The organism is Epilithonimonas caeni DSM 17710, from assembly GCF_000426465.1.
GTDB lineage: Bacteria > Bacteroidota > Bacteroidia > Flavobacteriales > Weeksellaceae > Epilithonimonas > Epilithonimonas caeni.
Genome location: NZ_AUFK01000020.1, coordinates 57,672 through 157,724 on the forward strand (window position 1 = coordinate 57,672; position 100,053 = coordinate 157,724).

Sequence of the window (100,053 nt, forward strand, 5' to 3'; positions counted from 1 at the left end):
ATTCTATGAAGCAATTATGAGTTTCAAAGGTGCTTCCAAAAGATTGGAGAAAGTGGAGAGAAAAGACGGTGGTTTGCTTTACAAAGATTTTGCGCATGCACCAAGTAAAGTGAAAGCGACAGTTGCTGCCTTTGCAGAACAATTTTCAAAGACCGAGACTTTTGGTTTCTTGGAATTACATACTTATTCCAGCCTTAATCCAATTTTTTTGGAACAATATGACCATGCAATGGACGGTTTGGACAATGCAGTCGTTTTCTATTCGGAAGATGCTTTGAAGATCAAAAGAATGGAACCGATTTCTCCGGAATTGATCAAAGAAAAATTCAAGAATCAAAACCTGAAAGTTTTTACCAATGCAGAAGATCTACACGCATATTGGGATAGTCTTGATAAAACGAAAGGTGCTTTTGTAATGATGAGTTCCGGCAATTTCGGAGGTTTGGACTTGACGGTTTAAGAGTTTTAAATCAAAGCTTCGACAAGCTCAGCTTGACATTTCTAAGACTAATTGTTATTTAACATTGTCAGTCTGAGCTTGTCGAAGACTCTTATCTGTAAGAAAATAAAATCAACAACTTTTATAACAATCCTTTTGAGAAATCAAGAGGATTTTATTTTTGACTAATTAATTTGTTAGATTTGTCTAACATTTATATATTTGTCAATAAAAAATATTTGTTTTATGGTTGTTAAATCTTCCTTACTCTGTTTTCTCTTCTTTTTGGCAGGTTCTGTTTTTATTAAATCCCAGGAAATAAAAATGGACAGCATTAATGTCAAAAAAACTGACAGTATCAGTCTTGAAGAAAAACGATCTAAAACTTCTAATATCGATGAAGTCGTGATTTCCGGAACAATGAAGGAAGTGAATCGCTTGGAAAGTCCTGTTCCGGTTGAGGTTTACACACCAAAATTTTTCAGAAAAAATCCTACGCCAAGTATTTTTGATGCTTTGCAAAATATCAACGGCGTTCGTCCTCAGCTCAACTGTAATATTTGCAACACTGGCGATATTCATATCAACGGTTTGGAAGGTCCTTACACAATGGTCTTGATTGACGGGATGCCAATCGTGAGTTCTCTAGGAACTGTTTACGGACTTTCAGGGATCCCGAATTCTCTGGTAGAAAGAATCGAAATTGTAAAAGGACCTGCATCTTCTCTTTACGGAAGCGAGGCTGTTGGAGGACTCATTAATATCATTACCAAGAAACCACAGAATGCACCATTGGCAACGGCAGATTTGATGTCCACAACCTGGGGGGAATACAATGTGGATCTAGGTTTCAAATTCAGTGCCGGGAAAAAAGCAAGTGTTTTGACAGGAATCAATTATTTCAATTTTCAGAACAAAATAGATAACAACCACGACAATTTTACAGACGTTACTTTACAAAACCGAATCTCCGTTTTCCAAAAATGGAATTTTGAAAGAAAAGAAAATCGTCTTTTTACAATTGCCGGACGGTATATGTATGAAGACCGCTGGGGAGGCGATATCCGTTGGAACAAGTCTTTCCGAGGTGGTGACCAAATCTACGGCGAAAGTATCTACACCAATCGGGCAGAGATCTTAGGAAATTATCAGCTTCCTGTGAATGAGAAAATATTCCTTTCTTTTTCATTGATCGATCACGACCAAGACAGCCGTTACGGAACCACTTCATATATTGCTAATCAGAAAATTGCTTTTGGGCAAATGACTTGGGACAAGAAATTAGGTAATCACGATTTGTTGGCCGGAACAGCTTTGCGATATACTTATTATGATGACAACACGCCAGCAACACAATTAGAAGCTGAAAAAACTTGGCTTCCTGGGGTCTTTATTCAGGATGAAGTGACGTTGACGGAGAAGCATAAACTTTTATTGGGATTCAGATATGACCACAATAATATCCACGGGAATATTTTTACACCGAGATTGGCTTACAAATGGTCTGTGGATGATAATAATATTTTGAGATTCAATGCAGGAACAGGGTTTCGAGTGGTAAATCTTTTCACGGAAGACCACGCCGCTTTGACGGGAGCGAGAGATGTCATTATTCTTAATGATTTGAAACCCGAAAAATCATACAACGCCAACCTGAATTTCGTTAAAAAAATCTATTTTGATTCAGGAGGGTTTGTGGGATTGGAAACTTCTGCTTTTTACACGTATTTCACCAACAGGATTGTTCCGGATTACGAAACAGATACCAATAAAATCATCTATAATAATCTAGACGGACACGCCGTGAGCAAAGGTATCAGCCTGAATGCAGATTTAACTTTTGCAAACGGTTTGAAATTCATTCTCGGTGGAACTTTGATGGAAAATACTTTAACTGAAAATGGCACTACAGAACAACAAATGCTGACCGAAAAATTCACGGGAACCTGGACGGTTTCTTATAAAATCAAACCTTGGAACTTATCGGTTGATTATACGGGGAATATTTACAGTCCGATGCGTTTGCCTTTGCTTGGTGAGTTGGACCCGAGAAAGCCGAAGTCGCCTTGGTGGAGCATTCAGAACATTCAGTTCACGTATGATGGTTTCAAGAAATTTGAAATTTATGCAGGCGTAAAAAATCTACTTAATTGGACGCCGAACAAAGGAAATCCTTTCATTATTGCAAGGTCAAATGACCCTTTTGGAGAACCAACGCCGGACAATCCGTTACCTTTTGATACTTCTTATGTTTATGCACCGAATCAAGGGATCAGAGGATTTTTAGGAATTCGATTTAATTTTAACTAAGATGAAAATACGGGATTTAATATTAAGATTAGCAATTCTTGGAAGCTCTTTACTTTCCGGAATTTGCTTTTCTCAGATTAAAAATCATCAATTTGAAGAATTAGAAAACCTGCAAAAATCAGAACTTCGAAATGCCATTGTTCTCATCAAAACCGACTGGTGCAACTACTGTAAGGCAATGGAAAATACGACTTTCAAAGATCAAAAGGTTATAGAATGTATTAACAAAAATTACTACTTCGTCGAACTCAACTCAGAAGAGAAAAGGGAGATTCATTTCGCGGAAAAAACATTTCGATACAAGCCAACAGGATTTAATACAGGTGTTCACGAACTCGGAGAAACATTGACTGAGGGAAAAACAACATATCCAAGTCTGATCATTCTGAATCCTCAAAACGAGATCGTTTTTCAATACAACGGCTATTTGAAAGCTTCGGAGCTTCTTGATATTTTGAACAAAATAAAGCCAGAATGATAGAAACTCTTTTAAGCGAATCAAATTTTGCTGAGCGAAGCACCTTTGCGTCTCTTAAAATATTTTCAATTATTAATATAATCTTTGCAGCCTTTGCGGTAAAACTTTTCCATTAAGCAAAAAAAGTGCTCAGATAATTCCAAGCACTTCTATAATAATTGATATTGATTAACTCTTAATTTCTTCTGCTCAAGAAAATTCTCAAAATATACCAGAACAAAAGCATGATAGATGCGAACATCTGCAATGCGGCGCCAACATATTGTTCTTTTGTGTAAACATTTTTGATATTATAAGTCTCATAAAGAATACTTGCACTCGCCAATCCAACCATCGCCAGAGAGAACCAAAGCCCAAGGTTAAAACCGAAAATCGCACCTACGATAATAATTCCCAACGCCACAAATCCGCCAATCACAATGATATTTCTAAGAAAAGAAAAATCTTTGTTGGTGAAAAATACGGTTGCAGTTAATCCCGCAAACATAAAAAGCGTTACCAGCGCAGCCTGTGTAATCACTTGTGGAGCGTACAAACTTGCGATTCCCAACATCGGAAGGAAGATCACGGCTTCTATCAAAACGTACAAGCCCAATCCAAGATATTGGGTGTTTCTGGAAAGTGAGAAGGACAATCTAGTTGCCAGCATAGACGCCAGCCAAAAAACGCCGATCACAGCAAGCCAGATATATTTCCCGGTGACCATTGATAAGACCGTTTCCAAAGGAATCGTTTTCAATAAAAGATATTCCACTGCTCCGAACGCCAGGATGGCTACTGCAACGTGCATATACGTTTTTCTGTAAAATTCTGCTCTTTCGATTTCTGACAACTGAGAAACCATTAACGAATCATTCATTTGTTGTAAAATTTGTTATTCTCAAAGATAACATTTTCTGTTTAAAAAGCATCTTAAGGATTTCATAATTGTTTTTCAGGAGCCGGGAACCTGCTGTCCACTATATCTTTTTTGTTTTTCAGAACATTTTGTCATTCCGAATAAAGTGAGGAATCTCAAAAACAAAAAAGGATGCCGTTCCCATCAGGGCTAGGGTTTTCAACATCCAAACAACTTTCAACATCAAATATAATTTTTACCAATCCTTTTGCTGAGCGAGGCGCCTTTACGAACCTTAAAATATTTTCAATAATTAATAAAAACCTTAGAACACTTTGTGTTGAAAATCAAAACATAATATTTTAAATTATTAATTTCAAATCTGCAAAATCTGCTTCATCAGCGAGAAATTCAAAATCTTTCCTGAGCGAATTGCCTTTGCGGGCCTTAAAATATTTTCAATGATTAATGAAGATCTTAGCGCCTTTTGCGTTCAAAATAAAAGTATCAAAAAAAATATTACATTTGAGAAAAGCCAAATCTAATAAAATGAGATACGTTCAACTGGGGAAAGTTCCTCAAAAAAGACACACGATTTTCAAATCCGAAGAAGACCAATTCTATTACGAACAACTCTTTGGAACAGAAGGTTTTCACGGGATTGCTTCATTACTTTATCACACACATCGCCCGACTCAGATCAAATCGATTGGTGATGTAAAAGACGTTACTCCAAAAATTGCAGTGGAAAAAAACGTCACGCCAAGAATGATAAAAGGTGCAAAAGTGACCGCTGAAGATGATTTTTTGGAAAGCCGAAAGGTCCTGATGCTAAACAACGATTTGAAAATGGGTTTGGCAAAACCAAGAAGATCGACCGATTATTTCTATAAAAATGCCGAATGCGACGAGTTACTTTTCGTTCACGAAGGGAAGGGAATCTTGAAAACAATGCTTGGAAATATTGAATTTTCTGTCGGTGATTATCTTATCATTCCAAGAGGAACAATTTATCAGCTGGAAGTTGAAACAGAACAGAATGTTTTCTTTTTCATAGAAGCGCATTCCCCGATCTATACACCAAAACGTTACAGAAATGAGTTTGGTCAATTATTGGAACATTCACCATTTTGTGAGAGAGATATTATTCCGCCAACATTTGTAGAACCCAAAAATGAGAAAGGCGATTTTCTCATCAAAGTCAAAAAAGAAAATCAAGTCACAGATTTCATTTATGCGACCCATCCATTTGATGTCGTTGGCTGGGACGGTTATTTTTATCCGTATAAATTTAATATCAAAAACTTTGAGCCAATTACAGGTCGTATTCATCAACCGCCTCCGGTCCATCAGAATTTTGAAGCGCATAACTTTGTGGTTTGCTCGTTCTGTGCAAGGATGTATGACTATCATCCACAGGCCATTCCAGCGCCATATAACCATTCCAATATCGATTCGGATGAGGTTTTGTTTTATACGGAAGGCGATTTTATGAGCAGGAATCATGTTGATTTGATGGATTTTTCACTTCATCCGGGGGGCATTGTTCACGGTCCGCATCCAGGCGCAATGGAAAGAAGCATTGGCAAGAAATTCACAGATGAATATGCGGTGATGGTTGACCCATTCCGACCTTTGAAGTTAACGGAAGAAGCAATTAAAGTAGAAGACCCAACTTATAAAACAAGTTGGTTGGAATAACTTAAAAAAATAGAAAGCTGACAGAGATGTTAGCTTTTTTTATCTCATCCATCCTTCTACTATATAATTTCTCTCAATTATTTTTTGTTCAGGCTTATTGTCTGGCTTAAAGTAAATAGAAATCTTGGCTAAATAAGGTTTTCCCCAATCTCCTTCATAGATTTTAAATTCTTTATGGAACAATTGTAAACTATCATTTGGATTTACATTTATCAAACTTCTTTCTTTTATTTGCTGTTTAGATAAAGCTATATTCTTAGTGATTTCAGAAGTTTTTATGTATAATTTTCCTTTTTCTGTTGGCCTGTACCAAAAATAGAATTCATAAATTCCTGGCTGAAAGCCATTTTTAATTTCTAAAGTATTTTCTTTTCGAATGGTTAATGTATCAATTTTGGTTTTAGGTTTTTCGAAGTTGATATTTTTCGAGATTTCCAAATCGTCTGCGAAAAAATCATAAGGATAAAACATCAAAAATGAACCAAGTAAAAACATTGTAATTCCTAGTAAAAATATCTGAAGAATGCTGTAATACCATTTTGATTTAAAAAGAATGTAGATGGAAGAAATCAATAAAATTAAAAGTGAAGCCAATATTAAATACTCAAATAATTCTACAATATATTTATTGGAGCTCATTAAGCCAATGATATAAATTGTATAAACTATTATATATAATATAATTGGTTTCCACCAAGCTTTCAAAAAATTATCAATCATGATTTCTAACTCCCCGCAAACGGACTTCCGAAAATCCCAACTGCCAGTTCTATCCAGACTAACAGAAGAATTATTAAAGTAATTCCTATTAAAATCAATCTGCTTTTTATGGTTGTGAATCTTTCCAAAATCATTTTGATAATGAAAGCAGTTCCAAAAAGAATAACTCCTGCTACAACAAAATCGAGAGATGACCAATTCCAACTTTTAGAAAATTGCATTGCAATTAATGGGATACTTAATAGAATCACAGGGACGGAAAATAAAATCTTATTTCTTTGGTTTGTAGTAATCATAATTTATAATTTTAATTATAAAGAACTTTGAATTACAAAGTAAATAAATTTTATTTTAACTTTCGAATTATTTTAGATTTTTTTTGTTCAAGATTTTAAAAATGAGCGTGTTAAAAATTGATAGAAAGAAACAATGACTTTTTACCAAACTGATAACGCTCATCTTTTATATTTGTAATATTGGTTAATTTTGAAAAAACAATACAACCTATGGTCAATTACGTTAGCTCAGAAGAAGCGGTTTCGATTATTAAAAGCGGTGACAGGATTTTCGGGCACGGCAGTGCTTGTACACCCGATCTTTTCTATGATGAACTGGCAAAACAATCTTCCCGGCTCAAAGATGTGGAAATGGTTTCCATTACACAACAAGGGAATGTAGAAATTGCAAAACCTCAATATAAGGATAGCTTTTACATCAATTCATTATTCACATCAGCTCCGGTTCGTGAAGCTGTCAACGGTGAAAATGGGGATTATGTCCCTATTTTTTTAAGCGAAATCCCGATTCTCTTCAAAAATAATATTCTTCCGATCGATGTAGCAATGATCACGGTTTCTCCGCCGGATGGTCACGGCTATTGTACTTTGGGAACTTCTGTGGATGTTGCAAGAAGCGCCATTGATACAGCGAAAAAGATCATCGCCATCGTGAATCCAAAGATGCCGAGAACACACGGTGACGGAATGATCCATGTTAGCAGAATCGAAAAATTGGTATGGAGCGAAAATGACCTTTTAACCATCGATTACGGGGCAAAAGTGGGTGCAGAGGAGATGTTGATCGGAAAGCATGTTGCAGAATTGATTGATGATAAAGCTACTTTACAAATGGGAATTGGAACCATACCTGATGCTGTTTTGAAATGTCTTAACAACCACAAGGATCTGGGGGTCCATACCGAGATGTTGAGTGATGGTGTTGTGGATCTGATCCTGAATGATATCGTGAACAATAAGTACAAAGGAACCCACACCAACAGAACAATCACCAGTTTTTGTTTTGGAACAAGGAAATTGTACGATTTTGTAGATGATAACCCAGCGATCGCGTTTATGGATGTCCAGCACGTCAATTTCCCAATCAATATCATGAAGAACAAAAAAGTTCATGCGATCAACTCTGCTATTGAGATAGACTTGACTGGACAGGTTTGTGCAGATTCTATCGGAACTTACCAATTCAGTGGGATCGGTGGACAGATGGATTTTATGAGGGGAGCAGCACTTAGTGAAGGTGGAAAACCAATTATGGCAATTTCATCAAGAACTAAAAAAGGGATTTCTAGAATTGTTCCTTTTCTGAAGCAAGGTGCGGGTGTGGTCACAACCAGAGGGCACATACATTACGTTGTAACTGAATTTGGGACAGCTTATCTGTATGGTAAAAACCTACGTCAGAGAGCAAAAGCTTTAATTGAAATCTCTCATCCTGATGATAGAGAAATGCTAGATAGAGCAGCCTACGAAAGATTCAAATAAAAATTGAACAAATTTTAAATTTCATACTATTTATCGTACATTTGAGATAGTATGAAAATTTTGATGGTTTGAAGTCAATTTATAATTTAATAAAAGAGGAAATAAGGGAGCATTCTGTCGTCAAGAATTCTATTCTTGGAAATATAGATCCCTGGAAGAGGAGTCATTATGTTATTCTTTCGGAAATTATAAAAGAAGATCTATCGAAAAGGATAGAATTGCAAAATGAAAGGAAGTTTGAGTTAGGAACAAGTATTTCCCATATTACTTTGCAAAGGTTTTTTGAGAGTGATTATGATTATAAGACCCACAATGATCTACGGTTTCTGAAAACTTTGGACAAGATATGTATATTCTTGGGATTCAGGGATTTGAATGCCTATGTAATGAGTGTCAAGGAGAATGATCTATATAATGAAAATGTCTTCAGCAAAGAATCTACGACGGATATTGTTTATAGATATTGCCATACTAATTTTGAATTTTTCAAAAGTTTCCCGGACTCCAAGATTGAAATTTTTGATGACCTTATCTTTCCGGAGGCCCCATTCATCGAAAGAATAAGAAATTACAGTTCAGAGCTTTGTGAAAAGAACTTGAAACTATATACAAAAAATAACCGTTCCAATTTTGAGATTTTTGATCTTGATGTGATTTCAGAAGAATCAGATAAGATCGTTGTAAAAACGCAGGAGTTTTGGAATCTTGTATTTGTTGTTGAGAACTCCAATGAAGAATACTTGGTAAATGAGCTTAATACACAGATCTATTTTATAAAGTATAGGGATAATGCCTGGAGGATATGGGACAATTATAATCCAAATTCCGGATTATTAAATAATGTAATATACAAAAAGCCGTAGTGGATACGGCTTTTTTCGTTATTTGTGTTTTTAGAATCTTGACAATTCTTTAACAAAGGTAACAATAGGAAATCAATGAAAATAAACTTAAATGTACTTAAAAATACATATTATGTTATTCTTATTCAAAGTGTTGTTTTGTTATCTAAAAGTTAACTTATGATTATTTTTGTTGATTTAATTTTATTTTTTTAAAGTAAAAATTATTATTTGAAGGTTGTGTAATCGTTTGCATTTTGTTTTATTTTATTTATTTTTTGCTTATCTATAGAATTAATTAAAAAATAATTCTTACTTATGAAGCATAATAAAACTAACAAATGTTAGTTTGTTTGTGAAAAAATGTTATCTTGGCAAGACAGATAATAAAGTAAAAAAGTAAAATGTCAACACTCACTTTTGCCGAGAAAATCGCACAGGCCGAGAATTTTCTCCCCATTAATGGAACAGATTTTATAGAATTTTATGTGGGAAATGCCAAGCAGGCTGCCCATTTTTACAAAACAGCGTTCGGATTTCAGTCTGTCGCTTATGCTGGTCCTGAGACTGGTGTCAGAGACAGGGCTTCTTATGTTTTGCAGCAAGGAAAAATCAGATTGGTCTTAACTTCAGGTTTGAGGTCAGATTCTCCAATTTGCCAGCATCAGCAGAAACACGGTGACGGTGTCAAGATTCTTGCTCTTTGGGTAGATGATGCCTACAAGGCTTTTGAAGAAACGACAAAACGTGGAGGGAGACCATATATGGAGCCAAAGACCTTGACCGATGAATTTGGTGAGGTTAGAATGTCCGGGATCTATACTTACGGCGAAACGGTTCATATGTTCATCGAACGTAAAAATTATACGGGCGCTTTTATGCCGGGCTACGAAAAATGGGAAAGCGATTATAATCCGTCTGATGTTGGATTATTGTATGTTGACCATTGCGTAGGAAATGTCGGCTGGGACAGAATGATTCCGACGGTTGAGTGGTACGAGAAAGTAATGGGATTCGTGAATATTCTTTCTTTCGATGACAAGCAGATCAATACAGAGTATTCGGCATTGATGTCAAAAGTAATGTCCAACGGAAATGGTTTTGCAAAATTCCCAATTAACGAACCGGCAGAAGGCCAGAGAAAATCGCAGGTAGAAGAATATCTTGATTTCTATGAAGGCGAAGGTGTCCAGCATATCGCAGTTGCAACAAAAGACATTGTAAAAACCGTTACAGAACTTAAAAACAGAGGTGTGGAATTCCTTTCACCGCCGCCGGAAGCCTATTACGAGATGATTCCGGAAAGAGTAGGTGATATCGATGAAGATATCAAAAAACTTCAAAATCTCGGTATCCTTGTGGATTGTGATGAGGAAGGTTACTTGCTTCAGATTTTCACAAAGCCGGTGGAAGACAGACCGACATTGTTCTACGAGATCATCGAGAGACACGGTGCGCAGAGTTTCGGAGCTGGGAATTTCAAGGCACTTTTCGAAGCTTTGGAAAGAGAGCAGGAGAGACGCGGAAACTTATAAACCCAAATTATTTTCTTATATTTTTACAATTAAAGCATTATATTTTTTAATGCTTTAATTTTTTCATAGATTTAAAATCTAATGTCCAAATTCTAATATCTAACATCTATTTATAATGAGATCCTTCATCAATCATCCTTCAGATTCCGATTTTTCAATCCATAATATTCCGTTTGGGGTTTGTGTTTTCAATAAAGAATATATTGCCTGTGCTACAAGAATCGGCGATATCGTCATAGATTTGGCGACATTATTTGACCTTGGCTATTTTGAAGATATAAAAGGTTTTGAAGAGAATGTTTTCGAAGGTTACACGATTAACGAATTTATAGAATTGGGGAAACCGGTTACAACTAAAGTTCGTGAAAGGATTCAGGAATTGTTGCTGGAAGATTCTCTATTGTCGAAAGATGAAAGAGCTTTGGAAGAATGTTTCTACAATCTGGATGAGATTCAGATGATGATGCCTTTGCATATCCCGAATTACACCGATTTTTACAGCAGCATCCAGCACGCAACCAATGTCGGAATGATGTTCCGTGACCCTGCGAATGCGTTGTTGCCCAACTGGAAACATTTGCCGGTTGGTTATCACGGTCGTGCATCGTCGATCGTTTTATCAGGAATTGATATTACAAGACCCTGCGGACAGATAAAACCTGCAGATTCAGATAAACCGGTTTTCAGTGCTTCAAAACAACTCGATTTCGAATTGGAAATGGCATTTGTCGTGAATAAAAATACAGATTTGGGAGAAAGGATTTCGGTTGCAGAAGCGGAAGACGCCATTTTTGGGATGATGATTTTCAATGATTGGTCTGCCAGAGATATCCAGAGTTGGGAATATGTTCCTTTGGGTCCATTCTTGGGGAAGAATTTCGGTTCATCGATTTCGCCCTGGATTGTAACGCTAGAAGCCTTAAAACCATTCAAAACTGAATCTCCAAGGCAAGAACCGGAAGTTTTGGATTACCTGAAATTTGATGGTGATAAAAATTATGACATCAATCTTCAGGTTTATCTGAAGCCGGAAAATTCTGAAGACAATCTGATTTCGGAAAGCAATTACAAATTTATGTATTGGAATATGTGCCAGCAGTTGGCGCATCATACCGTGAATGGCTGTAATGTTGAAGTGGGCGATGTTTACGCGAGTGGAACTATCTCCGGAGAAGATGAAAAATCCTACGGTTCTATGCTGGAATTAACCTGGCGAGGAACAAAACCTTTGCAACTCAAAAACGGAATCGAAAGAAAATTCATAGAAGATGGCGATACGATTACTATGAAAGCCTGGTCGGAAAAAGACGGAATCCGAGTTGGTTTTGGGGAAGTTTCTGGGAAAATATTGCCCGCAATTTTATCATAAAATACACTCGGAATTTAAACACTTAAGTTACTTTAGAGTAAATTAATTCTGTTGAGAAAATTTCACTTTAACTGAAAATCAAAGATTTTAAAAGCTTATGTGTTCTTTTGTGAACTATTTTATACGAGTTATAGATAAACTTAAGTGTTAAAAAAATGAAACCAAAGGTTCACGAATACCAGAAAAAACTAAAAGAAATGATTAAAACAACCATCCCTTCCGATATTCCTGCAATGCAATTGCAACAAATAATGCAAACAGCAATTGCACCAAGGCCAATTGCTTTGGCAAGCACGATCAACAACAAAGGAGAAATCAATCTTTCGCCTTTCAGTTTTTTCAATATGTTCAGCACAGTTCCGCCTGTGGTGATTATTTCGCCTTCCAGAAGAGTTCGCGATAATACGACAAAACATACGTTGGAAAACCTGAAAGAAGTCCCGGAATTGGTTATCGGCAATGTCAATTTCGATATGGTACAACAGGTTTCTTTGGCGAGTACAGAATATGAAGACGGCGTGAATGAGTTCATTAAGTCAGGTTTGACAATGAAACCTGCAGACATTGTAAAACCGCCTTTGATTGCAGAATCTCCGGTTAATTTCGAATGTAAAGTTCTGGAGATTAAATCGCTTGGAAATCTTGGAGGTTCGGGAAATCTTGTGATTGCAGAAATTGTCAAAATTCATATCAATGAAAAATATCTGGATGACGCTGGAAATCTTGACCAGAAGCAATTGGATCTGGTAGCAAGATTGGGAAGTAATTTCTATTCCAGAAACAATGAAAATAATATCTTTGAAGTCCCTAAGCCGCTGGTTACAAAAGGAATTGGTTACGACAGACTTCCCGAGGCAATCAAAAGAAGTGGTGTTTTTACAGGCAATGACCTTGGAATGTTAGCGAATATAGAAATTTTACCGATTGGAAGTTTTTCTTCGGAAAAAGATGTACATTTATTGGCACAAAAGTTTTTAAAAAACAATGAAATCGAAAAAGCCTGGGAAATTTTAAAACTTTGAGAATGAATTAAAACTAAAACTTATAAACCAAAAAACTAACCTGATAAACTATGAGAAAAACGATGTATAATACCATCATCAGTCTTCTGATTTTGGTTATTTTGGTATCTGTGATTGGAATTATCAATACTCAAGTCAGTCTGAAATATGAAACCGAAAATCCGAAAGAATGTATTTCTATAGTTACAGGTAGAGACCTCTGTTTATGGATTAAAAGTCTCAAAATCATCATTATCGTTTGTCTGATTTTGACATCGGGATTGATAAGTTTCAGATATAAAATTATCAAGGATTAGCAATTATTTTTCCCGTTCAATTTTCAACGGATTTTGGCGAGTGTCGAAAATGTCCACTATTCTGATTTCATCTTTTACAAACTTATAAATCACTTTATAATTTCCTGTAACCATTTTGATTTAATTTTTCAAGATTCAATTCAGTTTGCCCTGATTCAGGATTTTGAATCAATTGTTTTGTAGAAGCCAAAATTTGTTTGCGGATTTTATGTGCAACTTTTTTATTGGCATTTTTAGAATAATAATCAAAAATATCTTTAAGATTTTGAATTGCAAAATCTGTCCAAATGATTTTCATTACTACCAGTTTGAAGAAATTTTCTCCAACTCTTCTTGAGTTTTGAATCTTCCATTTTCAAAATCTTCTTCAGATTTGGCGATCCTTTCGTTAAGTTCTTCAATCGTAAAAGGCTTCAACTCTTTTTCAGATTGTTTGGCTTTTTTCAGGAGTTTTTCGAATTGAGAAATCAATTCCTCACTTTGAAGACTCAGAAAAGCCTGAACAAATTCTATTTTTCTCGTTTCGATATTCATTTTCAATAGGTTTTAATCAAAATTACAAATTTATTCTTAATCAAATTTGAAATTAATTAAATCGTCTTCTCTCCATCCTCGCTCACAACCTGAGCCTTATAAAGCACAGAATAATAACCGTTCTTAGCCAGAAGTTCCTGATGCGTTCCTTCTTCCACAATCAGTCCGTGATCCATTACAATGATTTTGTCAGCTTTTTCGATGGTGGAAAGTCTGTGTGCTATGATGATTGAGGTTCTGTTTTTCGTGATTTTTTCCGTTGCTCTCTGGATAAGTTTCTCACTTTCGTGGTCGATGGAAGAAGTGGCTTCATCAAGAATCAGGATTTTAGGGTCAGACAGATAAGCTCTTAAAAATGATAATAACTGCCTTTGACCTAAGGAAATAGAAGAGCCTCTTTCACTCACCACATAATCATAACCGTTGGGCAACCTTTCGATAAATTCATCAACCTCAATTTCTTTCGCCGCTTTTTTGATGTTTTCGAGTGTAATATCCTCATCGCCCAGAGTCAGGTTTTCAAAAATACTGCCGTGGAAAAGGAAAACGTCCTGAAGCACAACTCCAATATGACTTCTCAGATTGTACAATTCGTAATCTCTGATATCAATACCGTCCAGCATTATCTTTCCGGAATTGATGTCATACAATCTTGTAATCAGACTTATGATTGTCGATTTACCAGCTCCTGTCGCGCCGACAATCGCAACAGTCTCGCCAGGATTCACTTTGAAATCAATGCCTTTCAAAACTTCCTGTTTTTCATCGTAAGCAAAATGAACTTTCTCGAATTCAATTTTTCCGTCAAAATGGTCTTTAGCAACTGTTCCGTTGTTTGGCATTGCCTGGTCTTCATCCATCACGCCGAGAACACGTTCTGCACCAACAATTCCTCTTTGGATATTGTTGAATCTATCCGCAATCTGTCTCAAAGGACGAATCAGCATATTGATGAACTGAATGAAAGCAATGATAACGCCCGGTGTAGATTTGATAAATCCTCCGTAAAATAAGATGAATCCAATGAAAAGTGACGAAATCAATTCAACAACAGGAAAAAACAATGAGAAAATGAAAACCGTTTTCAGGAGGGCCTTTTTCAGCTCAATATTGATTTTGTCAAACTTTGTAAACTCAACTTCTTCTCTGTTAAAAACCTGAATCAATGACATCCCGGCCAAACGTTCCTGGACAAAACTGTTTTGTGTTGCTGTCCAGCTTCTTTCAGAACCAAATGCGACTTTCAGTTTCTTCTGGAAAACTCTCGTAATCACAACCATTATCGGGAGAATCGCTAACGAAATCATACTCAGATGTGTATCCACCTGAAACATTGCGAAAAGAACCATCACGATTCTCAGGATATCTCCAAAGACCATCAAAAATCCATCTGTATAAACTGTTGCAATGGTTTCAACATCGCCAACTGCTCTTGTCACCAAACTACCAATCGGAGTTTTATCAAAAAATGCAGTTCGGAAATAGATCAATTTATGATAAAGCCTTTCCCTGATGTCTCTGATCACATTTTGCGAAATGAAATTGGAGAAATAAACCAGGAAAAAGTTGAGAACCGTTTCAGCAATCACCAACCCGATCAGCAGATAAATGTGCTTCATCAGCTGGGCTTTATCCTTTAGCTGAACAATATCTATATCGACTACATTTTTGGTAAGAATCGGTCTGTATGTGGAAACAATAGCGAGAAAAATTGAAATGATCAGTGTGAAAATAAACCACGACCTAAATTTCATTCCGATTAAAAATAATCGCTTGATAATGTCCCAGGTATTTTGTTGTTTCATCTGTTTCTATTAATTTTTCTAAGGTCAGATGGAACACCTTTAATCATAAAACTATAATTAAAAGCAAATTTGGTAAAGAGGTGTTTCATTTTTATTCTTAGAATTCCGGAGGTTTTTCAGTCTCGAAAAAAATCTTTGCAAAAATAAGACTTTAAAAATTGAAACGCCGACCATTAACCAAATTTATTAATAGACAAAACGAATAAGATTTATTGTTTCTCAATCCAATTCAAAACATATCCGGCAACTTCTTCCCAACCTCTTTCACCACAGATAAAATGACTTCTTCCTTCAAAGATTTTCAGATCCAGAGTACTGTTTTTGTCTTTGTAAGAATTGGCGATTTTTGCGGTAAAGTCTGCCGGAAAAATAGCGTCATTAGCACCTCCAATGAACAATAACGGATTGTGAGCTTTATTAAAATCAACATTGCCAATCGATTTCAAAAGCGGGTCTCTCGCCAGTCTTCTGCTTTCCGGAGCAGCAACAGTTTCGTACAATTTGTCACTTTCTTCTCGGGAATAATTATTAAAAAACGCACGATGATACCAATCTTTTGTCCCAAGATACGGGCTGTTTCCTTTGAAGAAATTGAAAACCGGCCAAACGATTTTTATCGTTGAAAAAGGCGCCATTACATTTTTTGGTGGTGCGCCGTCTATGCTAACTCCAGCAACAGCTTTATCAAGTTCAATCAGTTTTTGAACCAATAATCCACCGAAAGAATGTCCTACAACAATAGGTTTCTCTGGAAGCGTGTCAATGAATTTCACGAGATTGTTCAAGGTCTGTTCAAAGCTTACAGTTCTTAGTTCGGAAGGAATGTTTCTTTTCAATTCGATAGGATTTCCTTCGTGTCCCGGATTTGAAGGCGTGTGAACCGTATAACCTTGGTTTTCGAAATAAGTTTTCCATTCGTTCCAGCTTGTATTGTTAACGAATAATCCGTGAATCAATACGATAGTTTTTGTTTTCATAATATTTTGATGTTTAAATTATGAGACAAAGTTCAGAAGATTGAACAAGGAAAACTTTAACCCAAGTTAAAATCGTATCATTTTGAAAAATAATTATTTATGAAGTAATTAATTGTCTGCTCAATCGGAAAAATCTGCGAGAGTTTCATTATATGATATTTATTTGGGCAGCTTAATCCGCCTTCTGTTCCCGTTTGTCACTCTGAGGCTCTCGAAGAGTCCGCTCAAATCGAGAAACGAGATTCATCGATTCAAATAAAACAAATAAAAAATTAGAGATAATTCGGGCTGCGTGAGATTCCCTGCAAAACAAATTGTAAAATCCAAAGAACTCGAAGAGTTCAATATAAATAGCCGTAGGTGCAACCTGTGGAAATTAATGATTGATTGTTATTTCCCAGAAAGTCTTTTCCGAATCCGGCTAAGAGACGGCCCTTGAATCCCTAAGTAAGACGAAATATGATACAAAGGAACATTATTGAAAATATCAGGATGTTGCTTAATGAGGTCGAGATAACGTTCTTCAGGAGATTTCAAGAGAAAACCTTCGATTCTTGTCATAGTCACATTGAAAGCTTCCTGAGCCAACAATCGTCCGAATTTTTCCCATTGATGCGATTTCTGATACAACGAAAGCAGATCCGTATGACGAATGAAAATAATAGAGGCATCAGTCATTGCCTGGGTATGATAATCGCAGGCAATCTGATTGACAAAACTTTTGAAAGGTACAACAAATCCGTTCGCAGAATAGAGAAAAACGTTCTTTTCCTCGCCCGCTTTTTCATTGATCGTATAAGACCGGAAAACACCATCTACAATGAATCCGAGATAAGTACAGACATTTCCTCGAAGGTTGTAGAATTCACCTTTTTTATAATTTCTATGCAACCAAAAATCGGAGGATAATTTGAAATCTTCTTCCGAAAGTCCGGCAAATTGATTTAATGCGAATGCAAGCTTGTCTATTTCGGTCATTAGTTTAAAATTTTAAAAGGTTATTTGTTTTAAATCAATCAGTTAAATTTATAAAAATAATTTCACTTCTCAATAAAAAACTCTCAAACTCTCCGACTCTCAAACACTAAAACTCAATACCCAACATCTACCAGGAAAAGTCCTTGGGAAGGCGCAGAAACACCGGCAGAATTCCGGAATTTATCCTCGATGATTTTTCTCAAATCGTTTGGTGTGATCTTTCCGCTTCCAACTTCAACCATTGTTCCGACAATCGCTCTTACCATATTTCTCAGGAATCGGTCAGCAGAAATTGTGAATTTCAGTTGGTTTCCAATTTGTTCCCATTCTGCTTTGTAGATTTTGCAGATATTGGTTTTGTTATTGGTGTGGAGTTTGGCGAAACTGGTAAAATCATCATATTCGAAAAGGATTTTACAGGATTCATTCATCAGGTCGATATTCAATGGTTTCTGACGCCAATATTGCCAGGAAGAATCTTTCGAAAACGGATTTTTTTCCAAAGAAATGTAATATTCATAAGTTCTGTAAGTCGCACTGAATCGAGCGTGCAAATCTGCAGGAACTTCAAATATTCTTTTGATGGAAATATTTTCAGATAAAAAAGAATTGAGTTTATAAACTAAGTTTTCATCTATATTTTGCTCAGTTTCAAAATGGGCAAACATTTTTTTGGCGTGGACACCTGTATCCGTTCTTCCGGCTCCGGTTGTTTTGATGGGTTCGCGAAGAATGGTAGACAACGCTTTTTCCAATTCTTCCTGAACAGAAATCTGTTTGGGCTGGATCTGATAACCAAAATAAGCTGAACCGTTGTAAGAAAACTCTATAAAATATCTCATTTCAGCTGTAAATTTCCTGATTTTTTTTTAATTATAAAGAAAATCTTAATTCGTAATTTCGTATTTCAAAATTCATTAAAAAATGAAACCACTTAAAACCAGCAAACTTTCCAATCCTTCCGAATTTATAAAACTAATGGTCATCATTTTTGTTTTGGTTTCGGTCTTTCTTTTCAGCCAGAAATTAACAGAAACTCAAATCTTTGTGAATGTTATTGTATTGCTGATTCTTTTCATCGTATTGCAGTCCACGTTTGTGCTGATGTATAAAAAAGGCGTCAAGACAGCAGCTTTTTGGATTTTGATTTTATTAATATTGTTAGGTTTTTCGGTTGCGGGTGCAGTCTGGTATTTTTCTAAATATGGCATAACTTTTCAACTTTAATTGTTTAAAACTTTATTAATGAAACGTATTCTTCTTCTATCAGACACCCATTCCTACATCGATGACCGGATTCTCGATTATGCAAAAGACGCCGATGAAGTTTGGCATTGCGGTGATTTCGGGAATATGAATGTGATTGAAGAACTCGAAAAAATAAAACCAATTCGAGGCGTTTATGGCAATATTGACGAAGCTAAAATCAGGACGATTTTCCCGGAGGTTTTGAGCTTCCAATGTGAAGATGTGGATGTTCTGATGATTCATATTGGCGGTTATCCAGAACGATATTCGCCTTTGGCAAAAAAAGAAATTGCAGAAAGAAAACCGAAATTATTCATTTCCGGACATTCTCATATCTTGAAAGCGATGTTTGACAAAAAGAACAATCTTCTTCATCTTAATCCAGGCGCTTGTGGAAGATCCGGCTGGCACAAAGTGAGAACAATGATGCGTTTCACGATTAATAAAGAGGAAATTAAGGATTTGGAAATCATAGAACTCGGAGCAAAGTAAAATTCCCCTCCTTTGGAGGGGTGGCAAAATTTGGAAAATTTTGACGGGGTGGTCAATAATATAAATTTATGAAAATTGGAGATTTGGTTTCAGTCATTGATGAAGATCTAAAAGGAAAGATTCTGACGATTTTGGGCAATCAGGTAAAAATCGAAGATGAGCATGGTTTTACATATAATTTTTCTAAAGATAAATTAACAATCATCGATTCCGATCTGTACCAGAATTCTCCTATCGTAAGGAAAAAGGAAACTTCAAAAATCGTATCGAAAAAACATAATAGAGCGCCACTGAAATTAGACCTTCATTTTAATTTCTTGGTTAAAAATCCTTCCGATTATGATGCTTTTGAAAGATTGATAATTCAGAAAGAAAAACTTTTGGAAACCATTGATTTCTGTAGAAAAAATCACATTAAAAATCTGTTGATTATCCACGGGATTGGTGATGGCGTTCTGCAGAGAATGGTTTATGACGTTTTGGAAGGCCTTACTAATGTCGAATATGATAGTGACGGATTTTTCTATCATCAATCCGGAAATGTCGAAGTCAAATTTTTATAAATTAAGATTATATTGTTTTGCTTTGATAGGTTTTACGACTTTGCGTACCTTTAAGAAATTGAATTGAACAAAAAAATCTTTGCGGAATTTGCGTTTAAATTTTTAATAAAAAAGATTAGATAAAAGCAAAATTACGCAAAACGGTTAGAACCGTTGCTATACAATGCTTTATAAAATAGTAGTCCAAGTTCAGAAGTCGGTGTCCGATAGGTTTTGGGCTTAAAATGACAAGGTTAGGTTACTAAATCGTTACTGATTGACTTCGGCAACAACATAGTTTAACTGATTATATTTCAGTCTTTTGCACCCTTTTCTACATTGCCTTGTAACTCGATGTAATTTAATTTTAAACGTTAAACATTTGAGTTATGGAGCAAGCAAAAAAATCCACGTTCAAGCTGCTTTTCTACCTGAAAAAGAACGAACTGAAAAAGAACGGTAATGCGCCAATTATGGCACGTATTACCATTGACGGAGTACCTAAAACTTTCGGAACAAAGTCAGAAATCAACCCCAATATTTGGGATTTGAAATTTGGAAGAGTTGAGGGTAAGAGTGCCCAGGCATTGAGCATTAATAAAAAACTGGATAACATACGGGGACGTATCGACAAGATTTACGAAGATATGCTGAAGCACGAGGGCTTTGCTACTTCACAGAAAGTAAAGCTATCCTTTTTAGGCGTTGGCGTAATGGAGGATGCTGTATTAAAAGTATTCAGGGAACAAAACAAAGAATTTCAGAAAATGGTCGCTAAGGGAAAACGCTCCCAAAGCACTTATAGTAAGTACAACACGGTTTACAACCACCTTAGTGAGTTTATAAGGGAGCGTTACCATAGGGATGATATGGCTTTCAGGGAACTTACTTCCGATTTTATCCGAGAGTTTGATTTCTTCCTCCGCATTGATAAGGAATGCACCCATAATACGGTTTGGGTTTATACAATGCCAGTTATTGCTTTGGCTGAACTGGCTATCAAAAAGGGGCTGATACGTGATAACCCGTTTGAGGATTACGAAATCAGTATGGAGGAAACCGACAGGAGCTATCTTTTAAAAGAAGATGTAGAAACCTTATTACTTTTAAAGCCTTCAAAGTCCAGGTATGAACTTGTAAAAGAACTCTTTATTTTCAGTTGTTTTACTGGGCTTTCTTATGTTGATATTAAGAAACTGAAATGGAGCAATATTCAATCGTTCTTTGACGGACACCAGTGGATAATCAGCAGGAGGAAGAAATCAGATGTTTCTTCCAACGTCCGTCTTTTGGAAATCCCTAAACGCATTATTGAGAAATATAGAGGCGTTACGAAAAATGATTTTGTATTTCCAATGCCGTCCAATGCGACCTGTAATACGCATATCAGTAAACTTGTAAAGGAGGCAGGCATTGTTACAGAACAAAAAGTTACATTCCACACCGCCCGTCATACATTTGCTACAATGTTCTTGACCGAGGGCGTACCACTTGAAAGCCTTAGCAAAATGATGGGTCATAAGAATATTTCCACCACGCAGATTTATGCTAAAATCACAAGCCAAAAAATCAGTAAGGATATGGATTTGGTTTCGCCTAAGTTTAAGGCTATGGAAGATGCGTTTCTTATCCAAATGGAAAGTGAAGAGATAGAATTGCTGAATGAATATGCAAACACAGATGAAATCTACAATACCGAAGAAGTGTTGGTTTAAAACTTAGTCTATTCCTTATTTTCATATTGAAGCAGAACTTAACGGTTCTGCTTTTTTTATGCCCCTACTTTTCATTACTCCAATCTCTGTTACAGGCTATCAAAGCCTGCCATTAATGCCATAAAAGTTTAAAAGAATTAAGAAAAGATATTTCCACAATCAACCGGTAAAAAGGCAGCCAAAGTACGGCGGTCACCCCACGCACAATCCCAGCCAAAAGACTACGGCATAAACGGTTTCCTCCCTAAAGGTACCCTCCAATTATTCCGTTTCCTTTTGGCTTTTCCTCTTGACCGCCTTGATAGTCTGCTTTCTTTTTTCCGGTTTTTCTTTTGGAAAAAATTATGCGAAGCGAAGCGGAGCAGACCACAACGGGAGGCGGGAAACGAGAAAAGCGAACGTAACAAAATGTAAAACTTTTAAAACAGGAACGATTATGAACATCATCGGAAGACTGACAAGAGATGCGGAAGTACGCACAACGTCACAGGACAAACAAGTAGTAAACTTTTCAGTAGCTACCAACGAAAGCTACAAGAACAAACAGGGCGAACGCATTGAGCAGACAACCTATTTCGACTGTGCCTATTGGCTATCTGCAAAGGTAGCATCACTACTGACTAAAGGCACTTTGGTAGAACTCACAGGCAGGGTAAGCACAAGAGCGTGGACAGGCAAAGACGGAGAGCCGAAAGCAGGTTTGAATTTCCACACCTCAAACATCAAGTTTCACGGAGGTATCAAAAGAACCGAAACCGTACAGCCTACTGCACAATCTGAAAGCAACGGATTTACAGCACAGGGAACAGAGGACGACCTCCCATTTTAATCAAGAACATTCAATCATTTTTTAACATCAAAATTTTATCAAAATGGCACATAATATCAATTTCAACGAGCAAACAGGAAAGCACAGTTTTTTTTCAGTACAGCAAAAAGCGTGGCACGGTTTAGGGCAAATCGTGGAGCAATACCCAACGAGTGAGGAAGCTATCCGACACGCAGGGTTAGATTACGAAGTCGTAAAATCCCCACTGTTTACCAAAGGTTCGGGTATCATCGAAACCGCACAGGGTATTGAGATAGGCAGTAGCGAATTGGAAGTACCCAACTATTTCGCCAACATACGCACCGACAATAACGCAGTTTTGGGAGTAGTCGGTAAAGATTACCACATAGTACAAAACAAAGAAGCCTTTAATTTTTTTGATGCTATTGTAGGCGGTGGTGAGGGTATTCTCTATGAAACCGCAGGAGCATTGGGCAACGGAGAACGCATTTTTATCACAGCGAAACTGCCCGACTATATCCGTGTAGGCAATGGCGATGATGTTACGGAAAAGTACATTTTCCTAACCACTTCGCACGATGGTAGCGGGAGTATTACCGCAGCGTTTACACCTATCCGTATCGTTTGCCAAAACACCTTAAACGCTTCACTACGCAATATGACCAATGTAGTCCGTATCAAACATACTTCGGGAGCAAAACAGCGTATTGAGAACGCTCACAAGATTATGGGACTTGCCAACACGTTGAGCAACCAGTTAGAGAACATTTTCAACAATTGGACAAAGGTAAAAGTATCAGACCGAGAAGTAAGAAAGCTAATCCAATTGGCACTTTGCCCGAACAAGGAAACTTTAGAGCTAATCAACAAAGGTGCGGAAGATGAAATTTCAACCGTATTCAAAAACGTGGTTGATAATGCTTTTACCTATGCGATGATAAGCGACACACAGCAAATGGACACCACCAAAGGGACTTTGTTCGGGGCATACAATGCGGTTACAGGCTACTATCAGAACGTAAGAAATTACAAAGATGACGAAGCCAAGTTGCAGAGCATTGTATTGGGTGGAACGGCTCAACAGAAAACGCAGAAAGCATTTGAATTGTGTACCGCCTTTGCTTTGGATGGTGCGGAAATCCTAAACCTTAATTAGATAACAACAGGCTACCACCTTAATCGGCGGTAGCCTACTATAAACAATAGTTATGACAATAGAAATATATGAAGCAACGCTGAAGCACGACACAGGTACAACAATGCTCAGAGTAATATCACTAAGCGGTAAACAGGGAGCGATACAGCAAATCACAACCGCAGAGGGTTGTCCCGAATGTGCCATTGTGAATATAGTAGAAATTTTTAACGATACAAGACAGCAGGATATGAAAGCAAAAACCATAGAGGAAGCAAAAGAATTGGCTAAAGGCAAGAGCCTTGAAAAGAAGCACAAGGACGAAACAGTACATATTATCTACTGCAATCGTACAGAGTATTTCTACATAGACACGAACGGTTTAATACGCCTTTGGGAGCAATCATTCGGCTACTATGTGAATGGCGTTTATACGGCTGAAAAATCACATTCATAACCTTAAACAATAAACGATTATGGCTAATTGGTGCAGTAATACGGTTGTTTTCGAGGGAGAACCCGAAGCAATCGAACAGATACAACAGCTATTCAAATCAATGGCTGAAAAGGAACAGACAGAAGAATGCGGACAGTTACCCGAATTTGTTTCGGAGCATAACGGTGGTTATTTCTTTGAAATCTATCAAAACGATGATGTTACAGGCGTATTCCAATATGAAACAAAATGGTCGCCCAATATTGTAGAAGTACAAAAGATAGCAGAACACTATAACGTGAACTTCACACAGGACTATCTGGAATTGGGTAACTGTGTATGTGGCAGGGCAACATTTGCTGACGAGCTACTCACAGATGTTTTTTTGGAGTACGAAGATTTTGAACAGTTCGAGTTTGACGAAGAAACTGACACCTACCATTTTGAGGGCGAAGAGTACGACAGCGAGTACGAAATTTTAGAAACCTTATTGGAACGTAAAATCGAAAATCAATTTACCAACACTAACATTCAGAACGATGAAATTATCAGATAAACCAACAGCGTACGTACTGCTCAAAGCAGGAACCAACAGCGAATGGGACAATTGCAATTTTGCCATTATCCACATTACCGAAGATTGGAAAAAAGAACAGCAAAAACGGCTTGAAATGGTTAGGCCGTTTGCAGAAGATTACTTCTTACAATCACTGAACTATTACGATACGGCAGTAGATTTTTATACGGCTGACGAGGACGACAACCCCGATTTATACAAATGGCTTGAAAGTAAGCCTATGGCATACGTGGATATTGACAAAGAAGAACTCCAAACATTATCCGTACCCGAAAATCGCTTGGACTGTTACAGGCTTGTACTATATAAGACAGGCACAGCAATGTATAAAGCCTACGGAAAGCACACGAGCGAAGAATTTTGGACAGAGGAATTTCCATTAATCCCATTAATTCAAACATTATGACACGTTCAAATCTCCATATCAAATTGAGCAATGGCAAATCCATTATATGCGTTGCCGATAGCAGTTCCGCACCCGAACAGGGCTACATCGTAGAGCATCTGTTATTGCCACTTCTTTCGCTTGACGACATCGAAAAGGAAATGTATTTACTATCAGAGCATTGCACGATGGATGAAAGACGGATAAATGCAGACTACCGCTACACCATTGACCTAACTACAAAAGAAGTAAAGTTTTTCGAGGAGCATTATAGCTATTCAAAAGACAATTTCAGAAAGGGAAAGGATATAACGGAGCGATATAACGAGTATGTAAAAACAATTATCAACAATTAAAATTTCAGAACGATGAACGCAAATTTTTTCAATCAGATACAAGCTTTGGACTTTACAGGAGTATTGCAACTCAACATTTCCAAAGGAGCAGAAAGCAACCTTATTGTATCGGTACTGCTCCAAAACGAACAATGCAGAGATAGTGCCAAAAACCTCATTCCCCCATTGACGTTTAACGCCACACCACAGGAATTTGACGAGGGATTTTTTGAGCAGATAAAAGCACCTGTTAAAACCGTTTCAGGCGTAATGGTGGATATGGAAAAATTCCTAAAACAAATGGACGAAGTCAAAAAGCAATCGGCAATGGAGAAAGAAAAGACCGAGAAAGCCAAAAAGGAAAAAGAAGCCAAAGACAAGAAGTTTAAAGACGGAATGGCAAAGGCTGACGAATTGGAGAAAGAGGGCAAACACCGTGAAGCGTGGATGAAAGTACCCGACATCACCGAGTTTCCCGAAAAAGCGGACGAGATACGCAAACGCAAAACGGAATTATCAAACAAGTTCGCCACACCGAGCCTTTTCGGAGCAATGGAAGAAGCAACACCCGAACCGCCAAAAGCGGAAGAAGTTACAGCCGATTATCCCATAGATGAAACGGACGAAGAAGAAAACGAGTATTAACCATTAAATACAGGCATTATGTTATTAGCAACGCAATTGGAACGAGTGTTTATACTCAAAGACAAAGGACAGGATATCAGACTGACCGACCCCGAACCACGTTGGAGCGTGGAAGCCGTAATGAATTTTTATGCCAATATGTACCCCATTCTGACCACTGCAAAAGCATCTGCACCACAGATAAAGGATGATGCAGTAGAGTACAGATTTGAGAGCGTAATGGGAACGAAAGGTTAAACCAAATAATTAAAGCGATGAACTATGCACAAACATATCCTATCGGGAACTATCACAATACCCGAACAGCAACGGCAACGACAATTGCACCGCCAGTTAAACGAGTTCGCCAATTGGATGCAAAAGCCAAAGGACGCAAACGAAGTACGGAAAGACAAACGCAAATCAGTACCAACAGCGATGTTGCCAATGGTTTTTTAAAATGTTCGTTTCTGCCTAAACTAAAAGAAACGAAAACCGTACAGGCTTGCAGGAAATCGGACAAAACGGAAAGGGATTTTTTTCAGTCCCTTTCTAAATTGGCAGAACATTACAATATTGAACCTGCACAGACCAAACAATTTGCCTATCCCTACAATATGGCATTGGCGATGACTGATGTAGAGGAAAAGTTAAAGAGCAAGGTTTTGGATTGGGAAGAAATCCGTTTGGTACAGGACAGTAAGAAAACCTATTTCGTAATTGAAGAACGCTACAATACAGGAGCAACACTTTTTTACATTCCTGTTTCGCCATTGTACCGCCTTTTGCACGATAAAAAGCGAAAAGCCAACGCACACCTATTATTGTCCGTGTGTGCTTATCTGTACCATATAGCCGACATTCCGTATTACAGGCAGGAAGCAAGCTATCTCTATTGGATGTACGAAATGATGAACGATTGGGTTGAACAGGACGATTATACGGAAGAAACCGAAGTTTATTTATCAGAAATCAAACAAGCCGAATTTATAGGCGACTTTATTGAGCAACGGATTTACAACCGTATCAATCTGACCGTATTTGAACAACGTATTGAAAAGTTCAAAGTAAGAAACGATTTTGACAGCGAATGTTTAGCGGTAGCAAAAGAAGCCTTTGCACTATATCATACCTATCCGAATGAAAATGTATTCCGCAATGCCAAACCCAATGGAGAAGCATCTGAAGAAGATATGGACAACATTATCGGAATGGAAAAATACATTTCATTTTACGCAGACCACAAAGGTTGGCTTAATGAAACCTTGATAGAATCTGTAAACACCGATATACAGGAATACGGACAAATGGAAGAACCTATTATACTGAAACAGTTTGACGGCAGGGATATAACCGCCAACAATCTTTGTTTTGAAAACAGGTTATTTCAATTATTACACAGCCTAAGCGATATTTTACATCAATGTTAAATGCAAGAATATGGAAACGATAAACGATATAACACAGGACTTTGGCACATTATACCACCCCAAATCGGCTTTGGTATTCTACGAAACCAAAGGACAGACAACCGATGTGTATGTAGAGCATTTTGATATGGATAAAAACGGAAACCCCATCAATGCCCACCCTTTGACCATAAAGGAAGCAAACGTATTGGCAAAGGCACTCCACACCGAAAAGGACAAAGACAAAGCCTTTTTAAAACCAAGCGGAATTTTGCCGACAAACATTTTGCATCTTAATCCGAGTGCGGAAAAAGGTACGGTAATCTGGTACACCAAAGCACAGCAAAGGCAGTTGTTTTTTGTGGACGGTCTGAAAATTTCCAACGGTAAAGCCTATGTACCGTCAATGCTTTGGAAAGCAAGTAAAAACAGTCTTACCGTATATGCTCTTTTAAGTGACCGAAGACCAACCGATAAGACCAAACTGCATTATGCTCCGTTTTTCAATATCTATGAAGACGGTAAAGTTTGTATGGGAACGGTAAGCATAGATATAAAGAAATCCGCATCAGTAGAAGAATTTATACAGGCTTGGGAACACTATTTTTTCAATTCCTATTTCAGCCATTTGTTGGGCAAACACAATCCCATAAAAGGCGATTGCGTACAAGTATGGAAAGACCTTGTAAATACAGATAAAACCTTTCCAAAAGAAGTATTAAAACCGTATAACAAAACCCTTAAAAATCTATTGTGATGGAAACAGTAAAAACAGCCGTTCATTTTACGGACAATTATTTGATAAGTCCGACAAACCCGATTGAAGTTAATTTGATTGGTGCAGGTGGTACAGGCTCAAAGGTGCTGACTGCTTTAATGGAAATGAGCCACAGTCTAACAGAATTGGGACACGCAGGATTGCAGGTGCGTTTGTGGGATGATGATATTATTACGGAAGCCAATTTGGGCAGACAGCGATTTGCACCGAGTGAAACAGGATTGTACAAATCGGTAGCACTTATAAACCGTGTCAATCGGTTTATGGGAACAAATTGGAAAGCAGAAACTCAAAAGTTTGAACGCAATGCGTTGGGCGGATTGCCTGAAAATGCAAAGTCAACGATTTATATTTCTTGTGTGGATAATGTAAAGACAAGGTTTGATATTGCAGAAATGCTCAAAACAATGAGTAAACAACGCAGAGCCAACCGTGATGAACCCAAATATTGGTTGGATTTTGGGAACAGCCAACATACAGGGCAAGTGATACTATCTACCATCGGAAGTATCAAACAACCCGACTCTGAAAAGTATGAAGCGGTGGCAAGCCTGCCAATGGTTACGGATGAATTTGGCGAACTGCTGAAACAGTCCGAACAAACAGACGATACGCCAAGTTGTAGTTTGGCAGAAGCATTGGAAAAGCAGGATTTATATATCAATGCTACATTGGCTCAAATAGGGTGTTCGCTGTTGTGGAATATGTTCCGCTACGGAATGACTGAAAACAGGGGATTTTTTCTTAATCTGAAAAATTTCCACACCCAACCCCTAAAAGTTGCCTGACCCCAAAAGGTCGGGCGGCGAAAAGACGCATCCTTCCGTTGGTCGGAACCGCCTTTTCGCATTTAAAAAGGTGCAACCACTTTGTCAAAATGCACCTCTACACAATTCCCTCTCTCTACATTTTACCAAACAGGTTGCGACATTATTCTCGTGGGATATTCTTTATCCCTTTCGTTGTTTTTGGTAATGACTTCTTTTCTTTTCACACAGCGACCAAAGAAAAGATTCTGTGTTATAAAACAAATATTTTTAGATTTATTTTGTATTAAATTGTATAAAATAATTATAAATTGTACTTTTGCACCACTCAATGAAAAGAACAGTACAAATATCATCCCAAGTTACTCCGCCCTGAGCGTAGGCTAAACTGTTGTTTTTTCCAATTTTAATTTATTGGCTTTTTTATGGTACCCAAAGGTTTTACTTTGGTACACCCTCTTTTTTATTTACATTTTTCATATTAAACATAATCTTTTATGCAGAAAGTTATTAATCTGTTTGATTTCAGACAGAAAATTAATTACAAGAATGAAATTCTTGCAGGTCTGGCAGTAGCTATGACCATGATCCCAGAGTCTTTATCGTTTGCTATTTTAGCTGGTCTCTCACCATTAACAGGTCTATATGCAGCTTTTTTAATGGGTATTGTAACCGCAATCCTAGGAGGCAGACCCGGAATGGTTTCCGGAGGTGCCGGAGCGACTGTTGTCGTGCTTATTGCACTGGCAGCATCACATGGGGTGGAATATCTTTTTGCCGCTGTTATAATGGCAGGTATAATGCAATTTTTAGTAGGAGTTTTCAAACTTGGTAAATTTGTGCGTTTAATCCCACAACCGGTAATGTATGGTTTTTTGAACGGTCTTGCAGTAATCATTTTCATGGCACAGGTAGCTCAATTTAAAGTCGTAGAAAACGGGATTGAAGGTTGGATGCAGGGTTCTGCACTCTATTTAATGGTAGGATTGACATTGTTAACCATAGCAATTGTATTTATATTACCTAAGTTTACCAAGGCTGTTCCTGCGTCCTTAGTTGCGATAATAGTTGTATTCGCTATCGTATACTTTTTCGGCATCGATACTAAAAAAGTAATTGATATAGCTTCTGTAGGTGGTTCACTACCATCATTTCATATTCCGGGAATTCCATTTAATCTGGAAACCCTGAAAATTATTTTCCCGTATGCCTTAGTAATGGCAGGTGTTGGACTGATTGAAAGCTTATTAACACTGAATATGGTTGATGAAATAACCGGTACAAAAGGACAATCCAACCGTGAGGCTGCCGCACAGGGCATAGCCAATATCACAAATGGCTTCTTTGGAGGAATGGGTGGATGTGCAATGGTTGCTCAAACATTGGTTAATATCGGAGCTGGAGGAAGAGCCCGACTTTCTGCAATAGTGGGAGCGCTTGCGATCTTATTGATCATTTTAGTGGCAGGCCCTGTAATCGAACAAATACCTATGGCTGCCTTAGTCGGTGTAATGATGATGGTAGCTATAGGAACCTTTGAATGGGTAAGTTTCCGTATTATCAATAAAATGCCTCGACACGACATTTTTATTGGTATGCTTGTAGCAGTTATCACCGTATTATTACACAACTTAGCTTTGGCGGTTTTAATAGGTGTGGTTATCTCAGCCCTGGTGTTTGCCTGGGAAAGTGCCAAACGTATCCGTGCAAGAAAATATGTAGATGAAGATGGTGTAAAACATTACGAAATTTTTGGTCCGCTCTTCTTTGGTTCTACTACTGCATTTATAGAAAAATTTGATGTTGTAAGCGATCCGAACGAGGTAGTAATTGATTTTAAAGAAAGTAAAGTAGTAGATATGTCTGCCATTGAAGCCCTAAATAAAATTACAGAGAAGTATCACAAGGAAGGTAAAAGACTACATTTACGTCATTTAAGTCAAGATTGTAGGCAATTACTTAAAAATGCTGAAACAGTTATTGATGTGAATATTATCGAAGATCCTACCTACAAAGTAATGACTAATAAGTAACATTGGTATAAATAAGTTTACATCGAAAGCTATAAGATTTTTTCTATGGTTTTCGATGTTTTTTTATGCATTTCAGCCTTTTAATTCTAAACTAAGTTTAAATATTAGATTTAAATAAATCCAAAAAGGTTAGGGGGTTATAAGCTAAAGCCAACCTCTTAAACAAATTATCGATAGAGAATTAAGCTTCTCCTTATTTACATCGCTACTTCCTGAAAAGGAATGATTTGATACTGGTGTTCTGAATTATAATAAGAATTGTTTTTCCATAATATAAAAGTCAATTCTAGCAGTTTTCTTTGGATGGCAACTATAGCCTTCATTTTGATACCATGCCTTGAAACTATTCTTAAGAAAATATCTCTGAACCTTTCATCAGTCCTAATTGCAGCTAATGCTGGAAAGTGCATTACCTTTCTTATATTCCTATTACCCCGCTTGGAGATTCGAGGTTTGGATTTCACTGAGGTTCCAGATGTCTTTTCTCTTACATCTAATCCTGCATAACTGACCAACTGTCTTTTATTCTTTATTAACTCAAATCCGTTGGTTTCTGCTATAATCGTTACAGCAGTTAGATTTCCAATTCCGGGAATAGAAGATACCATTTTGATCTTTTCCACTAGAGTTTGATCTCCTTTGATAAGTATAGCAATTTCCTCCCTTATCTCTTTTTCCTGTAAATCAATAAGAGCAATTCTTTTTTTAGTTCGTTGCACTGAGTTTTCACTTGATGTTGCAGAAGTACGTTCTGCATGTAGTTGATTTTTTAACATTGTTCTCTCATGTACCAACTGCTCACGTTCCCGACAAAGCTGTCTCAGATCATTAAATATTTTTAAAGGAGGTAGCCAAACTTCCAACTTCCTTTCCAAACCAAATCTCGCAATGGCTTGTGAAGCACTCTTATCAGTTATGGTTTTTATATCAAGTGTTTTCGCATAATTACTGATTTTGTTTGGTAAAATGATACTGACTTGTTTTTGAATACTACATAAATAATATGCCAAGGATTCATGGTACACTCCTGTTGCTTCCATTACGTACCGTACCTCTGTTGTATTTGAAGTCTGCTTATTTACCCATGATACAAGGCTTGAAAATCCTTTTTTAGTATTGGGAAATACTTTGTAGTCATAAACTTCTATGTTGATCTGCTCATCCATTTTACCAAGCGATACAACTAATTCATTTTGTGCAACATCAATTCCTACTGTCTGCTTTAATAATACCTTCATCTTATCTGGTTTAGGTAAGTGATAACCTTTCTTCATCTTTTCTCCTGACTGGATATACTGGCTATAAGACTCATTATACTGAGCAAATTCCTTACATTCTGTTCAGATTCTAAAAGGTTAAAGAAGGGGAGGCAGTCTCTTTTCTTGAATATACCATAAGGCTATTTAAAGCAAAATCTGCTCTCGCCCTTCTTCACTTAGATTATATTGTACAAACATAGGAGAAGCAAAAGAACGTCGCTTATTAAAACATATATTTTCCACTATTATCATTAAATCGGTGCAACACCGTTGCCAAAACGTACCGCTACATACACCCCTCTTAACCTACATTTACATCAAAACAGATTGCGAGATATTGCGACAAATTGCCTGGGGTTTCATTATCCCATTTTTGTATTTGGAATATTTTTAATTTTAGTTTTAACCAATAGTAGACAATTGAAAACAGTATTTTAAAACTCCAAGAAATACTAAAGCGGCCCTACAAAAACTGGCAGAGTGCGATGATACTTTTGCCGGAAGTGATAATTGGAGGTCAGCCTTATTCATTGAGAAAAAACCACCTTTAAATAAAACTAATTTTTGTAATAGTCCTGCGCAATTTCGGCAACACCTGCACTAAAGTATTGCCCACCGTTATAGATAACTTCAACTGCCTTTTTTAATTCGTCAGGGTCGGCTCCTTTAAGAACGTAGCCGATAGCACCGCATTCGAGCATTTTAATTACGTCCTTTTTATCATCATTGACACTGAATGCCAGTATCTTTAATTGAGGGTATATTTCCAGTAACCTTTTTGTGGTTTCAAAACCATTCATAACAGGCATACTCACATCAACGATACAAAGGTCAGGAATATACTTAAAAAGAGCGATTTTGTCGATTGCAGACTTACCGTTTTCAGCTTCAAATAACACTTCAAAACCGTAGCCTCTCAGGAACTCACAAATGCCTTTTCTTAGCAGGTCGTGGTCATCTATAAATGCTACCTTAATTGTTGGTTCTATATTCATCTTCTTCTTTTAAATAGTTTAAAAAATCCGGGTTTAGATAAGTTAGCCTCTTTATACGGAGAATATAAGCCGTCGTTAACGGCAATATCCCTGATATTGAAACGGCAAAGCCATTCTTTAAAGTGTGCTATTTTGTTAGGTTTAAAACGTACAATTTCCCCATTCTTGAGAGATATAATAAAAACGTCTATGCAGAGAGAGAAAGCTGATAATTGCGATGCAGGCTGGTCAAAATCGGGGTAAAAATTGTCTTTGCTGTCCATAATCTTAATGTTTAAGGTTGTGGTAGCCTGCGCAAAAAAAGAGCGTAGGCTAACTACACTTACCGCACATTGAGGCACTGGTATGCCCGACAACGAATAAGTGAGCGCCCACGCCTTTTGACGTGAGCGTTCTTACTTATTTGTCCCGTTGTCTAAAAATTACCAGTTTTCAATGTGGGACTTAAAGCAAAAACACTTTAAGTATTTTCTATATTTTCTCTAAACAAAGATACTAAACTCATTCCTTTTTGACAGCATATCTGAAAAAAAGGTTTCATTCAATTTGTTTTATGGAAGTTATAGTTCTGCTCCAGTATCGTCAGAATATCGCTTTCCTTGTAAATAATCTTACCGCCTATCTGTATATACGGCAGGGTATTGTCGTCCCTGTATTGCTGCAAAGTACGTTTGCTGATATGAAGCAACTTGCACACATCTTCGCCCGACAAATATATTTCCCCGCTCATTACAGGACGGTAATTTTTCAAAATACTTTCAATACGGTTTCGTAGCTGTGCTATCATTTCCTTGTGGGCAATGATTTCTTCGTTGTCATTCGTGAATAAATCCATTTTCAACAGTTTTGTACGGCTGTCCGGCTTCTAGCAAAGCCTGTACATCCGAGATTTTATAATAGTTCTTGCGGTTCAGTTTGGAGTAAGGCAGCAAGCCCTTGTCCTTATAGGTCTGCAAAGTCCTTTTGGTAATGTTCATCATCAAGCACACTTCCTGGTTATCGAGCCACTTCTCTTCTTTAAAAATGTGTGTATATTTCTGCGTGGCATTTTCGGTCAGTTCCAAAAGTTCCTTTAGCTCATTTTTCATTCCGTCCAGTACGGATTTTTGTATTGCGATAACTTCCATATTTGCTCAATTTTGCTGTGGAAGTCGAATTTATATAGGCTTAATGCAGCATTGCAGAATGTTGCAGTGTTTGGCTTTAAAAGGTAGTGTTTGGCGGGTTACTATCCCGTCTTAACAAAAAATCGGATAACCTTTTGAGCTATCCGATTTCCTTTCAAACTGTATAGTATAATACTTATTTGCGTTGTGCTGGTTGTTCGGTTTGTACCGCTTGTTTCTCCTTATCTTTTTTTTCACGGGAATACACCCATATTGATAACAGTCCGTATATAATAAATGCATAGGCTACCCATTTGCCCACCCTTTCAATAAATTTAATGAAGACAGAACTTTCATAAGAAGAGAAGCCTTCGCCACCCATAGGGCTGCGCCTGTAAAACTTTCTGCGGTTAATCCAGTAACGAAGACCCAAACCTGCAACCAAAAATATTATCCCTATTACCAATGATGCGACCATAACAAAAACACTTTAAATCTACTTTTTAAATTTACGAAAATTTTCGCTTAGACAACCTCCAAAAAAGAAATCCTGCTTTATCGGCAGGACTTCTTTTGCGCTTAATCCGTATTGTTAAACTGGAAACTTATTTGCTTTTCGTTCCCGAAGCTGTCCGAAATCCAAACATCAAAGGACTGTGATACGGCAGACGTTGATGTGTAGTACAACCTGAACTGCTCCGTAGGCAACTGGTAGAGATCATTCGGCAAGTATGGCGGTTCATCATAGTAGCGCAATGTACCTTGCCCGTCAAACTGGAAATAGCGCAGGTAGTATTGCGTATTGCTGTAATTGCCTGTACGCTGTATGGTAATGCGTATTTCTACCGTCTGCCCGTTGGCAACGTCTTTGGGTACTGGCATCACATTAACCTCGAAAGGAAAATCTTTTCGAATTTCGAGTTCATCATCTTTGCTACAAGATACCAAAGAAACCGAAGTTGTGAGGATTGCTAAGAGTAGATATATCGGCAGTAATCCTATTCTGAATTTATTGAATATTGCTATCATCGTTTTTTACGTTTTAAAAGTTAAACCTTAATCCCAGACCTGCGGACGGTCGGAACTGTTCCAGATCCGTACCCCAAAGAACCTTTGTACGCCCTTGCAGGACAAGTACAAAACGGTCTGACAGGTACGTTTCAAATGTGAGCCGTCCGCCAGCTCCGTAAATGAAATTGTCCTCGCTCAATATCTTTGCTCCGTCATACAAAATTGTTTCGCCACGATTTATATTTTCATAACCCACGACGCCTATTATGCCAAAATTCAGCGTGATGTTTTTTCGGGTATCACCCAGCAGGAAAAAGCTGTAGCCGCCCTCTGCGGTATAAGTTTCCTGCGGTATACGGACGTCTTTGTAGTTGTGGTATTGGTGGGTATATTCTAATGCCCAAAGCTGGTAATTGCCGTTTTTGCCGTTTACGGTCATAGCAAGACTGATATAATAATCGTTACCGATTTTATCATCGGATAGTATGCCTGTGCTTACTTCCAATCCTTTCTGCTTAGGCAGCATCCTTTGTGCCTGTGTAACCGTGATGGCCACAAAGAGTAGCATCACAGTATAGATATACTTTTTCATTTTATTAATATTGTTTTAAAAGGTTATTAAAATTTCAGGTGCATATCGTTTATCAAACGAGCTTTGATTAAGTCGGAATTTTCCACCTGAAGCGTTTGATGTCTGCCTCCGTTCTTCTCGAAAATCTCAATCAACAGAACCTTGTCATCAGCAATGGTAAACTGGTCTAACAGGAACACGTTTTGCTCAGTTAATTTTCCACCAATCTCATCCAATGGCTTGTAAGTACGAAGCGGTATCATTGGGCGTTCCTGTACTACGGTACGCTTGGCTACTTTTTTGTCCACTACCTTGAAATTGACAAAATCAATTTGAAACGGCACATTGGTTTTATTTCTTAATTCCGTATGGAAATAGTATTTGCCGTTGTGGATGTAAATACCTTTGAGGATAAACTGGATACCGAAGCTTTTAGCTCCGATATGCTTTACAATACGCTTGTCTTTTTTGTAAATGGTTTCCAAAAGCAAGCCAGCCAATGAGGGAGAATTGTTGCCCAATTCTTCAAAAAGTACATCGTTTCCGTTGGCTTTGTCTACTGCCTTTTGCATTGTCAGCAGGTCATAGCTCATCACTTCAGGATACCCACTGTAATACACATTAAAGCTGTAAAAACGCCCGTCATTGGTAATCACGGAAAAATTGGTTTCTGTTTCAAAGTCCCTTACCGATGCTTTTACACGCAATACATTTTCTGCATCTTCAGCTTTACCTGCTATCAGGTACTCACTTCCCAAATCCACATATCGAATGGCAGTCGGGAAAATCAAATGCGAAGTTTTATCGTAGGTAACCTCCATATGGTAAGGTTCTATCTTGCCTAATACAAGCGGAGTTCTGATGCTGTCCTGTGCATAAGATTGTATGGCAAAGCCGAGTATCAGGGCAAATGCCCAAAAGGTTTTTAAATGATTTTTCATTTTTCTATTTATTTGAGTTCAACATTATTTTTTTGACACAAGAAAGACCTGATGTCCTGCTTTTAGTGTAACTTTTGGTGTTCTTACTTTTTTGGCGAAATAGCCCGAAATACCCTGCACCACACCACGGCTAAGGTCTGCAGCAACCTGCTGACCGGCATTCTGCGTAAGCATTACACTGGTTCCTCCTGTCTGGCTCATATTGCCAGCCATTTCGGTAAGGGCGTTCATTTCGGGTGAATACGGAACGTACAAGCCCTGCTGTCCGTCCAGATCGTAAATGGTAATATCTACTGGGATGATATTGCCCTCCAGTTCTATCGAGGTAACTTTTAGTTGCAGCCTGCCATTCTGAAATTTGGCATTAGCCGTTACAACCGTACCCTTTGGTATAGTACGTTGCAGCGTTTGGGCAGGCTCTAACAATCGTAAACGTACACCCGCTTCGCCCACTACCGTTTGCGCATCGTGTACACAGGCTTTGATACTGTTCTTAGGCTGCACAACCTGTTCGGTAGATCCTGCGGTATAAAAGCCCCTGTTTTTGGTTTGGCTCCAGTCGGCTGCAAAGGCACTGTCTGATGGTTCACGGTACAAGGCAGATACGGTGTTCTTTCTTGTGGGCGTGAACGATACAAAATGCTCTTTCTGATTTGCACCCGCAGCCGCCGGGTTTGCACCGCTGGCAGGTACTGCATTCCCGTTATTGGAATTTTGCGGCAAATACTTAGCAGCCATTTCGTAAGATTTCTCCATTAGCTTCAATTGGTCATCAACCGTTGCCACAGGTGGCACTTCTCTTTCCGATAACTTTGCTTTCAGTTCGTCCACCTGCCTGCGGAGTTCCGTTGCTTCCGAATTGTCGTCCTGATAGAATGAACCCAATGTGCTTTGCATATTGCGGTAGCTGTTCAATCCTGCATTGCCGTTCCTGCCGGAATTTCTGCCACCGCCAAATCCGTAGTCTTCCTCTTCTTCAGGAAGCGGCTCATCGGTCGGCTCTTCCTTGTCTTCAGTATTCCAGTAGTCGGAAAGCGTGGCTAAGGCGTTGCGCTTTTCCTGCTCTTTACGTTCGAGCATTTCCTGCTCATACGCCTTGCTTTTGTCGTCGGGCATTCCTGCGCCGGTAGCCTGCGGCACGGCATCGTTCAGCCCTACGTTTTCGATTGCCTTTTTATCTTCGGATGGTTTAAATATGAGGTACATACAACCAAGGAAGACAACCGCCATCAAGCCGAAGATTAAGGGCTTTTTGAGCTTTTCCTTATTGCTCTTATTGCTATCGGGCAGGTTTGATGCACCGTTTTGGCCTTCCCCCTCAACGAGAAAGCTGACCCTTTTTTCATTTTCTTTCATAAATCCTATTTTTTAAAATTGTTGATACACTATCCTGCAACCTTGCAGGATTTTCACTTTTTAGGATAGGGTTCTCGATATGCCTGATGTGGATAGCATCGTTAGGCTTACCCGTATCGTACACCACTTTGCCGATAACCCCTGCGGTCAGCAAGAGATAACCCACAAAAAAGTACAGGGTATATTGATGCTGTTTGCGCACTGGCAATGCCCGCCAACGCTCGTCGAGCGTATCGAAATACCTATCCATAGTTGCTCTTATTTTTTTCATATCTGAATGATTTTCGGTTATCGCATTCTAAACTGCCTGTTCCGGGGCGACACCTGTTGTTTAGGCTTGTCTGACACCTGGGCAATGGCTTCCTTTCTTGTCGGAACCGAATTGGTGGAGAGGTCTGTCAGTTTGGATTGCTTCAATAATTGCCCGTACTGGTCTATCCTTTCAATATTCATTTTCTGTACATCAAAAAGACCGTCTTCATACTTTACCCACATATTACACTCAACCTTTGGCTTGTCATCGCCATTCCATTGCAGATAGGTTGTCAGCATCAGGATATTAGGCAGCATCGGTTTATCCATCCCGTTTTTACAAGCCTCTAAAAACCTGCTGATGCTGTATTTGATTTTGTCGGCATAAGCCGCCTCCGTTTGAAAATATCCGTCGTACCCTTTATCGGTCAGGGTTTTTGCGAATGTGTCTAAATCAAGTGCTTGTTTCATATCCGTAATTTTTTAGCGTTCGATGACCTCAACATCCCTGTTTTCTACCACCGCAAATTTTTCGATGTTAAAGCCCTGCGGGTTGTTGTCGGAGCGAACGGAGTTAACGAGATAGCAGGAAGTAATCAGGTTACGCCTTGTTACGTTGCTTGACCTGATAATGAACTGTTTGGCATAGGTGCGCACCGCATAAGGATAGGTGTCGAAGTTGCACACCACACTATCTACCTCAATGCGCTGTTGTACGTTCCCCGAAATAATCCTGCTGTAATAACCCTTTTCCGATAAGTCTTTGTAATAATCAAAAGCACTTTTGTCCGCAAGGTTAAATGCCCTGCTCATATTGCTTTCAATAGCGTTCTTATCAGGTGCAAGCGTAAAAAAAAGCTCATGGAAACGTCTGACGTGTTCCCTTGCTTCTACGGGACGGTTGATGCTGGCATCCTGCGATAAGGCAAGCATCAGGGATTTGCCATTATCCAGTACATAGATTTTTTGGCGTTGCTCTTCTGCAAAGCGGTAGGACTGCCATACGGCATATCCTACCACACTGGTGCAGAGAACAGAAAACACAATGGCATACAAACGTATCTGCCTAAAGCTGTTTTCGATATTTCTTAGCGTTTTAAATTCCATTTTTTGAATGATTAATTGTTTATTTATTCATCAGCTTGCCGCCAATATTTCCAATGGTCGAACCCGCTCCGGCTCCGGCGATGTTCCCGGTCTTCATTGCGGTTTGGTTTACATTGCGGCTAAAGTTTCCTGCGCCTCCGGCTTGGATTACCCAACCTGTTACTGTCGGTATTGTGAAGTAGCCGATGATGCCGATTATCATAAAAATGATGTACACGGTATTGCTGGTATCAGGTATATAGGTCGGGTCGGCAAGCATCGCTATATCCCTTTCGAGTATGAGGGATTGTATTCTTGCCAGCATCGAGCTGAACAAGTCCGAAACGGGTAGCCATAGATATACGCTGATGTACCTTGTGAGCCACTGCGTGAGTGTGGACTGAAAGCCGTCCCATACGGAAATAGCAAAGGCTATTGGTCCGAGTATGGAGAGGACAATCAGGAAAAACGTTCGTATGGTATCAATGACCAAAGCCGCCGCCTGAAAGAGTATCTCCAACAGATTGCGAAACCAATCCTTTAGGGCTTTCTCCATTTTATAAGCACCCCTGTCCATATACATTCCCGCCATTGTTCCAATGTCGGACGGCGACCAACCCAGTTCGTCCAGTTTCTTATCAAACTCTTCGTCTGATACCATATAAGCGGTTTCGGGGTTCCTGACCATCGCCTCGTATTCCAATTGATCTTTCTGCTCTTGCAGCTTGTTCAGGTCAAGCACCTGGTCTTCGAGTATGGCATGTGTTCCGGTAACGACCGGGCTTAATACTGCATTGATAGTTCCCAAAACCATAGTCGGAAAGAACATAATACACAGCCCCAAAGCGAACGGGCGCAGCAACGGAAACATATCAATAGGTTCGGCACGGCTTAAAGCCTGCCAAACCTTTAATGCCACATAGAACAACGCACCCAATCCCGCCAATCCCTTAGCCACCGCCGCCATATCGCCCGCAAGAGGCATCATATCGTCATAAAGCGACCGCAGGAGTTCGTGAAGATTATCCCATTCCATATTTACCAGTATTTTTGGTTAGCAGTTCCGTAGAGGTCGAGCACTCTTTTGGCATCGTTTTTCTTTTTCGCTCTTAGGTAGCTTACAGAAATGTTCTTATTGGTGTAGTAGCGTACAAGGCTGTGGTAATCCTTTACCTCTTTGTACACACGGTCAATAATATCCATCCGTTCTTTGTCGTTCAGCGAAAGGCTTGAAGAGGTTACAATCTGCTTTAGCTCTTTGAGCAGTTCGGTACTTTCATTGAGCAGTGCCGAGTAACCGTTACCGATGGCGACCAATTCCTGCGGTGTAAAATTGGGGTCGTTCATCATCTTGCCGAAGTTCTGCACATATATTTCGGACACATCGCCCACCAACAAAACCGTTTGCTGCACCTTACGGGCATCTTTCACAAGGTTGTTGATGGCTTTGAGCTTGTCGTAATACTCTTTTCCCTGCTCGTACACTTTCTTCACTTCGTTGAAGTTCTTAACCACGTTGCTCACGGTTGAAGAAGTCTGTATGATTTCGTTGGCAGAGTTGATAATCCCTGATGCCAGGTTTGCAGGGTCAGTAACTACAAACTGGGCTTTTGCTGACGGTGCTACGGCGAGCATCACTGCCGTACACACCAGATACAATACTTTTTTCATTGTTCTGAAATTTTAAATGTTAATGACTATTGATTTGAATTGTCCCGCCTTTGCATTGCGATATGCTTAATGGCGAGTTCTACGTTACCGTCGAGTTCCGCAGCAAGCTGCATCACTTCCATTTTTTCGGTTTCTTCCGTCGTGTATGCGAGATATTCCTCCAGACTAACTTCGGTGGCATATACTGCCGAGTGCGTACCACCCAAGCCAATCCAAACCTCTTTGTACAGGCGGCTTGCATCGTTGTTCATATTGATGGAAAGTACCTGCCCTTTCTCTTTGTCGGTAAGCCCCAACATCGCCTGTATATCATCAAACTTGTTCATATACTTGCGTTGGTCAAGCAGGATTTTACAGTCGGAGTTATTGATGATACTTTCTTTCACGATGGGCGATTGGATAATATCATCGACCTCTTGCGTTACGACAATGGCTTCTCCGAAAAATTTCCTTACCGTTTTGAACAAATACTTAATGTATTCCGCCATTCCCTCTTTCGCTATCGCTTTCCAAGCCTCTTCAATCAGGATGAGCTTGCGAATACCTTTCAGGCGGCGCATTTTATTAATGAACACCTCCATAATGATAATAGTGACTATGGGAAAGAGGATTTTATGGTCTTTTATGGCATCAATTTCAAACACGATAAAACGTTTGGAAAGCAGGTCTAACTGTTTATCGGAGTTGAGCAGGTAATCGTACTCACCGCCCTTGTAATAGGGTTCAAGCACGTTCAGGAAATTGGCAATGTCAAAGTCTTTTTCCCTTACCTGCTTTTCTTCCAGTACCTTGCGGTAATCGCCTTTTACATACTCATAGAAGCCGTTGAACGACGGGTACACATCGTCCGTTTTGATACGTTCGATGTAACCCGAAACAGCGTTGGATAAAGCAACCTCTTCCGAACGGGTTGGTGGCTCATCATCACGTTTCCAAAGCGTAAGTATCAAAGTCTTGATACTTTCCCGCTTCTCAATATCGAACACGCCATCATCGGTATAGAAAGGGTTAAAGGCGATGGGATTGTCTTCGGTGTAAGTGAAGTAAACACCGTCTTCGCCTTTCGTTTTTCCTTTGATGAGTTCGCATAATCCCTGATAGGAGTTACCCGTATCTACCAACAGCACGTGTGCACCCTGCTCATAATACTGGCGCACCATATGGTTTGTGAAGAAAGATTTTCCCGAACCTGACGGACCAAGTATGAACTTGTTCCGGTTCGTGATGATACCCCGCTTCATAGGCAGGTCGGAAATATCCAAATGGATAGGTTTTCCGGTAAGCCTGTCAGCCATCTTGATACCGAACGGCGAGGGCGAATTGTGGTAGTTTGTTTCTTCCGTGAAGAAGCACAGGGCAGGTTCAATGAACGTGTAAAAACTTTCCTCTGCGGGAAAGTCGCCCGCATTGCCGGGCATTCCTGCCCAGTACAAAGTGGCTACGTCCGTTGTGTTGTGGCGTGGCTTGCACTCCATCAGTGCCAATGCACTACCGCAATCGTTCTTTAGCTGTTTGAGTTCCGCAGGGTCTTCCGACCACGCCATAATGTTGAAGTGCGCACGGATAGAAGACAGCCCGAAGCTGTGCGCTTCGTTCAGGTACTTTTCTATCCACTCTTTGTTGATTTGGTTGGCACGGCTGTAACGAGCCAGTGAGTGCATATTCCTTGCGGACTTCTCAAACTTTTGCAGGTTGTCTTCGCTGTTATCCAAAAACAAATACTGATTGTAGATGTGGTTGCAGCTAAGCAATAAACCCACAGGTGCGGCGAATGACAAACGGCAGTCGCTCCGGTCGGTGGACAGCTTTTCAAAACGGGTATCTGCCGATACCGTTCCGGGCAAATCGTCCGTATCGGAAAGCGTGTGCAGGCTTAACCTTTTGCTGCCTATGCGTACTTCTTCGGTTCCGAGTGCGATGTCCTGCATCGGTGTTCCGGCTCCCCTCGATAACGTGAGGTACTGCTCCAGTAATCCCTGCGTGTCTTCGGTTCCGATAAGCTCATCTTCGGTAAGCCGTTTCAGCGTTATAAAACCACTATCGTTCACGATACGCTCAAACTGGGCGACCGCTTCCATAAAGCGGTGTATCGTTTCCTTATTCCTGATTTCCTTTGGTATCAGCGTGCCTTTGCAAAGCGAACTGAAGTTGCTTTGCATCCGCATTCTTTCCTTAGAGGTCTTCGTAAGGAACAGGTAACAATAATGGTTTAAGAATGGTCGCTCGTTAAAATGGCGTTGGTAAGACTTTGATAAAAAGCTCTGGTCTTCCTGTGCCAAATCGGGCGCATAGTTCTCTTTGATGTACCAATCCTGTTTGTGAATGACCGTAAAATCAGGCAGGGTTTTAATCGCCTTGTGCCAAGCGGAGTGTATGGCTTCGTATTCTGCCGATGCCACCGTGAACAGTTCCGGCAAACGCACTTCAAAGCAGGCGGTAATGTCCGCATCTTTGGAAAGGATGCAGTTGTTTTCTACTGCCAACAATGGAAATTTGTTCTCCAGTGTGGTAGTCTTTGCTACATTTCTCATAGGGCTTTCGGTTTAGGCGTGAATTTTAAATAGCGGTGTACTGGCTTGCGGCAGATGATGAAGCGGGGATGCCGTTTATTAGCTGCTATTTTCATCAGCCCGTGTTCGCCGTACTTCCTGTTCAGCGAAAAGGTCTGCCATACAATGAGCGATGCGCCGCCTGCTCCGAGGAAAAGGCAGATGTAAGAGTTTACGCCTGCCATATACAGTATCATTACGAAGATGAGCGTACCGAGCAAGCCACCCGCAAAAATGAAGAGGTACTGTGCTTTCAGTCCTTTGAACTCAACCGTTCTCCCGATGCCTTTATTGATATTGTAATTCATAAGGCAAGGGATTATAGGAAGAATGAACGCAGGATAGTAGCTGCTACAATCAAGAAGATACACGCACCGAACCACGAAGCCGCAGTTTTGCTCGTGTCGGGGTCGCCCGAACTGAATTTGTTGTACACCTTAACGCCCCCGATTAAGCCCACGACCGCACCGATGGCGTAGATTAACTGGGTTGCGGGGTCGAAATAACTTGTTACCATTTGGGTAGCTTCGTTGATACCTGCCGAGCCGTTTCCCTGTGCGAATGCACCAATTCCTGACAGCATTGCCACTGCTGCCAGCAAAACTTTTTTTCTTTGTTTTTCCATAATTGAAACACATTAATTTGTTACTGTTTATCCCGCACCTTGCGAGCTTTCGGGACAAATGTCTTGTGGAAAAAGATGTGTTACCGTAAAGTGGCAGTCAGAGGAAGTGTTTGGCTGTGAGTGGCTTTGCAACTGGTGTTTGAGCAAAAAAAAACGCCAGACTTTTTACAGTCTGACGTTTACTAACCCGGCTTTTCATTTACATCTTTCGCCCTTTTTTTCGCTCTGGCTTTTCGATTTTTTGTTGCATCTTTTCTTCTTTGAGATTGCTTTTTATCAAACCCGCAAGAAAGGTTTTTTCCCAGGGAATTTGCTTTGCTTCAAATTGTAATTTCAAGACTTGATTATCCAGTCCGTCCGCAAGTCCAAATCCGTAATGCCTGTTCCATCCAATCCGGTCAAGCAATCTTTCAGAGGGAAATTGTACCGCTATTAAATCTTTAGGTAGCTCTTTGATATTCCGGTAGTCCGGTTCCTGAAATTCGTGTGTCTTTGGATTGTAGGGAATGGTGTAGGTTCTTTTATCTTGGTCATAGTAGTTTTGTATATCCGAGAACACAATGCCTTTAGAAAGAAAATCATCTTTGGGTCGCAGTTTATCCATTCGCATATCAATATAAAATATATGCCCTGCAATATCTACTGTAGGTAATATACCCTTGTTTACACGTAAGTCAAAGGCTTCCTGACTATGCAGTATTTCATCAGTAATTTTAATATGATAAAAATCCCACGGCACAGCCTTTGCTGTATAGTGTACTGAAAGGTTATCATAATACAACAAGTCCCTTTTCGGATTATAACCATATTCGAGGCTCGTTCCTATGGGGTCAAGATAAGCGAGGTTAGGTACTTCTAATATTACACGGTCTATCGTTCTGTCACTGCTGCCATCACTTATAACATCAGCCACTCTGTTTTCGCTGATATTATAAAACAGATGATAAACACCGTCATCTTCATAGTACAAATCGTAATGAAATTGATTTAAAAATATTTCTTCTCCTTTGCCGTCCTGTGGGCGCAGCATATTATTCATTACATCTATCTCATATACCTTTCCTGCCAAATCAATTGTAATAGGCTCACCGTTTAATCTCCTATTATATATGTCTTGATTAACCATAATTTCAAAATCACTTTTCTGCTCGATCTCCTGTAGTGTACAGCCGTATTTACGGCACATTCCTTCGGGGTCAATCTCACCTATACGTGGAATTTTGACAGAGATAACAGGGTCATCAATTTTTTGCTTTTTACCCAATATGTCATCAAATACCTCATCAAGAGTTGAAGCGGTCCTAATAAAATGATAGTCCTTGGTAACTGCGCTGTATTCAAATGAGTAGTGAGTACCCTCATCACGCATACGGTTAAAATATATCCTATTGTCTGGATTGTCCTTTTCGATTAGGGCAATGCTGTCTATATCAAATTGAAACGTTGTCCCCTCAATTTCAATTTCCGGCAATGTTCTTTCCATACATTCTTATTTTTAAAAGACCAAGGGTAGTCTATACAAACTCGTCAATGTCAAAATCACTCAAGTCACTTTTCCGCAAGGTGGAAGAACTGTTGTCCGTTTCAGTGGAGAGTGTGTTATCCAAAAGCTCGGCAATTTTTCGGGAAGCACCCTCAATGGAATTTTCCAGTAGACTGAATAATTCAGTTCCCTGTATTTTTTGAACTATGGCAACCGCTGTTTCCTTTTGAGCCTGCTCCAAAACGTCGTTTTGAAGCAGTGCTCCTACGGTGCTTAGTTCGTCGTAGGTAACACCTTGTGCTAAACTGTTATCGCCACCGGATATTCCGTACCTGTTCCATTCTTCTTCCTCTTCCGCCAAATCAGGCATATTACTGAAAACTTCGTCCAGTTCTTCCTGCGGAACTTGCATACCGACGATTTCGTTCTCGTCGTATTCAATGTCTAAATTAGTGGGGTTTATCTCCGGTTCCTGAATTTGGCTTTCATTGGCAGTGTTTGGCTGTGAAAGTCGCATTACAGGTTTGGGCTGCCCCATAATATCGGCCAGGCTCGGATTAACTTTTTCCTTTTTGGGCTTATGCTCCGACCGTTTTTTAATGACAATCTTGTCCTGCAAAAGCAGAGCAATAACGATGAGCAGGCATATTACAATTACTGTTTCCATAGCCTAAAAATTTAGCTTGTCTGAATTGTTATATACTTCTCGCATTTCATCCCCGAAATCATCAAAATGGTGTTGTAGCAGATTGTGTAAGTAATCTGAAAGTGTCAGCTTACCGCCACCGACCATAAATACTAGTTGGGTAAGTTTGTGATGAAACTCTTTGTTGATATACACTGTTTTTCCATTTCGAGCCAAAAAATTTGTTGGCATAAGAAATCTCGTTTTGTATTCAGCCGTACGGGAGGCTTTTTTCGATTTATGTTTTGTGTTTTTCATAATCACATATTTTAGAATAGGGGTTCAAACTTTTCGTTATAATCATCTGTAATTGCCTTTTCAAACAGTTCAAAATGATGTTCCAAAATATTGTCGAGGTAAGCATAAAGAGGTATTTTATCTTTCCCGATAACCTGAACAATACGGGATAACCGTTCGTGGTATTCCTTTCGTATATAAATGCTTTTATCACCTCTTTTCTTCATTTTAGTTGCTTCCAGAAATTCCTGTCCATAGGTTGTTTTCGAGTTATTCCCGGTTACAACCTTTTTTCCTTTTTTACTTGCTTTCTTCATTATATAATAGGTTTAAAACGTTCGTTGAAATAATCTGTAATATCATCGCCAAACTCTCTGAAGTGGTGTTCAAGGATATTGTCAATGTAGGAATAGAGCGTTGTTTTCTCCACCCTTGTCAATTGCACGATGCGGAGCAATCTTTCGTGGTATTCCGGACGAATGTAAACGACCTTGCCGCTACGACCGGACGGAAACCGATTGACCAAAAATGTTTCCTCGTAATCTGCTTTCTTTGATGAGCTGCCTCGGCTTTTTTCTTTGGGCTTCGCCTTGATTTCTTTTGGTTCATCCATCTGCTGATTATTTTGGGGCGGAGTAACAGGCTCGTCGCCACTGATGATATTCATCAAATAATCCTCATCAACATCAGGCTTTTTAAAATTGTTGTTTTTGTTATCTGTGCTCATAGTTTATCGCTTTTATAGATGGGTGATTTTTAAAAATTCCTCGATAAACAAATCCATTTTCGTTGCTTTCAACAGTTGTGTTTCTGCTGGCAGTAAACTTGACCTGAACACATAATTTTCGGTATCGTCTGTTTCCTTTCGGAAACGCTTACTATCCATTATCCTTGTTTCCATTATAGGCAGGTTGAGTTGACGGATGACATTTTGATAAGCCTCATACAAGCCTGTCTTTTCCCTGCCGTCCACTTGGTTCCAGAACAGCCACAACTCTTGCTTGTCATTACCCTCAATGGTTTTCGGGAGTTCAAGAAAGGCTTTGGTAAAGCCCAATGTACTTTCCACCACTAAGCGGTCGGCGGTTATGGGCGAAAAGATAAAGTCCATCATCTTCAAGGTGGTCAATACCCCTTTGGTATTGGCGGTTCCCGGCAAATCAAAGAAAATAACATCGGGAGCAACAGCCGATTGGGTTTCATATTCCGATGCTTTTTCCAAAGCATATTCGGCTTTGCTTTTGATAATCGGATAAGCCTTTTTGTTAATGGTTTGAAACTGCTTCATTGCCGCCCTTTTATGATATTCATTTTGCATTAAGGTCTTCTTATCCCGTTCACGCATATTGGTCAGGCTATGCTGCGGAAAGTCGCAATCCAATACCAAGACGTTAAAACCTAATCGGTAATGAAACATACTTGCCAGCAAAGTGGTCATTGTAGATTTTCCTACGCCGCCCTTTTGGGTGGAGAAGCTGATTTTTAAAGTTTTTTTCTTTGTTTCCATTATTTAAAAATTTATTGTTACACGTTTTACTTGTTTTGCAGATTTAAATATTCCTGCATTTGAATATTCCTTTGTTCACATTTTTCTGCATTGTTTGTAGGGAATATGCCTGTATATTTTTTTGCTTTTCCTACAGCCTTGTCAGATATGTTTCTTGGCAAATGGTTAACTTCACAAATGACAAAATGCTTTACCGCTTTTATGCTTTTACACTTTTATAGTTTTATACTTTTAAAACCTTATACTTTTACTCCAAACTGCCTGTACGCAAATCTTGATTTCTTCCCTGTTTTAATACATTCTTTATTCCCTGCACTAAAACTTTAAGGCAAATAAAGCGAATGATTGACCTGCTACTTGATGAATGGCAGTGTTTGGCCTTCAAAGGCAGTGTTTGTCCGGGTGTCAACTTGCAATACTCTCTGAAAGAGGTCTTTACTTTGTGTAATGATTTTTATTAACAGATTTATGCAAAACCGAATGGACAAAATGGAGGATAACAAGGACGGCATCAAGCCGTTTTTCCCTGTTACATTTAATCCGTCCCGCAGGGCGGATTTTTGTGTTCACCGGAACACGGCAAGTTGTGTTTTGAGCATCTCGAAAACTTTTCCGATGCTCAAAACAACTTGCCCTTGCAGGGGGCGGAAAACGTCCTCCGAAGTCGGCGTTTTTGTATAAATTATAAATGGATTAGTGATGAACGAGAACAGCAAAAAGCAGTTAAAAAAAACAGGTCGCCCACTTAAAAATGACCCTGCTAAAATTCGGTACACGATTTCCTTTAATGAGGAAGAACATACCCGTTTTCTTGCCCTGTTTGACCAATCGGGTATGCAGGTAAAGGCACATTTTATTACGTCCTGCATCTTTGACAAGACCATAAAGACCGTGCAGATTGACAAAGGAACGGTGGACTTTTATATGCGGCTGACCTCTTTTCATAGCCAGTTCCGTGCTATCGGCGTAAACTATAACCAGATTGTAAAGCTGCTGTACAAGAATTTTTCCGAGAAAAAAGCCGCCGCATTCCTGTACAAACTGGAAAAACAGACGGCTGAAATGGCGATGCTTTGTCAGAAAATCATCAAGATAAGCGAGGAATTTGAAGCCAAACACCTGAAAAAATAACGGTAGGAATGATAGCAAAAATCGGAAAAAGCGCAAATTTATACGGGGCGTTGGCATACAATCAGCTTAAAGTGGAGAATGAAAACGGGAAGATTTTGTTTGCTAACAAGATGATAGAAACCGCAAGCGGTCATTATTCCGTAGCACAATTAGCCCAGTCTTTTGCCCCTTACCTGATTGCCAACCGCAATACCGAGAAACATACTTTGCATATTTCGCTCAATCCCGACCCGAAAGACAAGGTAAGCGATGAGAAGTACAGGGAAATGGCAGAAGAATATATGCGGGAAATGGGCTACGGCGAACAGCCTTTTTTGGTATTCAAGCATACCGATATTGACCGCAGCCATATTCATATCGTATCGGTTTGCGTAGACGAACAGGGCAAAAAGATTTCGGATAAATTCGAGAAAATGCGGTCTATGAACCTGTGCCGGGAACTGGAAAGAAAGCACGGTCTGATACCTGCAATGGATAAAGAGCGTAATCAATATGACAGGATTTTTCGCCCGGTAGATTATAAGGCAGGCGACGTAAAGAGCCAAATCGCTTCGGTTGTTCGCCACCTGCCGAACTATTACCAATACCAGACTTTGGGCGAATACAATGCGCTGCTATCCCTGTTCAATATTACCACCGAAAAAGTGGAGGGCGAACTGCACGGAAAAATGCAGCAGGGTTTATTGTATATCCCCTTAAATGAAAATGGCGAAAAAGCCGGGCATCCTTTCAAGGCTTCCCTGTTCGGGAAGAGCGCAGGGCTTCCGGCATTGGAACTGCATTTTGCGAAATGCAAAACGGCTTTGAAAGACCATCCCGGCAAACAAACCCTAAAAGCTGCCGTTACCGTTGCCCTGAAAACCACGAGCGATGAGCAGGCTTTTAAAAAGCAGCTAATGGAACAGGGCATTAACGTGGTAGTACGCCGCAACGATACAGGTCGTATTTACGGTATCACGTTCATAGACCATAATGCAAAAGCGGTTTGGAACGGTTCACGTTTAAGCACGGAACTTTCTGCCAATATCTTTAATGATTATTGGAATAATAATATCAAACCGGATATAAAAGAAGCTGCTGTACCAACTCCCAAACTATCCACATCAAATGATGCGGATCTTCCTGCGGAAGAACCACACCATTTGTTCGACTTCTTATCTGCGGACAAGCACGAAGACGGTTTGATAGAAGCACTGGGCGGATTAATACCGCAAGCGCAGGGCGAAGATTACGAAGAACTGGACTTTGCCAACAAGATGAAGAAGAAACGCAAGCGCAAGAGAGGTCAGCAATAGTATTTAGCCAAATACCGCCACACAACGCCACTGGCTGCCACATTCTTATAGCCAATCCATACAGCCTTTAAATTACCGCCCGAACATTAAAACTTAAAATAATGCAGGGAGAAGACGATTTAAGAGGCTTAGCCAAGATAATGGCTTTTATGCGGGCAGTCAGTATTCTATTGGTACTGATGCACCTTTATTGGTTCTGCTACGGGTTCTTTTTAGAGCGTGGCTGGACACTGGAAGTAATCAACAAAATACTAGGAAATTTCGACCGGACGGCAGGTTTGTTTTCACATACCTTATATACCAAAGTTTTTGCTTTGGTCTTGTTGGCTTTAAGCTGTCTGGGAACCAAAGGTGTAAAGAATGAAAAGATAACCTGGACTAAAATTTATGTGGCTTTGGGCATTGGTTTCGTGCTGTTCTTTCTGAATACATCACTGCTAAAGCTATCTCCGGTAATAGGCACTTTTCTGTATATCCTTACAATCTCATTGGGCTATATCGCCTTACTGATGGCGGGCGTATGGATGAGCCGATTGCTGCGCACTAACCTCATGGATGATGTTTTCAACAACGAAAACGAGAGTTTTCAGCAGGAAACAAAGCTAATGGAAAATGAATATTCCGTAAACCTGCCCACCAAATTTTACTATAAAGGAAAATGGAACCACGGTTGGATAAATATTGTAAATCCTTTCAGGGCATCAATCGTATTGGGTACTCCGGGTTCCGGTAAATCGTATGCTATTGTAAACAACTATATTAAGCAGCAGATTGAGAAAGGCTTTAGTATGTACATCTACGATTTCAAGTTTGACGACCTTTCTACTATTGCCTACAATCACTTACTGAAGCATCGGGACAAGTACAGAGTTCAGCCGAAATTTTATGTAATAAATTTCGATGATCCACGCAAGAGCCACCGCTGCAACCCACTCAATCCTGATTTTATGACGGACATATCGGATGCTTACGAAGCGGCATATACCATCATGCTGAACCTCAACAGGTCGTGGATACAGAAGCAAGGGGATTTCTTCGTAGAAAGCCCAATCATATTGCTTGCTGCAATAGTCTGGTATCTGAAAATCTATGAGAATGGTAAATATTGCACTTTTCCTCACGCTATTGAATTGCTAAATAAGAAGTATTCGGATGTATTTACAATTTTAACCTCATACCCGGATTTGGAAAATTATTTGTCTCCTTTTATGGATGCGTGGCAGGGCGGAGCACAAGACCAGTTACAGGGGCAAATTGCATCGGCAAAAATACCATTGTCAAGAATGATTAGTCCGCAGTTGTATTGGGTAATGACGGGCGATGATTTTTCGCTGGACATCAACAACCCGAAAGAACCAAAAATTTTATGCGTGGGTAACAATCCCGACCGACAAAATATTTATTCGGCTGCATTGGGATTGTATAATTCACGTATTGTCAAGCTCATCAATAAGAAAGGGCAATTAAAGAGTTCGGTCATCATAGATGAGTTGCCCACAATTTATTTTCGGGGACTGGACAATCTTATCGCAACTGCGAGAAGTAATAAGGTGGCGGTATGCCTGGGATTTCAGGATTTTTCGCAGTTAACAAGGGATTACGGCGACAAAGAGAGTAAGGTAATACAGAATACCGTCGGTAATGTTTTCAGTGGTCAGGTGGTTGGAGAAACTGCTAAAAGCCTATCGGAACGCTTTGGCAAGGTATTGCAGAAACGCCAGAGCATGACCATCAACCGAAATGATAAATCTACCTCTATATCTACCCAGTTGGATAGCCTGATACCTGCCTCTAAAATTTCAACCTTAACGCAGGGGATGTTTGTGGGTGCTATCTCCGATAATTTCGATGAACGTATCGACCAAAAGATATTTCACGCTGAAATCGTTGTCGATAATGACAAGGTAGCTGCCGAAACAAAAGCCTATCAGAAGATACCGCAGATTTTATCTTTTGTGGATGAGCAGGGCGAGGATAAGATGAAGCAGCAGATTGACAGCAATTACCGTCAGATAAAATCAGATGTCCTGCATATTGTGGAAAGTGAAATGGAGCGCATCAAGAATGACCCGAATTTACAACATTTGGTACAGGAGGGATAAACAATAACTTGTTACAACCGATTTTTATTCAGTATCTACTATTAAGTAAAGAGTAGTGATATCCATATTGACAAAAGAAGTAAGACATTTAAATCTTGTTAACACACTAAGCAAAAAGAGATGCAATACATCTCTTTTTGCTTTTTCTAAGTCTGGCAATTGCCCTTTATAACCAATTATATATTGCCGAAAAGCAAGGATGCGATGATTAGAGTAACAACAACGTTAAATAATTGAGCAATTGTAAAGGCGAAAAATGGCTTGAGGTTATTGTTACTAATGAGATCTTTAAAATTGGTTTCCAAACCAATACTTGTAAATGCCAAGGCAAACCAAAGCCCTTGAACTTCCTTAATCCCACCTTTTATACTGGTCACTGTTTCCTGTTGAAGAAAAAAAGAAAAAAGTACTGATGCCGCTATAAAACCCAACACGAACTTTGGAAACCGCTCCCAAATTATCTTTAGGCTTGGCTTTTCGACCGTTCCGCCAGCAGGGGCACCGCGATATGTCCAATAGATAGAAATAGCCAATGCTGCAACCCCAAGCAATACATTCTGCGAAAACTTTACAATGGTGCTTATTTCCAGTGCTCTGTCACCAACCAGACTGCCGGAGGCTACCACAGCACCCGATGTATCAATACTTCCGCCCAACCAGGCTCCGGTGACCTCGTGCGACAAACCCATGAGCTTTGCCAGATATGGCATGCCGAGCATCATAGGAATAGCCGTTATAAGCACCATAGAAACGACATATGATAGCTTTTTCTGATCGCCCTTAATGGCACCAGATGTAGCGATAGCTGCCGAAACTCCGCATATGGATACCGCACTGGAAATCATCATGGTCAATTCATCGTCTACTTTAAGTTTCCGACAAAGCCAATATGCAAAATACCATACCGAAAGTACAACCATTAATGATTGTAACAAACCTAAAATGCCTGCTTCAAGAATATCCGAAAAAATAATATTGGTACCAAGAAGTACCAAGCCTATTTTAACAAAAAGCTCCGCATTCAGAGCGCTTCTAAACCATAGAGGGAGTTTGAATAAATTACCCACTAACAAACCTATTAACAAACTGAAGATAACCGCTTCCAATCCCATCTCTTTTAGGAACGAATTGCCGGAGATACACAGCGCACCAATCGTCAATACAAAAACCAGCGGAAATCCTTTAGCAACATTGGCAATGGGCTTTCCCATCAGAAGATTGCCAAAGATGATCAGTAAATAAACGATTGTAAATTGTTGTAAAATACCTGAAAGGTTCTTTGTTGAAACGATATTGGTAAAATCACTGACATTTTCCCATTTATAGGTGGGAACAGCGATTGAAAGTCCGAAGACAGATAAACCAATTAAAACAAAACCGAGGATTACAACAGTCCAATCCTCGGTAATACCTAGATTTTGATTTGTACGAGATTTTTCTATATCCATTAATATTAAATTGATAACCTTGCAAGATAACTATATAAAACTATTTTCAATACGTATTCAGGTCCATGATTTTCCAAATAAGCAAGTTGGAGCCATTACAATGAACTGATATACTGTCGTGGAAAACGAAAATGTTGAATACAATTAAAGTTTATCGAAACCTCTTTAAAAAAAATTCCATCGAAAGCCTAATCAACTTCAAATCCGTATTTTTTGTAAATTTTCTTTGCTTCATCGGAAATTAGGTAATCCATGAACAAATCCGCAGCTTCTGGTCGTGGAGCATTTTTGAGCCTACCTGCCCGGTATGTGGCTTTGACATTTTGTTCCTGCGGTATTTTCACTTCTTCCACAGGGTGTCCAATCATCTTTTGATAAACAACTTCTGAAGTCCAGACAGGTGCTACATCACTGTTCCCAAGAAGTATCCTCAAAGGGCTTTCCCGATGATGTATTCGTGTAAGATAAGTCGAACCGTCTTTCACTTTAGTTTCCATTATGGCTTTGTCCAATGCTTCCCCTCCGGCATTTCTATACGCGGCTTTTATTTGCCTGCCGATGCCTTCCCACGCAGGATTAGGCATACTTACCCTTACATTTTTGGATTTAAGGTCTGCAAGCCCCTGTACTTTTTTGGGATTGCCTTTTGGTACCATAAGACTAAGTTGGTTGTATGCATACGTTTCAATCCGACTGAAATGGTCTTTCATCAAATCTATTCTTGACTTCCCTGCGGTATAGACATCCGGTTTGTGAGTAATACGCAGGTTTCCGATGGTCAGCGAACCGCCTTCTATCTGTTTAGCTAATATACCTGGAGGCAAAGTTTCAGCAAAGATGCGCTCAATCTGGGGATGCTTTTTTTTAAAACCTGCTAACAGCTCGTCAATGCACATGAACTGATTACCGGCAAAAAACACAACCAACTGTGGGTCAACTATATCGCCGTACAAATCCGGTACATTATTGATACCCTGTATTGTAAACTCAACCGCTGACTTTGGAGGTGTATTCCATGGTGGGTCGAACCGATGGACATCCTGAGCCTTGACACTCATTGTAGAAGTAAAAATCAAGAAAAATAATAACAGACGATAATTAACTTTTTTAAATATTTTCATTTTCTTTTACGTTTTATGGTTTGATAATTGTCCATCCTTCGCTTGCTCTGATTAAGAGTTCTCCATTTCCGGTTGGTACATAAGCCAGGAAATCGTACAGTTCACTTTTGTCTATTTTGCGTTCCTTTAAAGTATTTAGGCATTGGGCAACAATAACACCTTTTGAAATCAACCCTTTAATGGCATCCTCGTATTCGCTGCCTTTGCGGTAAGCTTCCGTGCCTCCGGAAAACGCTATCAGTTCAACCTGCAATTTTCCTTTAAGCCGTGGGTCATTCAGCAAATTATTAATGTTCCTTATCGTTTTTTTGATAATTTCGGGAGAAGCATTGTCCATTTGATAAATCGCCTTGTAGATTTGCTTGTTAGCTGTTGCTCCATTGTACTGCTTATTCTGTTCCAATGTTTGTTGGGCTTTAGCTTGTGTCATAAAAAATGAAGTAGCGATAAAAGCTAATAAAATCAATTTCTGTTTCATGTTAATACTTATTTAGTTAAAAAATTTATTTCAAAAATTAAATGGGCCGATTTTGTGCTGTGCCTGTGGAATAGCATCAGCGTAAGGAGGGTAAGGACAGTCTTTCGGTTTTTTAGACCGATTTGGATAATCCAATTCTTTATTGACTTTTTCCGGTCTGCTGTGGCTATTGATGTAAGCCGCCACGTCATAAGCCTGCTCATCGCTAAGTAACGGCGCATCGTGTGTAACGCCAAAAGGCATATTACCTTTGATGAACTTGGCTGCTGTGAGTAACCTTGCCATTCCTGCTCCATCATTATAGCTATCACTACCCCATAATGCGGGATAAATATATCCGCCTTCCCTGTTTCCGGCACTCCCCTTAATACCTTCGCCATTAGCTCCGTGACAGGACACACAAGAATTTTTATAAACCAAAGCTCCTTTTTCTAAATCCGCAGCCCTGTCGGGAACTTTGAAATCCACAAATCCCTGTCCTTTTATTCTTTTGCCCACAGGTGCATCTTTACTAACGTGTTTTATGTAACTTATAATAGCCCGCATCTCATTACTATTTACATCAATTGCCTTTCCATTCATACTCCGCTCAAAGCACCCATTAACCCGCTCTTCAAGTGACACAACTTTATTCTCGCGCCCGATGTAGATTGGAAACACACCACTAAGTCCTATGTATGGTGCTGCAAATGGTTTTGTTCCACCATTGAGATGGCAACTGGAACAGGCAAGTCTATTTCCCGTTATGGCTAATTTGGTTCCAGGTCCTACAAGAGCGTATGTTTCTGTGATCAGACGATGGCCATATTCAGCCATTTTACCTTCTTGCGTACTATCGAAAGGAGGAATTATATAATCTTCTGTAATAATTGAAACATTCGCTTGATTAGTCTTTTCAGTTTCAGGAATTGGAGTTGTAGCTGGTTTATGCTCACCTATATAAGCCCAAAGGGGTACCAAAATTAAAAGAATGATACAAAGTACTAATAAGAGGTTTAGGTTCCTTAATATTCCTCTGACATCTGAAAGGCTTTTTTCTTTATCATTTTCATTCATAACAAATTTCTTAGTCATCTATTGATAACACAAACTTCTTAAATCATTAAATGATATTAAAATGACACTTATTTATTACCAATAACCTAAAGTTATTAAAGAGCCAGATGGAACTATGCAATAGAGCAGTCGGGTAATATATGTTATCCTAATTTTTATTATTAGCAAATTAATTCAACAATCGTAATATGCAGCTGAAGTATTTTGGGTATAGATGCCGGAATGCCCATAAAAATAGAACTAAACAGAATGAGCAGGTCGTTCATACCTGCTCATTCTGTAATTTATTCGCTTCAAGATATAACGATGAACTCATCAAGGTGTTGCTACAGGCATATCCTTGACAGGTACCGGCCATACACCACCAGGCATTGGAAAAGATACACCTTTATTGGAACCCATGACCATATTATCCTTTCCAAAATGATAAAGCGGCCATCCTTTGTAAGTGAGCTGTTTTCTTCCAAACACGGTTATTGACCCAAAAAGAGATTTATCCAAAGAAGAGGGCACCACTATTTTATCTGTTTCATAAATAGGCCACACACCATTGTTATAGAAATCAGGAGCCGTAAAATTATTTTTGTTCTGCTTGTCGTTCTTGAACGTATAAAGTGTCACGCCCTTTGCATCTGTAAAATACAGTGTCTTCCCGGTACCTTCGGTGTAAGTTGAGGTGTAATTTTTTTCATCATGGCCAATAAGTTGTGCATTGGTCAACATGATTGTATAATCAGGTTTTGCAACAAACCAAACCCCACCCACGTTTTCACCGTTAGTCTGTCCGGGAGCTTCTTGGGTATTTTTACCACTTACAGCAGGTGCATAATAATACAATGGGCGGTCTTTGTAAGTTAATTGTTTTTTACCTGATCCTGTCGTAATAGTGTTAAAATCTGACAGATCAAGTCCGGAGCCCAACTTTTCTGCCGACAGATTTTCTACATTGAATACGGGCCACACCAATTCACAATTGCCTGTACAATTGTTGGCTGATGTCGCATCATTAGCAAAATAGTACAAGGTTCGGCCTTCCTTGTCGGTAAGAATGTCACCAAGGGTGGCATTCGTAGTCAGCTGTACATCTTTTGCTATAGGTTCTGTGCCTTTATCATCATCTTTGGAACATCCGGTAATGACGGACATGAATAATAAAGCTGCGGCGAAAGCTGTAAACAGCTTTGAAAAATGGTTAACTTTTTTCATTTTTTTATATTTGATTGTTTATAAATTTTCTTGGAGGAAATAGTGCGGGTTTCAGTGCCAGATGACAAGGTAATAGCTCTTAAATCCATCTTGTCAAACCCGAAATTTTGGGGAAGCGAAGCTTCCATATTAAAAGTTTCAGGTTCATTTTTTGGACTACACCCCATAATGAACAACAGGTGACAAATTAATTATTCCCAACCCCATTTCTGGAAGATACGGTGCGCATCATCGGACTTTAAATATTGAATAAAATCCTTCGCCATCCGGCTTTTGTAACCCTTTTTTGTCATCACGATAGGAGTACCTCTATATACTTGTATGTCACTGGAGATTTTAACAGCTTCCGTGAGTTTGTCCAAGTTCTTATTCCAAGAACTGTATGTAATCCAAGCATCATAATCCGGATTGCTCTTCCAATCTGAGATAGCAAGTGCTGTATTGGGAAAAGAACGGATTATGTTTTTCGCTATACAGCTTATTAAATTCTGTTTTCCAGCGAGGTCTTCCCACATACCCAACTGTCCTGCTCCGTTGACATCCATTATTCTTACGCCCTTCTTACACAGGTCTTTTATTCCCAAAATATTTTTTGGATTGCCGGGACGAACTAAGATAGCGGCGCCCCGTTGGTAAAGTGATGTTCTTGTACTTTTTTCGATGAGATTTTCGTTGTTTGCTATAAATGCCGTCAACATATACTCTGCTCCCCCGAAAATAAGGTCTCCGTTTTGTATTGCATTATCCCTCCATACGTTATCGGGGCCTCCAACTACCTGCACAACTACGTTGTTCTGTTTTCCAAAATTAGCGGCGCATTCCTTGAACGGACTTAAAGGTCCTCCCGGACCGTAAACAAAAAGCGTATCCGTCTGCGCTATGGAAAAGAAAGGCAAAGCCAAAGCTGCACACAAACAAAAAAAATTAGTTTTCATATGATCGATTTTAGCTGTTATAATTATTTAGTTTTTAAGATTTTCAAATGTTTACAGAAAGTTGTAAATCTGCAACGAACCATTTTTAACCTTATTAATATTTCTCTTGCCTCAGATAAGGCATTCGCTTTTTATCCTCTTCTGTAGTGCAAAATTTGAAAAATATCAAGTCTTGTCAAAATGTCATTTTTTTATCTGAAATAACCTAAAGTTATTAAAGAGCCAGATGGAATGCGTTAGAGTAGTCTGTTAGAAAATATATATTGTATTTTTGTAGAACCTAATTCTTACATTTTACACTATGCTTGATTTTAGACTAAAAGTATTTTATGTTGTTGCAAAGCGGCTGAATTTTACCAAAGCCGCTGAAGAATTATTTATTACCCAACCTGCGGTCAGTAAGCATATCCACGAGATTGAAACATTTTATAAAAGCAAATTCTTTGAAAGGAATGGCACTCGCATAAAATTAACACCAGCGGGGAACGTTCTTCTAAAGTATGCCGAAGAAATCTTTAATATACACAGGAATATAGAATTTGAACTTGCAGCACTGACAAAAGATGTAAAGGGAACACTTCAAATTGGCGCAAGTACAACCGTAGCGCAATACTTCTTACCTGCGTATCTGGCTTCTTTCAAACAGAAATTTCCGAACCTGAAAATTTCATTGTCTGTAAATAATACGGAAAACGTTGAAAATCTACTGATAGAAAACAAAATCAATTTAGCTATCGTAGAGGGGCATACCAAACGAAAAGATTTGAAATATTTGCCTTTGGTTAAGGATGAAATTGTCTTGTGTACGAAAACTTCCAACCACACTTTAAACAAGGCAATGATTACATTAAAAGATTTACAGCAATTACCCATAATTATCCGGGAGGGAGGTTCGGGTTCACGTGAAGTAATAGCAGCAGCGTTAAAGAAAGCCGGAATAAATGTTTCATCACTAAATATAGATATGGAATTTGAAAGCACTGAAAGTATAAAGTCATATCTATTAAATTCCAATTCTTACGCATTCCTGTCAATAAGTGCAATATTTAATGAATTGAAGAATGGGTTATTAAAAATTGTTGACGTTAAAGATTTGGAAATAGAGCGTTATTTCTACTATATAACGCAGCAAGGAGATACCCATTTTTTAAACGATGTTTTTTTAAAACACCTGAACCTAAATAACCTGAAGTTATGATACATTCGGAATAGTCATTTCCCTGTTTTTTCAGTCTTGCAGAAATTTGCACTAAATAATTAAACAATTTTAGTGCTATGAAAAGCAACCCACTTAATAATGACAAAAAAAAGATTTTAGACCGAAGCATCACAACCAGGGAATTGATTTTTCTTTTATCACTTGTATTCTGCCTGTCACCCTTTATATCTCCACCATTAGCATTGCTTTTGGGAATAATTATAGCACAATTTATCGGACATCCCTATTTGCACCTTAATCATAAAGCTACACACCTGTTATTGCAAGTTTCGGTAGTAGGTTTAGGCTTCGGAATGAATATAGGCACAGCGTTGAAAGCAAGTAAGGATGGTATTCTACTGACAGTTCTTTCAATTCTTATCGTCCTTGTATTGGGATATATTGTCGGAAAAAGTCTTAAAATTAGCAAAGAAATATCTTTTCTGATTTCAATCGGTACAGCCATCTGCGGAGGCAGTGCTATTGCAGCAGTTTCGCCCATTATCAACGCTAAAGAAAAACAGATAAGCGTAGCTTTAGGCACTATATTCATTCTCAACTCCATTGCGCTTATTCTATTCCCTATTGTGGGTCATATGCTTCATCTGTCGCAAACACAGTTCGGATTGTGGTGCGCCATTGCAATACAAGATACAAGCTCGGTTGTTGGAGCCGCCAGTAAATACGGAAACGAAGCACTGCAAATCGCTACGACGGTCAAACTCACAAGAGCATTATGGATAATTCCCATTGCCTTTGCCAGTTCGGTAATTTTCAAATCGAAAAGCTCGAAAATAAAAATACCTTACTTCATTGGATTATTTGTCGTTGCCATTTTACTCAATACCTATATCCCGTTTTTTGAAAAGATAGGAAGCTACATTGTAAGCGTTTCCAAAACAGGAATGACCATCACACTGTTTTTAATCGGGGCAGGCTTGACAAGAAATGTTTTAGCATCCGTTGGATTTAAACCGATAATACAGGGATTTATTCTATGGGTGCTTATAGCGTTGCCAGCAGCTTTAGCCGTAATATATTTATAGCATTTATGCAGGAGGGATAAAATAAAAGGGAGGTTTTAACGCCTCCCTTTTTTATTGCCTGTATGTTCGGTTACTACAATACGCCACGGGGCATATGCACACCTTTTACCCGCACAATGCTTTCCTGAACCGCCGTGGTTTCTTTCTTCTTTTCTTCCTGCTCCGGAGCATCTGTTTTTGTTTCCGGCGTAATGGATAGCTGTATCTTCCGTTCTACGGCAGCCAGTTCCGTTTTGAGTTCGCTCAATCGACTTTCCTTAGCCCACGTACCGTTGAGCACGTCCTGAAGCACGGGCAGGTCTTTTTGGATTTCCGCAATCTTATCCTCTTCCTGCTTGATAAAGCCCGGCAGCTTATCCAATGCCCGGATAAAGTTCATTGCGGCGGTTTCAGGGTCTTTCGCCATTACACCGTTATTGAACGTGTATTTGATATTGCCCTCGCCCTGGACAAAAAAACGGTTGGTCTTTTCGACAAGGCTTGCACTGTCTTTTTGTGTCAATTCTGTTTTTACCAACAGCGTAAAACCATACAGCGTACCGATTTCATCATACTGCCCCCCGGTGTGGGCTTTGTTTGCAATCTGGTTGAGCTTCGCACCGATTTGTTTCGGGTTGGCATTCGGTGGCAAGCCATCCAACAGCACAGGGTTTTCGATTGTACCATCCGAACGCTTTTGCAGGCGTTGCTCTAAGTTTTCCCAGTCCGTGCTCATCCGCTTCAAGCGGGATTGGGTGCTTTGTAGCATTTCCGTATAGTTCTCCACTTTAGATTTGGCACTGAATTTAGAACGGTTGAACGCCTGCTTTTCGCTTTCCAGTCCGGCAATCTGTTTCTCCAGTTTAGCTTTATCCAACAGGTCTGTATTTCCTGACAGGATTGCCACATATTCCGAGAAGTTCATTCCCGATTTTTCGTCCATACTTCCCTCGTCAATCGTCCTTTTGGTCAGGTTGTTGGTCTTTAACTGGTCGATGAAAAGCTGCTTATTGTAGAGCAGGTTAAACTTGTAGCTGTCCAGTGATTTTTCTACGGCGTAGATAATCACGGCTACTTTGTTATCGGCAAAGAACTTGGCAACCTCGTTACCTTTTCGGATTGCCCGCCCGTCCCTTTGGGCAAGGTCAGACGGTCGCCACGGCGTATCTAAATGATGCACGGCTACGGCTCTTTTCTGCGCATTCACACCCGTGCCCAACATACTGGTAGAACCGAACAGCACCCGGATTTTACCCTCGTTCATTCCATTGATAAGGTCTTTGCGCTGCTTATCATTTTTCGCTTCCTGAATAAACCGCACTTCGTTTGCAGGTATGCCGTGGTCTTCTACGAGCTTGCGTTTGATTTCGGCGTACACATTCCATTCGCCCGGCTTATAGGTTCCCAAATCGGAGAACACGAACTGCGTTCCTTTCTGTGCGTTGAACTCTTTGTAATACTTGGCGATGTTTGCCGCACAATGCGAAGCCTTATTGTCAGGATGGTCTTCATATATCCCGCTTACCAAACGCATATCAAGCGACATCTTACGGGCATAGTCCGTAGCAATGAGCATCTTTGCTTTTTCTTCCCTTTGGGATAGCGGTAATCTACCGAGCAAAGTCGCATCGCCATTTTTGGCAAACTGCATCAGGCTTTGTATAAAATCTTCCTGGTCAGGTGTAGGCGGTATATTGCACAATACCTCGTTCTTATTGGGGCGGTCGATACCAATATCCTTTGCTGTCCTGTAATCCGTGATTTCTGAATAGAACTGCGCCAGTTCCGGCACTTTGATAAAGTAGCGGAAACGTTCTTTGGCTACAATATTGTTAGCTACTGAAAATTCATAATCGGTCGTTTTTCTTGCGTAAATGGCTGCCCACGCATCAAAGGAATTAATGCCCTGTTTCGCCAGTGCACGGGGACGCAGGTATTTGAACAGCAGGTACAGTTCCGTTAATGAATTGCTGATGGTCGTACCCGAAAGAAAGGTTGCCCCCATATCCGCATTGGTGCGCTCCTGAATGGTGCGGATAGCAAACAGCAGGTTCAGTGCCTTTTGGCTCCCGTCCACATTACCCAGTCCGGCAACCCGTGTATGACGGGTGTTGAACATCAGGTTTTTGAACTGGTGGCTTTCATCTACAAATAAATGGTCGATACCCATCATTTTAAAGTCCACTATATCATCTTTGCGGTTCTCAATATCGTGTTGCAGCGTTTTCAGCTTTACTTCAAGATTTTCTTTCCGCTTGATAACTCCGGCGAGCATCCCCCTGGTTACTTCCTTGCCCTGCGATTTCAGTGCATCGAGGTTACGCTCCACGCTGTCCAGTTCTATTTCGAGGATTTCCTTTTGTATTTCGGGGGACTGGGGTATCATCCCGAACTGGTCGTGCGTGAGTATCACACAATCCCAGTCGTTGTTTTTAATATCCCCGAAAATGCGCAGGCGTTTTTTAGGCGCAAAATCATCAATACCCGGATAAAGGATTTTAGCGTGAGGATAGGCTTTGCGGTAGTCTTCGGCAATGGCAGGTATATTGGCTTTCAGCCCGATAATCATCGGTTTGTGGGCTAAGCCCAACCGCTTCATTTCCTGTGCGCCTGTACACATTATCAACGTCTTTCCTGCACCTACTTCGTGGTCGCAGATAGCACCGTTGTTCAGCTTTATCATCCATACGGCATCTTTTTGGCTTGAATACAGGTCTTCGATGCCTGATGCCTTACGGTCTAAGCCCGGAAATTCCTGATGGCTGCCGTCATAGTTGGGGCGGACGAAACAGTTAAACGTATCGTTGTACTGGTCCGTCAGCCTGTTTTTAAATTCATCATTCTGTGCGTGGAGCCAGTCGGTAAAGGCGGTACGGATTTCGTCTATTTTGGTGTTCGCCATTTGTATGGCTTCCATATCCCGTACCTTGACCTCTTGGTCATCTACGATTATTTTCTTGGTAATATCCGGTGTGGTATTGACGAGGGCGTGTTTGAGCAGGGCAATACCGTCAAACGTGCGGCTTTCCGCTTTGACGGCGTATTTTTCCCAAATGTGCATATTACCTTGACTACACTTTACCGAAAAATCATCGGCACTGTCGGAGTAATGAATGTGCACATCTGCATCGAACAGGTGCGAAGCAAAGCGGGCATACAGCCCGGTAGGTATCCACCGTTCGCCGAGGTTAAAATCCAGTTCCTCAAATTCAATCCGTCTTGGTCGGGCTTCCTCTAAAGCGGTAAGGCTTTCTTCGGCTTCGGTATCATCGGGATTGTTTTCGAGATAGGCTCTTACTTCGTTGGCTTTCTCAACCACGTTGCCCGCAATCCATCGTTCCGCTATTTCGTATTCCTGTTGTAGCGGGTTGTAGAACAACCGTCCTTGCAAGGCTTCTTTCAGCGTATCGGCAGGCAGGCTGCTGATTTCGGACATAAAATCCAAATCAACATTGCCGTACTTGTTCAGCGATGCCGCCAAAGCCTCTTCGGGATTGTCGGTTGCTAAGGTGGTGGTAGAAAAACTAACAGGGCGGCTGAAAATATCCGCTTTGTGTATGACACCGCCAATGATACGCTCCAGATACGGGATTTCCTTACCTGAGCTGTCTGTCTTTATCAGCTTGGTATTGTCGGCAGTATTGAGATTGCCATACTTTTTGGTAAAGGTATCGTACAGGCGGTTCAGGGTTTCCCGTTCTTCTTTGTGCTCGCTCTGCTTTTCCGCTTCTTTTTGGTACAGGTCGATATAGCAGTCCCTTACGGCAATATAGGCTTCAGCTCTTGCTTTCTGTGCCGATGGTAATTGCAACGGATGAAAGGTTGCCGTTGCTTTTTCTTTGTTTCTATCTACATCTTGCAGGTAACCGACCCAACCATTATCCACGACAAGGCAATCGTTACGGTGGAACCGTTGCACTTCGCCACTGTACGGCGCAGGTTCGGGAATGGTATTGATATTGGTATCAGGAACGGCAGACTTATCCGTCTGGCCATTCCCATTGCTTTGTGAAAAAAGGTCGCCGATTACTTCCTGACGTTTGCCGTTTATTTTGGGCGTATTCTTAGCAGTATCATTGGTTTTTGGCGGTATATACGTTTGCTGCATTGCGCCATTGAACAGGTCTGTTTGGCGACCTAATGCAGCTTTTCTTTTTCGTGGGCTTTGCCTTGTGCTCCGGGTGGCTCTTTTGGGTAAGGCAATGACGGCAATAGGTTCCCCCGCATTTTCAAACAGGTCAAAAATGCTAAGCTGCTTTAATTCCTGTGGGCTTTCCCGATGGATTACCGGAGTAGGTTCGGGCTGCGGTTGTTGCCGGATGGTTACAGGTTCTATAACCGGAGGTATTACGGGCGGTGGAAGCGGGATTTGTATTACAGGTTCATCGTTTTGTTCACCTTTGTATAAACCTACATTCAGGTGCTTTCCAAAATCTTCGGAAAGCATTTGTTTCAAATCTCTGGCAATCCCATCAATACCGCCTTTATGGGTATAGATTAAGGCAGGTTTTCCATATGGGTCTGTATCTACCTTGCTATCGGTATGCACAATTCTTTTGCTGTACTGAAAGAGCGCACTGCCAGGTGTATTGTATTCCGTTGGCAAACTTTGGCAAAACAGATCTTCCCTTTCGGTCAGACCTTGCTTCGCCAAATTCTTTTGCAGGATAATCAAGTCGCTGCCGACTTCCGTACCTGCATATTCGGTAAACAGGTTGTTAGGTAAGCGAACAACGGAAACCAAATTATTATCCTGCATTAACGCTCTGCGTATCGGCTCGTTCTTAGGGCTGTTTAGAATGCCTTGTGAAGTAATGAAAGCCAATATACCGCCATCACGGAGCATATCAGCCCCTTTCAGGAAAAAGTAATTGTGTATGCTTCGGGCTGCCTGTTCCTTTGCGCTGTTCCTGCTGCGGGAATAAGAAAGGTCAAATATGGAAGTATCGCCGAACGGGATATTACTGGCAACTACATCGTAGCTGTTTTGTTCCCTTTCGGGAATTTCCTCAAAACCACTTATACGGATATTGCTGTCGGTATAAAGCTGCTTTAAAATCTTGCCTGTCAGCAAGTCCTTTTCATAAGCCGTAATGGTTGCTTTTTGGTTTTCCGAAAAGGATTGAACGAATGAGCCGATACCTGCGGCGGGTTCGAGGAATTTATCAATTTGCAAACCGCTATCCCGCAAGACGGTGGAAATGACATCTATGACCTTTGGCGGCGTATAAAAAGCCGTGAGAACGGAGCTTTTTATACTATCTACATACCTGCGGTACTGCTTATCGTCTTCGGAATTTTCTTTGAGTAGTTGGTGGAGTTCCTGCGTAATCGGAAAAAGGTCGTGTTCCGTTTTTCTCCAGTTATTGATGTCAATTTCGTTTTCTACGGGGTTCAGAACGAATTTAAGACCGCCAAATCCGCTGTATTGCATCATTAGCAGTCTTTCGCCTACGGTGGCTTGCCGTTTCTCCTTTTCAAGTTTAAAAACAATTCGCAGGGCATCAATATTCTGTTGGAGATGGGAACGCTTACTGAAGCCCATTTTCTTCAATCCATATTGCGATGGTTCCTGTCAGTTCGGTATAGAGTAAATCGAACTCATACCCGTAGGCGAAATCATCGGTTAATTCATATCCCGCAAATACAGGTTCGCAAACAGGAAACATTTTCAGGGCGAACGGTCGCAGTTCCTCGTCTGCCATCAGGGTATCAAACTCATTGCATACCACTTTGAAAACCGTGTCGAATTTGGAGAAGTACAAGCCCTCAAAAAGTATGTAGTTGGCTATTTCATTACATTGCTCAACGGCGTTTCCCGAACGGAAAGCCCCCTCGTAAGCATTAGCAGCCCAGGAAGAACGTTGGTCGATAAATTTTTGGTCGTGCGCCTTTTCGGGGAAGCTGCTGTTTAATAATTCTTGCAGTCGTAATCTGAAATACGATAGGTCTTTTTGCTGTACATCCATACTGATTTTGTTTTAGAATTTTACTTAAATCCTAAAATTAGAAGCGGTAGCTAATGCCTATGAGAATGTTGCAGGGTTTGGCTTTGAAAGGCAGTGTTTGGCGTAAAACTAACTAATAATGAAGATTTTAATTTGTATTTTTGACCTTTAAAAAATTAACTATTTAAATAGCAGCTATCAATATAATGAATGAATTAGAACCCTTAAAGAGCATTTTTAAAGACAGGATATTTAAGATACCCGATTACCAGCGTGGCTACGCTTGGACAACAAGACAGTTAAAAGATTTTTGGGAAGATTTAGTAAATCTTCCTACCGATAGGTTTCACTATACAGGCTTACTCTCTTTGAAAAAGGTGGATAGAAATATCTGGTCTAATTGGAATGATGAACGATGGTTAATCGAAGACAGAGGCTTTAAACCTTTTCACATCGTTGACGGACAGCAACGATTGACAACATTTGTAATTTTCATACAAGCTATTTCTGAACAGCTAAAAGCTATACCTGAAAACAAGGACAAAAAAGATGAAGAGATTTACCTTGGTTCTTTTAGTTTAAAAGCGATTAAGGAAGAATACTTGGTTATAGAAAAGCCGCCTCAATTTATTGTTACGACATACAAATTTGGGTACGAAGTTGATAATCCAAGTTTTAAATATTTACGTCATAAGGTTTTTTTAGAGCCAAATAGCGGAACAATCCAAGAAACATTTTATACCCTCAATCTTGAAAATGCTAAACGCTTTTTCAAAGAAAATCTGCAAAACTATTTTGAGAAATACGGTCTAACTGAAATAGAAGCATTGTTCAAAAAAGTCACGCAAAACCTGATGTTTAATGTTTATGAAATAAGTGATGATTTTGATGTTTTTGTTGCATTTGAAACGATGAATAATCGTGGAAAGAAGCTATCAAATTTGGAGCTTCTTAAAAATCGACTGATATACTTAACAACTTTATACGATGAAAAAGAGTTAAAAAACGATGAACGAAATTCGCTGCGTGAAAAAATCAATGATGCTTGGAAAGAAGTTTATTATCAACTTGGGAGAAATAAAAAAAATCCGCTTAACGATGATGATTTTTTAGTGGCTCATTGGATAATGTATTTTCAATACACAAGAGAAAAAGGCGATGATTATATCAGGTTTTTGTTAGAGCAGAAATTCACACCACAAAATATTTATGCAAAAACGGAAGTAAGACTAAGTTCTTTACAAGAATTTGAAGAAGTGCGGGAGGATGACGACACTGACCAGGAAGAAGTCGAGGTAAATGGAGAAGAGGAAATAATAGTTATGCGTTCCCAGCTTTCTCCGAAAGAAATTGAAGATTATGTAAATAGCTTGAAAGCTGCTGCCGTTCATTGGTATAATACACACAATCCTATAAACAATCCTGACTTAACCGTTCAGGAAAGTCTATGGATAGACCGTTTGAACAGAATTGGTATAATTTATTTCCGTCCCCTTGTGACAGTAGTTTATTTACGTAAGGATATTACTTCAGATAAGAGAGTTCAGCTTTTCAGAGAAATCGAGCGGTTCATATTCATTACATTTAGGCTTAGTCGGGCGTTTTCAACATATAGGAATAGTGAATTTTACCGTGCAGCAAGGCAGTTGAGAAATGGAGAACTGACAATTGACAATATCATTCAACGATTGAATGACAGAATGAATTATTGCTTTTATACTCCAGAAAATTCTGACGCAACCTACTTTGATTATACTTATTTCCAAAAATTTATTGATAAGAAATTTAAAAGCGGAGGAGGTTTTTATTACTGGAATGGGCTTCGATATTTCCTGTATGAGTATGAAATGGACAAAGTAAGACAAAGAGGAAGCCAAAAGATTGATTGGAGGTTGTTTGTGAAAAGTGAAAAAGATAAAGTTTCCATAGAACATATTTATCCCCAAACCCCAACACATAAAAATTGGAAAGAAAGTTTCAAGATATACAAAAAAGCACAACAACCATTTTTTCAGGGAACTTTAGGTAACCTTTTACCATTATCACAAAGCATAAATTCAAGTTTACAAAACGATTGCTTTGATGATAAGAAAGAAGCAAAATATAATGATAGGAACGAAAAGATAAGACAAGGTTATTCTGACGGTTCTCATTCAGAAATTGAAGTTGCACGATATGAAACTTGGAACCCTGATACCATTCTTGAAAGAGGTAATAAGTTGTTGGAATTTATGGAAAAACGTTGGGACTTAAAATTTGAAGATGAAACTGCTAAGGCAGAATTATTATTTCTCGATTTTATGCTTCCAGAGCAAGAAAATAATGGAAAAGAATAACCGAAAAATATTTATATAAATGAGTTATACAGAAAATATTGAACGTTTAAAAATATTACTTACAGGAGCGTCCACAGATGTTACTATAACAAGTGAAAATGAGGCAGAATACAAAAGGTTGAAAAGTGAACTAAATAAATCTGCGAAGTTCCAAACTAACCAACCAAAGGAATTTAAAATTTGCGTTACACTTCAAGAATTTAGGAGGGAAATGCAAGCAAAAGGTGGGTATGCCGAACGAAGAAAACATATAAACGAAATATTCTATCCTCTAATTTCAGACGAAAATTCCCTACTCGATAGCATAGAGGAAATACAGCAAAATGTAAACTTTGGTCATTTAAACCTTTTGCCGCAAGACATACAACAAAAAGGACGAGAGATGTCAGAAGTCTATTTGTATTTATATTGTATTGAAAATTCTTTAAGAATATTTATTGATGAGATTATGAAGACTGAAACAATAAATATCCCCCGAAAAGTGCAAGACACCATAGATAAACTGAAGAAAAACGAACAAGAAAGTAAATATTTGCCAATTCGAGGTAATAGTGATTTATTTTACTGTGACTTTATTGAATTGGGCAAAATAATAGTTGGAAATTGGACAATTTTCGGGAAGTATTTCCCTAAGCAAAATGAACATTGGTTGAATGTTATGGTGGATGAATTGTACAAGATACGATGTTTGGTTGCTCATAATAGTTACGTTGGGAAAGATGAACGTGATGCACTAAAAGTTTATTATAAGAGTATCACAGCCCAATTACAGTTATAGTTTAAATTCAAACCCTCTGAAAAGAGGGTTTATTGTTGATTAAGTATTTGAAGCATCCTGCCGACTTCAATATCCATTCTCGAAAAGGCAAACCATTTTTTGCCCAGGTCTTTCAGTGATGCCCCGATGTGGTAGAGTTCCGCATTATCAATAATCAAAAAGCGGTCGTGGGCATCGGAAAAAAGCTCTATATCTATTGGGGGATATTGGCTGTTGTAGCGTTGTACATCCAACCGTAACTGGTTGCTGATGCTTTTGGTAAGGATAGTAGCGGTTACATTGTCTTTGCGTTTACCCAGTAAGGTAAGCACGGTATCATCCACATAATTATCAAGCAGGATAATGGAGCTTCCGGCACTGCGGACAATATCGGAAACAAAGGCATAGGCATCAAAAACCTGCCCGTTGTAGAAGATACCTTTTTCGCTGTGCAGCTTGTCGCTTTCCAGAGCCTTAAAAATCTCTTCAAATTTTTGGTCGGCTTCCAGTTGCTTCAATTCGATATTATCCAAACGATGAAACAAAGAAGCATTGCTGATGAGCATACGCCGCATTTCTACAAAGGCTTCCATTATCTCAACGCTCACTTTAACGGCTATATCCGAACGGAGTATCGCAGAAGCCATTGCCACGCCCTGTTCAGTAAAAACGTAGGGCAAATAACGTCTGCCGCCGTAATTTAAACTTGAGGTTCCAATTTGGAACCTCAAGTTTTCAACTTCCGCTTCGGTCAGTTGAAAGCAAAACGAAGCAGGAAAACGCTCGTTATTCCGTTTTACCGCTTTGTTCAGGTTCTTTGTTTCTACCTGATATAAGACAGCGAGGTCGCTGTCCAACATTACCTGTTTACCCCGGATGGTATGTATCAGGTTCCTGATTTCTTTAGGTACGATTGACGGCTTATTTTCCATTGCGCTTATTGCTTTTGTTTTTCTCAAACTCAAAGGAGCTTTCCGCATTTTCTTTCAGGACGATGTAAGCATCGAATTTCTTTCCGGCTTTGCTTGTCATTCCTTTGATTAAAGCCGTTTTGCCTTTAGTAACAAGGCTTGTAATATTGGCGATGCTGATTTGCGCACCGCAAACGGTACGGAACTGCACCCAGTTACACCCCTCATCAGGGCATTTCACAATCTTATCACGGATAATGAGTTGCTGACTTTTACATTTCGGACAAGTTAGTTTCGGCTGATTGGTATTGGCAATGGAGGTTTGCAGCAGTTCGTCGGTAATGGATTTCGCATAGGTTTCCATTTCCTGTTGGAACGTTCCGGCATCGGCTTCGCTGTTTTCGATTTTCTGCAATGCCAGTTCCCATTCGGCGGTCATTGCCACATCTGCAATCTTACGTTCTTTAACCAGTTCATACACCTGCAAACCTTTTTCCGTAGGAACTAAGGAACGCTTATCCCGTTGGATATAATTGCGGGTAAACAGGGTTTCGATAATGGCGGCTCTTGTAGCCGGAGTACCGATACCGATATTTTTCAGGGCTTTGCGTTCTTCCTCGTTTTCGATTTCCTTTCCGGCGGTTTCCATAGCCGACAAAAGCCCGGCTTCGGTATAAAGCACTGGCGGTTTGGTCTGCTTTTCCAAAAAGATAGCTTCCTTTATTTTGAGTTCGTCGCCTTTGTGCAGTTCGGGTAATTCCTGCACTGGCTCTTCGCCGTCCTCGGTAAAGCTGCCTTTGATGGAACGCCAACCCGCTTCCTGGATTTTACAGCCTTTTGCCGCAAAATCATAGTGCATTACCTGTAACGTTACGTCGGTTATTTCTTTTACACAGGCTTGTGATAGGGCTTCGAGCAGGCGAAGCGCAATCATATTGTAAATCTTGTCTTCGTCGGCATTCAATACTGACGGCACTTTGTCGGTAATCAATAAACCGTGATGGTCCGTTACACGGAGGTCATTCACGATGCGTTTATTGAACCGCCCCCATTTGATTTTGCTAAGGGCTTGCTTGCAGTCTTCCCGGTTCTGCAATGCCCGCACAAGATTGGGAATTTCTGCCCACATATCTTCGGGTATGTATTTGCTCCCGGTACGTGGGTACGTGATAAATTTCTTTTCGTACAGGCTTTGCGCAATATTCAGCGTTGCTTCAGCAGAGAGCTTTAGCCTTTTATTGGCTTCCTTTTGCAAACCTGTCAAATCGAAAAGCAAGGGCGGTTGTTCGGTAACGCTTTTGGTTTCTACCGAAGTAACGGTTGCGGTTCCGCTTCGCTGAATAGCTTTCAGGGTATCATCAGCAAACTGCTTTTCATCCCACTTGGTAGCGGAAATGCTTTTGAAGTCAACCTGTGCTTTGTTGTGCAGTAATTGTACCTGCCAGTATTTCTTAACCGTGAAATTCTTATTGTCGAGGTAGCGTTTGCATATCAACGCCAGTGTAGGCGTTTGCACTCTTCCGAGCGAATAAATACCGTTGCCTGCGGCGATGCTCAATGCCTGCGTAGCATTGATGCCTACGAGCCAGTCGGCACGGCTCCTGCCTTGTGCAGCCAGGTACAAGCCGTCAAATGCTTTTCCGTCTTTTAGGTTATCAAAGCCCTGCTTCATTGCCTTTTCGGTCAGCGAGCTAATCCAAAGGCGTTCAAAGGGCTTGTTGCATTTCAGGTATTCATAAATGTACCGAAATATCAATTCGCCCTCACGTCCTGCATCGGTTGCAACAATGATGCTGTTGCTTTGCTTAAAAAGCTGTTCAATGACTTTCAGTTGCTTTACTGCGCCTGCATCGGCGGTATAGCCTTTGTCTTTTTTGACCTTGCGAACGGTCAATAAAAACGGGTTGGGCAATATCGGTAAAGCGGCTTTATCAAATCCCGAAATGCCATAGTCTTCGGGCATTCCCAGTCCGATTAAATGACCGAATGCCCACGTAACAAAATAGCCGTTACCTGTCAGGTAGCCGTCCTTTTTTTCAGATGCCCCCAACAAGCCGGCTATCTCTCTTGCTACGCTTGGTTTTTCTGCAATGATTGTTTTCATACTGTATTACATTTTTCTGCCTTTGGATTTTGCAGGGTTTTGTTGCTTGTCCTGCTGTTCCTGCTGCTTATTATTTTTCGGTGTTTGCTGCCCGGATTTCAAAGGCTCCTGCACATTTTTGGTCGCTTCGTTGGTTTTGCCCTCTGAATTGACGGCGGTTTGTGTTTTATGGGCTTCGGCAGTTTCTACCCGTGCTTTATACTGACCGGGAAACTCAAATTTTGTCTTTCCGGTATCTTTGTCGAAAGTGATATAACCCTTATACGGTTGGTCTTTTTTATCTTTCAGTTCTACATAGATAGTTTGCCCGGCTTTGAACTTGTCATACTGCTCATTTTCCAGTTCTTTGCCCCTGAAAGTTTTCGGGGCTTCCTGGGGTTGGCTTTGCTGATTGGTCTGCTGATTGCCTTGTTGGGTGTTTTGCGCCTGCTGATTGCCATTGGTTCTGTCAAACAGAAACTCCACAAATCGTTTGTCCGCATTAAACTGAACCGTTGCAGAAAATTCCTTTCCTTTGGCAGAAGTCATACCCTCCAGATAAAGCGGCTTTCCCTCCATTAAGGTTTGCTTTTGCTCATCATTCAGTTTTACGCCTTTTATTTCATCGGGTATTTTGATGAAATCTGTACGCAATGCGGTAATGTCGTTGGTCAGCCTGTCGATACTGATAATGGACGGCATCAGTTCACCTGTTTTGGTATTGACCAAATTAACCACACGCCCCATATTGCCCGTTTCGAGCAGGTTTTTCTTATCCTCGTCCGTAAACTTGTGTCCGAACAATTCTAAATGCAGGGCAGGTTCTTTTTTGATACCGTGCATCGCCACGATAACATTGCCGTCCTGGTCTTGCTGTAAAGACAGGCGGGCATCGGTACGGAGAATAGAACCGCCGAGGTTAACGCCTATCGGTACAAGCTCATTGGTTTTGTAGCCTCGTAGCAAAGGGTCGAGCAGGTTTCTTTTTTCAAGATACTCCTTGCTTAGTCCGAGGTTTTTCATTGTGTCCCAATCAATCTGCTCCGGCTTGTAACGATATTCCGTTGCTTCCGTTGTGGTTTGTGCTGTTTCCATATTATTTTGATTTTCTTGTTTTTTATCAGGTTGTGTTTGCGCTTTCACTTCGTGCTCTTTCATCACTTTTTCACCCTCCGGTGTGGGCTTATCTACCTGCTTCTGCAATTCCTGCGCTTTTTCTATGGCGATGGGTGCAGGTACTTTGAAAAATGAAAAATTGGTGGGGTTCTTTAATTGGCTGAAAAAATTGGAGAAAAAGTTGGAAAAGAAATCTCCGCTTTTATCCACACGCATAAACTGGTTTTGATTTTTCTTCGTGGGGTCAACGGTTTCCATTTTCCCGTTTTCGTCGATACTCTTTACTGCCTGGATTTTCATTTTCTCTTTATCCAGTACGAGTAATATGTCCGAAAGCTGTTCGGGCATATCTTGTTTATTAGTTGTTTCTTCGCTCATAATCTGAAAATTTTAAAAATTCACTGTCGAATGTAAAGGAAGCCCGCACCGCATTGCACTATATGGCAGTCAGAGGCAGTGTTTGTCACTTATTGGCATCCAGTTTGGGCAAAGGCGGGTTAAAACTTTCCCTGATGAACTGGTGCACATCGGACAGCTTGTAATACAGTTTTCCACTGATAGTATAGTAAGGGAGCTTGCCGATGGAGCGATACCGTTGCAGGGAGCGGTTGCTGATTTTCAGCATTTGCAATAAGTCCTGATTGTCCAGTAATTCTTCTCCGTCTATGCTGTTGCGTTTCTTTTGTAAATCGTCTATGTGGTTGCCAAGAATGTCGAGCCTGTCCATTATGCGTTCCATCCACGCCACAAATTCCATTTTGTCGATGTTCATACCTTATACTTTTACTTATTACCTGATTTTAGCTTTCTGCCTTTTTCGATGTAGCTTTTTCCTTGCGCCATAAGCTGCTCCACGTATTCATCGGTGGTCTGCACGGCATTGGCGTTCAACATTTCCTTGATTGCGCCAATCGTATAGTAATACTGCCCGTACATTTTTGAAAAGGCTATCTGACCGTTGGTGCGCATACGCCACAATGTTTTTTCGCTGATGTGGAGGTACTGGCAGACTTCGTGATTGTTAAGCCACAAACTATCGTAGCTTGTATCTTCCAGTTTGAGGATGTATTCGCTGATGGCTTTCAACCGTTCGTTGAGGTGCTTCCACACTTCTTCGTCAACTGTTATAATATTCATAGCAATGATGTTAAATATTCACAGGACAAAATTCAGAAGTGTGGCAGTGTTTGTCTGCCAATGCTTACCAATTGAAAAAGCGGTTTTTTGAAAATTTTACAATTTGCCGGAAAACCTTATTAAATAAGGGTTTGAGCAGATTTGCCGATTTTCGGGGCAGGAAAATATGCCCGTTTGCCCATTGGCATATATGGGTAAGCGCAGGTACAAAAAAAGCAATACGGGAGGCGTATTGCTTTCAAATTCTTTGTTGACGGGTTGTTTATAAGTCCTTATCCATATATTCTTCCAATGACTGCTTCAACTGGTCTAAAAATAAGGTGCGGGAGCCTGCCCGGGTTTTCATCCGGTGGAATGCGTGGTGCACATCGGTCAGTGGCATGCGGAATAAGACCTGCGAAATGGCTGTGAGCTTTCTGATGCCGACTTTACCGCCTGAAATTGCACCCGAAGCATACAGGGCATACATCAACTCAATCAGGGCGTTTTTACTGTCCGTCCAGGATAGCTCTTTGATATCGTCTGTGTTACTGAAAAAAATATCGGGATTTTCTTCAGGGGTGATTTTAGTTAAAAGATAGGCATATAAAAGGTCATTAGCGATAATACGGGCTACTTTGTAATCATAATAGGTAGAGAATTGCGGGTCAATCTCAAAGACATAGCTACTAAGTCCATCAAGGTAATTTATCTGCCCACGCTTAAAGTATTCATTGTCCTTATCTACCCTGCCCGAACGGTAATATCTGTAAAAATGGGAATTGCAGATATGTTCACTAAATTCAATCTTTAATTCCGTGAGATGGGTAGAGAAATAGTTGTGATACATTTTCCCGTTGTTGACCGGACAGGCAGTTTCTATCCGGTAGAGCTTATTATAATAGATGAGTTTGCCCAGGATTTGCGGCTTGATCATTTTGAAGAACTCAATCTCTTTTTCTTCGTTGACAAATCCTGAACTTAAAACACATTCTTTTGATGAAATCAGTAGCTCCTGAAGAAAGACCGTCATTTGAAAAGCCTCTTCAATTAGCCCCGAGCACGTTACTGAAAATTTCCGTTCCTGCTCCTGAATTTCGGTAACAATAGTTCCTAATGACTTTCTCATAGTAGGGAGGATTATGTTATCAATATCAGTGTACCTTAGCAAATGTTATTAATAAACAGGGAATTAACAGCCAATATGACCCTACAATGGGAAAGATTTTGGTTATTTGTCCTTGTTTTTGCACCATAAAAATCCTTGACTGATCTACTTAGTCGCTCGTAATCAATAAATACTTAAATTTTAATCTTAAATTTGTCTTTGCGTATTTATGCAATAATATGAATTGTGATTTATTGAAATATGAGTACATTATTTATCAAAAATATGGTCTGCAACCGTTGCATTCTCGTAGTTCAGAATGAACTCGACAAGCTCGGCTTAAAAGCTAACAATATAAAACTGGGAGAAATTACCCTTGCGAAAGAATTAACCACTAAAGAGCGTGAAGCATTGGAACATGTTTTAGACCCTTTGGGCTTTGAGGTCATCGACGACAAAAAGAGCCGGATAATTGAAAAGATAAAAAACGTCATTATTGACCTGGTACACCATCAGGACAACGATGCGAAAACCAATCTTTCGGACGTATTGAGCGACCAATTGCACCACGATTACAATTACCTTTCTAACCTGTTTTCCGATATTGAGGGTACGACCATTGAGAAGTATTTTATCGCTCAGAAAGTCGAAAAGGTAAAAGAATTATTGGTTTATGATGAGCTGTCGTTAAGCGAGATTGCCGACCGTATGAATTATTCGAGCGTGGCGTATTTAAGCAACCAGTTCAAGAAAGTAACTGGGCTTACACCAAGCCATTTCAAGCAGATACGTGAGGACAAGCGCAAGCCACTGGATAAGGTTTAAGTAAATCTTACAAATCAAACCCAGAATTTCACAATAGAAGTCCCCTTTATTGTTGCCAACTTTGCATTATGAAAATAAAGCAATCGAGATATGGCAACCAATAAAGAAACAATTTACATCCCATTAGAGGATGTGGAAAGCGAGCACTGTGCATTAATCGTCGAAAAAGGACTGGCACAGGTAAAAGGCGTAGAAACCCACAAAGTAGAGCTAAATAACCGCAGGGCGGCTATTACCGTTAATGATAACGAGGTCGTAGGCGAAGCTGTAAAAGCAATCAAAGATTTAGGCTATGGCGTTCCTACCGTTAAAAAGACTTATCCTGTACTGGGTATGACCTGTGCATCTTGTGCAGGAAGTGCCGAAAGTATGGCAAAATATACTCCGGGCGTAGTTAGTGCCGAAGTGAATTACGGTACAGGAAACCTTAACGTTGAGTTCCTGCCGAATATAACCAGTTCCGAGCAAATCAGGAAAGCGGTACAGGACGGCGGTTACGACCTGTTGCTTGAAGACGAGAACAAGCAGCAGGAAACCTTAGAAGCCATCCACGCCGAAAAATTCAGAAAACTAAAAAACAAAACCATTTGGGCGGTAATCCTATCGCTCCCGGTAGTCATTATTGGTATGTTCTTTATGGATATGCCTTACGGTAATGAAATAATGTGGGCATTTTCCACTCCAGTAGTTTTATGGTTAGGTAAAGACTTTTTCATCAATGCGTGGAAGCAGGCGAAACACCGTTCTGCCAATATGGACACGTTGGTAGCATTGAGTACAGGTATCGCCTATATATTCAGTGTATTCAATATGCTGTTTATGGACTTTTGGCATCAAAGAGGTTTACACGCACACGTGTACTTTGAAGCGGCTGCCGTTATTATCGCATTCATCCTGTTAGGCAAGCTGTTGGAAGAAAAAGCCAAAGGCAATACCTCATCAGCCATTAAAAAGCTGATGGGCTTGCAGCCAAAAACGGTTATCGTGATTGAAGCGGACGGAACGGAAAGACAGAAAGCTATCGAAGATGTAAACGCAGGCGACATTATTTTGGTTAAGCCGGGCGAAAAAATTGCAGTAGATGGCATGGTCGTATCGGGTAACTCGTATGTAGATGAAAGTATGCTAAGCGGCGAACCTGTTCCGGTACTGAAAAAGGAAAACGAAAAGGTATTTGCAGGAACCATCAACCAAAAAGGTAGCTTCCAGTTCAAGGCGGTAAAAGTGGGCAAAGAAACAATGCTTGCCCAAATCATCAAAATGGTGCAGGATGCACAGGGAAGTAAAGCACCCGTACAAAAACTGGTGGATAAAATCGCAGGTATCTTCGTTCCGGTAGTAATGGGTATTGCTGTATTGACCTTTATCCTTTGGTTCTTCTTAGGAGGCGAAAACGGAGTGGTTCAGGGATTGTTAGCCGCAGTTACCGTATTGGTTATTGCTTGTCCTTGTGCTTTAGGTTTGGCAACACCGACCGCTATTATGGTGGGCGTTGGTAAAGGTGCTGAAAACGGCATTCTGATTAAAGATGCGGAAAGTCTGGAACTGGCGAAAAAAGTAAACGCTATCGTGCTGGATAAAACAGGTACGATTACCGAGGGAAGACCCCAGGTTACAGGCATACAATGGCTGAACAATGACGATGCGACCAAAGACGTTTTATTGAGCATCGAAAAGCAATCGGAGCACCCATTGGCGGAAGCCGTTGTAAAACATTTGGAGGGCGTTTCCACCACTGCATTATCAAACTTCGACAGTATTACGGGTAAAGGCGCAAAAGCCGATTACAACAACGATACTTACTATGTTGGTAATAAAAAGCTGTTAGCTGAAAACAACATTACCATTGCCGACCAACTGCAACAGCAGGCGGACGAATGGGGTACACAGTCTAAAACCGTTATATGGTTTGCAAACAGCAAACAGGCTCTTTCGGTAATCGCTATTTCCGATAAAATTAAAGAAACATCGGTAGCAGCTATCAAGGAAATGCAGGATATGGGCATCGACCTGTATATGCTTACCGGAGATAACGAAGCGACTGCCAAAGCCATTGCACAGCAGACAGGCATCGGGCACTACAAAGCCGAAGTATTGCCACAGCACAAAGCCGACTTTGTAAAAGAACTTCAAGCACAGGGCAAAGTGGTAGCGATGGTTGGGGATGGCATTAACGACAGTACCGCACTGGCAACAGCTGATGTAAGTATCGCAATGGGCAAAGGTTCGGATATCGCTATGGATGTGGCGAAAATGACCATCATTTCATCCGACCTTACCAAAATACCGCAGGCGATTAGATTGTCAAAACAGACCGTTGCGACTATCAAGCAAAACCTGTTTTGGGCGTTCATCTACAACCTTATCGGTATTCCAATTGCCGCAGGTATTCTTTATCCGATTAACGGTTTCTTATTGAACCCGATGATTGCAGGAGCAGCAATGGCGTTAAGTAGTGTAAGTGTTGTAAGCAACAGTTTACGCTTAAAATGGAAAAAATAAATTATGGAAAAAGAGCAAGGAAACGACCATTCTCATAGTACGAATAAGAAGACCTTAACGGTTAGTTTGGTCATTATTACGGTCTATATGGCAGTAGAGGTTATAGGTGGGTTAGTAACTAACAGCCTTGCCCTATTAGCCGATGCTGGACATATGTTGAGTGATGCAGTATCACTCTTCATCGCATTGATGGCATTTAAGTTCAGTAGTAAGGTAGCTGACTACGGAAAGACTTATGGTTACAAAAGATTTGAAATACTGGCAGCAGTCATTAACGGCGCAACGCTGATACTGATTTCAGGTTATATCATTTACGAGGCAATAGAACGCTTCCAGAACCCACCGGAAATTCAATCAAGCGGTATGCTGATTGTTGCATTCATTGGACTACTGGTCAATGTGCTTGTAGCTTGGATAATGATGCGGGGGTCTGATGTAAAAGAAAACCTCAATATGCGTGGAGCATACCTGCACGTCCTCAGTGATATGTTAGGGTCGGTTGGTGCTATCATCGCAGCCTTGCTGATTATGTTCTTTGGTTGGGGGTGGGCAGACCCGTTGGCAAGTATCATCGTTTCCATACTGGTTTTACGGAGCGGTTATTTAGTAACTAAATCATCGGTACACGTACTGATGGAGGGTACGCCGGAGAATGTAGAGGTGGAAAAGATGACAGAAAAAATTCTGAAAACAGAGGGTGTCAAAGGGATGCACGACCTTCATATATGGACAATAACAAGTGGTTTGAACGCCCTTACCTGCCATTTGGTCGTAGATGAAAAAATGAAGATTGAAGAAAGTGAAAAATTGCTCCGCAACATCGAGTATACTTTGGAAGATCTGAACATTCACCATGTCACTATCCAGTTGGAAACACCTGCTCACATGCACGATAATTCAATATTATGTAGTGTAAAAGCTGACCCATCAAGTCACGACAACCATAATCATTAATCAAATTCAATAAAATCAAGTTTTAATCTCTAAAAATAAATAAAAATGAAAGTGAACAAATTACTGATAGGTACATTCACCTCTTTAGCCATCTTTCTTACATCTTGTGGTGGCGATACCAAAACAGCAAAGGACGCTCATGTACACACCGATGGTGACGGACATAACCATGCTACAGAACAGGTTGATAAACCCGTTGAAAAAGTAGCACTCAAAGACAGAAATGAAAAAGGCGAACTAATTGATGCAGCAGGACACCTAATTACCGGCTGTCCTGGACATAAAGAAATGGTAGGTTCTCAGGGTGATATGTGTCCTAAGTGTGATTACATGACAATGATACCGATTACTTGGGATATTACTGGGGTTGATACCGTAAGAGTAACGACTTTAGCTGATTATAACCCACCTGCTGACAAGCTAAAAAAATAATGTAGAACTTAGCTTTATTGCGTTTGCTAAGCGGTAGTTTCTGAAAAAGGAGCTGCCGTTTTTTTATGACTTATCCGTAAAAATTACAAATCTTACAAGAAAAATCACACTTTCAAGCTCTTATCCTATAAGTAGATTTGTATATGGTCTAACTTTTATGGAGGGAATTTCCTAATGACAAACAACGATACACAGAATGCGAACCTTGTCCGCAGATCCATTGAAAACATAAGGGCGGTTTTAACGGAGAAGAACATACAGGACGTGAAAATATCCGACATTACATCGGTTGCTAAAATCTCCAGAAGCAAATTTTTCAGCTTCTTTGGTGGAATGAATACGCTGTTGGAACTGGTGTTGACCGAGGAACTGGTCAGGAGCTACGAACAGATTGCTTTGAGCATCAAAAATCAGGAGGAGAAAAAGAACTTAGAGGTAGAATTGAGCCTGCTCCGGATTATCTACATCAGGAAGAACCACATACTCTATAATTACTACAAAGTTTCGGAACTTTTACCGAGCCGATACGACGAATTGAAAGAAGCCCTAACCATTAAGGAACAAAATTTGCAGTCAGATATACTAAAAGAGCACGGCGTGGAACCCAACGGATTAAAATGGAAAAATGCTTTTAGCGTTTACTAAAGTTAACTTAAAAAGAACTAAACCGGGCTTCAAATGTTATAATTTAGTAATCACAAAAATTAAGAGATATGATACAGACAAAATTCCAATCGTGTATAGAAGCCTGCCTTAAATGTGTGGCTATCTGTAACCAATGTGCCATCGCTTGTTTAAACGAAGATGATGTTGCACACGTAAAAAAATGTATCCAGTTAGACCTGGAATGTGCAGCTATTTGCCAGGCGTCAGCAAACGTATTAAGTCTTGACGGTAAATTTAGCAAAGACATTTGCAAACTTTGTGCTGACATTTGCAACGCTTGTGCTGAAGAATGTGAAAAACACGCTGCAATGGGTATGGAGCATTGTAAAGAATGTGCAGAAGCGTGCAGAGCTTGTGCAAAGGCGTGTGAGGAAATGGCAGCGTAATACTGGCATTTTTTTTTGTTTAAAATTCAGAGGGTTCTTGCAACCCTCTTTTTTTGTGCCCTGTCCAATCAGTAAATATCACAAATCAAACACGGAAAAGCGTAATAAGGAAGTGGCCTTATGTGCTGAAATTTGCGCTATCAGATAACATATAAAATCTCAAATAGAAATGAAAAAGTTAGTGTTAGCATTGTCGGTAATCGCATTTACCGCCTGTAACAACAATCAGCAAAAAGAACAGACCACACAGGAGAGCAATCAGCCAGTAACAGAAGAAGCGGTTGCCCCAGCAGAAACAGGGAACGAAAATATAATTACCATTAGCGGTGGCGATGATATGAAGTTCGACAAAACCGAACTGAAAGCCAAAGCAGGCGAAACAGTAAGGCTTATCCTGAAGCATATCGGTAAAGCACCAATTGAGGCAATGGGACACAATGTTGTCATTCTTGCACAGGGTACGGATTTCAACGCCTTTGCCAATGCTGCGATAGATGCTAAGGACAACGGCTACATACCTAAAGGAATGGAAAAAGCCGTTATTGCTAAAACGGATATGATTGGCGGTGGGCAAACCACGGAAATTACCTTTACGGCTCCGGCTAAGGGTTCATATGATTTTCTGTGTTCGTTTCCCGGCCATTACATCTATATGAAAGGCAAATTAATCGTAGAGTAATCCGGCGATTTCAAAATCAGTAAAAATCACAAATCTTACAAGGAATAGCGTAATAGTAACCATCCGTTTAATACGGAAATTTGTATAACAATAAAAATAAGTTCAAAATGAAAAATGTAGAATTAAGCATACCAGATATGCAAAGCGCACACTGCCAGTCAAGAGTAAACGGAGCAATCAAAGATATTGACGGCATTAAAGTTGAAAAATTGGAAGCAGGAAAATTATCTGTTTCGGTTGAAAACGACGAAGTAAAAGAAGAGTTGGTTGAGGCGATTGAAAAAGCAGGCTACAAAGTTGGCGGCGACGGCGATAAGGCTTCAAGTTGTTCAACAGGATGCTGCGGATAAGATTTGGGCAGTCCCGGAGCAAGTACGCCAGTGCTTCTCCGGGATTTTTTACCAAAGCCACTCCAGCGTATGAAACAGTTAATAACCTCGTTCCATAAATAAAAAGCAATGTTACAGAAACAAAATTCAAGCGACTGTTCGGAGATAATGACGAAAGTTTGCAATGTAGCAGACCGGATTATACAGAACCGATTGGACACAGGTACATCTGCACCGTTTGCCGTGCAGCTTACAAAAGAACTGAAAACGGATTATCAGCAGTTGAATAATCTGTTTCTCGTTGAATGCGATATGAGCCTTGAAATTATCTATATCAAGCGCATTATCGAAAAGGTAAAAGAGTTATTGGTGTACACCGAGCAATCGCTATCACAAATCGCAAAATCGTTAGGCTATCAGAAGCCTGCGGAACTATCAGAGCAATTAGCAACTTACACGGGATTAACGTCTGCCCATTTTAAGCAGATACGAAAAAACAAGCTCGAAATCATCAGAAGACAGCAGGAAAAGCAAAACGAACTATAATTGTCAGAACAGCAAACTTTTAAATAGAAGTCTTGATGAAACCTCGCTTTGTGTACAGAAGCAGAGGTTTTCTTTTTATCAGCAATGCAAGACAAGAAACTACCGAGGGATGAAGAAATACACGTGGCGAACACATAAAATTATACAGGAAACCGAAGATACCATTAGTATATACTTTGACACGGAGCAGCAGGCATTTAGCTACCTGCCCGGTCAATACCTTAACATCAGGCTTGCCATAAACGGCGAACAGCTCATACGTTCGTATTCGTTCAGTTCTGTGCCATCTGACGAATTTCCCGCCATTACCATTAAAAGGGTTACGGGCGGAAAGATGAGCAATTACATTTTAGATAATGCCGGACTAATAGAAGCCTGGGAAATAGAAGCCCCCTTTGGCAGCTTTGTTTTGGAAAAGCCCATAGCCGAGCATTCCCAAATTGTTTTGTTGGCGGGTGGTAGCGGTATTTCCCCGTTATACGCAATGCTGAAAAGCGTTGAGAACAGTAACCAAATTCCCTTACTGGTGTACAGCAACAAAACGCCGGAAGAAACCATATTTTGGAATGAACTGGAAACGATGCAGGCAGCACAAAAGCTGAATATTTGTTATTCCTTTACCGCCCCCGATTTTATTTCCACCAAAATCAACCACGTTGCAGGCAGGTTCAATTTGCTTGTATTGCGTTCGGTCATTAAAAGACTGGTTGGCGAGGTTGCGGCAGCCCATTATTACATCTGCGGACCCAATGGGCTGATGGATTTATACCGGGATGCCTTAACGGGTTTGAACATTCCCGAAGACCATATCCATTTGGAATACTTCGACCCGGTTCCGGTGGATGCGGGCGATTTGGAAACGGACGGTACTGTTAAAGATGTGATTGTAAACTATTACGAGGACAATTACGAGAACGACGAAAAGCAAACGTATGAATGTACATCGCTCATTGAGGTACAGCCGAAGCAATCGCTTTTGGATGCGATGAAAGCGCATCATATCAAAGTGGCGAGTTCCTGTAAGAACGGAACCTGCGGGGCTTGTTGGGCGGTGAAAACAGATGGGGAAGTTCGGATGCTCCATAACGGCGCACTAACAGAACAGGATATTGCCGAGGGAATAATTTTGTTGTGCCAAAGCTACCCGATGAATGCGGATGTTTGTGTTACGGTACAGTAATATCCATATAGAAAAAGGGCAAAATTACAGCTTTATAGCTGCTGTTTTGCCCTTGTTGTTTTGTTAGTCTTTTTTAAGTGCCAGTTTGCGGAGCATTGCTGTACTCATACTATCCGTATAAGCCCCGTAAGCTGTAACCAAAATTCCTTTTAAACCGTCTTTCGAGGCAATTCCGTACACCGTTGCCTCATCGCTTGGGTTGCTTTCTCCCTCGTAGCGATAGACCTGTTCGATTTCAAATTCATCAACTGTATATTTGTTGCTGCCGCAGATTAAACAGTTCTCTTCGAGGTTGAAATCCACGTTATAGCCCTCGTTCCGTAGGTTCTGTATCGCTACCAAAACCGTAGCGTATTTGTACGTTACATTTGTCATAGTAATAGTCTTTTAAATTGCTGTTTATCACTCCCGGCTGTCCTGTCAGAAGTCCTCTTTTAGCAGGTCTTTGAGCTTCCGGTGCTGTATGCACAATTCGGCGTACATATTTTTTAGCCTGCTGTTTTCTGCGTTTAAATTTACTAATTCTGCAAGAATATCCATTCCTAAATCCTTGTATTTCTGTTTGAGTTCAAAAATGTTCGTGCCGTAAACGCCGTATTTCTCAAAAAGCTCCAGTCCGCTTTTGCCTGCGTTATAGTCTTTCAGCACCTTTAAAACTTGATGTTCGTTGCTTTTTTTATTCTTCATTTTTATACGGATGTTGTCTGTTACAAAATTCCGTAAGATGAACGGGTGTAGCTATGTACTTTTCCCTGTTTAGTTTATGATATTTAATGTTGCTGCACCGATTTTCATAAAATTTCACAAAACAAACCCGGAATATCATAATAGTATGTCGGTGGCAAATGCAGAATTTTGACCATTGAATAAAGGAACTTATACACTTTAGAACTATGACACTATTAATAAAAGGAATGGTGTGCAATAGATGTACGTATGTTCTTGAACAGGAATTGACAGCTTTGGGTTTTGAGGTTTTGGATGTAAAACTGGGTCAAGCCATCATAAAAGATACGGCAGACTTTTCGCACAAGTTGGGAGCAATCAAAACAATGCTGAAAAGCATCGGCTTGGAGCTGATGTACGACAAGAACCAAAAGATGATTAACAAGATAAAAGAGTTGGTGGAGAAAGGTATTACATTGCAACTGCAAAGCGGCACACCTACCAAATTCACAACCTTAATCAGTGGAAAGCTGCACAAGAACTACGATACATTGAGTGCCTTATTTTCTTCGGTAGAGGGAATAACACTCGAAAAGTACATCATTCATCGGAAGATTGAAAAGGTAAAACAGCTTTTGGTTGATACCGAAATGTCCCTGACCGAGATTGCCCACGTACTGGGGTACAGCAGTCAGGCTTACCTTTCCAACCAGTTGAAAAAGCACACGGGTTTTACATCTTCTCATTATAGAAATATTAAAGAAAAGGGAAGCCTAAAATAAAACTATCCAAATAAGAAAACGAGGTTAGAAAGAAATCATTAAATTCCAAAAGTTTAATCATTTATATTTAATGATTTACTCTAAGTGGTTGCTTTTAAGCCGATATTGATTGGCAGTAATACCGTAGTTTTTTTTAAAAATTTTATTAAGATGACTTTCATCGACAAAATTCATTTCATATGCTATTTCACTAATAGTAAGATCACTGTATTTTAATCTTGAAATTATGAGCTCAAGCTTGTATTTAATTATATAATTTTTTAAAGTATTGCCGGTTTGAGTTTTAAAGTATCGATTAATATAATCCGCTGATTTATTAAACTTTAGAGCCAAAGATTCTATTTTTAAAGAGTTTTTTTCATAAATATTCTGTTGTATATATGTATATATTTCATGAATAATACTTTTACTATTTACTAAGTTTGAATGATTTTGCATTGTATCATGTATGTTTCTCGCCAGCAGATTGAGTAGTAAAAAGACGATGTTTTGGACAATTATTTCTTGATAAGCGCCAGACCTATCCGCTTCACTAATTAGTTTTTTTATCAAAGCTTCAAAAATAATATTATCGTTCTCGTTTACTATACTTCCATGGATGTTGTGATGATTATGAAAAACAAATTCCAGATTTTTGAAAAAATCGCTAAGATTTAATTTTTCATTACGCCTACTAAAAGTACTTGAAAAAAAATTTGCTGTAAAATCAATGAAACAAAGCTTACAGCTATCAATTGTTTCAAATGCATGATACTCTTCTGGTGTTAAAAAGAATACATCTCCTTTAGTAAAACTGTATTTATTATTGTTTATAATATGAAGTCCACTACCCTCCAGCACAAATATTAATTCAAAAAAATGATGCTTGTGAATGGGGTTCTTTTGTTGAATTAATTCAATGACTTTTAATTCTATTTGCTTGTACATTCTTCAATTTTTTTCCATAAAAGTACTGAATATGGTCGGTATTTTACCTATTAAAGAGGTTTTGACATTGTTAATTTTGCGGACGAGGGATTATAATAATAAAAACTGGTAAAAATCTAAGAATAAGTCCTTCATACCTGTTCCACATAATTATGGCAATATCGTGAACAATTTGAAAACTAATACTAATAAGACCCTAAGTCAATTTGATATAACCATACTTGTTATAAGCTTTGTAATTGGAATGGGAATATTTGGAACGCCTGCACGTGTAGCAGCAGCAGCAGGATCGCCAGCTATATTTTTTAGTGTATGGATATTTTTTGGTTTTGTATCACTGTGTGGTGCTCTTGCTTTTGCAGAAATAGGTCTGCGGTTCACAGAGATGGGAGGTTTTTACAAAATATTTGCAAAAGCTTATCATCCCTCAATTGGATTTTCTATCAACATTCTGATGTTAATAAGCAATGCAGCCAGTGTGGGCGTAGTGGCCTTAATTGGAGCCGATTACATTAGCGATTTTCTATACGGTGGACCTTCTGTTAATCTATTCAACATAATTGTAGCAATACTTAGTGTTCTTCTTTTTTTTGCAGTAAACCTGTTTGGATTACGATCGTCAAGCCGTATTCAGAATTTTATGATGTTGCTTAAAATAGGACTAATAATCCTGATGATCGCAAGTGTTTTTAAAAATAATGTAATCGAACCTAGAGGATATATGGAAGATGTTCAGATATATAAATATAAAGATAACCACTGGTTAAAACTGTTTTTATTAGCTATGATACCAGTAGCTTTTTCGTATGGAGGATACCAACAGACGATCAACTTTGGAGCAGAAATTCGTAACCCTAAAAATTTACCAAAAGCCATTATTGGGGGTATTACTTTAGTTATCTTATTTTATGTTCTTCTAAACTATGCATATACTACGACAGTTGGTTTCGAGGAAATGAAAGGAGCATCAGCAGTCGGCTCCCTTTTGTGTGAAGCTTGGTTTGGTTCTTATGGAGCAAAAATATTCGATGGGTTAATGTTTCTTTCTGTTTTAGCTTATGTAAACGTAGCATTGATGAGTAATCCAAGAGTAATGTTTGCAATGGGAAAAGATCGTGTTATACCTGGTTTTTTTTCATACCAACATCCTAAAACAAACGTATTTACAAATGGCTTAAGCTTGTTTGTTTTAATGGTTGTGGCTATTATAATCATCGGAAAAGATATTGACAAGATTATGACGTTCAATATGTTTTTGGAGAGTTTGGGTCTTGCTCTTGCAGCGGCAACAATTTATTATTTCAGGAAAGAACACGATAAAAAGCTTAAAGCGAGGTGGACATATATTACGCCGTACACAACTGCATTCTATATTTTAACCTACGTATTTGTAATCATCAGCGTAACTATTAAATCTCCTACTGGATCGATGTTAGCAATTTTACTGATGACTGGCTTGTTTATGATTTTTTTTATCACAAGAAAACTAAATCAAAAAAGAAAAAACAATTGATGGGATTATAAAACACAATAAACAAAATTTTTAAAATGGACAACAACAATTACTTAGGTAAAAATGTGAAGATTTTGAGGGAATCGTATGCAATTGATGAAAAATTATTTGCAGAAACTCTTGGAATTTCAATAGAGGAGCTTATCCACTTAGAGCATAGTAGAAATATAAACAAAAAAAATCTTGAAACAATAGCTAAAATTTTCAATTTAAAAATTCAAAGCATTATTGAATTTTCTTACGAAAATTTCATCAACGACCTCAAAGAGCGAGATAATAGAAAGTGTAGCAGTAAGTGTAATAGTGGCTTTTGCTGTAAGAATGAAACTTTCTCTATCCACTGATTAATCTAATGTCTTTTGGAAGATTGAAGTAAAATATAGCTGTCAAAAGTAAATTTCACAACTTTTACCTGTCATTTCGTATAGCCTAACCCTGCTATCAATCCGACCTTTGCCATTATAAAATTAATAGGTGTTTTGTATTTGCAACCAAGTTCCCAAAACCTATGGGCAATTTTGTTGTCGAGCAGAGCATACATACAAAAAATAAAAAATTATTACAATGAGAGCATACAAAATAGGACTGTTATCCATCTTGGTTGCGGGAGTAGGAATAGTACAGAGTTGCAAGCAAAAAGAAGAAAAACAGCTAAAAGATGAGCCTCCGGTAGTAACCGTAGCCACTATCAACAGTTCGGAAACCGAGCAATCCGTTTCCTATTCGGGTTCCATTGTACCCGACAATATGACCACCGTAAGTTTTGCCGTTCCCGGCACGATTAACAGCGTGGGTGTGAATGAGGGGCAGCGTGTGAGCAAAGGACAGTTCCTTGCAAGCATTGATGCCACCGAGTATGAAGCTGCATTGCAGATTGCCAATGCGAGTTTAGACCAGAGCCAGGATGCATTCAGGAGATTTGATGAACTGTACAAAAAAGGAAGTTTCCCCGAAAAGGATTACATCGACATCAAAACAAAAGTAGCGCAGGCAGAAGCCAACAAAAAAATCAACCGCAAGCGCATTGCAGACAGTCGCTTACATTCACCTACCAACGGCATTATAACTGTGAAAACAGCCGAAGTTGGCGGTATGGCAGCACCTGGCGTTCCTGCCTTTACCATCGTAAAAACGGACATGGTATATGCACAGTTTTCAGTACCGGAAAGCGAAATCGGAAGCTTTAAACAAGGGATGCAGGTAGATGTGAACATTCCTACACTGCAACGTGATTTCAAGGGTAAAATAACCATTATTAATCCCGTAGCGGACGAAATATCCAAAGCATTTACTCTTAAAGTTCGCTTGGACAATCCGGGCGGTGTCCTGATGCCGGGAATGATTACCGAAGTGCTTGCAGGAGTACCGGTAAAGGTTAAGCAGGTGCGTGTACCGCTTACTGCCATTGTGAACAATGTTGATAAAATCCCTCACGTTTACGTGGTAGATAAAAATAACATTGCCAAGTTAACAAGGGTCAGCGTTGGTAAAATTGCAGGCGACGACATCATCATAACAGATGGGCTAAATGAAAGCCAAACTATTATCCTTACCGGACAGAACAACGTGAAAGATGGTAAGAAAGTTAAAGCGCAAACTACATCGGTAACAGCATCAGCCCCAAAATCTGAATAATTTATGAAAAGAAAGATAAACCTCATTGAAGCGGCAATGAAATTTCCGCAAGTACCGATAGCGATTACTGTTATTATGGTGCTTGCCGGGCTGATTTCATTGATGACGATGCCGAGAAGTGAAGACCCCCGTGTAACAGTTAGACAGGGGCTTGTTGTGGCTTTCTATCCCGGAGCCGACGAAGAGCAGATAGAGAAAGAAGTAACCGACAAACTGGAACAATACCTGTTCGGTTTCGAGGAAATCAAAAAAGAAAAAACCCATTCGGAAAGTAAGCCCGGACAGGTGGTTGTAACGGTAGAATTGCAGGACTATGTAAAGGACACCAAAAAATTCTGGAATACCTTGCAGCACGGCTTGGATGCCAATATGCCTTTAGCATTGCCACGGGGTGTACAGGGACCGTATGTGAACAGCGATTTCGGCGATGTGGTCGTTCAGATGATTGCCGTATCAGCCCCCGGTCGTTCTTACGCCCAGTTGGAAAACTATTTGGATGAATTGGAAGACGGCATTAAGACGATACCGTCCGTTTCCAAAATCAAGCGTTACGGCGGTCAGAAGCAGCAGGTATTTATTACCCTGCGTGAAGATGTATTGAAGCAGTACGGTTTCGGTATCAACGAAATCACGAACACATTAAGCCAACAGAATGTTACTATTCCCAGTGGCGATATTGAAATTGACAAAAACCGTTTCCTGATTTTCACGGATGCACAGTATCAGAATGAAAATGAAATCGGGAACCTGATTGTATATAGCTCCCCGCAGGGCGGCAATATCCGTTTGCGTGATATAGCCAACATCGAGAGAAGATACGAAGACCTGAAAAGCAAAATTACCGTTTCAGGAAACGATGTAATGATGCTGACGGTAGAAATGCAGCCCGGACAGAACATTGTCGATTTGGGTAATGCGCTGACACAGAAAGTTGCTGAAGTAAAAGAAATCCTGCCATCAGATGTGCAGGTCAACACCATTGTTGACCAACCCAAAGTAGTTGATATGAACTTGGGGCATTTCTTTATCGAGTTCGGTATTGCCATTGCTGCCGTTATCTTGGTAGTAATGCTACTGCTGCCGTTCAGGGTTGCCACCATTTCAGCCATTGCAGCACCCGTTACCATTGCCGTAACATTCGCTATCCTCAACTTGTTGGGTATCGAAATGCACCAGGTTAGTTTGGCGGCAATGATTATCGTACTGGGGATGGTGGTCGATGATGCCATTATCGTAGTGGATAACTACATCGAGAAAGTGGACGAAAAAATACCGTCGTGGACTGCCGCTTGGCAGAGTGCCACACAGTTAATGGTTCCTATTTTCACGGCTACGCTTACCATTGTCCTATCGTTCCTGCCTTTGGCATTTACGCTTACCGGGCTTACAAGGGAGTTTGTGCAATGGATACCGATTACCGTAAGCATCGCTTTGGCGGTTTCGTTCTTGGTAGCCTTGTTCCTTACACCGTATATGTGTTACCACTTCCTGAAAAAAGGATTGAAGAAGCACGATGATAAGCCGAAAAAACGCAATTTCTTAGACTGGATGCAGGACGGTTTCGACCGTGCAATCGAGTTCTGTATGAAATGGCAGAAAACTACATTGGTAGCAGGTTTGGTTATCTTTTTCCTTTCTTTCGTGGTTGGCAGTCAGGTTAAAACCGAGTTTTTCCCTATCGTGGAAAGAAACCAGTTCAACCTTGAATTGTGGATGGATAACGGTACGAACATCCACGAAACCGAAGCAGCCGTTAAGAAGATAGAAAAGGAAATTGCAGGCGATAAACGCATTGTAAACACCGCAAGTTTTATCGGTACAAGCTCGCCCCGTTTCTACTCCACCTATGCACCTGAGCACCCACGGGAAAACTTTGCGCAGGTATTCATCAATACCACAAACAAAGATGCGACGGCAGAAATGATAGACGAGTATGTACAGAAATTTAATAACTACCTACCGAACGGTTATGTACGGGTTAGGCAGCTTAGTAAGAAGCAGCAGCCCGCACCGATTGAGATCCGTGTGATTGGCAAGGATATGACCGAGCAGAAAAAAGTGGCAAAACAGGTTGCCGCATTACTGGAAAACACCAAAGGATCTAACTGGGTACGCACCGATTATCAGAATGATTATGTAGGGCTGAAAGCCGTGGTTAAAGAAGATGTAGCGCTGCGTTTGGGCGTTACCAAAGCACAGATAGCACAGGCATTGGGAGCTAAGATAAAAGGCTACCCCGTATCGCAGATGTGGGAGGGTAATAAAGCCATTGATATTGTATTGCGTACAGACGAAAGCGACAGGGAAAATCTGGATGCTTTGGGCAATATGTACATCAACTCAACATTCGGTGCTAAGGTTCCTTTAAAGCAGGTGGTAGATTTACAACCGTCCTGGCATACCGGGGCTATTGTACACCGCAACGGGTTAAGAACCTTAACCGTTTCTTCTGAAGCACAGTTGGGCAGAAAACCCGCAGAAGTATTTGCAGAGGTACAGCCTAAAATTGACAGCCTGAAACTGCCGAAAGGCATTAAGATAGCCTACGGCGGCGAATATGAAGACGGACTGGAAAGCGGTCCAAAAATGGGAAAGGCTTTTATGATAAGTTTCGTGCTCATCTTCCTTGTTCTGTTATTCCAGTTCAAGCGTGTGGGTAAAGTATTCATTGTGCTGGCTTCGTTCCCGTTGAGTTTACTGGGTGCAATGTTAGGCTTGTTCCTGACAGGTTATGAGTTCGGGTTTATGGCAATCATCGGTATTACTGCCTTACTGGGTATAGTAGTTCGTAACGGGATTATCCTTGTGGACTATGCAGATGAACTGGTAAGGGAGCACGGGCACAGCATCAGGGAAGCAGCCCTGTTTGCAGCTAAACGAAGAATGCGACCAATCTTCCTTACTTCAATGGCGGCAGCAATCGGTTTGATACCGTTAATGGCGAGTGGTTCGCCGGAATGGGGACCGATTTCAAGTACCATTTCAATCGGTATTCTGGTATCAATGATTACCACATTGTTTATCGTTCCGGTACTGTATTACAGGTTCGTAAAACCACCTAAAAACAAACAGTTGGATGAGCAGCACGAGCGCAAAGCTGATACCGATGTTCACCACCAAAAATATTTATCATAAAAAGGCATTATGTTACAGAAAAGATATAAAACAGTCATAAAGGTTTTTATATGCGGTTTCGCTCTTTTGCAGGGAACAAACAACCTCTTTGCACAGCAGCAGCTAACCCTTGCGCAAAGCAAAGAACTGGCATTAAAAAAAAATAACAGGATAGGCAAAGCCAAAGAAGACGTAATTGCCACCCAATCCGACAAGCTGATTGCGGATGTGGCAGGCAGGCCGAAACTGGATGCTTCGGCGACCGCCTTTTACTTTGGCGAGCCATTAAACACTATGCTGCCTGAATATGGGTTTGCACCAATGGTCAGCGTTACACAGCCGATTTACACAGGCGGTAAGATTAAGTACGGCAAGCAGATGGCAGAAACCAATATACAGATGAGCAACGCTCAACAGCGATTGGTAGAAGACGAAGTATTACTGGCTACCGAAACCGCTTACTGGCTTATGGTACAGGCTAAGGAAGAAATCAAATTGGAACAACAGGTTAAAAAACAACTGGCTTCTCATTACACATTTCTTAACAACCAGTTTGAGGCAGGATTGATTTACAAAAACGATGTATTGCGGGCAAAGGTGCTACAGAACGAAAACGAAGCCCGTTTGCAGGCTGCGGAGAACAAGCTCATCTTAGCAAAAAGAAGATTGAGCCAATTAATCGGGATGGAAGACCCCACTGGTATAGACATAATCGATACATTGAGTACGGGGGACTTTTCTAAGCAGAGCATCTTGGAGGCTCCAGATGCAAACCGTCCGGAAATTGAGTTGGCAACCAATAGCATTAAAATGAGCGAGCTTACCAAAAGTATGCTCAAAGCCGACCAGAAACCATCGGTAGGTTTGTCGCTGAACGGAATGGCTGCCTTTGGAAAAGAGGGCATCAACTTTGGCGACCCGACTAAAAACCATATGCTTACATACTTCGGTATGTTGAGCGTTAAAATCCCGGTTTTCGATTGGGGCAGCAGAAAGGAAAAAGTAAAACAGCAGGAAGCTAATATACGTTCGGCTGAATACGGACTGAAAGAACTGAAAAGTCAAATCACTGTGGAGATCGAGCAGGCAATGCTTAACCTGCAATTGCAGGCTAACAATATTGATTTGATGCAGGCATCATTAATTGAAGCTGACGAAAACCTTAAATTGAGCAATGACCGCTTTAAAGCCGGAACCATTACCGGGGAAGATGTGCTTAGAGCTGAAACACTTTGGCAAAGAGCATACAGCAATATGTTAGATGCGAAAGTACTTTACAAAATTGCTGAAGCTGTTTATCATAAAACCATTGGTCAGATGAAATAGCTTTTTTTTAAATTAGTTAATGCTATGGGAATTGATAATACTCAAAATGTAGGGGCATTAAAAAAGCCCCTGCTTTTTTAATTAATATTAAGATGTAATAATGAAAGAACTTTACTCCAGTGAAGAAAAGGGTTTGTTAATGATACCTGACATATCGGGCTTTACAGATTTCGTTATCAAATCAAATATGTTTGTTGGCAAATACATAACAGAAAGTTTACTTAAAACAATAATGGACAGCAATATTCTTTGTATGGAAATTTCGGAAATAGAGGGTGATGCCATACTGTTTTATAAGTACAAAAACCTACCCACATTTGAGGAAACTTTGGTACAAATAGAACACACATACAAAGATTTTCAAAAAGAGCTACAACGCTTATCTAAACAATTAGCAATTGAAATCCCGCTTTCTCTGAAGACAATCGTCCACTACGGCAATTTTGCTAAATATCAAATTGGCACTTTTGAAAAGCTTTATGGTGCACCTGTTGTGGAAGCACATAAAATGCTAAAAAATCATATTGCTGAATATCCTCCTTACGCTTTGTTTTCTGACGCATTTTTGAAAGCAAATTTCAAAGAGCCTGAACAATCAACTGTTGAATACGACAATTGTGAAGACTGTAAATATTTGCCTGAAATTGGTTACATACATTACCTATAAAGTACAAACAGTAAATATCACAAATCTATCAAAGGAAATTACAATACTTATACAAAAGAACATTTCTAATTTTACAATAGACTTAAATTCAGTAACAAATACTGATAGAAGTAAAATGAAAAGTTTAGAAGAAAAATTATTGAAAAGGGGCATAAAACCCACTTCGGTTAGGCTGTTAATCTTTACAACAATGTCTGGCTTACAAAAGGCTTTCAGCCTGACTGATTTGGAAACCGAGTTAGAAACCGTCAATAAATCTACTATTTTCAGGACATTGAGCCTATTCCATGAAAATTTGCTTATCCATAGTATTGATGACGGCTCAGGATCTATAAAGTATTCTATTTGCAGTGACACCTGTATGTGTACGGTTGGCGAGCTACACGTCCATTTCAATTGTAACCGCTGTAAGAATACGTATTGTCTTGAAAGTATTTCAATACCAGCAATTCAGCTCCCAGAAAAATTTCTTTTGGACAGTGTGAATTTCGTAATGAAAGGTATTTGTAAAGATTGCTCAAGGTTCGTTAAAACAAAATAATCATTTTCATTTTTAATTAAATTTTGAAGCAGCCCTTACCAAATAGGGTTGCTTTAAATTTGCAACCATGTTCCAAAAATTTACTAATAAATTTAGAGAATAAATTATCGAATTAACACTTTCGATATTATAGAAATACTAATATAAAATTAAAAATAAAACCTATGGAAAGTCAATTTGATGTAATTATCATTGGTTCAGGACCGGGAGGTTACGTCACAGCAATACGTTGTGCACAATTGGGATTAAAAACCGCAATAATAGAAAAGTATTCCGTACTTGGAGGTACTTGTCTGAATGTTGGATGTATTCCATCAAAGGCTATGCTGGATAGCTCTGAACGATACCATGAAATAAAGTATAGCAGTGTAAATCACGGTATTGATGTGGACAATACGAGGGTTGATTTAAAAAGAATGATTGCCCGAAAAGCAGACGTGGTTTCCAAAATCAACGGAGGAGTAAGCTACTTGATGAAAAAAAATAAAGTAGAGGTTTTCCAGGGCGTAGGTTCTTTTAAAAATAAGAATACCATCTTGATAAAGTCTGAAACCGCAGAAGAAACCATTACCGGGGCAAACGTAATTATTGCAACAGGCTCAAAACCGGCCTCGCTTCCCGGAATTGATATTGACAAAAAACGGATTATCAGTTCAACAGAAGCTTTGAACTTAAAGGAAATTCCCAAACACCTTGTTGTAGTTGGAGGCGGCGTTATCGGTATGGAATTAGGGTCAGTTTATGGAAGATTGGGAAGCAAAATTACCGTAATAGAGTATGCAGGGAGCATTCTCGCTAATATGGATAAAAAAATGGGGGCAGAACTTCAAAAATCACTAAAGAAAAATTTAGATTTTGAATTTTTACTTGGTTATAAGGTAACGGGAGCAACCAATACCGGTGATAGTATTGCTGTAACTGCTGAAGACAAAAATGGTGATATTGTCACATTGGAAAGCGATTATTGTTTAGTGGCAATTGGAAGAAAACCCTATACTACAGGATTAGGATTAGATAAAGTAGGAATTGAACTCAATTCGAGAGGACAGATTTCTACAGATAAAAATATGGAAACAAATGTAAAAGGAATTTATGCCATCGGCGATGTGGTAGAGGGACCAATGTTAGCACACAAAGCATCGGAAGAGGGTATCTTTGTAGCTGAAATTATTGCAGGACAAAAACCACATATTAATTACAATACTATTCCAAGCATTGTTTACACCAGTCCAGAGGTCGCCAGTGTTGGTAAGACCGAAGAAGAATTGAAAACTTCAGGAATAAAATATAAAGTTGGTCAGTTCCCTTTTTCTGCATCTGGAAGAGCCATTACCAGTGGTAAAACTGAGGGCGTGGCAAAAGTGTTAGCAGATGCAAAGACAGATGAAATTTTAGGTTTCCATATAATTGGAGAGCGAGCTTCTGATTTGATTGGAGAAGCTACGGTTTCAATGGCATATAGGGCAGCTGCTGAAGATATAGCCCGCATTTCTCACGGGCATCCGACTTACTATGAAAACCTGCGTGAAGCTTGTCTTGACGTCGAGAAAATTGCAATCCATATATGATTAAGCTTGAAAATATAACTTTTTAAAAACAGCCATATAACAATATGGCTGTTTTACATTTGCAACCAGGTTCCTAAAATCTACTGATAAATTTGCTGTGTAAATAAAACTTATTACAATGGCAAATAGAAATATTCATACCAGAAGTACCGACACGGCTTACAGAAGCGACCATCCGTTTGAAGTGATTGCATTTGAATGTGCCGTACCCGAAAAAGAAACAGTGGTTACTTACACGGCGGCATTACAATCTCATTCTGTACATCCAATAGCAGGCAGCATTATTAAATTTTTACCACGGATTAATTTGTCTGATTTCAAAATCGAAAAGTTTGAAGCAATACCTGGTTACGGTATCAAAGGTTTCGTAGACGGACACGAAATTATCATAGGCAATTTGGCTCTTATGAAATTGTACGATTTCTATTATGATGAAAGTTTGGACGAATTGCAAGAACCGGTAATAATCGTTATGATTGACGATAGATATTCCGGTTGTTTTATAATGATGGATAATTCAGCCGGATTGATATAGAAGACGAAAGAATTGTAGAGAACAATAAACATAATCAGCAAAGACATATATTTCAAACAGAACAAGTTTATCAGTATAGCAAATCTCATCATAATTGTATTTAGTAAATTCCCTAATTAATCTAATAGTTATTAACGGTATTGAAGTTTAAAATTTAACTGTGAAATTCTTAACATTCATATTTAGTGTCTATATGCTCGGAATGGCAATACTTCCTTGCAGTGATGCTTATTACCGATGTGCCACCAATAATGTATCAGACAGTGTAAATGTTTTGGAACATAACCACAAAACTGAACACAAAGATTTTTGCAGCCCTTTTTGTAGCTGCCAATGTTGCGGTACAATTAATGGAGTTACACTGGATTTTAGGCTACCTGAAATCAATGAACTTGAGTTTCAGTCCACTGATAAAAGAAAAGTCCCTTTAAGAAATATATATATCTTATCCCAATATAACGGGAACATATGGCAACCGCCTAAGATTAATGTTTAAGTAATAACTGCTTAATTCTTTCACAGCGTTTCGATGAAACCGTCTGTATCGTATTTATATGCTGTCATTTTTAGAAAATGGCATCATGCAAGTTTGTATAAACATTAATCATAAATTCAAATGTTAGATAGTATAATTAAATTCAGCATCAAGAACAAAATCGTCATTGGTATAATGACATTGGTTCTTATCATTTGGGGCGTATGGAGTGCCACCAAATTGCCGATAGATGCCGTACCGGATATTACCAATAATCAGGTACAGATTATTACTGCCTGTCCTACACTGGCGGGTCAGGAAGTGGAACAGTTGGTTACGTTTCCGATTGAACAGAGCATCGCCAACATTCCCGATTTAGAAGAAACAAGAAGTATATCCCGTTTCGGGCTTTCGGTGGTTACGGTAGTGTTCAAAGAAAATGTGGACATCTACTTTGCAAGGCAGTTGGTCAATGAAAAACTGAAAGAAGCCGAAGAAAAAATCCCGAAAGGTATCGGCACGCCTGAACTGGCTCCGGTTAGTACAGGGCTTGGAGAAGTCTATCAGTACATCATCCACCCCAAAAAAGGCAGCGAGCATAAATACAATGCCAAAGATCTGCGTACAATGCAGGATTGGATTGTTGCCCGTCAGTTGTACGGCACACCGGGCATTGCCGAAGTAAACAGCTTTGGCGGGGAATTAAAACAATACGAGGTTGCGGTAAACCCCGACCGATTAAGAGCAATGGGCGTAAGCATTCCCGATATATTTAACGCACTCGAACAAAACAATCAGAATACGGGCGGTGCGTATATCGACAAAAAACCGAACGCTTATTTTATCCGTGGTGTGGGCTTAGCTACAACTTTGGAAGACATTAAAAACATTCCCGTAAAAATCACGGGCCATACCTAGTCATGGTCGGAAGAAATTCCGACCATTTTTTATGTTTTAAAAACTTTACCTGGGTCGCCTCCTGCAAATATGATTAGAATAGCAGTTATCATATCCCGGAGCTCCATGGCTATTCGTCTTTTAGCGGTTTTGTAGCCCAGATTATTGGCTTTTTTGTAGATCAACAAAAGCATCGCTGCAATCATTGTCATATAGACCATCACTTCAATCCCGTTCTTGTTCATTGAAACCAGGTGACTTAGGTTGAGTTCCTGTTTCAGGAACCTGAAAAACACTTCAATGTCCCACCGCTTTC

The 100,053-nt window shown here is 39.8% G+C and carries 104 protein-coding genes and 2 pseudogenes (1 of these 106 cut by a window edge); 55 read left to right on the forward strand and 51 right to left on the reverse strand.

Features of this window, described 5'->3' with window-relative positions; translation table 11 throughout:
• The 3 genes from K319_RS0114440 to K319_RS0114450 all read left to right on the forward strand — a co-directional run.
• On the forward strand, positions 1–460 hold the 3' portion of the coding sequence (locus tag K319_RS0114440; RefSeq protein WP_027384233.1) for a UDP-N-acetylmuramate--L-alanine ligase. It extends 878 nt beyond the left edge of the window; 460 of the gene's 1,338 nt are visible here — the last part of the coding sequence; its start codon lies off the left edge, out of view; the stop codon is at positions 458–460.
• Between the two features lie 303 nt (positions 461–763).
• A complete protein-coding gene (locus K319_RS20540; protein ID WP_316930938.1) occupies positions 764–2,749 on the forward strand; it encodes a TonB-dependent receptor plug domain-containing protein in 1,986 nt (661 codons plus the stop codon).
• A 1-nt stretch (position 2,750) separates the two neighbouring features.
• Complete coding sequence (locus K319_RS0114450; RefSeq protein WP_027384234.1) at positions 2,751–3,227, forward strand: thioredoxin family protein; 477 nt, start codon at positions 2,751–2,753, stop codon at positions 3,225–3,227.
• Positions 3,228–3,402: 175 nt separating this feature from the next.
• On the opposite strand, the gene K319_RS0114460 is transcribed toward K319_RS0114450, so the two are convergent.
• Positions 3,403–4,086, reverse strand: a complete 684-nt coding sequence (locus K319_RS0114460) for a Bax inhibitor-1/YccA family protein (protein WP_034671880.1) — start codon at positions 4,084–4,086, stop codon at positions 3,403–3,405.
• 528 nt (positions 4,087–4,614) lie between these two features.
• Between K319_RS0114460 and K319_RS0114465 the strand changes: the two genes are divergently transcribed.
• Positions 4,615–5,766: a homogentisate 1,2-dioxygenase gene (locus tag K319_RS0114465; protein WP_027384236.1), complete on the forward strand. Its 1,152-nt coding sequence runs from the start codon at positions 4,615–4,617 to the stop codon at positions 5,764–5,766.
• Between the two features lie 39 nt (positions 5,767–5,805).
• Here K319_RS0114465 and K319_RS0114470 read toward each other — a convergent pair whose 3' ends face one another.
• Positions 5,806–6,486, reverse strand: a complete 681-nt coding sequence (locus tag K319_RS0114470; protein WP_027384237.1) for a hypothetical protein — start codon at positions 6,484–6,486, stop codon at positions 5,806–5,808.
• 5 nt (positions 6,487–6,491) lie between these two features.
• Entirely contained in the window at positions 6,492–6,782 is a 291-nt protein-coding gene (locus K319_RS0114475) for a hypothetical protein (protein ID WP_027384238.1), read from the reverse strand.
• A 210-nt stretch (positions 6,783–6,992) separates the two neighbouring features.
• Here K319_RS0114475 and K319_RS0114480 point away from each other — a divergent pair, with 210 nt between their 5' ends.
• From K319_RS0114480 to K319_RS0114505, 6 genes are all read left to right on the forward strand, one after another.
• On the forward strand, positions 6,993–8,264 hold the full coding sequence (locus tag K319_RS0114480; protein ID WP_027384239.1) for an acetyl-CoA hydrolase/transferase family protein: 1,272 nt from the start codon (positions 6,993–6,995) through the stop codon (positions 8,262–8,264).
• 68 nt (positions 8,265–8,332) lie between these two features.
• Positions 8,333–9,127 (forward strand): hypothetical protein, encoded by a 795-nt coding sequence (locus K319_RS0114485; protein WP_027384240.1) that lies wholly within the window; start codon positions 8,333–8,335, stop codon positions 9,125–9,127.
• Positions 9,128–9,510: 383 nt separating this feature from the next.
• Positions 9,511–10,641, forward strand: coding sequence for a 4-hydroxyphenylpyruvate dioxygenase (gene hppD, locus K319_RS0114490; RefSeq protein ID WP_027384241.1), 1,131 nt, complete (start codon positions 9,511–9,513; stop codon positions 10,639–10,641).
• A gap of 115 nt (positions 10,642–10,756) precedes the next feature.
• A complete protein-coding gene (gene fahA, locus K319_RS0114495; RefSeq protein ID WP_027384242.1) occupies positions 10,757–12,010 on the forward strand; it encodes a fumarylacetoacetase in 1,254 nt (417 codons plus the stop codon).
• Between the two features lie 200 nt (positions 12,011–12,210).
• A complete protein-coding gene (locus K319_RS0114500; RefSeq protein ID WP_027384243.1) occupies positions 12,211–13,032 on the forward strand; it encodes a flavin reductase family protein in 822 nt (273 codons plus the stop codon).
• A gap of 50 nt (positions 13,033–13,082) precedes the next feature.
• Positions 13,083–13,328 (forward strand): hypothetical protein, encoded by a 246-nt coding sequence (locus K319_RS0114505; protein WP_027384244.1) that lies wholly within the window; start codon positions 13,083–13,085, stop codon positions 13,326–13,328.
• Positions 13,329–13,422: 94 nt separating this feature from the next.
• On the opposite strand, the gene K319_RS0114510 is transcribed toward K319_RS0114505, so the two are convergent.
• The 6 genes from K319_RS0114510 to truA all read right to left on the reverse strand — a co-directional run bounded on the left by K319_RS0114510 (position 13,423) and on the right by truA (position 18,464).
• Positions 13,423–13,626 (reverse strand): type II toxin-antitoxin system RelE/ParE family toxin, encoded by a 204-nt coding sequence (locus K319_RS0114510; RefSeq protein WP_027384245.1) that lies wholly within the window; start codon positions 13,624–13,626, stop codon positions 13,423–13,425.
• A gap of 2 nt (positions 13,627–13,628) precedes the next feature.
• Positions 13,629–13,862: a hypothetical protein gene (locus K319_RS0114515; protein ID WP_027384246.1), complete on the reverse strand. Its 234-nt coding sequence runs from the start codon at positions 13,860–13,862 to the stop codon at positions 13,629–13,631.
• 56 nt (positions 13,863–13,918) lie between these two features.
• On the reverse strand, positions 13,919–15,667 hold the full coding sequence (locus K319_RS0114520; protein WP_027384247.1) for an ABC transporter ATP-binding protein: 1,749 nt from the start codon (positions 15,665–15,667) through the stop codon (positions 13,919–13,921).
• Between the two features lie 209 nt (positions 15,668–15,876).
• The gene (locus K319_RS0114525) at positions 15,877–16,644 is read right to left on the reverse strand and encodes an alpha/beta hydrolase (RefSeq protein WP_027384248.1); all 768 of its coding nucleotides are present in this window, start codon (positions 16,642–16,644) and stop codon (positions 15,877–15,879) included.
• A gap of 390 nt (positions 16,645–17,034) precedes the next feature.
• Positions 17,035–17,622: a Crp/Fnr family transcriptional regulator gene (locus tag K319_RS0114530; protein ID WP_027384249.1), complete on the reverse strand. Its 588-nt coding sequence runs from the start codon at positions 17,620–17,622 to the stop codon at positions 17,035–17,037.
• 113 nt (positions 17,623–17,735) lie between these two features.
• Entirely contained in the window at positions 17,736–18,464 is a 729-nt protein-coding gene (gene truA / locus K319_RS0114535; protein ID WP_034671883.1) for a tRNA pseudouridine(38-40) synthase TruA, read from the reverse strand.
• 82 nt (positions 18,465–18,546) lie between these two features.
• Here truA and K319_RS0114540 point away from each other — a divergent pair, with 82 nt between their 5' ends.
• From K319_RS0114540 to K319_RS0114615, 16 genes are all read left to right on the forward strand, one after another.
• A complete protein-coding gene (locus tag K319_RS0114540; protein WP_027384251.1) occupies positions 18,547–18,849 on the forward strand; it encodes a hypothetical protein in 303 nt (100 codons plus the stop codon).
• An 18-nt stretch (positions 18,850–18,867) separates the two neighbouring features.
• The gene (locus tag K319_RS0114545) at positions 18,868–19,362 is read left to right on the forward strand and encodes a metallophosphoesterase family protein (RefSeq protein ID WP_027384252.1); all 495 of its coding nucleotides are present in this window, start codon (positions 18,868–18,870) and stop codon (positions 19,360–19,362) included.
• A gap of 68 nt (positions 19,363–19,430) precedes the next feature.
• Positions 19,431–19,925: a Smr/MutS family protein gene (locus K319_RS0114550; protein WP_027384253.1), complete on the forward strand. Its 495-nt coding sequence runs from the start codon at positions 19,431–19,433 to the stop codon at positions 19,923–19,925.
• Positions 19,926–20,293: 368 nt separating this feature from the next.
• Positions 20,294–21,619, forward strand: a complete 1,326-nt coding sequence (locus tag K319_RS20545; RefSeq protein ID WP_235696114.1) for a site-specific integrase — start codon at positions 20,294–20,296, stop codon at positions 21,617–21,619.
• Positions 21,620–22,055: 436 nt separating this feature from the next.
• Complete coding sequence (locus tag K319_RS0114560) at positions 22,056–22,448, forward strand: single-stranded DNA-binding protein (RefSeq protein WP_027384254.1); 393 nt, start codon at positions 22,056–22,058, stop codon at positions 22,446–22,448.
• A 43-nt stretch (positions 22,449–22,491) separates the two neighbouring features.
• Positions 22,492–23,565, forward strand: coding sequence for a DUF932 domain-containing protein (locus K319_RS0114565; protein WP_027384255.1), 1,074 nt, complete (start codon positions 22,492–22,494; stop codon positions 23,563–23,565).
• Between the two features lie 52 nt (positions 23,566–23,617).
• Positions 23,618–24,001: a hypothetical protein gene (locus K319_RS21790; protein ID WP_235696115.1), complete on the forward strand. Its 384-nt coding sequence runs from the start codon at positions 23,618–23,620 to the stop codon at positions 23,999–24,001.
• Positions 24,002–24,020: 19 nt separating this feature from the next.
• On the forward strand, positions 24,021–24,536 hold the full coding sequence (locus K319_RS0114575) for a DUF1281 family ferredoxin-like fold protein (RefSeq protein WP_027384257.1): 516 nt from the start codon (positions 24,021–24,023) through the stop codon (positions 24,534–24,536).
• Complete coding sequence (locus tag K319_RS0114580; RefSeq protein WP_027384258.1) at positions 24,520–24,963, forward strand: hypothetical protein; 444 nt, start codon at positions 24,520–24,522, stop codon at positions 24,961–24,963. The genes K319_RS0114575 and K319_RS0114580 overlap by 17 nt, the downstream gene beginning before the upstream one ends.
• Entirely contained in the window at positions 24,960–25,298 is a 339-nt protein-coding gene (locus K319_RS0114585; RefSeq protein WP_027384259.1) for a hypothetical protein, read from the forward strand. Before K319_RS0114580 ends, K319_RS0114585 begins: the two co-directional genes overlap by 4 nt.
• Before the next feature lie 12 nt (positions 25,299–25,310).
• Positions 25,311–25,922: a PRTRC system protein E gene (locus K319_RS0114590; RefSeq protein ID WP_027384260.1), complete on the forward strand. Its 612-nt coding sequence runs from the start codon at positions 25,311–25,313 to the stop codon at positions 25,920–25,922.
• 18 nt (positions 25,923–25,940) lie between these two features.
• Complete coding sequence (locus K319_RS0114595) at positions 25,941–26,159, forward strand: PRTRC system protein C (protein ID WP_019976352.1); 219 nt, start codon at positions 25,941–25,943, stop codon at positions 26,157–26,159.
• A 17-nt stretch (positions 26,160–26,176) separates the two neighbouring features.
• Positions 26,177–27,331 (forward strand): hypothetical protein, encoded by a 1,155-nt coding sequence (locus K319_RS0114600; RefSeq protein WP_027384261.1) that lies wholly within the window; start codon positions 26,177–26,179, stop codon positions 27,329–27,331.
• 10 nt (positions 27,332–27,341) lie between these two features.
• The gene (locus tag K319_RS0114605; RefSeq protein WP_027384262.1) at positions 27,342–28,067 is read left to right on the forward strand and encodes a PRTRC system protein B; all 726 of its coding nucleotides are present in this window, start codon (positions 27,342–27,344) and stop codon (positions 28,065–28,067) included.
• Positions 28,067–28,876 carry a PRTRC system ThiF family protein gene (locus K319_RS0114610; protein ID WP_027384263.1) on the forward strand — a complete coding sequence of 270 codons (810 nt, stop codon included), beginning with the start codon at positions 28,067–28,069 and terminating at the stop codon, positions 28,874–28,876. The genes K319_RS0114605 and K319_RS0114610 overlap by 1 nt, the downstream gene beginning before the upstream one ends.
• Positions 28,877–29,352: 476 nt before the next feature.
• A complete protein-coding gene (locus K319_RS0114615; RefSeq protein WP_027384264.1) occupies positions 29,353–30,888 on the forward strand; it encodes a SulP family inorganic anion transporter in 1,536 nt (511 codons plus the stop codon).
• Positions 30,889–31,085: 197 nt separating this feature from the next.
• Here K319_RS0114615 and K319_RS0114620 read toward each other — a convergent pair whose 3' ends face one another.
• The 24 genes from K319_RS0114620 to K319_RS0114735 all read right to left on the reverse strand — a co-directional run bounded on the left by K319_RS0114620 (position 31,086) and on the right by K319_RS0114735 (position 48,222).
• Entirely contained in the window at positions 31,086–32,162 is a 1,077-nt protein-coding gene (locus K319_RS0114620) for an IS110 family RNA-guided transposase (protein WP_027384265.1), read from the reverse strand.
• A gap of 542 nt (positions 32,163–32,704) precedes the next feature.
• A complete protein-coding gene (locus tag K319_RS20550; protein ID WP_051230722.1) occupies positions 32,705–33,142 on the reverse strand; it encodes a response regulator in 438 nt (145 codons plus the stop codon).
• On the reverse strand, positions 33,139–33,405 hold the full coding sequence (locus tag K319_RS0114630; RefSeq protein WP_027384266.1) for a hypothetical protein: 267 nt from the start codon (positions 33,403–33,405) through the stop codon (positions 33,139–33,141). The genes K319_RS20550 and K319_RS0114630 overlap by 4 nt, the downstream gene beginning before the upstream one ends.
• A gap of 278 nt (positions 33,406–33,683) precedes the next feature.
• Positions 33,684–33,929: a helix-turn-helix domain-containing protein gene (locus K319_RS0114635; RefSeq protein ID WP_449401661.1), complete on the reverse strand. Its 246-nt coding sequence runs from the start codon at positions 33,927–33,929 to the stop codon at positions 33,684–33,686.
• Positions 33,930–33,957: 28 nt separating this feature from the next.
• Entirely contained in the window at positions 33,958–34,269 is a 312-nt protein-coding gene (locus tag K319_RS0114640) for a helix-turn-helix domain-containing protein (RefSeq protein ID WP_027384268.1), read from the reverse strand.
• Between the two features lie 175 nt (positions 34,270–34,444).
• Positions 34,445–34,726 carry a hypothetical protein gene (locus K319_RS0114645; RefSeq protein WP_027384269.1) on the reverse strand — a complete coding sequence of 94 codons (282 nt, stop codon included), beginning with the start codon at positions 34,724–34,726 and terminating at the stop codon, positions 34,445–34,447.
• Positions 34,727–34,827: 101 nt separating this feature from the next.
• The gene (locus tag K319_RS0114650) at positions 34,828–35,277 is read right to left on the reverse strand and encodes a DUF3872 domain-containing protein (RefSeq protein WP_027384270.1); all 450 of its coding nucleotides are present in this window, start codon (positions 35,275–35,277) and stop codon (positions 34,828–34,830) included.
• Between the two features lie 13 nt (positions 35,278–35,290).
• Positions 35,291–35,851, reverse strand: coding sequence for a conjugal transfer protein TraO (locus K319_RS0114655; RefSeq protein ID WP_027384271.1), 561 nt, complete (start codon positions 35,849–35,851; stop codon positions 35,291–35,293).
• Between the two features lie 26 nt (positions 35,852–35,877).
• The gene (gene traN / locus K319_RS0114660) at positions 35,878–36,771 is read right to left on the reverse strand and encodes a conjugative transposon protein TraN (protein WP_027384272.1); all 894 of its coding nucleotides are present in this window, start codon (positions 36,769–36,771) and stop codon (positions 35,878–35,880) included.
• A gap of 24 nt (positions 36,772–36,795) precedes the next feature.
• The gene (gene traM / locus K319_RS0114665; RefSeq protein ID WP_027384273.1) at positions 36,796–38,127 is read right to left on the reverse strand and encodes a conjugative transposon protein TraM; all 1,332 of its coding nucleotides are present in this window, start codon (positions 38,125–38,127) and stop codon (positions 36,796–36,798) included.
• Entirely contained in the window at positions 38,114–38,398 is a 285-nt protein-coding gene (locus K319_RS0114670) for a hypothetical protein (protein WP_027384274.1), read from the reverse strand. Before K319_RS0114670 ends, traM begins: the two co-directional genes overlap by 14 nt.
• A 17-nt stretch (positions 38,399–38,415) precedes the next feature.
• Positions 38,416–38,850, reverse strand: coding sequence for a hypothetical protein (locus tag K319_RS0114675; RefSeq protein WP_027384275.1), 435 nt, complete (start codon positions 38,848–38,850; stop codon positions 38,416–38,418).
• A 12-nt stretch (positions 38,851–38,862) separates the two neighbouring features.
• Complete coding sequence (gene traK / locus K319_RS0114680) at positions 38,863–39,486, reverse strand: conjugative transposon protein TraK (protein WP_027384276.1); 624 nt, start codon at positions 39,484–39,486, stop codon at positions 38,863–38,865.
• 19 nt (positions 39,487–39,505) lie between these two features.
• The gene (gene traJ, locus K319_RS0114685) at positions 39,506–40,501 is read right to left on the reverse strand and encodes a conjugative transposon protein TraJ (RefSeq protein ID WP_027384277.1); all 996 of its coding nucleotides are present in this window, start codon (positions 40,499–40,501) and stop codon (positions 39,506–39,508) included.
• Positions 40,502–40,503: 2 nt separating this feature from the next.
• On the reverse strand, positions 40,504–41,136 hold the full coding sequence (locus tag K319_RS0114690) for a DUF4141 domain-containing protein (protein WP_027384278.1): 633 nt from the start codon (positions 41,134–41,136) through the stop codon (positions 40,504–40,506).
• Positions 41,137–41,162: 26 nt separating this feature from the next.
• On the reverse strand, positions 41,163–43,667 hold the full coding sequence (locus K319_RS0114695; RefSeq protein ID WP_027384279.1) for a TraG family conjugative transposon ATPase: 2,505 nt from the start codon (positions 43,665–43,667) through the stop codon (positions 41,163–41,165).
• Entirely contained in the window at positions 43,664–43,993 is a 330-nt protein-coding gene (locus K319_RS0114700) for a DUF4133 domain-containing protein (RefSeq protein WP_027384280.1), read from the reverse strand. Before K319_RS0114700 ends, K319_RS0114695 begins: the two co-directional genes overlap by 4 nt.
• A gap of 11 nt (positions 43,994–44,004) precedes the next feature.
• On the reverse strand, positions 44,005–44,310 hold the full coding sequence (locus K319_RS0114705) for a DUF4134 domain-containing protein (RefSeq protein WP_002979435.1): 306 nt from the start codon (positions 44,308–44,310) through the stop codon (positions 44,005–44,007).
• 199 nt (positions 44,311–44,509) lie between these two features.
• On the reverse strand, positions 44,510–45,793 hold the full coding sequence (locus tag K319_RS0114710) for a hypothetical protein (protein WP_051230724.1): 1,284 nt from the start codon (positions 45,791–45,793) through the stop codon (positions 44,510–44,512).
• Positions 45,794–45,824: 31 nt separating this feature from the next.
• Complete coding sequence (locus K319_RS0114715) at positions 45,825–46,310, reverse strand: conjugal transfer protein TraD (RefSeq protein WP_449401660.1); 486 nt, start codon at positions 46,308–46,310, stop codon at positions 45,825–45,827.
• A 153-nt stretch (positions 46,311–46,463) separates the two neighbouring features.
• Positions 46,464–46,736, reverse strand: coding sequence for a DUF3408 domain-containing protein (locus tag K319_RS0114720; RefSeq protein ID WP_027384283.1), 273 nt, complete (start codon positions 46,734–46,736; stop codon positions 46,464–46,466).
• An 11-nt stretch (positions 46,737–46,747) separates the two neighbouring features.
• Positions 46,748–47,032 (reverse strand): DUF3408 domain-containing protein, encoded by a 285-nt coding sequence (locus K319_RS0114725; protein ID WP_027384284.1) that lies wholly within the window; start codon positions 47,030–47,032, stop codon positions 46,748–46,750.
• Entirely contained in the window at positions 47,032–47,442 is a 411-nt protein-coding gene (locus tag K319_RS0114730) for a DUF3408 domain-containing protein (RefSeq protein WP_027384285.1), read from the reverse strand. Before K319_RS0114730 ends, K319_RS0114725 begins: the two co-directional genes overlap by 1 nt.
• Before the next feature lie 12 nt (positions 47,443–47,454).
• Positions 47,455–48,222: a ParA family protein gene (locus K319_RS0114735; protein ID WP_027384286.1), complete on the reverse strand. Its 768-nt coding sequence runs from the start codon at positions 48,220–48,222 to the stop codon at positions 47,455–47,457.
• A 699-nt stretch (positions 48,223–48,921) separates the two neighbouring features.
• Between K319_RS0114735 and mobA the strand changes: the two genes are divergently transcribed.
• The 3 genes from mobA (at position 48,922) to mobC (ending at position 52,750) form a co-directional block, all read left to right on the forward strand.
• The gene (gene mobA / locus K319_RS0114745) at positions 48,922–49,353 is read left to right on the forward strand and encodes a conjugal transfer protein MobA (RefSeq protein ID WP_027384287.1); all 432 of its coding nucleotides are present in this window, start codon (positions 48,922–48,924) and stop codon (positions 49,351–49,353) included.
• 8 nt (positions 49,354–49,361) lie between these two features.
• Positions 49,362–50,648, forward strand: coding sequence for a conjugal transfer protein MobB (gene mobB, locus K319_RS0114750; protein WP_027384288.1), 1,287 nt, complete (start codon positions 49,362–49,364; stop codon positions 50,646–50,648).
• Positions 50,649–50,749: 101 nt separating this feature from the next.
• Positions 50,750–52,750 carry a conjugal transfer protein MobC gene (gene mobC, locus K319_RS0114755; protein ID WP_027384289.1) on the forward strand — a complete coding sequence of 667 codons (2,001 nt, stop codon included), beginning with the start codon at positions 50,750–50,752 and terminating at the stop codon, positions 52,748–52,750.
• A 176-nt stretch (positions 52,751–52,926) separates the two neighbouring features.
• Here mobC and K319_RS0114760 read toward each other — a convergent pair whose 3' ends face one another.
• From K319_RS0114760 to K319_RS0114790, 6 genes are all read right to left on the reverse strand, one after another.
• Positions 52,927–54,198 (reverse strand): YeiH family protein, encoded by a 1,272-nt coding sequence (locus K319_RS0114760; protein ID WP_027384290.1) that lies wholly within the window; start codon positions 54,196–54,198, stop codon positions 52,927–52,929.
• Positions 54,199–54,386: 188 nt separating this feature from the next.
• Complete coding sequence (locus tag K319_RS0114765; protein WP_034671899.1) at positions 54,387–55,319, reverse strand: molybdate ABC transporter substrate-binding protein; 933 nt, start codon at positions 55,317–55,319, stop codon at positions 54,387–54,389.
• Positions 55,320–55,332: 13 nt separating this feature from the next.
• On the reverse strand, positions 55,333–55,797 hold the full coding sequence (locus K319_RS0114770) for a DsrE family protein (protein ID WP_027384292.1): 465 nt from the start codon (positions 55,795–55,797) through the stop codon (positions 55,333–55,335).
• A 30-nt stretch (positions 55,798–55,827) separates the two neighbouring features.
• Positions 55,828–56,757: a c-type cytochrome gene (locus K319_RS0114775; protein ID WP_213083443.1), complete on the reverse strand. Its 930-nt coding sequence runs from the start codon at positions 56,755–56,757 to the stop codon at positions 55,828–55,830.
• A 411-nt stretch (positions 56,758–57,168) separates the two neighbouring features.
• Positions 57,169–58,059: a hypothetical protein gene (locus K319_RS0114780; RefSeq protein ID WP_027384294.1), complete on the reverse strand. Its 891-nt coding sequence runs from the start codon at positions 58,057–58,059 to the stop codon at positions 57,169–57,171.
• A 191-nt stretch (positions 58,060–58,250) separates the two neighbouring features.
• Entirely contained in the window at positions 58,251–58,994 is a 744-nt protein-coding gene (locus K319_RS0114790; RefSeq protein WP_027384295.1) for a substrate-binding domain-containing protein, read from the reverse strand.
• 301 nt (positions 58,995–59,295) lie between these two features.
• Between K319_RS0114790 and K319_RS0114800 the strand changes: the two genes are divergently transcribed.
• A complete protein-coding gene (locus K319_RS0114800; protein WP_027384296.1) occupies positions 59,296–60,192 on the forward strand; it encodes a LysR family transcriptional regulator in 897 nt (298 codons plus the stop codon).
• A 77-nt stretch (positions 60,193–60,269) separates the two neighbouring features.
• Entirely contained in the window at positions 60,270–61,238 is a 969-nt protein-coding gene (locus K319_RS0114805; RefSeq protein ID WP_027384297.1) for a YeiH family protein, read from the forward strand.
• Between the two features lie 73 nt (positions 61,239–61,311).
• Here the strand turns inward: K319_RS0114805 and K319_RS0114810 are convergent, their stop codons facing one another.
• Both K319_RS0114810 and K319_RS0114815 read right to left on the reverse strand, forming a co-directional pair.
• Positions 61,312–66,762 (reverse strand): N-6 DNA methylase, encoded by a 5,451-nt coding sequence (locus tag K319_RS0114810; RefSeq protein WP_027384298.1) that lies wholly within the window; start codon positions 66,760–66,762, stop codon positions 61,312–61,314.
• Positions 66,749–67,186: a DUF1896 domain-containing protein gene (locus K319_RS0114815; RefSeq protein ID WP_027384299.1), complete on the reverse strand. Its 438-nt coding sequence runs from the start codon at positions 67,184–67,186 to the stop codon at positions 66,749–66,751. Before K319_RS0114815 ends, K319_RS0114810 begins: the two co-directional genes overlap by 14 nt.
• A gap of 185 nt (positions 67,187–67,371) precedes the next feature.
• Here K319_RS0114815 and K319_RS0114820 point away from each other — a divergent pair, with 185 nt between their 5' ends.
• Positions 67,372–69,501 (forward strand): DUF262 domain-containing protein, encoded by a 2,130-nt coding sequence (locus tag K319_RS0114820; RefSeq protein WP_027384300.1) that lies wholly within the window; start codon positions 67,372–67,374, stop codon positions 69,499–69,501.
• A 19-nt stretch (positions 69,502–69,520) separates the two neighbouring features.
• Positions 69,521–70,279 (forward strand): Swt1 family HEPN domain-containing protein, encoded by a 759-nt coding sequence (locus tag K319_RS0114825; RefSeq protein WP_027384301.1) that lies wholly within the window; start codon positions 69,521–69,523, stop codon positions 70,277–70,279.
• A 29-nt stretch (positions 70,280–70,308) separates the two neighbouring features.
• Here the strand turns inward: K319_RS0114825 and K319_RS0114830 are convergent, their stop codons facing one another.
• The 6 genes from K319_RS0114830 to K319_RS0114855 all read right to left on the reverse strand — a co-directional run bounded on the left by K319_RS0114830 (position 70,309) and on the right by K319_RS0114855 (position 76,613).
• A complete protein-coding gene (locus K319_RS0114830; RefSeq protein ID WP_027384302.1) occupies positions 70,309–71,190 on the reverse strand; it encodes an ORF6N domain-containing protein in 882 nt (293 codons plus the stop codon).
• Entirely contained in the window at positions 71,180–73,273 is a 2,094-nt protein-coding gene (locus K319_RS0114835; protein ID WP_027384303.1) for a type IA DNA topoisomerase, read from the reverse strand. Before K319_RS0114835 ends, K319_RS0114830 begins: the two co-directional genes overlap by 11 nt.
• A 6-nt stretch (positions 73,274–73,279) precedes the next feature.
• A complete protein-coding gene (locus K319_RS0114840; protein ID WP_027384304.1) occupies positions 73,280–74,746 on the reverse strand; it encodes a DUF3945 domain-containing protein in 1,467 nt (488 codons plus the stop codon).
• Positions 74,747–74,831: 85 nt separating this feature from the next.
• The gene (locus K319_RS0114845) at positions 74,832–75,140 is read right to left on the reverse strand and encodes a helix-turn-helix domain-containing protein (RefSeq protein WP_002978404.1); all 309 of its coding nucleotides are present in this window, start codon (positions 75,138–75,140) and stop codon (positions 74,832–74,834) included.
• Positions 75,141–75,151: 11 nt separating this feature from the next.
• Positions 75,152–75,505 (reverse strand): helix-turn-helix domain-containing protein, encoded by a 354-nt coding sequence (locus K319_RS0114850; RefSeq protein ID WP_027384305.1) that lies wholly within the window; start codon positions 75,503–75,505, stop codon positions 75,152–75,154.
• 262 nt (positions 75,506–75,767) lie between these two features.
• Positions 75,768–76,613: an RteC domain-containing protein gene (locus K319_RS0114855; protein WP_027384306.1), complete on the reverse strand. Its 846-nt coding sequence runs from the start codon at positions 76,611–76,613 to the stop codon at positions 75,768–75,770.
• A 240-nt stretch (positions 76,614–76,853) separates the two neighbouring features.
• Between K319_RS0114855 and K319_RS0114860 the strand changes: the two genes are divergently transcribed.
• The 10 genes from K319_RS0114860 (at position 76,854) to K319_RS21795 (ending at position 85,091) form a co-directional block, all read left to right on the forward strand.
• Positions 76,854–77,417, forward strand: a complete 564-nt coding sequence (locus K319_RS0114860; RefSeq protein WP_027384307.1) for a helix-turn-helix domain-containing protein — start codon at positions 76,854–76,856, stop codon at positions 77,415–77,417.
• Positions 77,418–77,507: 90 nt separating this feature from the next.
• Complete coding sequence (locus K319_RS0114865; RefSeq protein ID WP_027384308.1) at positions 77,508–79,919, forward strand: heavy metal translocating P-type ATPase; 2,412 nt, start codon at positions 77,508–77,510, stop codon at positions 79,917–79,919.
• Between the two features lie 3 nt (positions 79,920–79,922).
• Positions 79,923–80,873, forward strand: a complete 951-nt coding sequence (locus tag K319_RS0114870; RefSeq protein ID WP_027384309.1) for a cation diffusion facilitator family transporter — start codon at positions 79,923–79,925, stop codon at positions 80,871–80,873.
• Between the two features lie 45 nt (positions 80,874–80,918).
• Positions 80,919–81,305 carry a hypothetical protein gene (locus K319_RS0114875; RefSeq protein WP_027384310.1) on the forward strand — a complete coding sequence of 129 codons (387 nt, stop codon included), beginning with the start codon at positions 80,919–80,921 and terminating at the stop codon, positions 81,303–81,305.
• A gap of 174 nt (positions 81,306–81,479) precedes the next feature.
• Positions 81,480–81,950, forward strand: coding sequence for a hypothetical protein (locus tag K319_RS0114880; RefSeq protein WP_027384311.1), 471 nt, complete (start codon positions 81,480–81,482; stop codon positions 81,948–81,950).
• Positions 81,951–82,018: 68 nt separating this feature from the next.
• Complete coding sequence (locus K319_RS0114885; protein WP_027384312.1) at positions 82,019–82,357, forward strand: four-helix bundle copper-binding protein; 339 nt, start codon at positions 82,019–82,021, stop codon at positions 82,355–82,357.
• 169 nt (positions 82,358–82,526) lie between these two features.
• Positions 82,527–83,036: a plastocyanin/azurin family copper-binding protein gene (locus K319_RS0114890; protein WP_027384313.1), complete on the forward strand. Its 510-nt coding sequence runs from the start codon at positions 82,527–82,529 to the stop codon at positions 83,034–83,036.
• 107 nt (positions 83,037–83,143) lie between these two features.
• Positions 83,144–83,386, forward strand: coding sequence for a heavy-metal-associated domain-containing protein (locus K319_RS20555; protein WP_051230726.1), 243 nt, complete (start codon positions 83,144–83,146; stop codon positions 83,384–83,386).
• Positions 83,387–83,494: 108 nt separating this feature from the next.
• The gene (locus K319_RS20560) at positions 83,495–83,911 is read left to right on the forward strand and encodes a helix-turn-helix domain-containing protein (RefSeq protein ID WP_143095588.1); all 417 of its coding nucleotides are present in this window, start codon (positions 83,495–83,497) and stop codon (positions 83,909–83,911) included.
• Between the two features lie 109 nt (positions 83,912–84,020).
• Complete coding sequence (locus K319_RS21795; RefSeq protein WP_027384314.1) at positions 84,021–85,091, forward strand: flavin reductase family protein; 1,071 nt, start codon at positions 84,021–84,023, stop codon at positions 85,089–85,091.
• Between the two features lie 63 nt (positions 85,092–85,154).
• On the opposite strand, the gene K319_RS0114910 is transcribed toward K319_RS21795, so the two are convergent.
• Both K319_RS0114910 and K319_RS0114915 read right to left on the reverse strand, forming a co-directional pair.
• On the reverse strand, positions 85,155–85,466 hold the full coding sequence (locus K319_RS0114910; protein ID WP_027384315.1) for a hypothetical protein: 312 nt from the start codon (positions 85,464–85,466) through the stop codon (positions 85,155–85,157).
• Positions 85,467–85,511: 45 nt separating this feature from the next.
• On the reverse strand, positions 85,512–85,778 hold the full coding sequence (locus K319_RS0114915; RefSeq protein ID WP_027384316.1) for a hypothetical protein: 267 nt from the start codon (positions 85,776–85,778) through the stop codon (positions 85,512–85,514).
• Positions 85,779–85,984: 206 nt separating this feature from the next.
• Here K319_RS0114915 and K319_RS0114920 point away from each other — a divergent pair, with 206 nt between their 5' ends.
• A complete protein-coding gene (locus tag K319_RS0114920; protein ID WP_027384317.1) occupies positions 85,985–86,539 on the forward strand; it encodes a helix-turn-helix domain-containing protein in 555 nt (184 codons plus the stop codon).
• Between the two features lie 75 nt (positions 86,540–86,614).
• On the opposite strand, the gene K319_RS0114925 is transcribed toward K319_RS0114920, so the two are convergent.
• On the reverse strand, positions 86,615–87,466 hold the full coding sequence (locus tag K319_RS0114925; protein WP_027384318.1) for an AraC family transcriptional regulator: 852 nt from the start codon (positions 87,464–87,466) through the stop codon (positions 86,615–86,617).
• A 172-nt stretch (positions 87,467–87,638) separates the two neighbouring features.
• Here K319_RS0114925 and K319_RS0114930 point away from each other — a divergent pair, with 172 nt between their 5' ends.
• The 11 genes and pseudogenes from K319_RS0114930 to K319_RS0114985 form a co-directional block, all read left to right on the forward strand.
• A complete protein-coding gene (locus K319_RS0114930; RefSeq protein WP_027384319.1) occupies positions 87,639–88,979 on the forward strand; it encodes an APC family permease in 1,341 nt (446 codons plus the stop codon).
• A 35-nt stretch (positions 88,980–89,014) separates the two neighbouring features.
• Positions 89,015–89,323, forward strand: a complete 309-nt coding sequence (locus tag K319_RS0114935; RefSeq protein ID WP_027384320.1) for a helix-turn-helix domain-containing protein — start codon at positions 89,015–89,017, stop codon at positions 89,321–89,323.
• Positions 89,324–89,543: 220 nt separating this feature from the next.
• A complete protein-coding gene (locus K319_RS20565; RefSeq protein ID WP_051230732.1) occupies positions 89,544–90,614 on the forward strand; it encodes an efflux RND transporter periplasmic adaptor subunit in 1,071 nt (356 codons plus the stop codon).
• 3 nt (positions 90,615–90,617) lie between these two features.
• A complete protein-coding gene (locus K319_RS20570) occupies positions 90,618–93,749 on the forward strand; it encodes an efflux RND transporter permease subunit (RefSeq protein ID WP_051230734.1) in 3,132 nt (1,043 codons plus the stop codon).
• A gap of 9 nt (positions 93,750–93,758) precedes the next feature.
• A complete protein-coding gene (locus K319_RS0114955; protein WP_027384321.1) occupies positions 93,759–95,054 on the forward strand; it encodes a TolC family protein in 1,296 nt (431 codons plus the stop codon).
• 100 nt (positions 95,055–95,154) lie between these two features.
• Positions 95,155–95,721 carry a DUF2652 domain-containing protein gene (locus K319_RS0114960; RefSeq protein ID WP_027384322.1) on the forward strand — a complete coding sequence of 189 codons (567 nt, stop codon included), beginning with the start codon at positions 95,155–95,157 and terminating at the stop codon, positions 95,719–95,721.
• 115 nt (positions 95,722–95,836) lie between these two features.
• Entirely contained in the window at positions 95,837–96,262 is a 426-nt protein-coding gene (locus tag K319_RS21925) for a Fur family transcriptional regulator (protein ID WP_027384323.1), read from the forward strand.
• Positions 96,263–96,426: 164 nt separating this feature from the next.
• Complete coding sequence (gene lpdA / locus K319_RS0114970) at positions 96,427–97,830, forward strand: dihydrolipoyl dehydrogenase (RefSeq protein WP_034671907.1); 1,404 nt, start codon at positions 96,427–96,429, stop codon at positions 97,828–97,830.
• 118 nt (positions 97,831–97,948) lie between these two features.
• Entirely contained in the window at positions 97,949–98,365 is a 417-nt protein-coding gene (locus K319_RS0114975; RefSeq protein WP_027384325.1) for a hypothetical protein, read from the forward strand.
• 160 nt (positions 98,366–98,525) lie between these two features.
• Positions 98,526–98,861: a DUF6660 family protein gene (locus K319_RS21930; protein WP_394330690.1), complete on the forward strand. Its 336-nt coding sequence runs from the start codon at positions 98,526–98,528 to the stop codon at positions 98,859–98,861.
• Positions 98,862–98,981: 120 nt separating this feature from the next.
• A pseudogene (locus K319_RS0114985) lies at positions 98,982–99,737 on the forward strand (efflux RND transporter permease subunit); the annotation flags it as partial.
• A 50-nt stretch (positions 99,738–99,787) separates the two neighbouring features.
• On the opposite strand, the pseudogene K319_RS0114990 reads toward K319_RS0114985, so the two are convergent.
• Positions 99,788–100,053 (reverse strand): annotated as a pseudogene (locus K319_RS0114990) (IS4 family transposase); the annotation flags it as partial.

Bases quoted from the DNA above. Each gene is read 5' to 3' on its own strand.
- K319_RS20540 (WP_316930938.1), top strand. From the start codon at position 764: ATGGACAGCATTAATGTCAAAAAAACTGACAGTATCAGTCTTGAAGAA.
- K319_RS0114450 (WP_027384234.1), top strand. From the start codon at position 2,751: ATGAAAATACGGGATTTAATATTAAGATTAGCAATTCTTGGAAGCTCT.
- K319_RS0114460 (WP_034671880.1), bottom strand. From the start codon at position 4,086: ATGAATGATTCGTTAATGGTTTCTCAGTTGTCAGAAATCGAAAGAGCA.
- K319_RS0114465 (WP_027384236.1), top strand. From the start codon at position 4,615: ATGAGATACGTTCAACTGGGGAAAGTTCCTCAAAAAAGACACACGATT.
- K319_RS0114470 (WP_027384237.1), bottom strand. From the start codon at position 6,486: ATGATTGATAATTTTTTGAAAGCTTGGTGGAAACCAATTATATTATAT.
- K319_RS0114475 (WP_027384238.1), bottom strand. From the start codon at position 6,782: ATGATTACTACAAACCAAAGAAATAAGATTTTATTTTCCGTCCCTGTG.
- K319_RS0114480 (WP_027384239.1), top strand. From the start codon at position 6,993: ATGGTCAATTACGTTAGCTCAGAAGAAGCGGTTTCGATTATTAAAAGC.
- hppD (WP_027384241.1), top strand. From the start codon at position 9,511: ATGTCAACACTCACTTTTGCCGAGAAAATCGCACAGGCCGAGAATTTT.
- fahA (WP_027384242.1), top strand. From the start codon at position 10,757: ATGAGATCCTTCATCAATCATCCTTCAGATTCCGATTTTTCAATCCAT.
- K319_RS0114505 (WP_027384244.1), top strand. From the start codon at position 13,083: ATGAGAAAAACGATGTATAATACCATCATCAGTCTTCTGATTTTGGTT.
- K319_RS0114510 (WP_027384245.1), bottom strand. From the start codon at position 13,626: ATGAAAATCATTTGGACAGATTTTGCAATTCAAAATCTTAAAGATATT.
- K319_RS0114515 (WP_027384246.1), bottom strand. From the start codon at position 13,862: ATGAATATCGAAACGAGAAAAATAGAATTTGTTCAGGCTTTTCTGAGT.
- K319_RS0114520 (WP_027384247.1), bottom strand. From the start codon at position 15,667: ATGAAACAACAAAATACCTGGGACATTATCAAGCGATTATTTTTAATC.
- K319_RS0114525 (WP_027384248.1), bottom strand. From the start codon at position 16,644: ATGAAAACAAAAACTATCGTATTGATTCACGGATTATTCGTTAACAAT.
- K319_RS0114530 (WP_027384249.1), bottom strand. From the start codon at position 17,622: ATGACCGAAATAGACAAGCTTGCATTCGCATTAAATCAATTTGCCGGA.
- truA (WP_034671883.1), bottom strand. From the start codon at position 18,464: ATGAGATATTTTATAGAGTTTTCTTACAACGGTTCAGCTTATTTTGGT.
- K319_RS0114540 (WP_027384251.1), top strand. From the start codon at position 18,547: ATGAAACCACTTAAAACCAGCAAACTTTCCAATCCTTCCGAATTTATA.
- K319_RS0114545 (WP_027384252.1), top strand. From the start codon at position 18,868: ATGAAACGTATTCTTCTTCTATCAGACACCCATTCCTACATCGATGAC.
- K319_RS0114550 (WP_027384253.1), top strand. From the start codon at position 19,431: ATGAAAATTGGAGATTTGGTTTCAGTCATTGATGAAGATCTAAAAGGA.
- K319_RS20545 (WP_235696114.1), top strand. From the start codon at position 20,294: ATGGAGCAAGCAAAAAAATCCACGTTCAAGCTGCTTTTCTACCTGAAA.
- K319_RS0114560 (WP_027384254.1), top strand. From the start codon at position 22,056: ATGAACATCATCGGAAGACTGACAAGAGATGCGGAAGTACGCACAACG.
- K319_RS0114565 (WP_027384255.1), top strand. From the start codon at position 22,492: ATGGCACATAATATCAATTTCAACGAGCAAACAGGAAAGCACAGTTTT.
- K319_RS21790 (WP_235696115.1), top strand. From the start codon at position 23,618: ATGACAATAGAAATATATGAAGCAACGCTGAAGCACGACACAGGTACA.
- K319_RS0114575 (WP_027384257.1), top strand. From the start codon at position 24,021: ATGGCTAATTGGTGCAGTAATACGGTTGTTTTCGAGGGAGAACCCGAA.
- K319_RS0114580 (WP_027384258.1), top strand. From the start codon at position 24,520: ATGAAATTATCAGATAAACCAACAGCGTACGTACTGCTCAAAGCAGGA.
- K319_RS0114585 (WP_027384259.1), top strand. From the start codon at position 24,960: ATGACACGTTCAAATCTCCATATCAAATTGAGCAATGGCAAATCCATT.
- K319_RS0114590 (WP_027384260.1), top strand. From the start codon at position 25,311: ATGAACGCAAATTTTTTCAATCAGATACAAGCTTTGGACTTTACAGGA.
- K319_RS0114595 (WP_019976352.1), top strand. From the start codon at position 25,941: ATGTTATTAGCAACGCAATTGGAACGAGTGTTTATACTCAAAGACAAA.
- K319_RS0114600 (WP_027384261.1), top strand. From the start codon at position 26,177: ATGAACTATGCACAAACATATCCTATCGGGAACTATCACAATACCCGA.
- K319_RS0114605 (WP_027384262.1), top strand. From the start codon at position 27,342: ATGGAAACGATAAACGATATAACACAGGACTTTGGCACATTATACCAC.
- K319_RS0114610 (WP_027384263.1), top strand. From the start codon at position 28,067: ATGGAAACAGTAAAAACAGCCGTTCATTTTACGGACAATTATTTGATA.
- K319_RS0114615 (WP_027384264.1), top strand. From the start codon at position 29,353: ATGCAGAAAGTTATTAATCTGTTTGATTTCAGACAGAAAATTAATTAC.
- K319_RS0114620 (WP_027384265.1), bottom strand. From the start codon at position 32,162: ATGAAGAAAGGTTATCACTTACCTAAACCAGATAAGATGAAGGTATTA.
- K319_RS20550 (WP_051230722.1), bottom strand. From the start codon at position 33,142: ATGAATATAGAACCAACAATTAAGGTAGCATTTATAGATGACCACGAC.
- K319_RS0114630 (WP_027384266.1), bottom strand. From the start codon at position 33,405: ATGGACAGCAAAGACAATTTTTACCCCGATTTTGACCAGCCTGCATCG.
- K319_RS0114635 (WP_449401661.1), bottom strand. From the start codon at position 33,929: ATGATAGCACAGCTACGAAACCGTATTGAAAGTATTTTGAAAAATTAC.
- K319_RS0114640 (WP_027384268.1), bottom strand. From the start codon at position 34,269: ATGGAAGTTATCGCAATACAAAAATCCGTACTGGACGGAATGAAAAAT.
- K319_RS0114645 (WP_027384269.1), bottom strand. From the start codon at position 34,726: ATGGTCGCATCATTGGTAATAGGGATAATATTTTTGGTTGCAGGTTTG.
- K319_RS0114650 (WP_027384270.1), bottom strand. From the start codon at position 35,277: ATGATAGCAATATTCAATAAATTCAGAATAGGATTACTGCCGATATAT.
- K319_RS0114655 (WP_027384271.1), bottom strand. From the start codon at position 35,851: ATGAAAAAGTATATCTATACTGTGATGCTACTCTTTGTGGCCATCACG.
- traN (WP_027384272.1), bottom strand. From the start codon at position 36,771: ATGAAAAATCATTTAAAAACCTTTTGGGCATTTGCCCTGATACTCGGC.
- traM (WP_027384273.1), bottom strand. From the start codon at position 38,127: ATGAAAGAAAATGAAAAAAGGGTCAGCTTTCTCGTTGAGGGGGAAGGC.
- K319_RS0114670 (WP_027384274.1), bottom strand. From the start codon at position 38,398: ATGAAAAAAATAAGAGCAACTATGGATAGGTATTTCGATACGCTCGAC.
- K319_RS0114675 (WP_027384275.1), bottom strand. From the start codon at position 38,850: ATGAAACAAGCACTTGATTTAGACACATTCGCAAAAACCCTGACCGAT.
- traK (WP_027384276.1), bottom strand. From the start codon at position 39,486: ATGGAATTTAAAACGCTAAGAAATATCGAAAACAGCTTTAGGCAGATA.
- traJ (WP_027384277.1), bottom strand. From the start codon at position 40,501: ATGGAATGGGATAATCTTCACGAACTCCTGCGGTCGCTTTATGACGAT.
- K319_RS0114690 (WP_027384278.1), bottom strand. From the start codon at position 41,136: ATGAAAAAAGTATTGTATCTGGTGTGTACGGCAGTGATGCTCGCCGTA.
- K319_RS0114695 (WP_027384279.1), bottom strand. From the start codon at position 43,667: ATGAGAAATGTAGCAAAGACTACCACACTGGAGAACAAATTTCCATTG.
- K319_RS0114700 (WP_027384280.1), bottom strand. From the start codon at position 43,993: ATGAATTACAATATCAATAAAGGCATCGGGAGAACGGTTGAGTTCAAA.
- K319_RS0114705 (WP_002979435.1), bottom strand. From the start codon at position 44,310: ATGGAAAAACAAAGAAAAAAAGTTTTGCTGGCAGCAGTGGCAATGCTG.
- K319_RS0114710 (WP_051230724.1), bottom strand. From the start codon at position 45,793: ATGGAAAGAACATTGCCGGAAATTGAAATTGAGGGGACAACGTTTCAA.
- K319_RS0114715 (WP_449401660.1), bottom strand. From the start codon at position 46,310: ATGCGACTTTCACAGCCAAACACTGCCAATGAAAGCCAAATTCAGGAA.
- K319_RS0114720 (WP_027384283.1), bottom strand. From the start codon at position 46,736: ATGAAAAACACAAAACATAAATCGAAAAAAGCCTCCCGTACGGCTGAA.
- K319_RS0114725 (WP_027384284.1), bottom strand. From the start codon at position 47,032: ATGAAGAAAGCAAGTAAAAAAGGAAAAAAGGTTGTAACCGGGAATAAC.
- K319_RS0114730 (WP_027384285.1), bottom strand. From the start codon at position 47,442: ATGAGCACAGATAACAAAAACAACAATTTTAAAAAGCCTGATGTTGAT.
- K319_RS0114735 (WP_027384286.1), bottom strand. From the start codon at position 48,222: ATGGAAACAAAGAAAAAAACTTTAAAAATCAGCTTCTCCACCCAAAAG.
- mobA (WP_027384287.1), top strand. From the start codon at position 48,922: ATGAACGAGAACAGCAAAAAGCAGTTAAAAAAAACAGGTCGCCCACTT.
- mobB (WP_027384288.1), top strand. From the start codon at position 49,362: ATGATAGCAAAAATCGGAAAAAGCGCAAATTTATACGGGGCGTTGGCA.
- mobC (WP_027384289.1), top strand. From the start codon at position 50,750: ATGCAGGGAGAAGACGATTTAAGAGGCTTAGCCAAGATAATGGCTTTT.
- K319_RS0114760 (WP_027384290.1), bottom strand. From the start codon at position 54,198: ATGGATATAGAAAAATCTCGTACAAATCAAAATCTAGGTATTACCGAG.
- K319_RS0114765 (WP_034671899.1), bottom strand. From the start codon at position 55,319: ATGAAAATATTTAAAAAAGTTAATTATCGTCTGTTATTATTTTTCTTG.
- K319_RS0114770 (WP_027384292.1), bottom strand. From the start codon at position 55,797: ATGAAACAGAAATTGATTTTATTAGCTTTTATCGCTACTTCATTTTTT.
- K319_RS0114780 (WP_027384294.1), bottom strand. From the start codon at position 58,059: ATGAAAAAAGTTAACCATTTTTCAAAGCTGTTTACAGCTTTCGCCGCA.
- K319_RS0114790 (WP_027384295.1), bottom strand. From the start codon at position 58,994: ATGAAAACTAATTTTTTTTGTTTGTGTGCAGCTTTGGCTTTGCCTTTC.
- K319_RS0114800 (WP_027384296.1), top strand. From the start codon at position 59,296: ATGCTTGATTTTAGACTAAAAGTATTTTATGTTGTTGCAAAGCGGCTG.
- K319_RS0114805 (WP_027384297.1), top strand. From the start codon at position 60,270: ATGAAAAGCAACCCACTTAATAATGACAAAAAAAAGATTTTAGACCGA.
- K319_RS0114810 (WP_027384298.1), bottom strand. From the start codon at position 66,762: ATGGGCTTCAGTAAGCGTTCCCATCTCCAACAGAATATTGATGCCCTG.
- K319_RS0114815 (WP_027384299.1), bottom strand. From the start codon at position 67,186: ATGGATGTACAGCAAAAAGACCTATCGTATTTCAGATTACGACTGCAA.
- K319_RS0114820 (WP_027384300.1), top strand. From the start codon at position 67,372: ATGAATGAATTAGAACCCTTAAAGAGCATTTTTAAAGACAGGATATTT.
- K319_RS0114825 (WP_027384301.1), top strand. From the start codon at position 69,521: ATGAGTTATACAGAAAATATTGAACGTTTAAAAATATTACTTACAGGA.
- K319_RS0114830 (WP_027384302.1), bottom strand. From the start codon at position 71,190: ATGGAAAATAAGCCGTCAATCGTACCTAAAGAAATCAGGAACCTGATA.
- K319_RS0114835 (WP_027384303.1), bottom strand. From the start codon at position 73,273: ATGAAAACAATCATTGCAGAAAAACCAAGCGTAGCAAGAGAGATAGCC.
- K319_RS0114840 (WP_027384304.1), bottom strand. From the start codon at position 74,746: ATGAGCGAAGAAACAACTAATAAACAAGATATGCCCGAACAGCTTTCG.
- K319_RS0114845 (WP_002978404.1), bottom strand. From the start codon at position 75,140: ATGAACATCGACAAAATGGAATTTGTGGCGTGGATGGAACGCATAATG.
- K319_RS0114850 (WP_027384305.1), bottom strand. From the start codon at position 75,505: ATGAATATTATAACAGTTGACGAAGAAGTGTGGAAGCACCTCAACGAA.
- K319_RS0114855 (WP_027384306.1), bottom strand. From the start codon at position 76,613: ATGAGAAAGTCATTAGGAACTATTGTTACCGAAATTCAGGAGCAGGAA.
- K319_RS0114860 (WP_027384307.1), top strand. From the start codon at position 76,854: ATGAGTACATTATTTATCAAAAATATGGTCTGCAACCGTTGCATTCTC.
- K319_RS0114865 (WP_027384308.1), top strand. From the start codon at position 77,508: ATGGCAACCAATAAAGAAACAATTTACATCCCATTAGAGGATGTGGAA.
- K319_RS0114870 (WP_027384309.1), top strand. From the start codon at position 79,923: ATGGAAAAAGAGCAAGGAAACGACCATTCTCATAGTACGAATAAGAAG.
- K319_RS0114875 (WP_027384310.1), top strand. From the start codon at position 80,919: ATGAAAGTGAACAAATTACTGATAGGTACATTCACCTCTTTAGCCATC.
- K319_RS0114880 (WP_027384311.1), top strand. From the start codon at position 81,480: ATGACAAACAACGATACACAGAATGCGAACCTTGTCCGCAGATCCATT.
- K319_RS0114885 (WP_027384312.1), top strand. From the start codon at position 82,019: ATGATACAGACAAAATTCCAATCGTGTATAGAAGCCTGCCTTAAATGT.
- K319_RS0114890 (WP_027384313.1), top strand. From the start codon at position 82,527: ATGAAAAAGTTAGTGTTAGCATTGTCGGTAATCGCATTTACCGCCTGT.
- K319_RS20555 (WP_051230726.1), top strand. From the start codon at position 83,144: ATGAAAAATGTAGAATTAAGCATACCAGATATGCAAAGCGCACACTGC.
- K319_RS20560 (WP_143095588.1), top strand. From the start codon at position 83,495: ATGTTACAGAAACAAAATTCAAGCGACTGTTCGGAGATAATGACGAAA.
- K319_RS21795 (WP_027384314.1), top strand. From the start codon at position 84,021: ATGAAGAAATACACGTGGCGAACACATAAAATTATACAGGAAACCGAA.
- K319_RS0114910 (WP_027384315.1), bottom strand. From the start codon at position 85,466: ATGACAAATGTAACGTACAAATACGCTACGGTTTTGGTAGCGATACAG.
- K319_RS0114915 (WP_027384316.1), bottom strand. From the start codon at position 85,778: ATGAAGAATAAAAAAAGCAACGAACATCAAGTTTTAAAGGTGCTGAAA.
- K319_RS0114920 (WP_027384317.1), top strand. From the start codon at position 85,985: ATGACACTATTAATAAAAGGAATGGTGTGCAATAGATGTACGTATGTT.
- K319_RS0114925 (WP_027384318.1), bottom strand. From the start codon at position 87,466: ATGTACAAGCAAATAGAATTAAAAGTCATTGAATTAATTCAACAAAAG.
- K319_RS0114935 (WP_027384320.1), top strand. From the start codon at position 89,015: ATGGACAACAACAATTACTTAGGTAAAAATGTGAAGATTTTGAGGGAA.
- K319_RS20565 (WP_051230732.1), top strand. From the start codon at position 89,544: ATGAGAGCATACAAAATAGGACTGTTATCCATCTTGGTTGCGGGAGTA.
- K319_RS20570 (WP_051230734.1), top strand. From the start codon at position 90,618: ATGAAAAGAAAGATAAACCTCATTGAAGCGGCAATGAAATTTCCGCAA.
- K319_RS0114955 (WP_027384321.1), top strand. From the start codon at position 93,759: ATGTTACAGAAAAGATATAAAACAGTCATAAAGGTTTTTATATGCGGT.
- K319_RS0114960 (WP_027384322.1), top strand. From the start codon at position 95,155: ATGAAAGAACTTTACTCCAGTGAAGAAAAGGGTTTGTTAATGATACCT.
- K319_RS21925 (WP_027384323.1), top strand. From the start codon at position 95,837: ATGAAAAGTTTAGAAGAAAAATTATTGAAAAGGGGCATAAAACCCACT.
- lpdA (WP_034671907.1), top strand. From the start codon at position 96,427: ATGGAAAGTCAATTTGATGTAATTATCATTGGTTCAGGACCGGGAGGT.
- K319_RS0114975 (WP_027384325.1), top strand. From the start codon at position 97,949: ATGGCAAATAGAAATATTCATACCAGAAGTACCGACACGGCTTACAGA.